General features: G+C 60.9%; 106 protein-coding genes, 2 tRNA genes and 2 pseudogenes (1 of these 110 running past the window's edge). 58 read left to right on the forward strand and 52 right to left on the reverse strand.

The features are described 5' to 3' along the window. Position 1: 1 nt before the first annotated feature. Positions 2-77 (reverse strand) — tRNA-Gly (locus BLP82_RS17860). Between the two features lie 3 nt (positions 78-80). Continuing rightward, positions 81-156 (reverse strand) — tRNA-Glu (locus tag BLP82_RS17865). A 371-nt stretch (positions 157-527) separates the two neighbouring features. Between BLP82_RS17865 and BLP82_RS17870 the strand changes: the two genes are divergently transcribed. Continuing rightward, positions 528-1,286, forward strand: coding sequence for a hypothetical protein (locus BLP82_RS17870; protein ID WP_072406400.1), 759 nt, complete (start codon positions 528-530; stop codon positions 1,284-1,286). A gap of 214 nt (positions 1,287-1,500) precedes the next feature. Here BLP82_RS17870 and BLP82_RS32065 read toward each other — a convergent pair whose 3' ends face one another. The 4 genes and pseudogenes from BLP82_RS32065 to BLP82_RS17885 all read right to left on the reverse strand — a co-directional run bounded on the left by BLP82_RS32065 (position 1,501) and on the right by BLP82_RS17885 (position 5,935). Continuing rightward, positions 1,501-2,382: a methyl-accepting chemotaxis protein gene (locus BLP82_RS32065; RefSeq protein ID WP_370873828.1), complete on the reverse strand. Its 882-nt coding sequence runs from the start codon at positions 2,380-2,382 to the stop codon at positions 1,501-1,503. A gap of 27 nt (positions 2,383-2,409) precedes the next feature. Continuing rightward, a pseudogene (locus BLP82_RS32070) lies at positions 2,410-3,468 on the reverse strand (HAMP domain-containing protein); the annotation flags it as partial. A gap of 110 nt (positions 3,469-3,578) precedes the next feature. Next, positions 3,579-4,967 carry an aminotransferase-like domain-containing protein gene (locus tag BLP82_RS17880; RefSeq protein ID WP_092170842.1) on the reverse strand — a complete coding sequence of 463 codons (1,389 nt, stop codon included), beginning with the start codon at positions 4,965-4,967 and terminating at the stop codon, positions 3,579-3,581. 206 nt (positions 4,968-5,173) lie between these two features. Next, the gene (locus tag BLP82_RS17885; RefSeq protein WP_092170845.1) at positions 5,174-5,935 is read right to left on the reverse strand and encodes an SDR family oxidoreductase; all 762 of its coding nucleotides are present in this window, start codon (positions 5,933-5,935) and stop codon (positions 5,174-5,176) included. A 224-nt stretch (positions 5,936-6,159) separates the two neighbouring features. Between BLP82_RS17885 and BLP82_RS17890 the strand changes: the two genes are divergently transcribed. Continuing rightward, positions 6,160-7,161, forward strand: coding sequence for an NADP-dependent oxidoreductase (locus BLP82_RS17890; protein WP_092170848.1), 1,002 nt, complete (start codon positions 6,160-6,162; stop codon positions 7,159-7,161). A 122-nt stretch (positions 7,162-7,283) separates the two neighbouring features. On the opposite strand, the gene pyrF is transcribed toward BLP82_RS17890, so the two are convergent. Continuing rightward, the gene (gene pyrF, locus BLP82_RS17895; RefSeq protein ID WP_060741184.1) at positions 7,284-7,982 is read right to left on the reverse strand and encodes an orotidine-5'-phosphate decarboxylase; all 699 of its coding nucleotides are present in this window, start codon (positions 7,980-7,982) and stop codon (positions 7,284-7,286) included. A 289-nt stretch (positions 7,983-8,271) separates the two neighbouring features. Between pyrF and BLP82_RS17900 the strand changes: the two genes are divergently transcribed. The 3 genes from BLP82_RS17900 (at position 8,272) to xopAW (ending at position 11,148) form a co-directional block, all read left to right on the forward strand. Next, positions 8,272-9,030 carry a response regulator gene (locus BLP82_RS17900; RefSeq protein WP_060741183.1) on the forward strand — a complete coding sequence of 253 codons (759 nt, stop codon included), beginning with the start codon at positions 8,272-8,274 and terminating at the stop codon, positions 9,028-9,030. After that, positions 9,030-10,073, forward strand: a complete 1,044-nt coding sequence (locus BLP82_RS17905; protein ID WP_092170851.1) for a sensor histidine kinase — start codon at positions 9,030-9,032, stop codon at positions 10,071-10,073. The genes BLP82_RS17900 and BLP82_RS17905 overlap by 1 nt, the downstream gene beginning before the upstream one ends. Positions 10,074-10,308: 235 nt before the next feature. Beyond that, positions 10,309-11,148, forward strand: coding sequence for a XopAW family type III secretion system calcium-binding effector (xopAW, locus tag BLP82_RS17910; protein ID WP_092170855.1), 840 nt, complete (start codon positions 10,309-10,311; stop codon positions 11,146-11,148). A 197-nt stretch (positions 11,149-11,345) separates the two neighbouring features. Here xopAW and BLP82_RS17915 read toward each other — a convergent pair whose 3' ends face one another. From BLP82_RS17915 to BLP82_RS17950, 8 genes are all read right to left on the reverse strand, one after another. Then, the gene (locus BLP82_RS17915) at positions 11,346-12,383 is read right to left on the reverse strand and encodes an AI-2E family transporter (protein WP_060741180.1); all 1,038 of its coding nucleotides are present in this window, start codon (positions 12,381-12,383) and stop codon (positions 11,346-11,348) included. 63 nt (positions 12,384-12,446) lie between these two features. Then, positions 12,447-13,265, reverse strand: a complete 819-nt coding sequence (locus tag BLP82_RS17920) for a DUF4892 domain-containing protein (protein ID WP_092170858.1) — start codon at positions 13,263-13,265, stop codon at positions 12,447-12,449. Between the two features lie 129 nt (positions 13,266-13,394). Then, positions 13,395-14,246, reverse strand: coding sequence for an alpha/beta hydrolase (locus BLP82_RS17925; RefSeq protein ID WP_092170861.1), 852 nt, complete (start codon positions 14,244-14,246; stop codon positions 13,395-13,397). After that, positions 14,243-15,037 carry an alpha/beta fold hydrolase gene (locus BLP82_RS17930; RefSeq protein ID WP_092170865.1) on the reverse strand — a complete coding sequence of 265 codons (795 nt, stop codon included), beginning with the start codon at positions 15,035-15,037 and terminating at the stop codon, positions 14,243-14,245. Before BLP82_RS17930 ends, BLP82_RS17925 begins: the two co-directional genes overlap by 4 nt. 287 nt (positions 15,038-15,324) lie before the next feature. Beyond that, a complete protein-coding gene (locus BLP82_RS17935; RefSeq protein WP_092170868.1) occupies positions 15,325-15,768 on the reverse strand; it encodes a hotdog fold thioesterase in 444 nt (147 codons plus the stop codon). A gap of 51 nt (positions 15,769-15,819) precedes the next feature. After that, positions 15,820-16,272, reverse strand: a complete 453-nt coding sequence (locus BLP82_RS17940; RefSeq protein ID WP_092170871.1) for a SixA phosphatase family protein — start codon at positions 16,270-16,272, stop codon at positions 15,820-15,822. Beyond that, a complete protein-coding gene (locus BLP82_RS17945) occupies positions 16,269-16,616 on the reverse strand; it encodes a DUF4389 domain-containing protein (protein WP_092170874.1) in 348 nt (115 codons plus the stop codon). The genes BLP82_RS17940 and BLP82_RS17945 overlap by 4 nt, the downstream gene beginning before the upstream one ends. A gap of 30 nt (positions 16,617-16,646) precedes the next feature. Next, positions 16,647-17,672 (reverse strand): NAD(P)H-dependent glycerol-3-phosphate dehydrogenase, encoded by a 1,026-nt coding sequence (locus BLP82_RS17950; protein WP_092170878.1) that lies wholly within the window; start codon positions 17,670-17,672, stop codon positions 16,647-16,649. Between the two features lie 199 nt (positions 17,673-17,871). Here BLP82_RS17950 and BLP82_RS17955 point away from each other — a divergent pair, with 199 nt between their 5' ends. The 5 genes from BLP82_RS17955 (at position 17,872) to fabB (ending at position 24,822) form a co-directional block, all read left to right on the forward strand. Then, complete coding sequence (locus BLP82_RS17955; RefSeq protein WP_092170881.1) at positions 17,872-19,995, forward strand: TonB-dependent receptor plug domain-containing protein; 2,124 nt, start codon at positions 17,872-17,874, stop codon at positions 19,993-19,995. Further along, positions 19,996-20,928 carry an ABC transporter substrate-binding protein gene (locus BLP82_RS17960; protein WP_092170885.1) on the forward strand — a complete coding sequence of 311 codons (933 nt, stop codon included), beginning with the start codon at positions 19,996-19,998 and terminating at the stop codon, positions 20,926-20,928. Further along, positions 20,925-22,826, forward strand: a complete 1,902-nt coding sequence (locus BLP82_RS17965; RefSeq protein WP_092170889.1) for an ATP-binding protein — start codon at positions 20,925-20,927, stop codon at positions 22,824-22,826. Before BLP82_RS17960 ends, BLP82_RS17965 begins: the two co-directional genes overlap by 4 nt. A 248-nt stretch (positions 22,827-23,074) precedes the next feature. After that, complete coding sequence (fabA, locus tag BLP82_RS17970) at positions 23,075-23,590, forward strand: 3-hydroxyacyl-[acyl-carrier-protein] dehydratase FabA (protein ID WP_003204400.1); 516 nt, start codon at positions 23,075-23,077, stop codon at positions 23,588-23,590. 11 nt (positions 23,591-23,601) lie between these two features. Then, positions 23,602-24,822 carry a beta-ketoacyl-ACP synthase I gene (gene fabB / locus BLP82_RS17975; protein ID WP_092170892.1) on the forward strand — a complete coding sequence of 407 codons (1,221 nt, stop codon included), beginning with the start codon at positions 23,602-23,604 and terminating at the stop codon, positions 24,820-24,822. Between the two features lie 240 nt (positions 24,823-25,062). Here fabB and BLP82_RS17980 read toward each other — a convergent pair whose 3' ends face one another. Beyond that, positions 25,063-25,527: a DUF3859 domain-containing protein gene (locus BLP82_RS17980; RefSeq protein WP_018610122.1), complete on the reverse strand. Its 465-nt coding sequence runs from the start codon at positions 25,525-25,527 to the stop codon at positions 25,063-25,065. Positions 25,528-25,761: 234 nt separating this feature from the next. Beyond that, the gene (locus tag BLP82_RS17985; RefSeq protein ID WP_170842338.1) at positions 25,762-26,778 is read right to left on the reverse strand and encodes an amidohydrolase family protein; all 1,017 of its coding nucleotides are present in this window, start codon (positions 26,776-26,778) and stop codon (positions 25,762-25,764) included. A 120-nt stretch (positions 26,779-26,898) separates the two neighbouring features. Between BLP82_RS17985 and BLP82_RS17990 the strand changes: the two genes are divergently transcribed. After that, entirely contained in the window at positions 26,899-27,759 is an 861-nt protein-coding gene (locus BLP82_RS17990) for a pirin family protein (protein ID WP_092171190.1), read from the forward strand. Positions 27,760-27,920: 161 nt separating this feature from the next. Here BLP82_RS17990 and BLP82_RS17995 read toward each other — a convergent pair whose 3' ends face one another. The 4 genes from BLP82_RS17995 to BLP82_RS18010 form a co-directional block, all read right to left on the reverse strand. Further along, positions 27,921-28,649, reverse strand: a complete 729-nt coding sequence (locus tag BLP82_RS17995) for a dienelactone hydrolase family protein (RefSeq protein WP_092170900.1) — start codon at positions 28,647-28,649, stop codon at positions 27,921-27,923. A gap of 146 nt (positions 28,650-28,795) precedes the next feature. After that, entirely contained in the window at positions 28,796-30,700 is a 1,905-nt protein-coding gene (gene htpG, locus BLP82_RS18000) for a molecular chaperone HtpG (protein ID WP_060743152.1), read from the reverse strand. Positions 30,701-30,787: 87 nt separating this feature from the next. After that, the gene (locus BLP82_RS18005) at positions 30,788-31,249 is read right to left on the reverse strand and encodes a PaaI family thioesterase (RefSeq protein ID WP_092170903.1); all 462 of its coding nucleotides are present in this window, start codon (positions 31,247-31,249) and stop codon (positions 30,788-30,790) included. After that, on the reverse strand, positions 31,246-31,722 hold the full coding sequence (locus tag BLP82_RS18010) for a PaaI family thioesterase (RefSeq protein ID WP_092171195.1): 477 nt from the start codon (positions 31,720-31,722) through the stop codon (positions 31,246-31,248). The genes BLP82_RS18005 and BLP82_RS18010 overlap by 4 nt, the downstream gene beginning before the upstream one ends. Before the next feature lie 158 nt (positions 31,723-31,880). On the opposite strand from BLP82_RS18010, the gene BLP82_RS18015 reads away from it, so the two are divergent. Then, complete coding sequence (locus BLP82_RS18015) at positions 31,881-32,132, forward strand: hypothetical protein (protein WP_060741163.1); 252 nt, start codon at positions 31,881-31,883, stop codon at positions 32,130-32,132. A gap of 70 nt (positions 32,133-32,202) precedes the next feature. On the opposite strand, the gene BLP82_RS18020 is transcribed toward BLP82_RS18015, so the two are convergent. From BLP82_RS18020 to sdhC, 11 genes are all read right to left on the reverse strand, one after another. Beyond that, positions 32,203-32,940 (reverse strand): DUF599 domain-containing protein, encoded by a 738-nt coding sequence (locus BLP82_RS18020; RefSeq protein ID WP_092170908.1) that lies wholly within the window; start codon positions 32,938-32,940, stop codon positions 32,203-32,205. Between the two features lie 276 nt (positions 32,941-33,216). Then, entirely contained in the window at positions 33,217-34,530 is a 1,314-nt protein-coding gene (brnQ, locus tag BLP82_RS18025) for a branched-chain amino acid transport system II carrier protein (RefSeq protein ID WP_092170911.1), read from the reverse strand. Between the two features lie 398 nt (positions 34,531-34,928). Then, on the reverse strand, positions 34,929-35,813 hold the full coding sequence (sucD, locus tag BLP82_RS18030) for a succinate--CoA ligase subunit alpha (protein ID WP_014339581.1): 885 nt from the start codon (positions 35,811-35,813) through the stop codon (positions 34,929-34,931). Further along, entirely contained in the window at positions 35,813-36,979 is a 1,167-nt protein-coding gene (sucC, locus tag BLP82_RS18035) for an ADP-forming succinate--CoA ligase subunit beta (protein WP_003179235.1), read from the reverse strand. The genes sucD and sucC overlap by 1 nt, the downstream gene beginning before the upstream one ends. A gap of 197 nt (positions 36,980-37,176) precedes the next feature. After that, positions 37,177-38,613: a dihydrolipoyl dehydrogenase gene (gene lpdA / locus BLP82_RS18040; protein WP_092170916.1), complete on the reverse strand. Its 1,437-nt coding sequence runs from the start codon at positions 38,611-38,613 to the stop codon at positions 37,177-37,179. A 111-nt stretch (positions 38,614-38,724) separates the two neighbouring features. After that, on the reverse strand, positions 38,725-39,945 hold the full coding sequence (gene odhB / locus BLP82_RS18045; RefSeq protein ID WP_060741159.1) for a 2-oxoglutarate dehydrogenase complex dihydrolipoyllysine-residue succinyltransferase: 1,221 nt from the start codon (positions 39,943-39,945) through the stop codon (positions 38,725-38,727). A 43-nt stretch (positions 39,946-39,988) separates the two neighbouring features. Further along, a complete protein-coding gene (locus tag BLP82_RS18050; RefSeq protein WP_092170919.1) occupies positions 39,989-42,820 on the reverse strand; it encodes a 2-oxoglutarate dehydrogenase E1 component in 2,832 nt (943 codons plus the stop codon). 262 nt (positions 42,821-43,082) lie between these two features. Then, a complete protein-coding gene (locus BLP82_RS18055; RefSeq protein ID WP_053123967.1) occupies positions 43,083-43,787 on the reverse strand; it encodes a succinate dehydrogenase iron-sulfur subunit in 705 nt (234 codons plus the stop codon). A gap of 11 nt (positions 43,788-43,798) precedes the next feature. Next, on the reverse strand, positions 43,799-45,571 hold the full coding sequence (gene sdhA / locus BLP82_RS18060; RefSeq protein ID WP_092170923.1) for a succinate dehydrogenase flavoprotein subunit: 1,773 nt from the start codon (positions 45,569-45,571) through the stop codon (positions 43,799-43,801). A 3-nt stretch (positions 45,572-45,574) separates the two neighbouring features. Beyond that, positions 45,575-45,943 carry a succinate dehydrogenase, hydrophobic membrane anchor protein gene (sdhD, locus tag BLP82_RS18065; RefSeq protein WP_003204438.1) on the reverse strand — a complete coding sequence of 123 codons (369 nt, stop codon included), beginning with the start codon at positions 45,941-45,943 and terminating at the stop codon, positions 45,575-45,577. Further along, on the reverse strand, positions 45,937-46,311 hold the full coding sequence (gene sdhC / locus BLP82_RS18070; RefSeq protein WP_003179220.1) for a succinate dehydrogenase, cytochrome b556 subunit: 375 nt from the start codon (positions 46,309-46,311) through the stop codon (positions 45,937-45,939). The genes sdhD and sdhC overlap by 7 nt, the downstream gene beginning before the upstream one ends. Before the next feature lie 365 nt (positions 46,312-46,676). Between sdhC and gltA the strand changes: the two genes are divergently transcribed. Further along, positions 46,677-47,966, forward strand: a complete 1,290-nt coding sequence (gltA, locus tag BLP82_RS18075) for a citrate synthase (RefSeq protein ID WP_003204440.1) — start codon at positions 46,677-46,679, stop codon at positions 47,964-47,966. Between the two features lie 306 nt (positions 47,967-48,272). Here the strand turns inward: gltA and BLP82_RS18080 are convergent, their stop codons facing one another. The 3 genes from BLP82_RS18080 to BLP82_RS18090 all read right to left on the reverse strand — a co-directional run bounded on the left by BLP82_RS18080 (position 48,273) and on the right by BLP82_RS18090 (position 51,405). Beyond that, a complete protein-coding gene (locus BLP82_RS18080) occupies positions 48,273-49,931 on the reverse strand; it encodes a cation acetate symporter (protein ID WP_092170926.1) in 1,659 nt (552 codons plus the stop codon). Then, a complete protein-coding gene (locus tag BLP82_RS18085; protein ID WP_072406462.1) occupies positions 49,928-50,239 on the reverse strand; it encodes a DUF485 domain-containing protein in 312 nt (103 codons plus the stop codon). Before BLP82_RS18085 ends, BLP82_RS18080 begins: the two co-directional genes overlap by 4 nt. A 311-nt stretch (positions 50,240-50,550) precedes the next feature. Further along, positions 50,551-51,405: a glycine betaine ABC transporter substrate-binding protein gene (locus BLP82_RS18090; protein ID WP_072406463.1), complete on the reverse strand. Its 855-nt coding sequence runs from the start codon at positions 51,403-51,405 to the stop codon at positions 50,551-50,553. Positions 51,406-51,829: 424 nt separating this feature from the next. On the opposite strand from BLP82_RS18090, the gene BLP82_RS18095 reads away from it, so the two are divergent. Together BLP82_RS18095 and BLP82_RS18100 are read left to right on the forward strand one after the other, a co-directional pair. Next, positions 51,830-53,128 (forward strand): alpha/beta fold hydrolase, encoded by a 1,299-nt coding sequence (locus BLP82_RS18095; protein WP_060741153.1) that lies wholly within the window; start codon positions 51,830-51,832, stop codon positions 53,126-53,128. Then, positions 53,121-53,909 (forward strand): MlaA family lipoprotein, encoded by a 789-nt coding sequence (locus BLP82_RS18100; RefSeq protein WP_092170930.1) that lies wholly within the window; start codon positions 53,121-53,123, stop codon positions 53,907-53,909. Before BLP82_RS18095 ends, BLP82_RS18100 begins: the two co-directional genes overlap by 8 nt. Positions 53,910-54,043: 134 nt before the next feature. Here the strand turns inward: BLP82_RS18100 and BLP82_RS18105 are convergent, their stop codons facing one another. After that, complete coding sequence (locus BLP82_RS18105; protein WP_092170934.1) at positions 54,044-54,958, reverse strand: DUF808 domain-containing protein; 915 nt, start codon at positions 54,956-54,958, stop codon at positions 54,044-54,046. A gap of 132 nt (positions 54,959-55,090) precedes the next feature. Between BLP82_RS18105 and BLP82_RS18110 the strand changes: the two genes are divergently transcribed. Beyond that, positions 55,091-55,696 carry a TetR/AcrR family transcriptional regulator gene (locus BLP82_RS18110; RefSeq protein ID WP_014339596.1) on the forward strand — a complete coding sequence of 202 codons (606 nt, stop codon included), beginning with the start codon at positions 55,091-55,093 and terminating at the stop codon, positions 55,694-55,696. A gap of 100 nt (positions 55,697-55,796) precedes the next feature. Here the strand turns inward: BLP82_RS18110 and BLP82_RS18115 are convergent, their stop codons facing one another. Beyond that, complete coding sequence (locus tag BLP82_RS18115; protein ID WP_092170938.1) at positions 55,797-56,255, reverse strand: REP-associated tyrosine transposase; 459 nt, start codon at positions 56,253-56,255, stop codon at positions 55,797-55,799. Positions 56,256-56,462: 207 nt separating this feature from the next. Further along, positions 56,463-56,903 carry a GlcG/HbpS family heme-binding protein gene (locus BLP82_RS18120; protein WP_072406471.1) on the reverse strand — a complete coding sequence of 147 codons (441 nt, stop codon included), beginning with the start codon at positions 56,901-56,903 and terminating at the stop codon, positions 56,463-56,465. 266 nt (positions 56,904-57,169) lie between these two features. Between BLP82_RS18120 and gcl the strand changes: the two genes are divergently transcribed. From gcl to BLP82_RS18165, 9 genes are all read left to right on the forward strand, one after another. Beyond that, a complete protein-coding gene (gene gcl / locus BLP82_RS18125; RefSeq protein ID WP_060741149.1) occupies positions 57,170-58,945 on the forward strand; it encodes a glyoxylate carboligase in 1,776 nt (591 codons plus the stop codon). A 131-nt stretch (positions 58,946-59,076) separates the two neighbouring features. Further along, positions 59,077-59,859, forward strand: coding sequence for a hydroxypyruvate isomerase (gene hyi, locus BLP82_RS18130; protein WP_060741148.1), 783 nt, complete (start codon positions 59,077-59,079; stop codon positions 59,857-59,859). A 156-nt stretch (positions 59,860-60,015) separates the two neighbouring features. Beyond that, positions 60,016-60,906 carry a 2-hydroxy-3-oxopropionate reductase gene (locus tag BLP82_RS18135; protein ID WP_092170942.1) on the forward strand — a complete coding sequence of 297 codons (891 nt, stop codon included), beginning with the start codon at positions 60,016-60,018 and terminating at the stop codon, positions 60,904-60,906. Between the two features lie 151 nt (positions 60,907-61,057). Next, entirely contained in the window at positions 61,058-62,338 is a 1,281-nt protein-coding gene (locus BLP82_RS18140) for a glycerate kinase type-2 family protein (protein ID WP_092170947.1), read from the forward strand. Then, complete coding sequence (gene pyk, locus BLP82_RS18145) at positions 62,328-63,743, forward strand: pyruvate kinase (RefSeq protein WP_092170951.1); 1,416 nt, start codon at positions 62,328-62,330, stop codon at positions 63,741-63,743. Before BLP82_RS18140 ends, pyk begins: the two co-directional genes overlap by 11 nt. A gap of 138 nt (positions 63,744-63,881) precedes the next feature. Further along, entirely contained in the window at positions 63,882-64,784 is a 903-nt protein-coding gene (locus BLP82_RS18150) for an urea transporter (RefSeq protein WP_092171199.1), read from the forward strand. A 20-nt stretch (positions 64,785-64,804) separates the two neighbouring features. After that, the gene (locus tag BLP82_RS18155; RefSeq protein ID WP_072406483.1) at positions 64,805-65,629 is read left to right on the forward strand and encodes an ion transporter; all 825 of its coding nucleotides are present in this window, start codon (positions 64,805-64,807) and stop codon (positions 65,627-65,629) included. 96 nt (positions 65,630-65,725) lie between these two features. Then, positions 65,726-66,724 (forward strand): sulfate ABC transporter substrate-binding protein, encoded by a 999-nt coding sequence (locus tag BLP82_RS18160; RefSeq protein ID WP_092170954.1) that lies wholly within the window; start codon positions 65,726-65,728, stop codon positions 66,722-66,724. Positions 66,725-67,017: 293 nt separating this feature from the next. Further along, on the forward strand, positions 67,018-68,220 hold the full coding sequence (locus tag BLP82_RS18165; protein ID WP_092170958.1) for an MFS transporter: 1,203 nt from the start codon (positions 67,018-67,020) through the stop codon (positions 68,218-68,220). A gap of 60 nt (positions 68,221-68,280) precedes the next feature. On the opposite strand, the gene BLP82_RS18170 is transcribed toward BLP82_RS18165, so the two are convergent. The 4 genes from BLP82_RS18170 to BLP82_RS18185 all read right to left on the reverse strand — a co-directional run bounded on the left by BLP82_RS18170 (position 68,281) and on the right by BLP82_RS18185 (position 71,764). Next, positions 68,281-68,472, reverse strand: coding sequence for a PLDc N-terminal domain-containing protein (locus BLP82_RS18170; RefSeq protein ID WP_003204476.1), 192 nt, complete (start codon positions 68,470-68,472; stop codon positions 68,281-68,283). A 71-nt stretch (positions 68,473-68,543) separates the two neighbouring features. Beyond that, positions 68,544-69,074 carry a hypothetical protein gene (locus BLP82_RS18175; RefSeq protein WP_092170961.1) on the reverse strand — a complete coding sequence of 177 codons (531 nt, stop codon included), beginning with the start codon at positions 69,072-69,074 and terminating at the stop codon, positions 68,544-68,546. A 250-nt stretch (positions 69,075-69,324) separates the two neighbouring features. Next, positions 69,325-69,843 (reverse strand): ankyrin repeat domain-containing protein, encoded by a 519-nt coding sequence (locus BLP82_RS18180; RefSeq protein ID WP_092170964.1) that lies wholly within the window; start codon positions 69,841-69,843, stop codon positions 69,325-69,327. A 94-nt stretch (positions 69,844-69,937) separates the two neighbouring features. Continuing rightward, positions 69,938-71,764, reverse strand: a complete 1,827-nt coding sequence (locus tag BLP82_RS18185) for a long-chain-acyl-CoA synthetase (protein ID WP_092170967.1) — start codon at positions 71,762-71,764, stop codon at positions 69,938-69,940. Between the two features lie 354 nt (positions 71,765-72,118). Here BLP82_RS18185 and BLP82_RS18190 point away from each other — a divergent pair, with 354 nt between their 5' ends. Further along, positions 72,119-72,397, forward strand: coding sequence for a DUF3509 domain-containing protein (locus tag BLP82_RS18190; RefSeq protein WP_003204481.1), 279 nt, complete (start codon positions 72,119-72,121; stop codon positions 72,395-72,397). 158 nt (positions 72,398-72,555) lie between these two features. Here the strand turns inward: BLP82_RS18190 and BLP82_RS18195 are convergent, their stop codons facing one another. Genes BLP82_RS18195 through aroC form a run of 3 tightly spaced genes read right to left on the reverse strand, consistent with a single transcriptional unit; the run spans position 72,556 to position 75,407 of the window. Continuing rightward, positions 72,556-73,101: a 1,2-dihydroxy-3-keto-5-methylthiopentene dioxygenase gene (locus tag BLP82_RS18195; RefSeq protein WP_092170971.1), complete on the reverse strand. Its 546-nt coding sequence runs from the start codon at positions 73,099-73,101 to the stop codon at positions 72,556-72,558. A 34-nt stretch (positions 73,102-73,135) separates the two neighbouring features. Continuing rightward, complete coding sequence (locus BLP82_RS18200; RefSeq protein WP_092170974.1) at positions 73,136-74,281, reverse strand: MFS transporter; 1,146 nt, start codon at positions 74,279-74,281, stop codon at positions 73,136-73,138. A gap of 34 nt (positions 74,282-74,315) precedes the next feature. Then, the gene (gene aroC / locus BLP82_RS18205; RefSeq protein WP_060741135.1) at positions 74,316-75,407 is read right to left on the reverse strand and encodes a chorismate synthase; all 1,092 of its coding nucleotides are present in this window, start codon (positions 75,405-75,407) and stop codon (positions 74,316-74,318) included. Positions 75,408-75,550: 143 nt separating this feature from the next. Between aroC and BLP82_RS18210 the strand changes: the two genes are divergently transcribed. Continuing rightward, entirely contained in the window at positions 75,551-76,516 is a 966-nt protein-coding gene (locus tag BLP82_RS18210) for an alpha/beta hydrolase (RefSeq protein WP_092170977.1), read from the forward strand. A 106-nt stretch (positions 76,517-76,622) separates the two neighbouring features. Further along, complete coding sequence (locus BLP82_RS18215; RefSeq protein WP_060741133.1) at positions 76,623-77,411, forward strand: hypothetical protein; 789 nt, start codon at positions 76,623-76,625, stop codon at positions 77,409-77,411. A 174-nt stretch (positions 77,412-77,585) separates the two neighbouring features. Here the strand turns inward: BLP82_RS18215 and prmB are convergent, their stop codons facing one another. Then, the gene (gene prmB / locus BLP82_RS18220; RefSeq protein ID WP_060741132.1) at positions 77,586-78,494 is read right to left on the reverse strand and encodes a 50S ribosomal protein L3 N(5)-glutamine methyltransferase; all 909 of its coding nucleotides are present in this window, start codon (positions 78,492-78,494) and stop codon (positions 77,586-77,588) included. A 254-nt stretch (positions 78,495-78,748) separates the two neighbouring features. Between prmB and BLP82_RS18225 the strand changes: the two genes are divergently transcribed. The 6 genes and pseudogenes from BLP82_RS18225 to BLP82_RS32075 all read left to right on the forward strand — a co-directional run. Continuing rightward, entirely contained in the window at positions 78,749-79,339 is a 591-nt protein-coding gene (locus tag BLP82_RS18225) for a cysteine hydrolase family protein (protein WP_092170980.1), read from the forward strand. 130 nt (positions 79,340-79,469) lie between these two features. Continuing rightward, entirely contained in the window at positions 79,470-79,790 is a 321-nt protein-coding gene (locus tag BLP82_RS18230; protein WP_060741130.1) for a hypothetical protein, read from the forward strand. Between the two features lie 73 nt (positions 79,791-79,863). Beyond that, a complete protein-coding gene (locus tag BLP82_RS18235; protein ID WP_053146321.1) occupies positions 79,864-80,421 on the forward strand; it encodes a Smr/MutS family protein in 558 nt (185 codons plus the stop codon). A gap of 295 nt (positions 80,422-80,716) precedes the next feature. Then, positions 80,717-81,130, forward strand: coding sequence for a DUF4430 domain-containing protein (locus tag BLP82_RS18240; RefSeq protein WP_092170984.1), 414 nt, complete (start codon positions 80,717-80,719; stop codon positions 81,128-81,130). Positions 81,131-81,251: 121 nt separating this feature from the next. Further along, on the forward strand, positions 81,252-81,998 hold the full coding sequence (locus BLP82_RS18245; RefSeq protein WP_092170988.1) for a hypothetical protein: 747 nt from the start codon (positions 81,252-81,254) through the stop codon (positions 81,996-81,998). 206 nt (positions 81,999-82,204) lie between these two features. Further along, positions 82,205-82,397: pseudogene (locus BLP82_RS32075) on the forward strand (hypothetical protein); the annotation flags it as partial. A gap of 54 nt (positions 82,398-82,451) precedes the next feature. Here BLP82_RS32075 and BLP82_RS18255 read toward each other — a convergent pair. Continuing rightward, positions 82,452-83,321 carry a hypothetical protein gene (locus BLP82_RS18255; protein ID WP_139197876.1) on the reverse strand — a complete coding sequence of 290 codons (870 nt, stop codon included), beginning with the start codon at positions 83,319-83,321 and terminating at the stop codon, positions 82,452-82,454. Positions 83,322-83,481: 160 nt separating this feature from the next. Between BLP82_RS18255 and folE the strand changes: the two genes are divergently transcribed. Together folE and BLP82_RS18265 are read left to right on the forward strand one after the other, a co-directional pair. Further along, on the forward strand, positions 83,482-84,027 hold the full coding sequence (gene folE, locus BLP82_RS18260; RefSeq protein WP_010456659.1) for a GTP cyclohydrolase I FolE: 546 nt from the start codon (positions 83,482-83,484) through the stop codon (positions 84,025-84,027). A 102-nt stretch (positions 84,028-84,129) separates the two neighbouring features. Further along, positions 84,130-84,501 carry a glutathione S-transferase N-terminal domain-containing protein gene (locus tag BLP82_RS18265; protein WP_072406608.1) on the forward strand — a complete coding sequence of 124 codons (372 nt, stop codon included), beginning with the start codon at positions 84,130-84,132 and terminating at the stop codon, positions 84,499-84,501. Between the two features lie 122 nt (positions 84,502-84,623). Here BLP82_RS18265 and BLP82_RS18270 read toward each other — a convergent pair whose 3' ends face one another. Next, the gene (locus tag BLP82_RS18270; protein ID WP_092170994.1) at positions 84,624-85,790 is read right to left on the reverse strand and encodes an aminotransferase-like domain-containing protein; all 1,167 of its coding nucleotides are present in this window, start codon (positions 85,788-85,790) and stop codon (positions 84,624-84,626) included. Positions 85,791-85,874: 84 nt separating this feature from the next. Between BLP82_RS18270 and BLP82_RS18275 the strand changes: the two genes are divergently transcribed. From BLP82_RS18275 to BLP82_RS18295, 5 genes are all read left to right on the forward strand, one after another. Further along, a complete protein-coding gene (locus tag BLP82_RS18275) occupies positions 85,875-86,312 on the forward strand; it encodes a MarR family winged helix-turn-helix transcriptional regulator (protein ID WP_092170998.1) in 438 nt (145 codons plus the stop codon). A gap of 333 nt (positions 86,313-86,645) precedes the next feature. Beyond that, positions 86,646-87,995: an NCS2 family permease gene (locus tag BLP82_RS18280; RefSeq protein WP_092171002.1), complete on the forward strand. Its 1,350-nt coding sequence runs from the start codon at positions 86,646-86,648 to the stop codon at positions 87,993-87,995. 62 nt (positions 87,996-88,057) lie between these two features. Beyond that, positions 88,058-88,687 carry a LysE family translocator gene (locus BLP82_RS18285; RefSeq protein WP_092171006.1) on the forward strand — a complete coding sequence of 210 codons (630 nt, stop codon included), beginning with the start codon at positions 88,058-88,060 and terminating at the stop codon, positions 88,685-88,687. Between the two features lie 131 nt (positions 88,688-88,818). Further along, positions 88,819-92,544 (forward strand): calcium-binding protein, encoded by a 3,726-nt coding sequence (locus tag BLP82_RS18290; RefSeq protein ID WP_092171011.1) that lies wholly within the window; start codon positions 88,819-88,821, stop codon positions 92,542-92,544. 165 nt (positions 92,545-92,709) lie between these two features. Next, complete coding sequence (locus BLP82_RS18295) at positions 92,710-94,284, forward strand: hypothetical protein (protein WP_139197877.1); 1,575 nt, start codon at positions 92,710-92,712, stop codon at positions 94,282-94,284. 92 nt (positions 94,285-94,376) lie between these two features. On the opposite strand, the gene uraH is transcribed toward BLP82_RS18295, so the two are convergent. Beyond that, positions 94,377-94,730, reverse strand: a complete 354-nt coding sequence (uraH, locus tag BLP82_RS18300; RefSeq protein WP_092171104.1) for a hydroxyisourate hydrolase — start codon at positions 94,728-94,730, stop codon at positions 94,377-94,379. A gap of 413 nt (positions 94,731-95,143) precedes the next feature. Here uraH and puuE point away from each other — a divergent pair, with 413 nt between their 5' ends. The 6 genes from puuE to BLP82_RS18335 all read left to right on the forward strand — a co-directional run bounded on the left by puuE (position 95,144) and on the right by BLP82_RS18335 (position 100,941). Then, entirely contained in the window at positions 95,144-96,085 is a 942-nt protein-coding gene (gene puuE / locus BLP82_RS18310; RefSeq protein ID WP_092171113.1) for an allantoinase PuuE, read from the forward strand. Continuing rightward, positions 96,082-96,597 (forward strand): 2-oxo-4-hydroxy-4-carboxy-5-ureidoimidazoline decarboxylase, encoded by a 516-nt coding sequence (uraD, locus tag BLP82_RS18315; RefSeq protein ID WP_072406513.1) that lies wholly within the window; start codon positions 96,082-96,084, stop codon positions 96,595-96,597. Before puuE ends, uraD begins: the two co-directional genes overlap by 4 nt. A gap of 67 nt (positions 96,598-96,664) precedes the next feature. Continuing rightward, positions 96,665-97,660 (forward strand): allantoicase, encoded by a 996-nt coding sequence (gene alc, locus BLP82_RS18320; protein WP_092171116.1) that lies wholly within the window; start codon positions 96,665-96,667, stop codon positions 97,658-97,660. 138 nt (positions 97,661-97,798) lie between these two features. Next, positions 97,799-98,302 (forward strand): ureidoglycolate lyase, encoded by a 504-nt coding sequence (locus tag BLP82_RS18325; protein ID WP_092147750.1) that lies wholly within the window; start codon positions 97,799-97,801, stop codon positions 98,300-98,302. A 51-nt stretch (positions 98,303-98,353) separates the two neighbouring features. Next, a complete protein-coding gene (locus BLP82_RS18330) occupies positions 98,354-99,655 on the forward strand; it encodes a urate hydroxylase PuuD (RefSeq protein ID WP_092171121.1) in 1,302 nt (433 codons plus the stop codon). Positions 99,656-100,155: 500 nt separating this feature from the next. Beyond that, positions 100,156-100,941, forward strand: coding sequence for an outer membrane protein OmpK (locus BLP82_RS18335; protein ID WP_092171125.1), 786 nt, complete (start codon positions 100,156-100,158; stop codon positions 100,939-100,941). A 138-nt stretch (positions 100,942-101,079) separates the two neighbouring features. On the opposite strand, the gene BLP82_RS18345 is transcribed toward BLP82_RS18335, so the two are convergent. Together BLP82_RS18345 and BLP82_RS18350 are read right to left on the reverse strand one after the other, a co-directional pair. Further along, positions 101,080-102,240: a patatin-like phospholipase family protein gene (locus tag BLP82_RS18345; protein WP_092171134.1), complete on the reverse strand. Its 1,161-nt coding sequence runs from the start codon at positions 102,238-102,240 to the stop codon at positions 101,080-101,082. Positions 102,241-102,275: 35 nt separating this feature from the next. Next, positions 102,276-103,208: a lipid A biosynthesis lauroyl acyltransferase gene (locus BLP82_RS18350; protein WP_092171137.1), complete on the reverse strand. Its 933-nt coding sequence runs from the start codon at positions 103,206-103,208 to the stop codon at positions 102,276-102,278. Between the two features lie 118 nt (positions 103,209-103,326). Here BLP82_RS18350 and minC point away from each other — a divergent pair, with 118 nt between their 5' ends. The 7 genes from minC (at position 103,327) to BLP82_RS18385 (ending at position 109,046) form a co-directional block, all read left to right on the forward strand. Beyond that, positions 103,327-104,064 carry a septum site-determining protein MinC gene (minC, locus tag BLP82_RS18355; RefSeq protein WP_092171142.1) on the forward strand — a complete coding sequence of 246 codons (738 nt, stop codon included), beginning with the start codon at positions 103,327-103,329 and terminating at the stop codon, positions 104,062-104,064. 201 nt (positions 104,065-104,265) lie between these two features. After that, on the forward strand, positions 104,266-105,078 hold the full coding sequence (gene minD, locus BLP82_RS18360) for a septum site-determining protein MinD (protein WP_003179114.1): 813 nt from the start codon (positions 104,266-104,268) through the stop codon (positions 105,076-105,078). Continuing rightward, positions 105,078-105,332 carry a cell division topological specificity factor MinE gene (gene minE, locus BLP82_RS18365; RefSeq protein ID WP_003179111.1) on the forward strand — a complete coding sequence of 85 codons (255 nt, stop codon included), beginning with the start codon at positions 105,078-105,080 and terminating at the stop codon, positions 105,330-105,332. Before minD ends, minE begins: the two co-directional genes overlap by 1 nt. Before the next feature lie 102 nt (positions 105,333-105,434). Continuing rightward, positions 105,435-106,070 (forward strand): RluA family pseudouridine synthase, encoded by a 636-nt coding sequence (locus tag BLP82_RS18370; protein ID WP_092171147.1) that lies wholly within the window; start codon positions 105,435-105,437, stop codon positions 106,068-106,070. Between the two features lie 37 nt (positions 106,071-106,107). After that, positions 106,108-107,211, forward strand: coding sequence for a hypothetical protein (locus BLP82_RS18375; RefSeq protein ID WP_092171151.1), 1,104 nt, complete (start codon positions 106,108-106,110; stop codon positions 107,209-107,211). A gap of 100 nt (positions 107,212-107,311) precedes the next feature. After that, entirely contained in the window at positions 107,312-108,601 is a 1,290-nt protein-coding gene (locus BLP82_RS18380) for a M18 family aminopeptidase (RefSeq protein ID WP_014339686.1), read from the forward strand. A 262-nt stretch (positions 108,602-108,863) separates the two neighbouring features. Continuing rightward, positions 108,864-109,046, forward strand: coding sequence for a hypothetical protein (locus tag BLP82_RS18385; RefSeq protein ID WP_092171156.1), 183 nt, complete (start codon positions 108,864-108,866; stop codon positions 109,044-109,046). A 7-nt stretch (positions 109,047-109,053) separates the two neighbouring features. On the opposite strand, the gene BLP82_RS18390 is transcribed toward BLP82_RS18385, so the two are convergent. Beyond that, positions 109,054-109,782, reverse strand: coding sequence for a UTRA domain-containing protein (locus tag BLP82_RS18390; RefSeq protein ID WP_092171160.1), 729 nt, complete (start codon positions 109,780-109,782; stop codon positions 109,054-109,056). A 348-nt stretch (positions 109,783-110,130) separates the two neighbouring features. Between BLP82_RS18390 and BLP82_RS18395 the strand changes: the two genes are divergently transcribed. From BLP82_RS18395 to BLP82_RS18410, 4 genes are all read left to right on the forward strand, one after another. Next, positions 110,131-111,198 carry an ABC transporter substrate-binding protein gene (locus BLP82_RS18395; RefSeq protein WP_092171164.1) on the forward strand — a complete coding sequence of 356 codons (1,068 nt, stop codon included), beginning with the start codon at positions 110,131-110,133 and terminating at the stop codon, positions 111,196-111,198. A gap of 214 nt (positions 111,199-111,412) precedes the next feature. Beyond that, positions 111,413-112,219, forward strand: a complete 807-nt coding sequence (locus BLP82_RS18400; RefSeq protein ID WP_092171168.1) for an alkaline phosphatase family protein — start codon at positions 111,413-111,415, stop codon at positions 112,217-112,219. Positions 112,220-112,224: 5 nt separating this feature from the next. Beyond that, the gene (locus BLP82_RS18405; protein ID WP_170842339.1) at positions 112,225-113,061 is read left to right on the forward strand and encodes an ABC transporter permease; all 837 of its coding nucleotides are present in this window, start codon (positions 112,225-112,227) and stop codon (positions 113,059-113,061) included. Continuing rightward, positions 113,048-113,645, forward strand: partial view of an ABC transporter permease gene (locus tag BLP82_RS18410; RefSeq protein ID WP_060741108.1) — the 5' portion only. It continues 203 nt past the right edge of the window; the window shows 598 of its 801 coding nt (coding positions 1-598); its start codon is at positions 113,048-113,050; the stop codon falls past the right edge of the window. The genes BLP82_RS18405 and BLP82_RS18410 overlap by 14 nt, the downstream gene beginning before the upstream one ends.

The following is a 113,645-nucleotide window of genomic DNA, read 5'->3' on the forward strand; positions in this document are numbered from 1 at the left end:
TTGGAGCGGGAAACGAGACTCGAACTCGCGACCCCGACCTTGGCAAGGTCGTGCTCTACCAACTGAGCTATTCCCGCAAATGGCGTCCCCTAGGGGACTCGAACCCCTGTTACCGCCGTGAAAGGGCGGTGTCCTAGGCCACTAGACGAAGGGGACACACGTACAACATTCACTACTTAGAGCGTTTGGCTGAGTGCTTTACGCTGTAAGTGGCGCGCATTCTATGGATGGATTGAAGGGTCGTCAACCCCCAGATATAAATTTATTTAAATCAATGACTTCGCCCGGTTTGGGGACGATCCGCACATTTTGCTCGTCCGGTCTCTGACGCCTATATTCTGTCGCCCGCCGAGACGCTATAGTCGCGCCCGACAAATGATGGCAATGTGCTCTTACCCGATCATACATCCTATAAACAGCACGACGCCCGTCTAATCACGTCGCTCGGGCCTATGCGCTTAAAAGCCAAGCCACTACACTCATGACATGCGTACCCTAATAAAGAGGTCTTACCGGTGACACCACTCATGATCACCCTGCTCGTCGTAGCCGGGATCGCCCTGTTGATCGCCATTGGCTACATGAACCACGTGGTGGAAAACAACAAGCTGGAAAAGGCCCGCACCAAGGTAGAACTCAACGACCGCATGCGTCGCTGTGGCGAGCTCACCGAAACCTTCCCCGGGCAGTTGATGACCCCTGCCCTGAAGTTGTTGATGACGCGCCTCGAGATGAATGTCTGCCAGCGCCTGCTGAACCTGGAAAAAACCAATTCCGCGGTCAAGGCACGCCTGGATGAACTGAGCGCACTGGCGGCCCAGGGGGAATCGATCCCGGTGAGCAATCCACCGGCACCGATCCAGACCGAAGCCAAGGCCAAGGACGTTCGCTTTCTGCTCGAGGCCTTGCATGGCCAGATCACCCGCGCCGCCCAGGACGGTTTCCTGCCGCCCAACGAAGCCAAGCGCTGGATCCGTGAGGTGCGGCACATCCTGGTGCTGCTGCACATCGAGTTCTTCAACAACCTCGGCCAGCAGGCTTTGCAGCAAGAACAGCCCGGGCAGGCTCGCCTGGCCTTCGAGCGCGGCGTGCAGTACCTGCGCAAGCAACAGGAACCACAGGTCTACGCCGAACAACTGGCCTACCTGGAGAAACTCCTGGCCCGCGCCAATGCCCAGGTCCTGGCCAGCACTCAGCCGGTCGAGGGCGAGGTCAACCAGTTGACCGAAGGCTTGAAGGACGACGAAATAAACGACGAGTGGAAGAAGAAGAAGGTCTACGACTGAGGCAACGCAGCCTCATCGTGGCGAGCGTACGAGCTTGTAGGAGCTGTCGAGTGCAACGAGGCTGCGATCTTTTGATCTTTTGATCTTTCGCTTGAGACTCAAGTGTTAGGGGAAAGATCGCAGCCTCGTTGCACTCGACAGCTCCTACAGTTCCTACAGCTCACAAGCTCATACAAGCCCCATAGGGCGCGGCACCCAACGGATACCCCCTGCGTCACAACTTGAAATGCCCCACCATCCCTTTCAACTCAATCCCCAGCTGCGCCAGCTCGATGCTGGAAGCGGCATTGCCGCGCATCGCCAGGGACGATTGATCAGCGCTGGCGCGAATGCTGGTGACACTGCGGTTGATCTCTTCGGCCACCGAGCTCTGCTGCTCGGCTGCCGCGGCGATCTGTTGGTTCATCTGCTGGATCAACGACACCGCCGCCGCAATGCTGCCTAACGCGCTCTCGGTCTGAAGTGCGTCGCTGACCGCCATCTTCACCAACTCGCCACTGCTCTGGATCTGCTGCACGGAAGCCTGGGCCGCTGAACGCAAGGCGCTCACCAGTCGCTCGATTTCCTCGGTGGACTGTTGCGTGCGCCTGGCCAGGGCCCGCACCTCATCGGCCACGACCGCAAAGCCCCTGCCCTGCTCCCCGGCACGGGCCGCCTCGATAGCGGCATTGAGGGCCAGCAGGTTGGTTTGCTCGGCCACACTCTTGATCACACTCAGCACCGTGCCGATGTTCTGGATCTCGGCGCTGAGACTTTCGATGCTGGAACTGGCCGAGGTGGCCGAATCGGCCAGTTGCTCGATGCGCACCATACTCTGGCGCACCACCTGCTGGCCGCTTTCGACCTTGTCGTCGGCAGTCTGGGCCGCTTGTGCCGCTTCTTCGGCATTGCGCGCCACATCGTGTACGGTGGCCGTCATCTGGTTCATGGCCGTGGCGACCTGCTCGGTTTCCTCTTTCTGGCTGCTGACTTCCAGGTTGGTCTGCTCGGTCACAGCCGACAGCGATTGAGCCGAATTGGCCAACTGCTCGATCCCGGCCTGCAAGCCGCTGACGATACTGCTCAGCCCTGCGCCCATCTGTTGCATCGCCTGCATCAACTGGCCAATCTCGTCCCGGCGCGTCACTTCCACCGTGGCGCTCAAGTCACCCGCCGCGATCCGCTGGGCAACGCGAATGACGCTGCGCAGCGGCGTCACGATCAGCCGGGTGATGACCCACGCCGCGATCAATCCCACCAGCAACGCCAAGGCCGACGAACCGATGATCAGCAGCGAGTTCTTCTTCAGTTCGGTCTGCATGGCATGGTCTTCGGCACTGAAGGCCTGGTCGACCCGCGCCACCACTTGATCGGCACGCTCGTGCAGTTGCTGGTAGACGATTTTTTCCTTCGCCAACAGGCCGGTGTACTCGGCCAGTTGCTCATTGAACCCAGCGATATGCCCGGCCACTTCGTTAAGCACGGTCTGGTACCCCGGGTCCTTGACCGTGGTCTTGAGCGCTTCGGCCTGTTTCATGGCCTGCTCGGCCTGTTCGATGCTGCCTTCCCCGGCGCCCTCGACGTTGCCTTTGCGGCTCTGATCCAAACGAACCCGCGCTTCATTCATGGCCTGCAACATCAACCGCGACACTTCGCTGATCTGGTTGGCCTGCTCGATGAATTCGGCCCCTTCCTTGCCTTCGGAATCTTTCAAGGTATAGGTACCGTCATCCGCCAGCCCGGTCTGCAATACATCGAGGTTGTTGGCCACGCTGGACACCGACCAACTGGCCATTTCCAGCGCCAGGTCCTTGCTCTGGCTCAGCCCGACGAACTCGTCGAATGCCTTGCGATAGGCCCCCAGCGCTTGCTCGACGTCGTTCATCACCGGCACGTTGGCCGGCGACTGCGCCTTGAGTTCGTTCGCCAGGGCCAGCAGCCCGTCGACACCCTGGCGCAGGGCATCGGCCGTCTTGGGATCGGAACGGGAGGCGTATTCCTGCTCCAGCAGCCGGACCTTGAGCAACCCGCTGTTGAGGGACGACATCTGCTTCAGGCCATCGAAGCGATAGCTGATGGTCTGCAGAGACCAGACGCCGATGGCCGCGACCACTGCGGTCAACAGCAGCACCAGGACAAATCCGATACCCAGTTTTTTTGCCATACCCAGGTTGGCAAAACGTCCTTGCACGGCCGAAATCATTGCGCTCAGTCCTCTGCCAGTGTGTGTTGATTGCAGATTCGCAACGAGACGCCCTGCAACACAAGATGCTGGCGTCGGAATAATGGCAAAAAGCTACAGCCGCGTCGTTTTCAGGACACTTGAGGTCGATCCAGAGCCACAGCCCGGAAAAAACCCAGTGCCCGGGGATCACGGGCATAGGCCACGTTGATCCGTAGCCAGTCGCTGTCGGTGCCCGAAGGGCTGAAGGCCGTGGGCGAAGACAACAACACGCCGAACCGCTTGGCCAGGCGCTGTAATCCAGCGTAGTCACTGATGGGCGGTCTTGCCCAAATGAAAAGCCCGCCGGCGGGTTTGCCAAAGACCTCCCAGTCGGCATCCTCCAACACCTGCAACAGCGCCGCCGTATCGACGCCCAAGCGCTGGCGCTGGCGCTGGACCAGTTTGCGATAGGCCCCATTGGCCAGGAGATTGGCAAGCACCGACTCACAGAACCGCGACCCACCCATGCTGGTAATGCCCTTGACCTCGCTCAGGCGCGCGATGATGGACGGCCCGGCTACCACGAAACCAACGCGCAACGAACTGCTCAGGGTCTTCGAGAAACTGCCCACGTAGACCACGTCGGCATCCAGCGCTGCCAACCGGGTCCGCGCCGAGTTCTGGAAGTCGCCATAGGCATCGTCTTCGATCACCAGCACGGCGTGTTGCTTCGTCAGTTGCAACAACCGTTGGGCCACGGCCGGTGCCAGGTTGCTGCCGGTCGGGTTGTGACAGGCACTGTTGACGAACAGCGCGCTGGGCCGGTGTGTCGCCAACAAGTCTTGCAACACATCGACGTCCGGGCCGCGTGGGGTCCTGGGCAGTTCGATCATGTCGATCTTGTGCAACCTGAGCAGGTCGAACAGGCTTGAATAGCCAGGGCTCTCCACCACCACGCAGGCGCCTGGCTGCAGCAGTGTCCGCACGATCAGGTCCAGCCCGTGGGTCGCTCCGGTGGTGGTCAGGATCAGGTCTTTATCGGCCTCGATATTGAATTGCTTCAGGCGCCTGGACAACTGCTCACGCAGGGCGGGCAGCCCCAGCGACGTGCTGTAGTTGAACAACCCCGCCATATCGGTGCGGGTGACCTGCCGGATCGCATAACCCAGGTCATCGCTTTCACGCCAGCTCTCGGGCAACCCGCCACACCCCAGCTTCAACGCCCAGGGCGGCGAATCAATGCCCTCGGCCGGCATATCCTGCCGCCGCTCCGGGTCGATGCCCGCCTGCCCGGATGCGGGGGATGGCGCGACAAAAAAGCTGGAGCCATGCCGGGACGCCAGCAGGCCTTGGGCAACCAGGCGTTCACACGCTTCATTGACGCTGGACTGGCTGAGCAGGTTCTGCCGCGCCAGTTGGCGCACGGACGGCAGGCGAGTCCCCGGTTGCACCGCATCCTGTCGGATCCAGCCGGTCAGCGCGTCGACGATTTGCTGCACGACAGGCACCAAGGCCTGCCGGTCGATTCTCAACTCCATGAGTAACCAAGCTCCTAAGCGTTTGTTTTATTTCCGGAAACAGTTAAGCACAGGCCACCCCCGAACGATGTACGACAACGTCGCCAAAAGCGCCGATTCTCACCCTTTGAAACACATTGATAGGCCGCTCCGGGGATGTTTCCCCGGCCCAAAGAAAAAGCCCGCAACCAGTGCGGGCTTCTTCCTACAAGCTCAGGGAAACGTCCTCAGAACGCCGTGACGCCGCCGTCCACCGCCAGGGAATGGCCGGTGGTGAACGCCGCGCCATCGCTGCACAAATAGAGCACGGCGCTGGCGATTTCCTCGACCTTGCCGATACGCCCCACCGGGTGCATGGCATTGGCGAACTCGCCCTTTTTCGGATCCGCCTCGTAGGCACGACGGAACATGTCGGTGTCGATCACCGCCGGACAGACCGCATTCACGCGGATCTTCTTCTTGGCGTATTCGATGGCAGCCGATTTGGTCAGGCCAATCACAGCGTGCTTGGAAGCGGCATAGATGCTCATCTTCGGCGCAGCGCCCAGGCCGGCCACCGAGGCCGTGTTGACGATGGCACCGCCGCCCTGGGCCAGCAGCAAGGGCAGCTGGTACTTCATGCACAACCAGACGCCCTTCACATTGACGCCCATGATCGCGTCGAACTCGTCGAGGGTACCGTCGGCCAACTTGCCCTTCTCGATCTCGATCCCGGCGTTGTTGAAGGCATAGTCAAGGCGCCCGTAGGCCTTGATCACCTCGTCCATCAGGTGCTGCACATCGCTTTCCAGCGTCACGTTGCAGCGCACGAACAGCGCTTCGCCGCCCGCATCACGAATCGACTGTACCGTACGCTCGCCGCCCGCCGCGTCCAGGTCGGCCACGACCACTTTCAGGCCCTCTGCCGCGAACGCCTGGGCCGTGGCACAGCCAATGCCTGCGGCACCGCCGGTTACCACAGCGACCTGTCCGGAAAACGTCATGCTCATTGTCTGTTCCTCGAAGAATGCGGGGTCGCGCCAGTGTAGCCACAGCCTGACGAGGCACGGCAGCACTATCCAGATGCCGGTTGGGCATTCATGGGCGCCAGTGATAAGGGGCCCCAAGGCACTATCACTGGGTTGGATCGACGAGCATTCGCTGAGGCGGCGAATCTTGCGGCAAAGGCTTCGAAGGGCTATCAACAAGTCTTCATTCATCTTGAGTGCCAACCATGACTGCCCAGACCAATCGCCAGTTCCTGCTCGCCAAACGCCCGGTAGGCGCCGCGACCCGCGAGACTTTCACCTATCAGCAAGTACCGGTGGGCGAGCCGGCAGCCGGCCAGATCCTGGTGAAGAACGAATACCTGTCCCTGGACCCGGCCATGCGCGGCTGGATGAACGAGGGCAAGTCCTACATCCCACCGGTGGGCATCGGTGAAGTGATGCGGGCGCTGGGTGTCGGCCAAGTGATTGCCTCGAACAATCCGGGGTTCGCGGTCGGGGACTACGTCAACGGTGCCCTGGGCGTGCAGGATTATTTCCTCGGCGAGCCAAGGGGTTTCTACAAAGTCGATCCGAAACTGGCACCGCTGCCACGTTATTTGTCCGCCCTGGGCATGACCGGCATGACCGCTTACTTCGCCCTGTTGGACGTTGGCGCGCCCAAGGCCGGCGAGACCGTGGTGCTGTCGGGCGCCGCCGGTGCGGTGGGGAGCATCGCCGGGCAGATTGCCAAGATCAAAGGCTGTCGTGTGGTGGGCATCGCTGGCGGTGCCGACAAATGCAAATTCCTGGTCGATGAATTGGGCTTCGACGGTGTCATCGACTACAAGAACGAAGACGTCCACGCCGGCCTCAAGCGCGAATGCCCCAAAGGCGTGGATGTGTATTTCGACAACGTCGGGGGCGACATCCTGGATGCCGTGCTCAGCCGCCTGAACCTCAAGGCCCGCGTAGTGATTTGCGGTGCCATTAGCCAGTACAACAAGGAAGCGGTGAAGGGACCCGCCAACTACCTGTCACTGCTGGTCAACCGGGCCCGCATGGAAGGTTTCGTGGTGATGGACTACGCCTCGCAGTTCGCCGCCGCCGGGCAGGAAATGGCCGGCTGGATGGCCAAAGGGCAGCTCAAGAGCAAGGAAGACATTGTGGAAGGGCTGGAGACCTTCCCCGAGACGCTGACCAAATTGTTCAGCGGGGAGAACTTCGGGAAACTCGTACTCAAGGTCTGACACAAAACAACTGTGGGAGCGGGCTTGCTCGCGAAGGCGGTGTGTCAGCTGGCATAAATGGCGCCTGACACTTCGCGTTCGCGAGCAAGCCCGCTCCCACAAGGGCAAACTTCGGCGTTGAATCAGGCCAGTTCGGCCACGACCGCCGCCAGCGCCTGGGCCGGATCGGCGGCCTGGCTGATCGGGCGACCGATCACCAGGTAGTCGGAACCGGCGTCCAGCGCCTGACGCGGAGTCAGGATGCGACGCTGGTCGTCCTGGGCGCTGCCCGCCGGACGAATCCCCGGGGTCACCAGTTGCAGCGACGGGTGGGCCGCTTTCAGGGCACCAGCTTCCAGGGCCGAACAGACCAGACCGTCCAGGCCGGCCTTCTGCGCCAGCGCCGCCAACCGCAGCACCTGCTCCTGAGGCTCGATGTCCAGGCCGATCCCGGCCAGGTCCTCGCGCTCCATGCTGGTCAGCACGGTCACGCCGATCAGCAACGGTTTCGGGCCGCTGCGCTGATCCAGCACTTCACGGCAGGCCGCCATCATGCGCAGGCCACCGGAGCAATGCACGTTGACCATCCATACGCCCATCTCCGCAGCCGCCTTGACTGCCATGGCGGTGGTGTTGGGAATGTCGTGGAACTTCAGGTCCAGGAACACTTCGAAACCCTTGTCACGCAGGGTCCCGACAATTTCCGAAGCGCAACTGGTGAACAGTTCCTTGCCGACTTTGACCCGGCAAAGCGTGGGGTCCAACTGGTCGGCCAGCTTCAGGGCGGCGTCACGGGTGGGGAAATCCAGGGCGACGATAATGGGCGTCTGGCAGGCGGACATGAGCGGGCTCTCAGGCAAGTCGAAATCGGCGCGCATTGTAGCGGAACGAACGCCCGTGCGGGACCCGATGATCGGTAAATCTCATCGCCCCCCAGGAGCATGGACGATAGCGGCCTTTGTGTCGAAGCCGATACATTCATGACATGCGTACAACACGTCGACACGCTACCGTCCGCCGCCGCACCCCGCTCTTTCAGCGCTTCACGCCTCGCGGCACGACGCCTATGCTGAAGCCTCAACCTCGCCGCCTTCTTTGCGGTTGGCAGCCTACCTGGCAGATGATGCATCCATGCAGAACACCCCTGTTGCAAATTCTGACGATCAAAAAGTGTCCGATGACGACAAACGCTGGAGTACCCGAGCGCTGATCGTCGACGACGACGTGCCGATCCGCGAGCTGCTGATCGATTACCTGGCCCGTTTCAGCATACGGGCCAGCGGCGTGACCGATGGCGCAGCCATGCGCCAGGCGATGCAGGCCGAGCACTTCGACGTGGTCGTGCTCGATCTGATGCTGCCGGGTGAAGACGGTTTGCAGTTGTGTCGCTGGTTGCGCGCCGAATCGGACATCCCGATCCTGATGCTCACTGCCCGCTGCGAGCCCACCGACCGCATCATCGGCCTGGAACTGGGCGCGGATGACTACATGGCCAAGCCGTTCGAACCCAGGGAACTGGTGGCGCGCATCCAGACAATCCTGCGCCGGGTACGTGACGACCGTACCGAGCAACGGGCCAATATCCGTTTTGACAACTGGCGGCTCAACAGCGTGCTGCGCCAACTGATCTCGGTTGACGGGCTGGTGGTGCCCCTGTCCAATGCCGAGTTTCGCCTGTTGTGGGTCTTCATCGAACGACCGCGCCGGGTGCTCAGCCGCGAACAACTGCTGGACGCGGCTCGCGGCCGCTCCATCGAAGCGTTCGACCGCAGCATCGACTTGCTGGTATCGCGCCTGCGCCAGAAGCTGGGCGACGATCCCAAGGCCCCCCAACTGATCAAGACCGTCCGCGGTGAGGGCTATTTGTTCGACGCCCGGGACATCGGTTGATGCGACTGCGCCTGGACTCTCTGTTTGGCCGCCTGTTCGGCGTGCTGCTACTGGCGATTGTCCTGGCGCATCTGTTGGCCTTTGCCTGGTTTTTCCATTACGACCAACCGCCCCCCGGGCCACCGCCAGGAATGAGCCAACAAGGCGAAGCCCCCCCGCGCTTCGGCCCGCCCCCCAACCGCCGTCCGCGTCCCTGGTTCGGCGGCCCGGTGGTACCACTGACCTTTCAATTCGTGTTCCTGATCATCGCGGCCTGGTACGGCGCCAAGCTGCTGACCCGACCGATCCAACGCCTGAGCGACGCCGCCGAGCGCCTGAGCGAAAACCTCGACAGCCCGCCGCTGGACGAAAACGGCCCCCGTGAGGCACGGCAGGCAGCCCATACGTTCAACCTGATGCAGCAGCGGATCCGCGAGCAGGTGCAGCAGCGCTCGCGCATGCTCGGCGCGGTGTCCCATGACCTGCGCACGCCGCTCTCGCGGCTCAAGCTGCGCCTGGAGCAGATCGATGACATCAAGCTGCAAGGCCAGATGCGCCAGGACCTGGACGACATGATCGGCATGCTCGATGCCACCCTGACCTACTTGCACGAACAGCGCACCAGTGAAGCGCTGCAATGGATGGACGTGCAGGCCCTGGTGGAATCATTGAGCGAAAACGCCCAGGACCAGGGCGCCGATGTGCAGGTCAGCGGCGCCTGCGCCCCCTTGCAGGTGCAACCCATGGCACTGCGCTCGTGCCTCAACAACCTCATCGACAACGCCCTGCGCTACGCCGGCCACGCCTTGATTGCCCTGCAAGACCAGCCTCACCAGGTATTGATCCGGGTCATCGACCACGGCCCCGGTATTGCGGCGGACAAACGCGAGGCGGTGTTCGAGCCCTTTTTCCGCCTGGAAGGCTCGCGCAATCGCAACTCCGGCGGTGTCGGCCTGGGCATGACCATCGCCCGGGAAGCCACCGAACGCCTGGGCGGGCAGTTGAGCCTGGAAGAAACGCCGGGGGGTGGGTTGACGGCGGTGATCAGCCTGCCTCGCACCTGAATCCCACCGATGTCCCCCTGTGGGAGCGGGCTTGCTCGCGAATGCGGTGGTTCAGTCGATACAAGCTTGGATGACATACCGCATTCGCGAGCAAGCCCGCTCCCACACTCGACACTGCGCCGGGACTGAGTTTGTACACCCACCGGTACAAACTCCACACACCCACGACAACTGCCCCGCCGAGGCTGCATAAGCCGGTGCACCCACCGGCTATTCCAGCCCAAGGAGAGCGCCCATGATCGGTAGCGTCAGCAGTTACTCGACCTATACCAGCACCAGCAGTACCGCAACCAGCAGTGCCCGCAGCCAGCAGTTTCAAAAGGAACTGCTCAGCAAGCTCGACAGTGACGGCGACGGCTCGGTCAATCAGGAAGAGTTGAGCAGCGCCCTGTCGCAAAAAAGCGACGACGGCATCCTGGTCAGCCTGAGCGACAATTTTGGCGACCTGGACAGTGATGGCAGCGGTGACCTGAGCAGCGAGGAAATGGCCGCGATGGCGCCGCCACCTCCACCGCCGCGGGACCAGGCGCCGAATACCGAACTGGCCGACGCGCTGCTCAGCGCCCTGGACAGCGACGGTGATGGCTCGGTCAGCAGCGATGAGTTGAGCAACGGTCTGGCCAGCACGGACAGCGATGCCGACAGCCAGCAAGTGTTCTCAGCGTTGGACAAGAATGAAGACGGCACTGTCAGCCTCGACGAACTCGCCGCCAGCCTTGCATCACCGCCACCACCGCAACAGGACTCCGGGGAAGAGCTGTTCAGCCAGCTCGATGCCGATGGCGACGCCACCGTCACCGCCAGCGAACTGAGCAGCGCCTTGCAGGCCAGCAACGGTACATCCGCGAGCACCGACACCAGCGCGATGCTGATGGAAGCCCTCGACAGCGACAGCAGCGGCGGAGTCGACAGCGACGAGTTCAACGACGCCTTGCAGGCCGGCCGCCGTAGCGACAGCACCAGCGGGCAGGCCAATGGCAGCGAAGCGTTGAACAGAATGATTGCCAACCTCAGCCGGCAATACTCGCTGGATAACGTCGCCACTGTAGGGAAACACCTGAACGTGGCGACCTGATTCACCGGCAAGCCTGGATTGAAACTCACTTGTGGCGAGGGGATTTATCCCCGCTGGGCTGCGCAACAACCTCAAATCAGCCGACTCGGTCAGCCTGACATACCGGATTGCCTGATCTTAGGGTCGCTTCGCAACCCAGCGGGGATAAATCCCCTCGCCACGGCAATCTCCCCCGCCACAGGTGCTTGGCATTCAAGCTATCGCGCCTGGCTCTTGCTCCAGTCCGTCAACAGGCTGTAGGCCACCGCCAACAGGGTCGGGCCGATGAACAGGCCGATGAAACCGAAGGCGATCAACCCGCCGAACACCCCCAGCAACACAATGACCAGGGGCAGGTTTCCGCCACGGCTGATCAGGTAGGGTTTGAGCACGTTGTCCACGCCACTGATGATGAATGTGCCCCAGATGCCGAGGAACACCGCCATCCCGTATTCACCCTTCCACACCAGCCATGCCGTGGCGGGGATCCAGACCAGGGGTGGCCCCATGGGGATCAGGCTCAGCAGGAATGTGACGATCCCCAGTACCAGCGCCCCCGGCACCCCGGCGATCAGGAAGCCGATCAGCGCCAGCACGGCCTGGGCCGCCGCGGTGCCGATCACGCCGTTGACCACCCGCTGCACTGTACCGGCCACCAGCTCGATGTAGTAACCGGCACGGTCGCCGATCAGGCGTTCCAGCAACCCATGGACGAACGCCGCCAGGCGCGGGCCGTCGCGATAGAAAAAGAACACGAACACAATACTCAGGGTCAGTTCGAGTATCCCGCCGCCAATCTGCGCACTGCGCGCCAACAGCCAGTTGCCGACCTGTCCCAGGTACGGCTTGATGGACACCATCATGGCCGCGCCCTGCTGATCGATGCTGTTCCAGATGCCCACCAGCCGCCCGCCCACCAAGGGGATAGCGGCAAGCCAGTCTGGGGCTTCGGGCAAGCCATCGACCTGGACATCCCTGATGAACGCGGTGGCATCGCGCACATGGTCGGCCAGGTTGAAACCCAACCACACCAGCGGCACCGCCACCAACAGCATCCAGCCCACCGTCAGTAACGCCGCCGCCAGGGATTCGCGACCATTGACCCAGCGGGTCAGCAGGCGCATCAACGGCCAGCTGGCGAACGCCAGCACCGCGCCCCAGAACAGCGCCGACCAGAACGGCGCCATGACCCAGAGGCTTGCGCCGAACAACACCAGGAGCAGGATCTGCACCAACAGCCGATCGTTATTGAGCATGTAGGGTCTCGAAAAAATGAACAGGACCGGGGCACGGGTTTGAAACCACTGCCCCGAGACAGCTTAGCGCAGCAACTCCAGGTGCAATCCCGCTGCTTCGCTGCTGGCGGCCTCCATGCGCGCCGCCCGGACGCCCTGGCCCGCCAGCGCCTCAAGCCAGTCCTCGGCCCGGGGACCGGCGATGCTGACCCGCAGGCCCGTGTCCAGGTTCAGCGCCCGGGACAGCAGGCGCAACCAGGTGTCGTCCGGCTCACCGGCAAGACGCGGCAAGTCCAGGATCCCAGTGTCCTTGAGCTGGCGCAACAGGGTGGCCGATGTCGGCAGCAAGTCCCCCAACGCAGCATTCGCCTCAAACTGCTCGACATGCAGGTAGGCCTTGCGATTGCCGCGGGTGATGGCATACAGCGCAATCAGCGTGTTGTCCGCGGGCGGCGCCAGGCGCAGCAGCAGGAAGGCCTGGCCGTTGTCGGCGCCATAGAGCTTGGCGTTGCCGAAGACGTCGTTGGCCCACAGGCTGCTTTCGCCGCAATCGCGGGCCTGGCACCAGAACAACAGCTCGGCGCCCTGTTTCTGCAACGCTTCGCGCGCCGCGGTAAAGGCCTGGGTCGCGGAATGTTCCGGCGGCAGCTCATAGGTGACCGACGTGACATTCCCACGGGCATCGACTTGGCCGTCAAAGCGCAACTGGCCGCTGATCTTGCGGATCGAGCCCATGGGGTAGACACGTTCCAGGTCGCTGGTCTGCCGATAATCGACGATCTGTGCATCGGGCATGCGTGGCACGCGATCCAGGTCGCGACTGCCCGCCACATCGACGGCGAACGACGCCGGGCTGAAGCAGGCCAGCACCAGCAGGACGAGTAAGTGAACGGATAATTTCATCGGATCGGCTTGGCCTGGGACGCTTGGATGCGACGGGCGTCGCCGATGCACCGCGAGGCTGGCAAACAGAGGTCTGTCATGGTTGTCTCCCTTTCAACCCGCCCAGCCTCGACAGTTGCCCGGCGCAAGTCAAGGAACAGTGAAGAACCGATTGAAACAGTCTGCTACAAGCCCGGCACCGACCTCATCGTTAAGGTGCAGATGATGGCCGCCAGGCAACTGCTCATGACTGAAGGGTAGACGCTCCAGCAGCTCCGGGTGCTGGGCCAGCATGCCATCGGCCGCCACCACCAGATGTGCCGGACAAGCGACCCGCGCAACGAACGCCATGGCCTGCTCCTCGGTCAGGCGCAGGGGCGATGGCAGGGTCAGGCGGTTGTCGGTGCGCCAGGTATAGCCCCCGGGCACCGGCATCAGGCCGCGCTGGGCCAGTAACTCGGCGGCCTCGCGGCTGACCGCTACCAACCCCTTCATACGCGCTTCGATGGCCCGGTCGAGGGTTTTGTAGACTGGCTTGCGTTTTTGCTGCAAATCCAACTGGGCCTGCAGGGCCATGCCCATGCGTTCGGCAGCATTATCGCCTTTGGCTGTAGGAGGAATCACCCCGTCGATCAAGCCCAAGTGCGTCACCCGTTCCGGCAGGGAACCGGCCAGCACCAGCGAGACAATGGCGCCCATGGAATGTCCCAGCAGGGCAAAGCGCTTCAAGCCCAGTTGCTCGGCCACTTGCAGCACATCATGGACATAGTCCCACAAGGCATAACTGGCACCCGGCGGTCGATGTCCGGAGTGACCGTGACCGGCCATGTCCAGGGCGATCACCCGCAGCCCCTCGAGCCTGGGCGCCAGGCGGGCGAAACTGTTGGCGTTGTCCAGCCAACCGTGCAGGGCAATTACCGGCAGCCCGTCTTCCGGGCCGAACAAATGAGCCGCCAGTTCGATGTGAGGCAGGCTCAGGCGGACCTCTTCGACCATACTCATGCGCTGCGCCCCTCCCAACGCTGGAACAGGTTCTTGAGCAGGTTGGCCGTGTCTTGTGGACGTTCGAGGGGAAACATATGGCCGCCGGGCATGCTCAGGGATTCGCCATGGCGCATACGCCCCACCGAACGGGTGTGATGCCGCATCACCACGCGACTCTGCCGGCCGCGCACCACCGCCAGCGGCACCTTGAGCTTGCGGGGCCGTCCTGGGCTGGTGTGCGGCACGCCGCGGTAGATACTGATTTCCGTGGCCGGGTCGAAGCGCAGCCGCAACCGGTCGCCGACTTGTTGCAGGCCGTGTTGCAGGTAGGCATCGAAGCAATCCGGGTCAAAGCCGCGAAACAGTGTCTTGCCGGCAAAATACTGCCGGGCGGACTCCAGGTCAGCGAACTCCTCGCGCCGCCCCAGCGTCCGGCCCGCCGGGGTCAGGCGATCGATGAACCCCAGGCGCTTGGCGGCCAGGATCACCCACTGGTCGGCACGGGTCAGCACGGGCGAATCGAGCATCACCACGCCGCGATACAACTGGGGGCAGCGCAACGCCGCGTGCAGGTGCAGCACGCCGCCCAGGGAGTGGCCAACGCCCCATACCGGCGCCGGTTGCTGCTCCAGGTGATGGATCAGTTCGTCCACCAGGTTGTGCCAGTTATCGTCCACCGGAAAACGCGGGTCATGGCCGTGCAGTTCCAGATGCGCGACCTGGTACTGCGGCGCCAATGCGGCGAACAGCTTGCCGTAGGTGGCCGAGGGAAAACCATTGGCATGGGCGAAAAAAATCTGTTGCGACATGACAGCCGATCCATTGGGGGAACTGCGGCAGATTGTCCGCAGAACCCGACGGCGCGGCAATGACCGTAACTGACAGGAATGATGACAGTCGGGCTTGGGCTATGGCGTTATGAAACTGTGAACATCGGCCTCTGTGGCGAGGGGATTTATCCCCGCTGGGGTGCGAAGCGCCCCCAAACCGGGCTACTCGATCAGTCTGATGCACCGAGTTGGCTGATTTCAGGGCTGCTTCGCAGCCTAGCGGGGATAAATCCCCTCGCCACAGAGGATCGCATCAACCTCGGGGTTCAACGCGCCGGCGGCTGCTCACCTAACGGCACCACCGCCATGGTCAGGCGCGACACGCAGTTGACTTTGCCTTCGTCATTGACCAGGCGGATGTCCCAGACCTGGGTGGTGCGCCCCAGGTGGACCACCCGGGCCGTGGCGGTCACTCGGCCGTTGCGCACGCCGCGCAGGTGGTTGGCGTTGATCTCCAGGCCCACGCAATAGAATTTGCTGGTGTCCACACAGAGGTAGGCGGCCATGGAGCCGACCGTTTCGGCCAACACCACGGAAGCACCGCCATGCAGCAGGCCGAATGGCTGATGGGTGCGCTGATCGACCACCATGCTGGCGGTCAGGGATTCGTCGTCGAAGGACTCGAACCGAATGTCCAGCACTTCGCTGATGGTGTTTTTACCGGCGGCGTTCAATTGCTCGATGTTGGGGGTGGTGCGCCACAGACTCATCGTTGTCGTTCCTTTATGGTTTTACTCTGCTCAACCCTGCTGCCAACCTGCCTATGGATGCTGGATACCCTTGAGCACCATCGCCCCGGCCAGCGGCAGATCGCCTTCCAGCTCGGCCAGGCCGGCGGTTTGCACTTGCTCGGGTTGTTGCAGATGGCCGTGCTGCAGTAAGCCCAGCAGGCTACCCACCAATGGGTTATGGCTGACCAGCAGCACATCGTCCTGGTCCTCCAGATGCCTTAGCACCTCCGTCGGTCGGGTCTCCGGCGTGAGCCAATCGACGGTGATCAGTTCAGGTTCGAACCCCAGTGCCTCGCGCACCAGTTGCGCGGTCTGCTGGGTCCGCACATAAGGGCTGGCGTAGATGGCCCGCAACGGCTCGCCCATCAACCGGCCGGCGCTGAGCAACACCTCCTCGCGCCCGTGCACCGTCAAGACCCGCTCCGGATCGGGACGGACACCATGGGGCTCAGCCTCACCGTGACGCAATACCCACAGTTTCATAGCTTCGGCTCCTCGTCCCGGACGGGATGCGGTGCCGGTGCCACGGCGTGTGGCGCTTCGCCTTCCGGCGAGCGTGGGGTCGGCCAGTCGGCGAACGGCCAAGGCTTCTGGTCGCTGTGGAAAGTGCCGAAGCGGCCAATCTGCGCCAGGAACTGGCTCAGGCTGTCGCCGAAATTCATCAGGCTGGCGCTGGGCGCGCCGTAGATCAGCCGATAAATCAACTGCACCAGAACCACGGCGCCGAGGATGAATTGCGCCACCTGCCAGACCAGCAGATAGACCACCATCCACAGCACACGCAGCAGGATGGATTCGTATTGGGGTTGCCCTTGCGGATCGTTCATGGCTCGCTCCTGCTTGCGGTCAATAGCGGTTCAGTTGAAACCGCTGGTGGAAATGAAATCGACGTCGGTCTTCGGTTCGCCACGCATCAACAGCTCGATCACCTGCTCAAGCGTGCGCCCTTCGAACAGAATCGCGTGCAGCCCGGCGACCAGCGGCATGTACACCCCCGTCTCCTGGGACTTGGCCTTGAGCACCTTGAGGGTGTTGACCCCTTCGGCCACCTCACCCAGGCGCGACACAGCCTCGTCAAGGCTCAGGCCTTGGCCGAGGGCAAAACCGACCTGGTAGTTGCGGCTCTTGGGCGAGGAACAGGTGACGATCAGGTCCCCCACCCCGGCCAATCCCAGGAAGGTCATCGGATTGGCACCCTGGCTGACGGCGAAGCGGGTCATTTCCGCCAGCGCGCGAGTGATCAGCATGCTCTTGGTGTTCTCCCCCATGCCCAGCGCCACCGCCATGCCGGCGATGATGGCATAGACGTTCTTCAGCGCCCCGCCCAGCTCCACCCCGAAACGGTCGGCGCTGGCGTAGACCCGAAAGGTGCGGCCATGGAGTGCGGCCTGGACCCGTTCGCACAACTCTTCGTCCTCGCTGGCGACCACGGTGGCGGTCAAGGCATGCTCGGCGATTTCCCGCGCCAGGTTCGGCCCGGAAATCACACCGATCCGCGCCTTGGGGGCGATTTCTTCGAGAATCTCGCTCATCAGCTTGAAGGTCTGGGCTTCGATGCCCTTGGTCAGGCTCACCAACAACTTGCCGCTCAAACGCTCGGAATGGGGCGCCAGCACCGAGCGCAAGGCACTGGACGGCAAGGCGACGAAGAACAGGTCGCTGCCCTCCAGGGTGGCCTGCAAGTCTGTCACCGGAACCACTTCCGGGCGGATCTTGATGCCCTTGAGATAACGCGGGTTCTCGCGGTTGACCCGAATGGCCTCGGCCTGTTCCGGGTCACGCATCCACTGGCGCACCGGGTGACCATTCTCGGCCAGCAGGTTAGCCACGGCGGTACCGAAACTCCCGCCTCCCAGGACCGCAATCGGGCGCTGTTCAGTCATATGCAATCCGTTCATCCATACCAAGTGGCAATGCGGGGCATTATACGGAGCGGCCGGATGGCGACCAGCCCCGGCAACAATTACCGCCAGCTGTAGGAAGCTGACCATTAATTCCTAGGAAAATGCTGTCAACGTGAATGGAAAAGTCGTTCAGCTCAGTTAACATGCCCGTCACCCACCCATTCCCATAGGCTGTACCGTGTCCGTTGGCCCTTCCCGCTCAGGTTCGTCCCTGCTATTGGCACTGATCATCAGCCCGCCAGTGCTGGCCGACGACTTGTTCGTGGACAGCCAGCCCCTGCCCCAGGTACTGACGGCCACGCGCCTGAAGCAATCGCCGGCGGCGGTGCCGGGCAGCATGACCGTGCTCGACAGCGAGCTGATCAAGGCCAGCGGCGCCCGGGACATCAGCGAACTGCTGCGCCTGGTGCCGGGCATGATGGTCGGCAACATCACAGGCAACCAGGCGGCCGTGAACTACCATGGCACCAACGCCAGCGAAGCCCGCCGCATGCAAGTGCTGATCGACGGCCGCTCGGTGTACCGCGCCGGCCTGGCCACGGTGGACTGGAGCGATATTCCAGTGGCCATGGAAGACATCGAGCGGATCGAAGTCTTCCGCGGCCCCAACACCGTCAGTTATGGCGCCAATGCGCTGATGGCGGTGGTCAACATCATCACCCGCGCCCCGGCCGACAGCCACGGCACCCGGCTGAAGATCACCCGGGGCCAGCGTGGCATCAGTGACTGGTACGCCAGCCAGGGCAGCGGCTGGGACGGCGGCGACCTGCGGCTGTCGCTGTCCGGCCAGGAAGACGATGGCTTTGACAGCGACCGCAACGGCGCCGACTACCGCGACAGCCGCCGCCTGAACCGAGTCAACCTGTCCGTCAGCCAGACCCTGGACGAACGGCAGAGCATCGACTGGCAATTGAACGCAAAGGATGGGACCAACCAGCGGCCTTATACCTACCATCCCGTGTTTGCCGGGATTACCGCCGCTGGGGATAACTCCGACGTCATCGCCAAGGACTACGCCGGCTCACTGCGCTGGAACCTGGACCTGGACCCCGATCACAGCCTTTATGTACAGGGCTCGATCCAGCACTGGGATCGCCAGCAGACCTGGCGCGCCTGTGACGCCGAGGTGTCCTTCAGCCCGCAACTGACCGATCTGTGGCAACTCAACCCCAACTATGCCGAGAAGCTGGCGCGCAATATCTCCAGCTACACCAGCACCGGCGCGCCACCCGGCACGCCACAGGAACAGGCGCTGGCCAATCAGGTGCTCGACCAGTGGCGCAACGGCGCCTCGCGAACCCTGTGCGGCGATATCGACCAGAGCGCCCGGGAATCGCGCTACGACCTGGAGATCCAGGACACCCTGAGCCTGTCCGACAGCCTGCGACTGGTCACCGGGGCCAACTATCGCTACGACCGGGCCGACTCGGAGACGTACTTCAACGGCACCCTGGACGACACCACCTGGCGCCTGTTCGGCCAGCTCGAATGGCGGGCCACCGAGCATTGGCTGTTGCAGGGCGGCGCGATGTTCGAAGACACCCGCCTGACCGGCAGCTCGCTGACTCCGCGGATCGCCGTCAATTACCTGATCACGCCACGCCACGGCCTGCGGGCGGTGTACTCCGAAGCCGTGCGCTCGCCGGACATGTTCGAGAACAACGTCAACTGGAGCTACCAGGTCACCAACCTGCAACCCGCCGCCTTCGGCCAGAACAGTGCCCGTTACTTCGTCCAGACCCGCGGCCCGGGCAACCTGGAACAGGAACACATGCGCTCCCGGGAACTGGGCTACAACGGTTACTTCGTGGACCTGGGCCTGGCGGTCGATGTGAAACTGTTCCATGACGAAATCACCGGCATGATCAGCGAGCCGCTGCGCAACAATCAGTACATTGCCAGCAACGCCAACGAATCACAGTTCTCCGGGGTCGAGACCCAGTTCGACTGGCGCATGACCAGCGCCGACCGCCTGCGCCTGACCTATGCCTATGTCGACGCCCAGGCCAGCAGCCCCCTCGACGAACAACTGACCGCCCGCAACAGCGGCTCGGCGGGGTGGCTAAGGGACTGGGGCCACGGCTGGAACAGCGCGCTGTTCTATTACGCCGCCGACGATCTCAACGGCTATCGCTTCGAACGGGTGGACACCCGCATCGCCCGGCGCATTCCCCTGGGCAAGGCCAGCCTGGAACTGGCGGGCGTCCTGCAACAGCGCCTGGACAACCAGCCCATGACCTTCGTCGACAACCGCTACGACGCTCGCCATGTCGTGTACTTCAGTGCGGAGTTGTCGTTCTAGATGTCCGGGAACGCCCCCCGCAAGATGCCATTTCATGGCCGCCTGACGCTGGCCCTGTGCCTGGTGTTTGCCGGGTGGCTGACGACCCTCCAGGCCCGGGCCGCCGAAATCCTCTTGACCGGTGCCGAGGACAGCCCCGGCGTGCAGTCTTTCACCCAGGCCCTGAAAGCCCTGCGCCCCGAAGACAGCGTGCGGTTCACGCCGCTGGCCAACCTGCCGGCGCCGGACAAGTTGCCGGATAGTATCCGCCTGGTTCTGCTCGACCTGCCCAGCCTGGAGTGGCGTCTGCAAGACGCCCGGGGCCCGGCCACCCTGGTCCTGCGCATCAGCCGCCAGCAAGCCCGCGATCGCCTGGGCGAGGCCACGCCCGCGCATCTGAGCCTGTTGTGGAGCGATCCACCGATGGCGCGGCAATTGCGGCTGATCCGCACCATCCTGCCGCAAGTGCGACAGGTCGGCGTGCTGTACGACGCCCACAGTGAATTCCTGCTCAAGGACCTCCGCCAGGCCGCGGCACCGCTGGGCCTGGTGATTGTCAGCGAACGCTGGGACGACACCAGCGACAGCCGTCCCCTGCAAAACCTGCTGGGCCAGAGCGACGTGCTGCTGGGCCTCGATGACCCCGACTTGTACAACCCCAAGACCGTGAAGAACCTGTTGCTCAGCAGCTATGCCCGGCAACGTGCGCTGATCGGGCCCAGCGCGGCATTCGTCAAGGCCGGCAGCCTGGCCAGCACCTACAGCGACCAGCAAGACTGGCTGGCGATTCTCGACGACCTGCTCGACCGCCCCGCCACGACCTGGCCGCGCACGCTGTATCCGGACCGTTTCAAAGTCCTGGGCAACCGGCAGGTCTCCCGCTCGCTGGGGATCGAACCGATTGACGCCGAATCCGTCGCGGCAACGTTGGCCGAAGGAGAACACCGCCCATGACCTTGCGTCGTCGTTGGGACATCAATACCCGCACCCAGCTCATCGCCCTCGGTCCGGCGTTGCTGCTGACCGTGCTGCTGATCAGCTTCTTTACCTTCGTGCGCATCCAGGACTTGCGCCAGGAGCTCAACCACACCGGGCAACTGATCGCCAACCAACTGGCCCCCGCCACGGAGTACGGGGTGATTTCCGGCAACAACGAAGTGCTGGAAAGCCTGCTCACCGCGACCCTGGCGACCCCGCACGTGCGCTTCCTGGAGGTCCAGGACAGCACCGACAAGGTCTTGGTGTACGTCGAACAACCCGAGCAAGTCCACAGCCGTGCCCAACAGATCGAAGTCTTCCAGGCCCCGGTGCGCCTGCAGCGCATTGCCCTGAACAATGATTTCCTGCAAGGCAACAGCACCGCCGTCGAGGCGCCCGGCGAAGATTACCTGGGCCGCGTGATCGTCGGCATGTCCAGTGACGCCTTCAGCCAGCGGCAGCAGGAGATCCTGCTCAAGGCGGCGATCCTGGCGCTGTTCGCCCTGCTGTTCACCTTCTTGGTGGCGCGCCGGCTGGCGACCAACCTGTCGCGACCGATCCGCGACATCGGCAACGCGGTCAAGGCCATCCAGCAAGGCGACTACAGCACCCCGCTGCCCGTGGTCGATGATGCCGAACTGGGGGCCCTATCACGGCATATCAACAACCTGGCCGACGGCCTGGAACAAGCCAGCCGCGAACAGCACCAAGCCATGGCGCAGTTGATCAAGACCCGTGAGGAAGCGGAAAAAGCCAACAGCGCCAAGTCCGAGTTCCTGGCGATGATGAGCCATGAACTGCGCACGCCCATGAACGGCGTACTGGGCATGTTGCAGCTGTTGGAAACCACCCGCATGACCGACGAACAGCACGAGTACACGGCGCTGGCATCGGAATCCACCGAGCACCTGCTGAAGGTGATCAACGACATCCTCGACTTCTCGCGCATAGAACGCTCGGCCTTGGAGCTGGAGCACATCCCGTTCAACCTGGCCGAACTGGTGGGCAGTTGCGCGCAGTCGTTCCAGCACAGCGCCGCGCAGCGCAAGCTGGGCCTGGACCTGCTGGTCCCGGACGACATGCAGGCCTTGCAGGTGCAGGGCGATCCGACGCGGATACGGCAGATCCTGGTGAACCTGATCGGCAACGCGCTGAAATTCACCGAGCAAGGCCGTGTCACCGTGCAATGCCAGTGGCAGGCCCTGGACCACGAACTGCTGTGGTTCACCTGCACGGTGCGCGACAGTGGCATTGGTATTCCCGCCGAAAGCCTGGAGCGCATGTTCGACGCCTTCCAGCAGGCCGACAATTCGATTTCCCGGCGCTACGGCGGCACTGGCCTGGGCCTGCCGATCGCCCGCACCCTGGCCGAACGCATGGGCGGGACGCTGCGGGCCCAGAGCGAAGAAGGCCAGGGCTCGGTGTTCACCCTGGAGATCCCGCTGGCCCTGTCGCGCCAGACGCAACCGCCCCTGGCACCGCGCCTGCCCGCCGGTAGCGGCGATGGCGAAGGCCGCAACGTGTTGCTGGTGGAAGACAATCCGGTCAACCAGACGGTGATCGAAGCCATGCTGCGCAGCCTGGGTTTCACCGTCAGCGTCGCCACCGATGGCGCCCAGGCCGTACGCAGCGCCGAAAGCCTGATTTTCGAAGCGATCCTCATGGATTGCCGCCTGCCCATCATCGATGGCTACGAAGCCACCCGGCAGATCCGTCAGTTGCCTGGCTGCGACGAGGTGCCGATTATCGCCCTGACGGCCAACGCCTTGCAGGGCGATCGCGAAGCCTGCCTCGCGGCGGGCATGAACGATTACTTGGCCAAGCCGTTCAAAAGGAACGACCTGCAGCAGATTCTGCAGCGCTGGGTGAACTAGAACCGCTCACCGGACCATCTGTGACTGGCGTGAAAGGCGAAAGTGCGGCAGTCTTAGGCACCCGAACAAGCCTCGATTGGGGCTTGAATAAAAATTTCAGTGCACAGGTGTACATTCATTTCCCGTGTGCTGTGACTTTCACTACAACGCAATAGTCTATGAGTAGGCTGTCGATTCGAGGCATGAACGCTTCGATCGGCCGGGAAGATTTGCCCCACCCTGCCGCATGGGACTATTGAGGAGCTCGCATGACCAAACAAAACGCCTTTACCCGGGAAGACCTGCTGCGCTGCAGTCGCGGTGAGCTGTTCGGCCCAGGTAACGCGCAACTGCCCGCCCCGAACATGCTGATGGTGGATCGCATCACCCATATCAGCGAAGAGGGTGGCAAGTACGGCAAAGGTGAATTGGTCGCCGAGCTGGATATCACTCCGGACCTGTGGTTCTTCGCCTGCCACTTCGAAGGCGATCCGGTGATGCCGGGCTGCCTGGGCCTGGACGCCATGTGGCAACTGGTCGGTTTCTTCCTCGGCTGGCAAGGCCTGCCGGGTCGCGGTCGCGCCCTGGGTTCGGGCGAAGTGAAGTTCTTTGGTCAGGTCCTGCCGACCGCCAAGAAAATCACCTATAACATTCATATCAAACGCGTCCTCAAGGGCAAGCTGAACATGGCCATTGCCGATGGTTCGGTTGCCGTGGACGGTCGCGAGATCTACACCGCCGAAGGCCTCCGGGTCGGCGTTTTCACCTCCACTGACAACTTCTAAGGGTTATCCGCATGCGCCGCGTCGTTATCACTGGTCTGGGCATCGTTTCGTGCCTGGGCAATGACAAAGAGACCGTCTCCGCTAACCTGCGTGCAAGTCGCCCTGGCATCCGGTTCAACCCGGAATATGCTGAAATGGGTCTGCGTAGCCAGGTTTCCGGCTCCATTGACCTCAATCTCGAAGAACTGATCGATCGCAAGATCTACCGTTTCGTCGGCCATGCAGCGGCCTACGCCTACCTGGCCATGAAGGACGCCATCGCTGACTCCGGCCTGACCGAAGAGCAGGTTTCCAACCCGCGCACCGGCCTGATTGCCGGCTCCGGTGGCGCCTCCACCTTGAACCAGATGGAAGCGCTGGACATCCTGCGCGAAAAAGGCGTCAAGCGCGTTGGCCCCTACCGCGTCACGCGGACCATGAGCAGCACCGTTTCCGCCTGCCTGGCCACGCCGTTCAAGATCAAGGGCCTGAACTACTCCATCGCTTCTGCCTGCGCCACCAGTGCCCATTGCATCGGTACCGCCATGGAACAGATCCAGATGGGCAAGCAGGACATCGTGTTCGCCGGTGGCGGTGAAGAAGAACATTGGAGCCAGTCGTTCCTGTTCGACGCCATGGGCGCCTTGTCCAGCAAGCGCAACGACACGCCGGAAAAAGCGTCCCGTGCCTACGACGCCGACCGTGACGGTTTCGTCATCGCCGGCGGTGGTGGCATGGTCGTGGTCGAGGAGCTGGAACACGCCCTGGCCCGTGGCGCGAAAATCTACGCGGAAATCGTCGGCTACGGCGCGACTTCCGACGGCTACGACATGGTCGCACCAAGCGGTGAAGGTGCCGTGCGTTGCATGCAGATGGCCATGTCCACTGTCGATGCACCGATCGACTACCTGAACACCCACGGCACCTCGACCCCGGTCGGCGACGTCGCGGAAATGAAAGGTGTACGCGAAGTGTTCGGCGACAAGGCCCCGGCCATCAGCTCCACCAAGAGCCTGTCGGGTCACTCCCTGGGCGCCGCCGGCGTTCACGAAGCGATCTACTGCATGCTGATGATGGAAGGCAACTTCATGGCCGGTTCGGCCAACATCGACGAACTGGACCCGGAAGTGGCCGACCTGCCTATCCTGACCAAGACTCGCGAAAACGCCACCATCAATACCGTGATGAGCAACAGCTTCGGCTTCGGTGGCACCAACGCCACCTTGGTGATGAAGCGCTGGCAGGGCGCGTAGGGGCTGCCGCAGGCTGCGAACTTTTAAGCGAAAAGATCGCAGGCTTTTCCGGCGCCTAGCAAATCAATAAAAAACGCCCCGACTGGTTCGGGGCGTTTTTTTTGCCTGCCAATCCACTACAGGGTTCCGTGGGAGCGGGCTTGCTCGCGAATGCGGTGTGTCAGCAGACGAATATACCGCCTGACACTGCGCATTCGCGGGCAAGCCCGCTCCCACATGAGATCTACAGTGGGATGAAACTCAGCGCACCACAAACCGCTGCTGCGTCAGCAACCGATCGCCCTGGAACACCATGAACCGCCACTCCCCCGGTACCACTTCGTGGCTTTCGGTGAATTCGTAGGCCATGACATCCTGAGGCGCGCCGGGCACCAGTTTCTGGATGACCTCGAACTTGTCGTGGCGCACACCATCGGGGGTGCGGATACCGGGAGTGAAGTACAACAGGGTCAACGGCTGGTCGTCTGCGACCTTGCCCGCCAACTGATAACGCATGCCGAACTTGGTGCCCAGCTTCGCCGGCACGCTTTCGGTCTGGCGGATCTGCTCGTTGCTGCGCCGCAGGACCCGCTCCCCCGATTGCAGCTCGGCTTGCGGCCCTTCGAAGACGCCGTATTCCACCGGGCCTTCGACACGGACTTCGGCCTGTGCCAGGCCGCAGGTCAACAACAGCGCGACCAGTGCGCTTGAACGGGTGAGGTGCATAGTGCGCTCCTTGATTGAGATGAGCGCGAGGGTATGACGCCGCAGTGACAGGCTGATGACAAACCAGCATTGGCCATACACCGAGAATCCTCTGTGGCGAGGGGATTTATCCCCGTTGGCCTCGCGAAGCGGGCCCAAACCTGATATCTCAGTGTGTCAGACCGATCACCATCGAAGTTTTGGGCCTGCTGCGCAGTCCAGCGGGGATAAATCCCCTCGCCACAAGGTGCTTTCCTATCGCGGGACGGAACGCGGCAACACCGCCAGGAAATTATCCCGCGCGACCTTCCTGGCCACCTCTTCCGGCAAGGCATCAAGGAATGGATCGAAACTGTGCAACTCCTTGCCCAACTTGTTGAAACGCCCGACCACATCCGAGCCGACCATGAAGCGCTCAGGAAAGCGCTCCACCAGCTTTACCCACTCATCCCGGGGCTTGCCCGCCTCATCCAGCAAGTACGGCGTGAGCAGGCTCCAGGACAGGTCGATGTACAGATTGGGATAGGCCTCGAGCATGCGGGTCAGGGTCGGCAACAGAAAATCCAGTTGGGTCTGGTGGCGATGGATTTCCATGCTGGTGCCGGCATGGGCCCAGATGAAGCGCGTATGGGGGTGGTTGCGCAACGGCTCCTCGATTTCCGCCAGGTACAGGGGATTTCTTTCACGCTTGGACGTGATGTTGGAATGCAGCATCACCGGTAGGTCATTCTCGGCCGCCAGGTGATAGATCCGGGTCATGGCTTCGTTATTGGCCCGCGGGGTATCGCCCGAGGTCAGCGCCGTCAGGTCGTCATGGCGGGTGAAGACTTCGCCGATGCCTTGCCACAACCCCGGGTAGAGATCGAGCATGCGCTGGATGTGGGCGGCGGAGTTCTTGTCGTTGGGATTGAAGCCCGACAGGAAAGGATGGAAGTGCCGACGTTGCTCCTCGGTCAGCTTACTCACTGCCGCCGCGACAATCACATCGGTGGCGCTGTACCAATAGGCGTCGGCATCATCACCGGCGTAATACCGCGGGCGCTTGGGCTCGTCTTCATGCCATTTCTTGGCCACCGGAACACCGGAAATCATCACATGCTCGATGCGATTGTCCGCCATCGCCTGGAGCAGCTTGGACATGCCGGCGGTTTCCTGAAAGAAATCGACGTAATGCAGGTGTGCATCGCTGTAGGCATATTCGCGGGCCGCGGCGCTGCTACTCGAAATAACCAGCAGCCAGGCAAAGATCAAACGGGTCAAAGGCACGGGCAGTCTCCAGAAGCCATGAGCAACATAGACCCTCACCGTCCCGCTGGGGTTCAAGGCGCCTCTGCCGTGTCTGCCGGCGGCGGGCTATGCTTCGCGCAACCGTTGTTCAACCTGGAAGACAACATGACCACTCCCCTGACCGTTCGCCCCCGTGCCGAAGACGTCGAAGGCCAGCCGATTCTTCGCCCGCTGCCGTCCGCCAAATGCCGCAGCGTCGGACCTTTCGTGTTTTTCGATCACATGCTGCAAACCACCTACCCGGCCGGCAAAGGCATGAACATCCGCCAGCACCCGCATATCGGCCTGTCCACCCTCACTTACCTGTTCGAAGGCAAACTCCAGCACAAGGACAGCCTGGGTTCCGACCAGGTGGTGGACGCGGGGGATGTCAGTTGGATGACCGCCGGCAGCGCCATCGCCCACGTCGAACGCACCCCCGAGTCACTGCTGGGCAGCCCTTTCGTCATGCACGGGTTGCAAGTCTGGCTGGCCTCGCCCAAAGCCTACGAACAAGGCCCGGGGCACTACAGCCATCATCCGGCACAGAGCCTGCCGGTCAGTGAGAACCTGGGGGTCAGCATCCGCATGATCGCCGGGTCAGGCTTTTGCCTGGAGTCGCCGGTGCCGGTGCTCTCGCCCACGCTGTATGCCGAACTGCACCTGCAGACCGCGACGACGTTGCTGATTCCCACCGAGCATGAAGAGCGGGCCCTGTATGTGTTGAGCGGCGAGGCGTTGCTGGACGGTGAGCCGGTGGACCCCCACTCGTTGGTGATACTGCCAAGCGGGGAAGAAATGACGCTGTTTGCAGAGAGCGACTGCCATGCCGTGCTGTTCGGCGGCGCACCGCTGGATGGACCGCGACGGATGAACTGGAATTTCGTCGCCAGCGACCCGGCCCGGATCGACGAAGCCCGCCGGCGCTGGGCAGCCGGAGACTGGCCGACCGTGCCTGGAGAAAGCGAGCGGATCGAGTTGCCCTGATTTCAGGATTGCTTGTCAGGCCGCCATCGCGAGCAAGCTCGCTCCCACAATTGGATTTGAGTGATCACAAAATATGCGTTCACAGCGGATCATTGTGGGAGCGAGCTTGCTCGCGATGGCTTTATGTCAGACAACAAGGGATTCAAATCCAGAACCCAACCTCAGCCCTTGAACACTTCATCCAGCAAGTTATGCATCGACCGGAACGCGCGTCCGGCGACCTTGGCGTTGTACATCATCTTGCCCGGCATATTGGCCTGCGGGTCGGTGAACGAGTGCACCGCACCGCCGTAGCTCAGCAATTGCCAATCCACCCCAGCCGCGTTCATTTCATCTTCGAAGGCAGGTAGCTGCTCTTTCGGCACCAGCGGGTCGGAGGCGCCATGCAGCACCAACACCGCGCCCTTGATGTTCTGCGCATCGGCCGGGTTCGGTGTATCCAGGGTGCCGTGGAAGGAGATCGCCGCCTTCAGTGGGGCGCCACTGCGAGCCAATTCCAGAGAGCAGCAACCCCCGAAGCAGAAGCCGAACGTGGCCAGTCTCGCCGTATCGACCTGTGCATCACCCTGACTCTGCAGTTGTTCGAACGCGGCCTGCATGCGCTTGCGCAACAAGGCCCGGTCGTTCTTGAGGGGCATCATCGCCGCCCCCGCTTCATCGGCATTGCTCGGGCGTACCGTCTGCCCGTACAAGTCGGCGATCAACACCACATAACCGTTGGCCGCCACCGACTTGGCGATCTCCTCGGCACCTGCCCCTACGCCCATCCAGTTCGGCGCCATCAGCAAACCCGGGCGCGGGCCCTGCTGGTTGACGTCGAAGGCCAGGCGACCTTCATAACTTTGACCATCGATCTGATAGACCAGCGAACGAACCGTAACCTGACTCATGACAGACTCCTCCTGATGAAACATTCAAGAAGCCCTTGTGGGAGCGAGCTTGCTCGCGATGACGGTAGACCAGTCAACGTATCTGTTGAATGTTGGACCGAAATCGCGAGCAAGCTCGCTCCCACAAGGGACTTTCCTGCGTCAGATTAAGCTGACAGTTCGACCAACAGCTTGTTCAGGCGACGCACATACGCCGCCGGATCCTTCAGGCTGTCGCCGGCCGCCAGGGCCGCCTGGTCGAACAGGATGTGCGACAGATCGCCGAAACGCTCTTCGCTCTGCTCGTTGTCGAGTTTTTCCACCAGCGGGTGGGCCGGGTTGAATTCGAAGATCGGCTTGGAGTCCGGGACTTTCTGGCCACTGGCTTCGAGGATCTGGCGCATCTGCAGGCCCAGGTCCTGCTCACCGATGGCCAGGATCGCCGGAGAATCGGTCAGGCGGTGCGAAACACGCACTTCGCTGACAGCATCGCCCAGGGCCGTCTTGATCCGCTCGACCAGGCCTTCCTTACTCTTGGCGACTTCTTCGGCGGCTTTCTTGTCTTCTTCCGAATCCAGGTTGCCGAGGTCCAGGTCGCCACGGGCCACATCGACGAAGCTCTTGCCGTCGAACTCGTTGAGGTAGCTCATCAGCCACTCGTCGATGCGGTCGGTCAGCAGCAGCACTTCGATGCCTTTCTTGCGGAAGACCTCCAGGTGCGGGCTGTTCTTGACCTGTGCATACGTTTCACCGGTCAGGTAGTAGATCTTGTCCTGGCCTTCCTTGGCGCGAGCCAGGTAATCGGCCAGGCCAACGATCTGCTCGCCATCGTCACCCTGGGTCGACGCAAAGCGCAGCAGGCCGGCGATTTTCTCTTTGTTGGCGAAGTCCTCGGCCGGGCCTTCTTTCATGACCTGGCCGAAGTTTTTCCAGAAGCTCTTGTACTGCTCGGGCTCGTTCTTCGCCAGTTTTTCCAGCATGTCCAGCACGCGCTTGGTCAGTGCCGACTTCATGGAGTCGATGATCGGATCTTTCTGCAGGATTTCCCGCGAAACGTTCAACGACAAATCGTTGGAATCCACCACGCCCTTGATGAAGCGCAGGTACAGCGGCAGGAACGACTCGGCCTGGTCCATCACGAACACACGCTGCACGTAGAGCTTCAGGCCACGTGGCGCTTCGCGCTGGTACAGGTCGAACGGCGCACGGGCCGGCACGTACAGCAGCGAGTTGTATTCCAGCTTGCCTTCGACCTTGTTATGGCTCCAGCTCAGCGGGTTCTCGTAGTCGTGGGCGATGTGCTTGTAGAACTCCTGGTATTCCTCGTCTTTCACTTCGGTGCGCGGACGGGTCCACAGGGCACTGGCGCGGTTGACGGTTTCCCATTCCACTTCAGGCTTTTCTTCGCCTTCGGCAGCGGTGACTTCCTTCGGCAGCTCGATGGGCAGCGCGATATGGTCGGAGTACTTCTTGATGATGTTGCGCAGGCGCCAGCCATCGGCGAACTCGTCTTCGCCGGACTTGAGGTGCAGCACGATGCGGGTGCCGCGATCAGCCTTGTCGACGGTGGCGACTTCGAATTCGCCCTCGCCCTTGGACGACCAGTGCACGCCTTCGCTCGCAGCGAGGCCGGCACGGCGGCTGAACACTTCGACCTGGTCGGCCACGATGAACGCGGAATAGAAGCCGACGCCGAACTGACCGATCAGGTGGGAATCTTTCTTCTGGTCGCCGGACAGGTTCTTCATGAAGTCGGCAGTGCCAGACTTGGCGATGGTGCCCAAGTGCGTGATCACCTCTTCGCGGCTCATGCCGATGCCGTTGTCTTCGAGGGTGACGGTTTTCGCGTCCTTGTCGAAGCTCACACGGATTTTCAGCTCGGCGCCGCCTTCCAGCAGTTCAGGCTTGGAAAGGGCTTCGAAACGTAATTTGTCGACAGCGTCAGAGGCGTTCGAAATCAGCTCGCGAAGGAAAATTTCCTTATTCGAATACAGCGAGTGAATCATCAGGTGCAGCAGTTGCTTCACCTCGGTCTGGAAGCCCAGGGTTTCCTTTTGAGTTTCCACGCTCATGGTCATCAAACTCCAAGTGGATGGTGGTGTCCGCCTCGCTGAGATTGGCGGCGGGATGTCCTCAAGGTGGGGGCAACGCTGATGATTTCAAGGGCGTTTCGGTTTTGTAGGCTCCTGGATCTTGAAATGCGCCCGGGCGGTGGCGATGGGTTCGGCCTCGACATCTTGCCAGGCGGTGATCGCGACATTGGCGACCCGCCGGCCCTGGCGCCAGACCTGGCATTTGGCATAGGTGTCGCGAAACTGCCCGGTGCGCAGGTAATCCAGGGAAAAGTCGATGATTTTTGGCACCCCCGGCGTGCCGGTGGCCATCAACAGATGCACGGCGGCCGCCAATTCCATGAAGCCGGCGATGACCCCGCCGTGGATGGCCGGCAGTAAAGGGTTACCAATGTTGTCTTTGTTGGCCGGCAGACGAAACACCCAGTCGTCGCCCTGGCGCGTGCATTCGACGCCAATGAGTCGGGCATAGGGGATCGAGGCGAGCAGCAGCGCGTAGTCGCCCTGCTCACAGGCGCGGCGCAGTTGTTCCTCGGTGGTATCGGTCATGGCTGGCCCACGGCAGTCATCGGGCTGGCCTTCCCCATGCCCCTGGCATGCTGGCCCAGGCGCATGAACGTGCCCACCACATGGGCGATGGGTTGCTCGGGGTCGTCCTGATAGGCGAAACCCCGGGTAAAGATCACGTCCGGGGTCACCCGATAGCATTGAGCGAAGCCGTAGACGTCCTTGTGGGGCTCGGCGGCGTGCATGTAGTCGATGCGCAGGTCGAGGGTGGGACAGACTTCGAATTGCGGCAGCACACACAAGGTCGACATGCCGCACGCGCTGTCCATCAATGAGGTCAACGCGCCACCATGGATGATGCCCGTCAGGGGATTGCCGACGATTTGCGGGCTGAACGGCAGGATGAGCGTCAGCCCATCACGACTGGCGCTGTGCAACTTCAAACCCAACACCTGGCAATGCCGCAGGGCGGATAAAAAGCGCGTGGCACGCTCAAAAATGGGATCTTCAGCCATGTCCATCAATGCCCTTGTTTGTTTGGAAGCCTGGCAACAGGCGTGTTCGCTAAAGTTCCGCGACCGTGCAAAGTTATATATCTGTAGCAAAAGAGGAACTTAACCTGAGGGGGGTCGCTCAAAAGGCCAGTAGTTATTTCCATAAGGAGAAACACCCCATGCGTAAGACTTTTGCTATTGCCTTGATGTTGGCCGCCTCCCTCGGTCTCGCTGCCTGCGATAAAAAATCCGAGGACAAAGCTCAAGATGCCGCACAACACGCTGAGCAAGCTCAGCAAGACATGAACAAAGCACAGGATAAAGTGAACGACGCGGCGAAAGAAAACGCCGAAGCCGCCAAAGCTCAGTCTGAATCGAACAGCGCCGCCCAGCAGGAACAAGCCCCTGCCACCGCGCCTAAAACCAACTGATACGGTTTTAGCTATAAAAGAAAACCCGCCTGGTGCGGGTTTTCTTTTGCCTGCGATTTGGCGGCGCCTGTCAGGCCGCTTCCTTGCCAACCTCGGGCACTGGTGCTTGCGTGGGGGTATAGACCATCACGTCCAGCACATCGGAGTGAAACTCGCGCTGATACAGCACGAACACCACACCGGCACTCATCAACATGAATAACCAAGGGCTGACGAACCACGCCAACATGGTCATGCCGAAATAATAGGAACGCAGGCCGAAGTTGAATTGGTTGGCCGCCATGGAAATGACTCGCGCCGCCCTTAGCGCAAAGGCCTTGCGCTCCTGCTCCGAGACATGCCGCTCACCGATCATCGGCGCCGAGCCAATCAGCACCGCCGCGAAGTTGTACTGGCGCATGCACCAACTGAAGGTGAAGAACGCATACACGAACACCAGTGCCAGGCACAGCAACTTGACCTCCGCCATGCCCTGGGAAGCCTGTTGCACCATGGGGATGTCCGCCAGCAACGACACCGCCCGATCCGACGCCCCGAGCACCGTCAGGATGCCAGCCAGGATGATCAGCGTGCTGGAGGCGAAGAATGAGGCGTTGCGCTCCAGGTTGCCGATCACGCTGGCATCGGCGATGCGGTTCTCGCGCAGCAGCATGCGGCGCATCCAGTCTTCGCGGTACAGGTGCATGACGCTGGCCAGGCAGGCTGTATCGCGGGCCTTCCAGGTGGCGTAACGGGTGTAGCCCGCCCAGCAGATGATGAACCAGGCGGCGGCAAGCAGATGGATCAGGTTGGCTTGGATGAATGACATTCGATTTCCTGTGTGACTGAAACAAAAGCTGGAGCAATAGTCGCGGTTAACCCTGTGGGAGCGAGCTTGCTCGCGATTGCGGTCCATCAGACACATCGATGTTGGCTGATCTGGCGCTATCGCGAGCAAGCTCCCTCCCACAAGGTTGTTTGCAAGCCTTTCAAGACACTGCTTCGACGTTAGCCCACGGAAAAAGACACCGCACTCAAAAAAAATGCCCCATATCGATTGATACGGGGCATTTCGGTTGTGGCCGGTGAATCTGCCTGAAGCTGTTTAAGCCAGTGCTTCGCTACGCTTGCCCAGCAGGCGATCACACGCCACCGCGACCACCAAGGTCATCACCGAAGGCACCAGCCAGGCCAGGCCTTGTTCGCTCAGCGGCAAGTGAGCCAGTTGCGTCGGCATCCAGTCCGCCAGGCCGGCGCCCTTGAGTGCATCGATCAGGCCAAACAGGAACGACACCAGCATCACCGGGCCGACAATGCGCCCCTGCTCATGCCAGAAGTCCTTGCAGAAACTCAGGGCCACCAGGGCGATGCACGGCGGGTAGATCGCGGTCAGGACCGGAATCGAGAACGCGATCAGCTTGGTCAGTCCCAGGTTGGACACCAGCAGCGAAAAGGCCGCCAGAATCACGACCAGGGTCTTGTAGGACAGCGGCAGGACGCGGCTGAAGTACTCGGCACAGGCACAGGTCAGGCCGACCGCGGTCACCAGGCACGCCAGGGAAATCAGCACCGCGAGGAAACCACTGCCCAGGCTGCCGAAGGTGTGTTGCACATAGGCGTGCAGCACGGCGGCACCGTTGGTCGCACCCATCGCCACTTCATGGCTGCCCGACCCCAGGCGGAACAGGCTGACGTAGACCAGCGCCAGGCCCACCCCGGCAATCAGTCCGGCGATGATCGCGTAGCGGGTGATCAAGGCCGGCGACTCGACGCCCCGGGAACGGATCGCGTTGACGATGACGATGCCGAACACCAATGCGCCCAAGGTATCCATGGTCAGGTAACCATTGATAAAACCCTGGGAGAACGGCGCCGCCACGTATTCGGGGGTCGCCACGCCGATATCGCCGGCCGGCAAGGCAAACGCGGCGATGCCGAGCACGGCCAGGGCGATGATCTTCAGCGGAGCGAGGAAACGTCCGACGGTGTCCAGCAGCCGACCCGGGTAGAGCGAGATGAAGAACACCAGCAGGAAATACGCGGCGCTATACAGGAACAGTGCCAGCGGGCTTTCGCCTGTCAATGGCGCCAGGCCGACTTCGAACGAAACGGTGGCGGTACGCGGCGTGGCGAACAACGGGCCAACGGCAAGGTAGCACACCGCCGCCAGCAACCCACCGGCGACTTTGCCGATGGGGCTGCTCAAGGCGTCCATTGCCCCGCCCACCTTGGCCAGTGCAACGACCGTGATGACCGGCAGCCCGACCGCCGTGATCAAAAAGCCCAGCGCCGCCATCCAGACATGAGGCCCGGACTGCAAACCGACGATAGGCGGGAAGATGATGTTGCCGGCCCCGACAAACAGGGCAAATGTCATGAAACCAAGCGCCAGGATGTCCTGGCCTTTCAACACTTTCATTAAGGAAACCACACTACTGAATCGGAATTTAGAGAGGGATTTCCCCGAGGGTAGAGGGAAATGCTGCCGGTCCGTATGGGACCGACCCGTTTAGCGCGGCGCTTCCTTGTGGGCAGCGGTCGCAAAAATGGCTGCTAGCCTAACGAATTTGGCGATAAAACGCACTGTAAAGGGGCGAACTATCCGATGCACGACGTCCCCGTGTCGCGTTTTTGCATGTAAATGGTTGGCGATTGTCATTCCGTCTTCGCGAGCAAGCTCGCTCCCACAATGAAATGCGCTCGACTGTGGGAGCGAGCTTGCTCGCGATGAGGCACTCCCTGGCGCCATAGCCCCAGAAACGACAAAGGCCACCCGAAGGTGGCCTTTGTTGCTGGAACGAAAAGGTCAGCCGAAGCTTACTTCTTCATTTCCCAGCCAGTCAGCTCGGCCAGGGCCTTGCCGATGTCTGCCAGCGAACGCACGGTTTTCACGCCTGCGTCTTGCAGCGCAGCGAATTTCTCGTCTGCAGTGCCTTTGCCGCCAGAGATGATTGCGCCAGCATGGCCCATGCGCTTGCCCGGAGGAGCAGTCACACCTGCGATGTAGGACACAACCGGCTTGGTCACGTTGGCCTTGATGTAGGCAGCCGCTTCTTCTTCAGCCGAACCGCCGATCTCACCGATCATGACGATCGCTTCGGTCTTCGGGTCTTCCTGGAACAGCTTCAGGATGTCGATGAAGTTCGAGCCCGGGATCGGGTCACCGCCGATGCCGACGCAAGTCGACTGACCGAAACCGGCGTCAGTGGTCTGCTTCACGGCTTCGTAGGTCAGGGTGCCGGAACGGGAAACGATACCGACCTTGCCTGGCAAGTGAATGTGACCTGGCATGATGCCGATCTTGCATTCGCCTGGGGTGATCACGCCTGGGCAGTTAGGGCCGATCAGGGTGATACCCAGCTCGTCGCACTTGACCTTGGCTTCCAGCATGTCGATGGTCGGGATGCCTTCGGTGATGCAGACGATCAGCTTGATGCCGCCGAACGCTGCTTCAAGGATGGAGTCCTTGCAGAAAGGAGCTGGAACGTAGATCACGCTGGCGGTGGCGCCAGTGGCAGCTACAGCGTCTTTCACGGTGTTGAACACGGGCAGGCCCAGGTGCTCGGTGCCGCCTTTGCCTGGTGTTACGCCGCCAACCATCTTGGTGCCGTATTCCAGGGCTTGCTGGGTGTGGAAACTACCTTGCGAACCGGTAATACCCTGGCAGATAACCTTGGTGTCTTTATTGATCAGGACGCTCATTATTTGCCCTCCGCAGCTTTAACGACTTGTTGAGCAGCGTCGGTCAGGCTGGTAGCAGCGATGATGTTCAAACCGCTTTCTGCCAGTACTTTAGCGCCCAGCTCAGCGTTGTTGCCTTCGAGGCGAACAACAACCGGGATTTTCACGCCGACTTCTTTCACGGCGCCGATGATGCCTTCGGCAATCATGTCGCAGCGAACGATGCCGCCGAAGATGTTGACCAGTACTGCGGCGACATTGGTGTCGGACAGGATGATCTTGAACGCTTCGGTAACGCGTTCCTTGGTAGCACCGCCGCCCACGTCGAGGAAGTTGGCTGGCTTGCCGCCATGCAGGTTGACGATGTCCATGGTACCCATGGCCAGGCCAGCACCGTTGACCATGCAGCCGATGTTGCCTTCCAGGGCTACGTAGTTCAGTTCGAACTTGGCAGCGTGCGCTTCGCGCGGATCGTCTTGGGACGGATCGTGGAAAGTCTTCAGCTTAGGCTGACGGTACATGGCGTTGGCGTCGATGTTGATCTTGGCATCGAGGCAGTGCAGGTCGCCGTCGGCCTTGATCACCAGCGGGTTCACTTCCAGCAGTGCCAGGTCGTGGTCCTGGAACAGCTTGGCCAGACCTACGAAGATCTTGGCGAATTGAGTGACCTGCTTGCCTTCCAGACCCAGCTGGAATGCCAGCTCGCGGCCCTGGAATGGCTGTGCGCCAACCAGTGGATCGATGGTGGCCTTGAGGATTTTCTCAGGGGTATCGTGAGCGATTTTCTCGATGTCCACGCCACCTTCGGTGGAAGCCATGAACACGATACGGCGGCTCGAACGGTCAACGACCGCGCCCAGGTACAGCTCTTTAGCGATATCAGTGCACGATTCAACCAGGATCTTGGTGACTGGCTGACCGTTGGCGTCAGTCTGGTAAGTCACCAGACGCTTGCCCAGCCACTGCTGTGCGAAGGCTTTGGCGTCTTCTTTGCTGCGAACCAGCTTGACGCCGCCCGCTTTACCGCGACCACCGGCGTGAACCTGGGCTTTGACAACCCATTCGCTGCCGCCGATTTTGTCGCAAGCTTCTGCTGCCGCTTCCGGGGTGTCTACTGCGTAGCCGGTGGATACTGGCAGGCCGTATTCAGCGAACAGCTGCTTACCCTGATACTCGTGAAGATTCATGCTTATTACCGTCTTCGTTAGGTACTGCGCATTCGGTGCTGCACCATTTTTGGTGCCGCACCACCTGTGACTGCTGCTTGCGTAGCGTTCCGGTCAACCGGTGCCGCTACGCAAGGCTGCGTCCAGCGGATATTCCGCGGTGAGTCTTGCTCGCAAGGCTCACGACGGGCCATACCGCCGTGGTTTCTTATTGTCTATTAACGCTTCTTGCGGTTGGCCACGTGGATGGCGCCGCCATTTACGGCCAGGGCCGCTTCGTGCAAGGCTTCGGACAGGGTCGGATGGGAGAAGACCATCATGCCCAGGTCTTCAGCGCTGGTGCCGAATTCCATACCGATCGCGCCTTGCTGTACCAGCTCGGCAGCGCTTGGGCCAATCACGTGAACGCCCAATACGCGATCCGTCTTGGCATCGGCGATGACTTTCACGAAACCACCGGTATCGTTGGCTGCCATGGCACGGCCACTGGCGGCGAACGGGAAGGTGCCGACGTTAACTTCAACGCCTTCGGCTTTCAAGGCCTGCTCGGTCTTGCCAACCCATGCGATTTCCGGGTGGGTGTAGATAACCGATGGGATCAGGTCATAGTTCATCTGGGCCTTGTGACCCTTGATGCGCTCGACGACCATGATGCCTTCCTCGGACGCCTTGTGCGCCAGCATCATGCCGCGGACCACGTCACCGATGGCGAAGACGCCCGGTACGTCGGTTGCGCAATGATCATCGACCGCGATGAAACCGCGTTCATCAATGTTCACGCCGCTATCGGCCGCCAGCAGATCGGTGGTCACCGGACGACGGCCGACCGCAACGATCAGCTTGTCGAAAGTGATGGTCTGTTCGCCGTTGGCGTCGGTGTAGGTCACCACGACTTCTTCGCCGTTGACCTTCGAACCGGTCACGCGAGCGCCCAGCTTGATGTCCAGGCCCTGTTTGGTCAGGGTTTTCAGCGCTTCCTTGGACACTGCGGTGTCGGCAGCCATCAGGAAGGTGTCAAGGGCTTCGAGCACGGTCACTTGCGCGCCCAGGCGCGACCATACCGAACCCAGCTCGAGACCGATCACGCCGGCGCCGATCACGCCCAGGCGTTTTGGTACGCTCTGGAATTCCAGGGCGCCAGTGGAATCGACGATCACCTTCTGGTCGACCGGAGCCGGCGGAATGTCGATCGGACGCGAGCCTGGCGCCAGGATGACGTTTTCGGCTTCGATCACTTCAACCGAGCCGTCTGGCTTGGTCACTTCGACTTTCTTGCCCAGCAGCAGCTTGCCGTGGCCCTGGATCGAGGTCACACCGTTGGCCTTGAACAGGGTGGCAACACCGCTGGTCAGGTTCTTGACGATGCCAGCCTTGCGGCCAACCATCGCGGCGACGTCCATCTTCACTTCACCGGTAGAGATACCGTGAACGTTGAAGCTTTCTTTCGCTTCCTTGTATTTCCAGGAGCTGTCCAGCAGCGCCTTGGAAGGAATGCAACCGACATTCAGGCAGGTACCGCCGAGGGCCAGCTTGCCCTCGCCATCGGTGTATTTCTCGATGCAGGCAGTGGTAAGGCCCAGTTGCGCAGCCTTGATGGCCGCTACGTAGCCGCCAGGGCCCGCACCAATCACTACCACGTCGAATTTCTGAGTCATGAGTCATTCCTTTTCGAATCAAACCGGACGATCACTTGTGATGACCGTCGAGGGACGAAACCGGTTGTTTCAGCAAGAGGCCGGTCGACAGACCGGCCCTCGCGGCGAAAATCAGATATCCAGCAGCAGACGAGCCGGATCTTCAAGCAGGTTCTTGATGGTGACCAGGAACGTCACGGCTTCTTTGCCGTCGATCAGGCGGTGATCGTAGGACAGTGCCAGGTACATCATCGGACGAATCACGACTTGACCGTTGATCGCCATCGGACGCTGCAGGATGTTGTGCATGCCCAGGATAGCCGCCTGTGGCGGGTTGACGATCGGGGTCGACATCATCGAACCGAATGTACCACCGTTGGTGATGGTGAACGTACCGCCGGTCATCTCTTCGATGGACAGCTTGCCGTCACGGGCCTTCTTGCCGAAGGTGGCGATGCCGCCTTCGATTTCGGCCAGGCTCATCAGTTCGGCGTTGCGCAGGACCGGAACCACCAGGCCACGGTCGCTGGAAACCGCGACGCCGATATCGGCATAACCGTGGTAGACGATGTCGGAACCGTCGATCGACGCGTTGACCGCCGGGAAGCGTTTCAGCGCTTCGGTGGCAGCCTTGACGAAGAACGACATGAAGCCCAGGCGTACGCCGTTGTGGGACTTCTCGAACAGATCCTTGTACTTCGAACGCAGGGCCATGACTTCGGTCATGTCGACTTCGTTGAAGGTGGTCAGCATCGCCATGTTCGACTGTGCTTCGACCAGACGCTCGGCAACCTTGGCACGCAGGCGGGTCATCGGAACGCGTTTTTCAACGCGATCACCGGCAGCGAACACCGGAGCGGCGGCGGCAGGTGCGGCTGGCTTGGCCGGTGCGGCGGCTGGCGCGGCTTTCTTGGCGGCAACGGCTGCCACCACGTCTTCCTTGGTCACACGACCGCCCTTGCCGGTGCCGGCAACGGAAGCGATGTTGATGCCGTTCTCTTCGGCGATCTTGCGCGCGGCAGGCGCGGCGACTGGATCGTCTTCGCCATCGGCAGCAGGCGCTGCGGCCTGGGCAGCGGCAGGAGCAGCAGCGGCCGGAGCGGCGGCGGCAGCACCGCCCTCTTCGATCGAGCCCAGTACCTGGTTGGACAGGACGGTAGCGCCCTCTTCGGCAACGATTGCGCCGAGCACGCCGTCAGCTTCGGCCAACACTTCCAGAACGACTTTGTCGGTCTCGATGTCGACGATCAGGTCGTCACGCTTGACTGCTTCGCCCGGTTTCTTGTGCCAGGTGGCAACGGTGCCATCGGCAACCGATTCCGGGAATGACGGGGCTTTGATTTCGATAGCCATTATCTGTGGGTCCTTAAAATTCGGTTTCAGTCAGCACGAAGGCTTAAACAGTGAAAGCATCTTGCAGCAGTTTTTCCTGCTGCTCGGCGTGCATCGACGCATAACCACACGCAGGTGCAGCGGAAGCATCACGGCCGGCGTATTCCAGGCCCAGGGCCTTGTTATGGTTACCGATGCTGCGACGCAGGTGATGCTGGCTGCTGTACCAGGCGCCCTGGTTCATCGGTTCTTCCTGACACCACACCACGTGGGTGAGGTTGGTATAAGGCGCGATGGCCTCCATCAGGTCTTCTTCCGGGAACGGGTAGAGCTGCTCGATACGCACGATGGCGATGTCTTCGCGGCCTTCGGCACGACGTTTTTCCAGCAGGTCGTAGTAGACCTTGCCGCTGCACAGGATCAGGCGAGTCACCTTCGCCGCGTCCAGGGTATCGATTTCCGAAATAACGGTCTGGAACGAGCCTTCGGCCAGGTCCTCGAGCGTGGAGATCGCCAGCTTGTGACGCAGCAGCGACTTCGGTGTCAGCACGATCAGCGGCTTGCGCAGCGGACGGATGACCTGACGACGCAGCAGGTGGTAGATCTGTGCCGGCGTCGTTGGTACGCAAACCTGGACGTTGTGCTCGGCGCACAGCTGCAGATAGCGCTCCAGACGTGCCGACGAGTGCTCCGGCCCCTGCCCTTCATAACCGTGTGGCAACAGCATGGTCAGACCGCAGAGACGGCCCCACTTGTGCTCGCCGCTGGTGATGAACTGGTCGACAACCACCTGGGCGCCGTTGGCGAAGTCGCCGAACTGGGCTTCCCAGATCACCAGCGCATTCGGCTCGGTGGTGGAGTAGCCATATTCGAACGCCAGGACGGCTTCTTCGGACAGCAGCGAATCGTACAGGTCGAAACGTGGCTGGCCCTTGTACAGGTGTTGCAGCGGGATGTAGGTGCTGGCGTCTTTCTGGTTGTGCAGCGCCGCGTGGCGGTGCGAGAAAGTGCCGCGGCCTACGTCCTGGCCGGTGATGCGGACCGGGTGACCTTCGAACGCCAGGGTCGCGTACGCCATGGTTTCGGCGTAACCCCAGTTGATCGGCAGGCCGCCGGCTTGCATCTTCTGCCGGTCTTCGTAGATCTTCGCGACCTGGCGCTGGACCACGAAGCCTTCCGGGATCTCCAGCAGCTTGGCGGACAGTTCCTGCAGGGTCTTGAGGTCGAAGCGGGTGTCGTGACGCGCGGTCCAGGCGTGGCCCAGGTATGGACGCCAGTCCACGAACAACTCTTTGTTCGGTTCCTTGACCAGGCTTTTTACCACGTGCAGGCCGTTGTCCAGGGCATTGCGATATTCATCGACTTTTTCCTGGACGCGGGCGGCATCCAGAACACCGCCCTGGGTCAGGCGCTCGGCATACAGCTCACGGGTGGTGCGCTGCTTGGCGATCTGCTGGTACATCAGGGGCTGGGTGCCGCTTGGCTCGTCGGCCTCGTTGTGGCCGCGACGACGGTAGCAGACCAGGTCGATCACCACGTCGCGCTTGTACTGCATGCGGTAGTCGATGGCCAACTGGGTCACGAACAGCACGGCTTCCGGGTCATCGCCATTCACATGGAGAATCGGCGCCTGGATCATTTTCGCGACGTCGGTCGCGTACTCGGTGGAGCGCGAGTCCAGCGGGTTGCTGATGGTGAAGCCAACCTGGTTGTTGATCACGATGTGCACGGTGCCGCCGGTCTTGAAACCGCGGGTCTGCGACATCTGGAAGGTTTCCATGACCACGCCCTGACCGGCGAATGCCGCGTCACCGTGGATGGAAATCGGCAGTACCTTCTCGCCGGTCGGATCGTTGCGACGATCCTGGCGGGCACGGACCGAACCCTCGACCACCGGGGAAACGATTTCCAGGTGAGACGGGTTGAACGCCATGGCCAGGTGGACTTCACCACCGCTGGTCATCACGTTGGACGAGAAGCCCTGGTGGTATTTCACGTCACCGGAGCCCAGCTCGACCTTCTTCTTGCCTTCGAACTCGTCGAACAGCTCGCGCGGGTTCTTGCCGAAGGTGTTGACCAGTACGTTCAGGCGGCCACGGTGGGCCATGCCGATGACGACTTCCTTGGTGCCGTAGGAACCGGAACGCTGGATCAGTTCGTCGAGCATCGGAATCAGGCTTTCGCCGCCTTCCAGGCCGAAACGCTTGGTACCCGGGTACTTGGTGCCCAGGTATTTCTCCAGGCCTTCACCGGCGGTGACGCGCTCGAGCAAGTGGCTCTTGATGTCGGCGGAGTACGTCGGACGGCCACGAACGCTTTCCAGACGCTGCTGGAACCACTGGCGCTGCTCGGAATCGGTGATGTGCGTAAATTCAGCGCCGATGGTGCGGCAATATGTCTGCTGCAACGCCTCGTGAATTTCGCGTAGGCTCGCTTCCTCTTTGCCGATAAACAGGTCGCCGGCACGGAAGGTCGTATCAAGGTCGGCATTGGTCAAGCCGTAGTGAGTGATCGACAGGTCTGCAGGTGCAGGACGCTGCCACAGCCCCAGCGGGTCAAGCTGGGCTGCCTGGTGGCCACGCATCCGGTAGGCCTGGATCAGTCGCAATACTTCAACTTGCTTCTTCTCGTGCTCGGAGCTCACGCTGCCGGCAGACACCGGTTGAGCGCGGCGCTGGTTCTTTGCCAGCAACACGAAATGATCGCGAATCGTCGAGTGCGAAACATCAGTGGCAGAGTTACCGTCGGCCGGTAGCTTCTGAAAGTAGGTGCGCCATTCTTCTGGCACAGCGTTAGGGTCGTGCAGGTAGAGCTCGTAGAGCTCTTCCACATAGGCAGCGTTACCACCGGAGAGGTGGGCACTGTTCCACATGCGCTGCATCACGCTTTCTTGCATGCTTGGTCACCCTCGATTAGGGGAACACCACCGGCGAAAACACCGAGCAAACTTGCAGAAGTCCGAGTGCAGCGACTAAAACAAGCCACTTAGGATCACGCTGATAGTCCGGGTACCAGCCCGGATGCCCCTGCTTGTCTCATTTCTTCAAAATAAGAACCACCGCTTTGTGAGCGGCTGTTCTGGTTATAGCCAAGACGCGGGTTGAAGCCCGCGCCCTGGCCTTTACGGGTACAACGGTCCTACGGGTACAGCAGCTGAATCACACGCCGCTTTGCAGAAGCATGTTACGAATGTGACCGATGGCCTTAGTCGGGTTCAGGCCTTTCGGGCAGACGTTGACGCAGTTCATGATCCCGCGGCAGCGGAATACGCTGAACGGGTCATCCAGCGAAGCCAGGCGCTCGGACGTCTTGGTGTCACGGCTGTCTGCCAGGAAGCGGTACGCTTGCAGCAGGGCGGCCGGGCCCAGGAACTTGTCCGGGTTCCACCAGAAGGATGGGCACGAGGTCGAGCAGCAAGCGCACAGGATGCACTCGTACAGACCGTCGAGCTTCTCACGCTCTTCCGGAGACTGCAGACGCTCGATGGCCGGAGCCGGCGTGTCGTTCTGCAGGAATGGCTTCACCTTCTCGTATTGCTTGTAGAAGATGCTCATATCGACGACCAGGTCACGGATAACCGGCAAACCTGGCAACGGACGAACCACCAGCTTGTTGCCCTTGACCACCGCCGACAGCGGCGTGATGCAGGCCAGGCCGTTCTTGCCGTTGATGTTCATGCCGTCGGAGCCGCAAACGCCCTCGCGGCAAGAACGACGATAGGAAAAACCTTCGTCCTGCTCTTTGATCAGGGCCAGCACGTCCAGCACCATCAGGTCTTTACCACCGGTATCGACCTGGAAGTCCTGCATGAACGGCGCAGCGTCCTGATCAGGGTTGTAGCGATAAACACTGACTTGCAACATAGCGGTCACCCTTAATAAGTCCGGACTTTTGGTTCGAAAGTCGGAACAGTCTTCGGCGAGAAGTTCACGGCACGCTTGGCGACGCGTTTTTCACCCGGGAAGTACAAGGTGTGGCACAGCCAGTTTTCGTCGTCACGGTCTTCGAAGTCTTCGCGGGCGTGGGCACCACGGGACTCTTTACGCACTTCTGCGGCGATGGCGGTGGCTTCGGCCACTTCCAGCAGGTTCTGCAATTCCAGCGCTTCGATACGGGCAGTGTTGAACGCCTGCGACTTATCGTTGATCTTCACGTTGGCGATTCGTTCACGCAATTGCGCCAGCTGGGCGATACCCTTCTGCATGTATTCGCCGGTACGGAACACACCGAAGTAGTTCTGCATGCAGTTCTGCAGCTCGCGACGCAGGGTTGCCACGTCTTCGCCTTCGGTACGCTCGTTCAGAGCGGACAGACGCGCCAGGGCAGCTTCGATGTTGGCGTCGGTGGCATCGTCATATTCGATACCATCGGTCAGCGCTTTCTCCAGGTGCAGGCCGGCAGCGCGACCGAAGACCACCAGGTCGAGCAACGAGTTGCCGCCCAGGCGGTTGGCACCGTGGACCGATACGCACGCCACTTCACCCACTGCGAACAGGCCAGGGATGATTTCGTCCACGCCTTCGGCGTTCTGGGTGATCGCCTGGCCGTGAATGTTGGTGGCAACGCCGCCCATCATATAGTGGCAGGTTGGAACCACTGGAACCGGCGCGACGACCGGGTCGACGTGGGCGAAGGTCTTGGACAGCTCGCAGATACCTGGCAGGCGGCTGTGCAGCACTTCCTCACCCAGGTGATCGAGCTTGAGCATCACGTGGTCGCCATTCGGGCCACAGCCGTTGCCGGCGATGATCTCTTTAACCATCGAACGAGCCACAACGTCACGACCGGCAAGGTCCTTGGCGTTCGGCGCATAACGTTCCATGAAACGCTCGCCGTGCTTGTTGATCAGGTAACCACCTTCACCACGGCAACCTTCGGTCACCAGTACACCGGCGCCGGCGATGCCGGTCGGGTGGAACTGCCACATTTCGATGTCTTGTACCGGCACGCCAGCACGCAGGGCCATGCCGACGCCGTCACCGGTGTTGATCAGGGCATTGGTGGTGGATGCGTAGATACGGCCTGCACCACCGGTCGCCAGTACGGTGGCCTTGGCGCGGATGTAGGTGGTTTCGCCGGTTTCGATGCAGATCGCGATCACACCGACGAAGGCGCCGTCCTGGTTCTTCACCAGGTCGACGGCGTAGTACTCGTTCAGGAACGTGGTACCGGCTTTCAGGTTACCCTGGTACAGGGTGTGCAGCAGTGCGTGACCGGTACGGTCGGACGCCGCGCAAGTACGCGCGGCCTGGCCGCCCTTGCCGTAGTCCTTGGACTGGCCACCGAACGGACGCTGATAGATACGGCCTTGCTCGGTACGCGAGAAGGGCATGCCCATGTGATCCAGCTCGAACACCGCGGCCGGGCCTTCCTGACACATGTATTCGATAGCGTCCTGGTCGCCGATGTAGTCGGAACCCTTGACGGTATCGTACATGTGCCAGCGCCAGTCATCGTTCGGGTCGGCCGAAGCGATGGCGCAGGTGATGCCACCCTGGGCGGAAACAGTGTGCGAACGGGTCGGGAAAACCTTGGTGATCACGGCAGTCTTGTGACCGCCCTGTGCCAGTTGCAGCGCTGCGCGCATGCCGGCACCGCCACCACCAATGATGATGGCGTCGAAAGAAATCGTTGGAATGTTAGCCATGGATCAGATACCCCAGAGAATCTGCACACCCCAGACGAAGTAAGCGAACATCGCAACGCCGCATACTGCCTGGAAAAGGAAACGTACGGCAGTCGCCGACTTGCCGAACGCCATTGGCGTCAGGTAGTCGGTCGCGATGGTCCACATGCCGACCCAGGCGTGAGCGCCCAGTGCGACAAGTGCCAGCAGACTGAAGATACGCATCCAGTTGTTTGCGAACAGTTCATGCCATTGGGCATAGCCCAGGCCAGGGTTTGCCACGACATATCCGATCAGGAAAATGAAGTAAGCCGCGAGAACGACCGCAGACACACGCTGGGCCATCCAGTCGTAGAGGCCCGAACGCGAAAGGTTCGTGACGTTGGTTACCATATCCAGACTCCTGCCAGAACGATCAGCACCGCAGACACGGCGATAATGATTTTCGAGCCCAGCTTGCCGCCTTCCAGCGTCTCACCGATGCCCATGTCCATGATCAAGTGGCGCACACCGGCGACCAAGTGATACAGCAAGGCGGACAGGATGCCCCAAATCACTAGCTTGGCTAGCGGACTGGTCAGACACGCTTTCACCTGACCGAAGCCTTCTTCCGAATCGAGCGACTTGTCCAATGCATAAAGCATGATGGCCAGGCTGACGAAGAGGATGACACCGGAAATACGGTGAAGAATGGACGTGTAAGCAGTGACTGGGAGTTTGATGGTCCTTAGGTCTAGGTTTACAGGTCGTTGGCTTTTCACGGCTTTTTTTTCACACTGAAGAGCCCCTAACAATCAGGGCAAAGTTGTTGGGGCGCGCACTGGTCAGGTACTCACCACCCAGGGAGTGACGACCCCCAAGAAAGCAGGCCCAAAAGCCCCTGGCGGTCGGTGGCCGAGTATAGACAGTTAGGCTACTAATGACAACGCGTTCACCTTCCCCTAATAGCGCATTGCACATATGGCGCAAAAGGCGTAAACGGCAGGCAATTTCGCGGAAAAAGTGCGGTTAAAGCCTTCTGGAGCAAGACTTTAGGCAAATTGACTTTCGGATTTATCTCACTATAGTGGTGCGGGCCCTGCGTGGGGGGTCTGTCTGATGATTTCAAGCATTAATAGGAGGCCACATGGCTGACAAAAAAGCGCAGTTGATCATCGAGGGCGCAGCCCCCGTCGAGCTGCCCATTTTAACCGGCACCGTTGGTCCCGATGTAATCGACGTACGGGGCCTGACGGCCACGGGCCGTTTCACCTTTGACCCAGGTTTCATGTCGACCGCCTCGTGCGAGTCGAAAATCACCTACATCGACGGCGACAACGGCATCCTGCTGCACCGCGGCTACCCGATCGAGCAACTGGCTGAAAAATCGGACTACCTGGAAACCTGCTACCTGCTGCTCAACGGCGAGCTGCCGACCGCAGAGCAAAAGGCCCAGTTCGTCAGCACCGTGAAGAACCACACCATGGTTCACGAGCAGTTGAAGACCTTCTTCAACGGCTTCCGTCGCGATGCCCACCCGATGGCCGTCATGTGCGGCGTTGTCGGCGCCCTCTCGGCCTTCTACCACGACTCCCTGGACATCAATAACCCCCAGCATCGCGAAATCTCCGCGATCCGCCTGGTGGCGAAGATGCCGACCCTGGCAGCCATGGTCTACAAGTACTCCATGGGCCAGCCCATGATGTACCCGCGCAACGACCTGACCTATGCAGAAAACTTCCTGCATATGATGTTCAACACCCCGTGCGAGATCAAACCGATCAGCCCGGTGCTCGCCAAGGCCATGGACCGGATCTTCATCCTCCATGCCGACCACGAGCAGAACGCCTCCACGTCCACCGTGCGCCTGGCCGGTTCCTCGGGTGCCAACCCGTTCGCCTGTATCGCCGCCGGCATCGCCGCACTCTGGGGCCCGGCCCACGGCGGTGCGAACGAAGCGGTACTGACCATGCTCGATGAAATCGGCGATGTCTCGAACATCGACAAGTTCATCGCCAAGGCCAAGGACAAGAACGATCCGTTCAAGCTGATGGGCTTCGGTCACCGGGTCTACAAGAACCGCGACCCCCGCGCCACCGTGATGAAGCAGACCTGTGACGAAGTGCTCAAGGAACTGGGGATCAAGAACGATCCGCAACTCGAACTGGCCATGCGCCTGGAAGAGATCGCCCTGACCGACCCGTACTTCATCGAGCGCTCGCTGTACCCGAACGTCGACTTCTACTCGGGGATCATCCTCAAGGCGATCGGCATTCCAACCAGCATGTTCACCGTGATCTTCGCCCTGGCGCGGACCGTCGGCTGGATCTCCCACTGGAAGGAAATGCTCTCCAGCCCGTACAAGATCGGCCGCCCGCGCCAGCTGTACACCGGCTACGAGTCGCGTGACATCACCCAGCTGGAAGACCGCAAGTAAGACCTGCCTTGCGATAGGTCCCAAGCTGCATTGAAACAGCCCCTGCTTCTTATATAAGAAGCAGGGGCTGTTTTGTTTGTGCCTCTTTTCATCTGATCCAGAAGCGGCATTGACAGATCCGACGCCATCGCGAGCAAGCTCGCTCCCACAATTGACCTGTTGTGAACACAGACCCCGCGCTCACTGGAGATCCCCTGTGGGAGCGAGCTTGCTCGCGATGACGGCAGCCCTGCCCCCCCTTAAACCCGGCACAAAAAAAATACCCCAGTCTCGACCGGGGTATCTCTTCATGCACTTATCGCTACATCAATGGTTAACCGCCCCGCTCGCCCCCAGGCCAGTCTGCGAACGCACGAACTGCGGGAAGAACAGCGCTCGTTCGTTTGCGCCTTCAGCCGACTTGTCGGTGATGGAGAAGAACCAGATGCCGACAAACGCAATGATCATCGAGAACAGCGCCGGGTACTCGTACGGGAAGATCGCCTTCTCGTGACCCATGATCTGTACCCAGATGGTCGGGCCGAGGATCATCAGGCCCACGGCACTGACCAGGCCCAGCCAGCCGCCAATCATGGCGCCACGAGTGGTCAGCTTCTTCCAGCACATCGAAAGCAGCAGTACCGGGAAGTTGCAGCTCGCCGCGATGGAGAACGCCAGGCCCACCATGAACGCGATGTTCTGCTTCTCGAACAGGATGCCCAGGCCGATCGCCAGCACCGCCAGGGCGATGGTGGTGATTTTCGAGACGCGAATCTCGTCCTTCTCGTTGGCCTTGCCTTTCTTGATCACGCTGGCATACAGATCATGGGACACCGCCGAGGCACCGGCCAGGGTCAGGCCCGCCACTACCGCCAGGATGGTGGCAAAGGCTACCGCCGAGATGAAGCCCAGGAAGATGCTGCCGCCCACGGCGTTGGCCAGGTGCACCGCCGCCATGTTGTTACCGCCCAGCAAGGCACCTGCCGCGTCCTTGAAGGCCGGATTGGTGCTGACCAGCAGGATCGCGCCGAAGCCGATGATAAAGGTCAGGATGTAGAAGTAACCGATGAAGCCGGTGGCATACAGCACGCTCTTGCGCGCTTCCTTGGCGTCGCTCACGGTGAAGAAGCGCATCAGGATGTGTGGCAGGCCAGCGGTACCGAACATCAGCGCCAGGCCCAGGGAGAAGGCCGAGATCGGATCCTTCACCAAGCCGCCGGGGCTCATGATCGCCTCGCCTTTAGGGTGAACCTTCACCGCTTCGGCAAACAACATGTTGAAGTCGAAGTTGACGTGCTTCATGACCATCAACGCCATGAACGAAGCACCCGACAGCAGCAAGACCGCCTTGATGATCTGCACCCAAGTAGTGGCCAGCATGCCGCCGAACAGCACGTAGAGGCACATCAGGATACCCACCAGGATCACCGCAACGTGGTAGTCCAGGCCGAACAGCAGCTGGATCAGCTTGCCGGCACCGACCATCTGCGCGATCAGGTAGAACGCCACCACCACCAGCGAGCCGCAGGCGGACAGACTGCGAATCTGGGTTTGCCCGAGGCGATAGGACGCCACGTCGGCAAAGGTGTATTTACCCAGGTTACGCAGACGTTCGGCGATCAGGAACAGGATGATCGGCCAGCCCACCAGGAAGCCGATGGAGTAGATCAGGCCGTCATAACCGGACGTGAACACCAACGCGGAAATACCCAGGAAGGACGCCGCCGACATGTAGTCGCCCGCGATTGCCAGGCCGTTCTGGAAGCCGGTGATCTTGCCGCCGGCCGCATAGTAGTCGGCCGCCGAGTTGTTTTTCTTGGACGCCCAGTAGGTGATATACAAAGTCGCGCCGACGAAGGCCACGAACATCAGGATAGCCGCGACGTTGAGGGGTTGCTTCTGCACGGCACCGGTCAGGGCGTCAGCCGCCCAGGCGCCCGGTGCGAACGCCGCGATGCTCAATAGAGCCAGTAGACGCCGGATCATTGCTGAGCCTCCTTGAGAATCGCATTGTTCAGGTCGTCGAACTCGCCGTTGGCGCGTCGCACGTAGATACCGGTCAGGACGAAGGCCGAGAGAATCAGGCCGACACCGATGGGAATACCCCAGGTGATGGTGGACTCAGGCGTGATCTTGGCCCCGAGAATGTGTGGCCCGTAGGCGATCAGAAGAATGAAGCCGGAATACAGACCAAGCATGATCGCCGAGAGAATCCAGGCGAACTTTTCCCTTTTTCTCACCAGCTCCTTGAAGCGCGGGCTGTTTTGAATCGAGAGGTAAATGCTGTCGTTCATTGTTTTTATCCTCGCAGCACAGATTTAATTGGAACGACTCTACTCTATGCGGCTCAAGGCCAGGTTCCAGACGACCTTAGTATTAGAACGACATGACGGTTTTGCCAGTTTTCCGCCAATTTTCGCAATTGCCTTGTGGGAGCGGGCTTGCTCGCGAATGCGGTGAGTCAGTCAACACATAGCCAATAGACAGATCGCATTCGCGAGCAAGCCCGCTCCCACAGGGGGATGTGCAACATTGGAAGCTTGCAGGCACAAAAAAACCGCATGACACAACGTCATGCGGTTTCGGAACAGTCAAACCAGGCTAATTACTTGCCGGTCCACTCCTTCACGCGGTCCGGGTGCTTGGCGACCCAGTCCTTGGCAGCGGCGTCCGGCTTGGCGCCTTCCTGGATCGCCAGCATGACTTCGCCGATCTCGTCTTTCGACGCCCACTGGAATTTCTTCAGGAACTCGGCCACTTCCGGGGCCTTGGTGCCCAGTTCCTTGCTGCCGATGCTGTTTACAGTCTCAGCCGCGCCGTAGACGCCTTTCGGGTCTTCCAGGAAGCGCAGTTTCCACTTGGCGAACATCCAGTGCGGCACCCAACCGGTGACCGCGATGGATTCGTTTTTCTTCTCGGCACGGGTCAGCTCGGCGATCATGCCGGCGCCGGAACTGGCCTTGAGTTGATAACCGGTCAGGTCGTAATCCTTGATCGCCTGTTCGGTCTTGAGCATCACGCCTGAACCGGCGTCGATGCCGACGATGCGCTTCTTGAAGGAGTCGTCGGTCTTGAGATCCTCGAGCGACTTGGCCTTGACGTACTCCGGCACGATCAGGCCGATTTTTGCGTCCTTGAAGTTGGGGCCGTAATCGACCACTTGATCCTTGTTCTTGGTCCAGTAGTCGCCGTGGGTCACCGGCAGCCAGGCCGACAGCATCGCATCGAGTTTGCCGGTGGCCACGCCTTGCCACATGATCCCGGTCGCGACCGCTTGCAGCTTCACGTCATAACCGAGTTTTTGCTTGATCACTTCGGCGGCCACGTGGGTGGTCGCGACGCTGTCGGACCAGCCGTCAACGTAACCGATGCTCAGGGTTTTGGTTTCGGCGCTGGCCAAGGTGGAACTGATGGCCAGTACCAGTGCGGCACCTGCGCCCAAGAGTCGTCGCATCTTCATCGTTACTTCCCCGAAAGTGCTGCGCCCGACGGATGCCGGACGGCGTCAACGTATAGTTATGATGCTCAGCGCCCCCATCACGCTCGCCCTCAAACCGGTCTGAACGCCAGTGGAGTACTGACAGGATCGATCATCAACCTGTGCCGCTCCTGAACCTGCTCTGTCTGCGACGTCGAAGCAACGAGAAACGACATCAGAACGCCAGCTACTGTTTCCAGGCAATTGCCGCCTCCTCACACGTGAGATTTGCTGTCCAAATCCGGCAAATGCCAGATAACTAGCCGCCACTGCGCATGACCGTGTATCGTCCCGCTACTATCGCGCCCCGTCCGTGCCTGTTTTGTGCCCATCATGGCACTTGGCTCCGCTTCGGTGGTCATAGGCTGCGAACTTCATTCGGCACCTTCCTCTAAGGGATCCAGTCATGCTCCGTTCCTTGCGCTTCGCTGCCCTCCTCGGCGGCCTTATCCTGAGTGCGTCCGCGCTGGCGGCAGATATTGACGCCGCCAGCTATGGCTACCCCTTGACCAACCCGTTCGAGGCGACCATCGCCACCACGCCGCCGGACCTGCGTCCGGAGCTGCCACTGATCGAAGACATCAATCAGGCGGACCACAGCCTGACCCTGCGCCCGGAACGCGAGTTCATCCTGCCGGACAACTTCTGGCCGGTTAAAAGCCTCACCTACCGCATGGCCACCCAGGACAAGCCCGCGCCACTGATCTTCCTGATCGCCGGCACTGGTGCGCGCTACGACAGCACCCTCAACGAATACCTCAAGCGCCTCTACTACAAGGCCGGCTACCACGTGGTGCAGCTGTCCTCGCCCACCAGTTTCGACTTCATGAGTGCCGCTTCGCGCTTTGCCACGCCGGGCATTTCCAAGGAAGACGCCGAGGACATGTACCGCGTGATGCAGGCCGTACGCGCGCAGAACCCCAAGCTGCCGGTGACCGAGTACTACCTGACCGGCTACAGCCTCGGCGCCCTGGATGCGGCCTTTGTCGCCCACCTGGACGAAACCCGGCGCAGCTTCAATTTCAAGAAAGTGCTGCTGCTGAACCCGCCGGTGAACCTCTATACCTCGATCACCAACCTGGACAAACTGGTCCAGACCGAGGTCAAGGGCATCAACAGCACCACGACCTTCTATGAACTGGTACTGAACAAGCTGACCCGTTACTTCCAGCAAAAAGGCTACATCGACCTCAACGACGCCCTGCTCTACGACTTCCAACAGTCCAAGCAGCACTTGAGCAATGAACAGATGGCGATGTTGATCGGCACCTCGTTCCGTTTTTCGGCGGCGGACATCGCGTTCACCTCGGACCTGATCAACCGTCGCGGCCTGATCATCCCACCCAAGTTCCCGATCACCGAAAGCACCAGCCTGACGCCGTTCCTCAAGCGTGCTCTGCAATGCGATTTCGACTGTTACCTCACCGAGCAGGTGATCCCGATGTGGCGCGCGCGCACCGACGGCGGCAGCCTGCTGCAACTGGTCGACCAGGTCAGCCTGTACGCGCTGAAGGATTACCTGCACGACAGCCCGAAGATTGCCGTCATGCACAATGCCGACGACGTCATTCTCGGCCCGGGCGACCTGGGCTTCCTGCGCAAGACCTTTGGCGATCGCCTGACGGTTTATCCACTGGGCGGCCACTGCGGCAACCTTAACTACCGCGTCAACAGCGACGCCATGCTGGAGTTTTTCCGTGGCTAAATATCTGCTGCTTATCGCTGCGTTAATGAGTGCGGGCATGGTCCACGCCGACAACAGCAAAGCCAATGCGCCTGTGGTGGTGGATTCGGACGGCTTCAAGGAACCGCTGACCAAACTCAAGTTCAACCCGGGGCTGGACCAGCGCGAGTTCGAGCGCTCGACCCTCAACGCGTTGAACGTCTATGACCCGCTGGAATCCTGGAACCGCCGGGTCTATCACTTCAACTACCGCTTCGACCAATGGGTCTTCCTGCCCGTCGTCGATGGCTATCGCTACATTACTCCCGGCTTCGTGCGCACCGGGGTCAGCAATTTCTTCAACAACCTGGGGGACGTGCCGAACCTGATGAACAGCCTGCTGCAATTCAAGGGCAAGCGTTCAATGGAAACCACGGCGCGGCTGCTGCTCAACACCACTGTGGGCATCGCCGGCCTGTGGGACCCGGCCACCGCCATGGGCCTGCCACGCCAGAGCGAAGACTTCGGCCAGACCCTCGGCTTCTATGGCGTGCCAGGCGGCGCGTATTTCGTACTGCCGATCTTCGGCCCGTCGAACCTGCGCGACACCTCGGGCCTGCTGGTGGACTACACGGCCGAATCGGCGATCAACTTCCTCAACGTCGCCGAAGTCAGCTCCAACCACCCGGAACTGCTGCTCCTGCGCGGCGTGGACAGGCGCTACCAGACCAGCTTCCGCTATGGCCAACTGAACACGCCGTTCGAGTATGAAAAGGTGCGGTACGTGTACACCGAGTCGCGCAAGTTGCAGATCGCCGAGTAACCCAACGCCTGATGCAAATCCACCTGTGGGAGCGGGCTTGCTCGCGAATGCGGTGTACCAGTTGACGAATATGCCACCTGATACATCGCATTCGCGAGCAAGCTCGCTCCCACAGTTGTCTTGTATTTCCAGTCTTAGCCTTTCAGCGCTTTCCAAACCTTGCCGACCACCATCACCCCCGCCAACACCGCCGCCCCTGCAACAATCCCCGCCACGGCATTGAGCAACGTCGGCACGATAAACCCGGCACCACCGGCACTGGCCGTCACGCCTTCGATCCAGTGATGCACCACTGGCACGCCATGGGTCAGGATGCCACCGCCCACCAGGAACATCGCCGCGGTGCCGATCACCGACAGGCCTTTCATCATGTAGGGTGCCGCACTCAGGATCGCACCACCGATGCTTTTGGCGGCCTGGCCTGGCTTGTGCGTCAACCAGAGTCCCAGGTCATCGAGCTTGACGATCCCGGCCACCAGGCCATAGACGCCAATGGTCATGACGATGGCGATGCCCGACAGGACGATCACCTGCTGGGTCAGTGCTGCGTCAGCGACAGTGCCGAGGGTGATGGCGATGATTTCGGCCGAGAGGATGAAGTCGGTGCGTACCGCGCCCTTGATCTTGTCCTTTTCAAAGGCCACCAGATCGACCGCCGGATCAGCCACCGCCTCGACCAGTTGCGCATGTTCGGCCTGGTCCTCGGCCTTGCTGTGAAGGAACTTGTGGGCGAGTTTTTCGAACCCTTCGAAACACAAATAGGCGCCGCCCACCATCAACAAGGGCGTCACCAACCACGGGACGAAGGCGCTGATCGCCAGCGCCGACGGCACCAGGATCAATTTGTTGATGAACGACCCCTTGGCCACCGCCCACACCACTGGCAGCTCCCGCTCGGCACGCACACCCGACACTTGCTGGGCATTGAGCGCCAGGTCATCGCCAAGCACGCCGGCGGTTTTCTTGGCGGCCATCTTGGTCATCAGCGCGACATCGTCGAGTACGGTGGCGATGTCGTCGATCAGTACCAGCAAACTGCTTCCAGCCATGGAGAGGGCTCCTTGAATAATAATGCCGCGCAGCATACCGCGAGCCGTAGCGCCTTGGGGCATTCTTGAGCGCCGCGCGAAGCCGGTGCTACCATGCGCCACCGCCAGAACAGGCAAGGAACCCCTGGGTTTATGAGCACAATCCGCGAGCGCAACAAAGAATTGATCCTGCGTGCCGCCAGCGAAGAATTTGCCGACAAGGGCTTCGCCGCGACCAAGACCAGCGACATCGCGGCCAAGGCAGGCCTGCCCAAACCCAACGTCTACTACTACTTCAAATCCAAGGAAAACCTCTACCGCGAGGTGCTGGAAAGCATCATCGAGCCGATTCTCCAGGCCTCGACACCGTTCAATGCCGACGGCGTGCCCGGCGAGGTGCTGAGCCACTACATCCGCTCCAAGATCCGCATCTCCCGCGACCTGCCCTTCGCCTCGAAAGTCTTCGCCAGCGAAATCATGCACGGCGCCCCCCACCTGAGCCCCGACCTGGTGGAACAACTCAACGCCCAGGCCCGGCACAACATCGACTGCATCCAGACCTGGATCGACCGCGGCCAGATCGCCCCTATCGACCCCAACCACCTCATGTTCAGCATCTGGGCCGCCACCCAGACCTATGCCGACTTCGACTGGCAGATCAGCGCCGTGACCGGCAAGGCGAAGCTGGATGAAGCGGATTACGAAGCGGCGGCGCAGACGATCATTCGGTTGGTGTTGAAGGGGTGTGAGCCAGACTGATAGCCCGACACTGGTTCCGATGACGAGCACAAACTGTGTGAACACCGCAAATCCCCTGTGGGAGCGGGCTTGCTCGCGAAGGGCGCAACTCGATTTCAAGTCAAACCCAGATAGCATCCCACAGTGGATACTCGCCAAGTCGTTTCACTAAGCGTGCCCGCAGTGGGTTGGCGACAACGTAGCGAGCGAGCTTGATCAAATTGTCTTCCCTTCGCAAAGCTCGGTCATGGTAGCCCTGCTGCCATAGGCTACCAACCCTGTTGTCCGCCTCATTGACTGCCTTGGCACTTACAGATTTCATCTGACACATCAACTCCCCCAAAGACCCCTGATGCAGTTGAATCAACCAATGAAAATGATCAGGCATGACGACAAAGGCCAGGGAGTCTGCAAAGACTTGCTCTTGTATCTGCCTGAACTGACGGATAACTATCCTACCCAAGCCATAGTCTTTGAAGACAGGCTCGCGCTTCAGCGTGTTGGCTGTCAGTAGGTAGATGCGGTTTTGCTCCGCATAGCGACCGATACGCAGACAGTACGAAGCTGAGTATGCTGGCATTCCATAGCCTCCTTTCTTAGTAAGTCCTGAAAGGCTAGCGGCGGGAAGCAAAAATCAGGGTCAGACTTTTAGCTGGATGTGTCTGGACGATTGCTTTCGCGAGCAAGCCCGCTCCCACAGGGCTTTGCAGTGTTCGAACATTTTGTGTCCTTCATCCCCCCTCGGAGCGAGCTTGCTCGCGATGGCGCCAGTCCATTCACCCCAAAATCAAGCAACCACCCCCACATCCGCCCTCAACTGCAACGCCTCCACCGCCCTGACCGCCACCTGCTCATCCACATCCGAAACATCACCACTGACACCAATCGCCCCCAGCACCCTGCCGTCCTGATCCCTGATCAATACCCCACCCGGGGCCGGTACGACGTTGCCCTGCCCCAACCCATTCAAAGCGGCAAAGAACGCCGGGCGTTGTTGGGCATCCTGAGCGAGCAGGCGCGAGCCTTTGCCCAGGGCGATGGCGCCCCAGGCCTTGCCGATGGCTATCTGCGGGCGAAGCAGGCTGGCGCCGTCTTCGCGCTGCAAGGCGATCAGGTGTCCGCCACTGTCCAGGACCGCGACGGTCAAGGGTGCAGCGCTGATTTCACGACCGGCGGCAAGGGCTTGCCCGGCCAGGTTGACGGCGATTTTCAAGGTTAGAACGCTCATGGGTGCTGTCCTTCTTTTGTTATGGAAAAGCCTTGCGGCTTCACTTTCAGAAAAACCGAACCCACAAATAGAACACAACACTAAATAGTTTTGTATACAATAATTTTCACAAATCGCCTAAATCGCTGGAAAACAGCAGCAAAACCTGACCTTCCGACGAATGAAACAGGTGCTTGAGGAAATGGATTGACCTGCGTCGTTCGCCATGAATACACTCCGCACAAAGCCACTTGTATACAATTACAAAACGTAAGAGGCACAAAACCATGAGCAAAATGAGAGCAATCGAAGCCGCCGTTCTGGTGATGCGCCGTGAAGGCGTGGACACGGCCTTCGGCATCCCGGGTGCCGCGATCAACCCGCTGTACTCCGCCCTGCAGAAGGTGGGTGGCATCGATCACGTCCTCGCTCGCCACGTTGAAGGCGCCTCGCACATGGCCGAGGGTTACACCCGGACCAAGGCCGGCAATATCGGTGTGTGCATCGGCACTTCGGGCCCGGCCGGCACCGATATGGTGACCGGGCTCTACAGCGCTTCGGCCGATTCGATCCCGATTCTGTGCATCACCGGGCAAGCCCCCCGCGCCCGAATGCACAAGGAAGACTTTCAGGCTGTGGATATCACCAGCATCGTCAAACCCGTGACCAAGTGGGCAACCACCGTGCTCGAGCCGGGCCAGGTGCCGTATGCCTTCCAGAAGGCGTTCTTCGAAATGCGCTCCGGCCGCCCGGGCCCGGTGCTGATCGACCTGCCGTTCGATGTGCAGATGGCCGAGATCGAGTTCGACATCGACGCCTATCAACCGCTGCCGCTGGCCAAACCCGCGGCCAACCGCGTGCAGATCGAGAAAGCCCTGGCGATGCTCAATCAGGCTGAGCGTCCATTGCTGGTGGCCGGCGGCGGCATCATCAACGCCGATGCCAGCGACCTGCTGGTGGAGTTCGCCGAACTGACCGGTATCCCGGTCATCCCCACCTTGATGGGCTGGGGCACCATTCCCGACGATCATCCGCAGATGGTCGGCATGGTCGGCCTGCAAACGTCCCATCGCTACGGCAATGCGACCTTGCTCAAGTCGGATGTGGTGCTGGGCGTTGGTAACCGCTGGGCCAACCGTCACACCGGTTCGGTGGACGTCTACACCGAAGGCCGCACGTTCATTCACGTGGACATCGAGCCGACCCAGATCGGCCGCGTCTTCACCCCTGACCTGGGCATCGTTTCCGACGCCGCCTCGGCCTTGACGGTGTTCATCGAAGTGGCCCGCGAATGGCAAGCCGCCGGCAAGCTGAAAAACCGCAGCGCCTGGCTGCAGGACTGCCAGCAACGCAAGGCCAGCCTGCAGCGCAAGACCCACTTCGACAACGTGCCGGTCAAGCCACAGCGGGTGTACGAAGAAATGAACCAGGTGTTCGGCAAGGACACCTGCTACGTCAGCACCATCGGCCTGTCACAGATCGCCGGGGCGCAGTTCCTCCACGTCTACAAGCCACGCCACTGGATCAACTGCGGCCAGGCCGGCCCCTTGGGCTGGACCATTCCGGCGGCGCTGGGGGTGGTCAAGGCGGATCCGAGCCGCAAGGTCGTGGCGCTGTCGGGCGACTATGATTTCCAGTTCATGATCGAAGAGCTGGCGGTGGGTGCGCAGTTCAAGCTGCCCTACATCCATGTGGTGGTGAACAATTCCTACCTGGGTCTGATTCGCCAGGCCCAGCGCGGGTTCGACATGGATTATTGCGTGCAACTGTCCTTCGACAACCTCAACGCGCCGGAACTCAACGGCTATGGCGTGGACCACGTTGCCGTGGCCGAAGGCCTTGGGTGCAAGGCGCTGCGGGTGTTCGAACCGGCCGGTATCCAACCGGCGCTGCGCCAGGCCCAAGCGATGATCGAGGAGTTCAAGGTGCCGGTGATCGTCGAGATCATCCTGGAGCGGGTGACCAACATCTCCATGGGCACCGAGATCAACGCCGTCAATGAGTTTGAAGACTTGGCGCTTGTGGGCAACGATGCACCGACCGCCATTTCGTTGCTCGATTGACCCCCGGTGTGGGAGCGGGCTTGCTCGCGAAGACGGTTTCAGTTCCAACAAAGATGTCGGCTGACACACCGTTTTCGCGAGCAAGCCCGCTCCCACAAAGGATGCGTTCACAATATTCACAGGAGACCACCATGCCGCGTTTCGCCGCCAACCTGTCCATGCTGTTCACCGAGCAGGATTTCCTCGCCCGTTTCGAAGCCGCCGCCAAGGCCGGCTTCAGTGGGGTCGAATACCTGTTCCCCTATGACTACAGCTCCGCCGAACTCAAGGCCTTGCTCGACGCCAACGGCCTGACCCAAGTGCTGTTCAACCTGCCGGCCGGCGACTGGGCCAAGGGCGAGCGCGGCATTGCCTGCCTGCCGGACCGGGTCGAGGAGTTCCGCGCCGGTGTCGACCTGGCCATCGCCTACGCCCAGGTGCTGGGCAACACGCAGGTCAACTGCCTGTCGGGGATTCGTCCGCAGAACTGCAGTGAAACCCTGGTGGAGAAAACCTTCGTCGCCAACCTGAAATACGCCGCCGAAAAGTTGCAGGCCAAAGGCATCAAGCTGGTGATGGAAGCCATCAATACCCGCGACATTCCAGGCTTCTACCTGAACAACACCGCCCAGGCCTTGTCGATCCGTGAGCAGGTGGGCAGCGCCAACCTGTTCCTGCAATACGACATCTACCACATGCAGATCATGGAAGGTGACCTGGCCCGGACCCTGTCGGCACACCTGGGCGAGATCAACCATGTGCAACTGGCCGACAACCCGGGCCGCAACGAGCCAGGTACGGGGGAAATCAACTACCGCTTCCTGTTCGAACACTTGGACCGTATCGGCTACCAGGGTTGGGTCGGCTGTGAATACAAGCCGCTGACCACCACCGAAGCCGGCCTGGGCTGGCTGAAAACCCATAACGCGATCTGACCCGGATCTTTCCTTGTGGGAGCGGGCTTGCTCGCGAAAGCGGTGGGCCAGACAACACATCTGTGACTGATACACCGCTTTCGCGAGCAAGCCCGCTCCCACAGAAAAGCAGTTTTCCATTTGCCTGAAGTAGCAAAAAAACAAGAGGATTTTCCCATGGCTAAAATCGGATTCATCGGCACCGGCATCATGGGCCACCCCATGGCACTGAACCTGCAAAAGGCCGGCCACAGCCTGTTCCTGTCCCAGCACCACGACGCGGCTCCGGCCGACCTGCTGGCCGGTGGCGCGGTGGCGTTGGCCAACCCGAAGGAAGTGGCCCAGGAAGCCGAGTTCATCATCGTCATGGTCCCGGACACGCCGCAGGTCGACGACGTACTGTTCCGCGCCGACGGCGTGGCGGCGGGCGTGGGCGCGGGCAAGGTGGTGATCGACATGAGTTCGATCTCCCCCACCGCCACCAAGGCGTTCGCGGCGAAGATCAATGAAAAAGGCGCGCAGTACCTCGATGCCCCGGTCTCCGGTGGTGAAGTCGGTGCCAAGGCTGCGACCCTGAGCATCATGGTCGGTGGCGACAACGCCGCCTTCGAGCGCGCCCTGCCACTGTTCCAGGCCATGGGCAAGAACATCACCCTGGTGGGCGGCAACGGCGATGGCCAGACCGCCAAAGTGGCGAACCAGATCATCGTCGCCCTGAACATCCAGGCGGTGGCCGAAGCGTTGTTGTTCGCCGCGAAAAACGGTGCCGACCCGGCCAAGGTCCGTGAAGCACTGATGGGCGGTTTCGCCTCGTCGAAGATCCTCGAAGTGCACGGTGAACGCATGATCAAGGGCACCTTCGACCCGGGCTTCCGCATCAGCCTGCACCAGAAGGACCTGAACCTGGCCCTGCAAGGCGCCAAGGAACTGAACATCAACCTGCCCAACACCGCCAACGCCCAACAAGTGTTCAGCACCTGCGCGGCCATTGGCGGCAGCAACTGGGATCACTCGGCGCTGATCAAGGGGTTGGAGCATATGGCCAATTTCTCGATTCGCGACAACTGAACCACCATAAAACCCTGTGGGAGCGGGCTTGCTCGCGAAAGCAATCGACCTGTCACTGAAGTATTGACTGACACACCGCTTTCGCGAGCAAGCCCGCTCCCACAAGTGATCGAGTCGCCTCGTCTAACAACAAAAATTCCGGGAGCCCGCCATGTCGGTCGATCCGCAACAACTGCTGCGCGAGCTGTTTGCCACAGCCATCGACGCGGCCCATCCGCACCACGTCCTTGAACACTACCTGCCCAGCGACCGCAGCGGCCGGGTGATCGTCATTGGCGCCGGCAAGGCCGCGGCGGCCATGGCGCAAGTGGTCGAGCGCTGCTGGCAGGGTGAAGTGTCCGGCCTGGTGGTGACCCGCTACGGCCATGGCGCGCCCTGCCAGAAAATCGAAGTGGTGGAAGCCGCCCACCCGGTGCCCGACGCCGCAGGCCTGGCCGTGGCCCAGCGAGTACTGGGGCTGGTGAGCAATCTCAGCGAAGACGACCGGGTGATCTTTCTCTTGTCCGGCGGCGGCTCCGCCCTGCTCGCCTTGCCCGCCGAAGGCATCACCCTGGCCGACAAGCAATCGATCAACAAAGCCTTGCTCAAGTCCGGCGCGACCATCGGCGAGATGAATTGCGTACGCAAGCACCTCTCGGCGATCAAGGGCGGGCGCCTGGGCAAGGCCTGCTGGCCGGCGACGGTATACACCTACGCGATTTCCGATGTGCCGGGTGACCTGGCCACGGTCATCGCATCCGGCCCCACGGTGGCCGACCCCAGCACATCGGCCGAAGCCCTGGCGATTCTCCAGCGCTACCACATCGATGTGCCGGCGTCGGTACGCGACTGGCTGCACAGTCCAGCGTCGGAAACCGTCAAGCCCGGCGACCCGAGCCTGGCGCGCAGCCACTTTCAATTGATCGCCCGTCCCCAGCAATCCCTGGAAGCCGCAGCGGTGAAGGCTCGCCAAGCCGGTTTCAGCCCGTTGATCCTCGGCGACCTGGAAGGCGAATCCCGAGAGGTGGCGAAAGTCCATGCCGGCATCGCCCGGCAAATCGCCCTGCACGGCCAGCCGCTGGCGGCACCGTGCGTGATTCTCTCCGGCGGCGAAACCACCGTCACCGTGCGCGGCGATGGCCGTGGCGGGCGCAATGCCGAATTCCTGCTGAGCCTGACCGACAGCCTCAAGGGCTATCCCGGCATTTATGCACTGGCTGGCGACACCGACGGCATCGACGGTTCCGAAGACAACGCCGGCGCCCTCATGACCCCGGACAGCTATCGCCGCGCCACCGAACTGGGCCTGTGCGCCAGCGACGAGTTGGATAACAACAATGGCTACGGCTACTTCGCCGCCCTGGATGCGCTGATCGTCACCGAACCGACCCGCACCAACGTCAACGACTTTCGCGCCATCCTGATCCTCGAGAACCCCAAACATGACGCCTGATAAAAAGGTCAAGATCCTCGCGACCCTCGGTCCCGCCACCCGTGGCATCGATGACATCCGCGAGCTGGTACAGGCCGGCGTGAACATCTTCCGCCTGAACTTCAGCCACGGCGACCACGCCGACCACGCCCAGCGCTACCAGTGGATTCGTGACGTCGAGCAGCAGCTCAATTACCCCCTGGGCATCCTGATGGACCTGCAAGGCCCGAAGCTGCGGGTTGGTCAATTCGCCGACGGCAAGGTCCTGCTGCAACGGGGCCAGGCCCTGCGCCTGGACCTGGACCCGACGCCGGGTGATCAACGCCGGGTCAACCTGCCCCACCCGGAAATCATCGCGGCCCTGGAGCCCGGCATGCACCTGCTGCTGGACGACGGCAAGTTGCGCCTGCGCGTGACCGCCAGGCACTGCGACGCCATCGACACCGAAGTGCTCAACGGCGGCGAGCTGTCGGACCGCAAAGGCGTGAACGTGCCCCAGGCCATGCTCGATTTGAGCCCGTTGACCGCCAAGGACCGGCGCGACCTGAGTTTCGGCCTGGAACTGGGCGTGGACTGGGTAGCGTTGTCGTTCGTGCAGCGGCCCGAGGACATCCGCGAGGCTCGCGCGCTGATCGGCAACAAGGCGTTCCTGATGGCGAAGATCGAGAAGCCGTCGGCGGTGACCCAACTGCGGGAAATCGCCGAATTGAGCGACGCGATCATGGTCGCCCGCGGCGACCTGGGGGTCGAAGTCCCGGCCGAAAGCGTGCCGCAAATTCAGAAAAACATCATTGGCACCTGCCGCGCCCTGGGCAAACCGGTGGTGGTGGCCACCCAGATGCTCGAGTCGATGCGCTTTTCCCCGGCGCCCACCCGCGCCGAAGTCACTGACGTTGCCAACGCCGTGGCCGAAGGGGCTGATGCAGTGATGCTGTCGGCGGAAACCGCTTCAGGGGATTACCCCCTTGAAGCCGTGCAGATGATGAGCAAGATCATCCGCCAGGTGGAAAACGGTCCCGACTACCAGGCGCAGTTGGACGTCAGCCGACCGAAAGCCGAAGCCACAGTGTCGGACGCCATCAGCTGCGCGATCCGGCGCATCAGCGGCATCCTGCCGGTGGCGGTGCTGGTGAACTACAGCGAATCCGGCAGCTCCAGCCTGCGCGCGGCGCGGGAACGGCCGACGGTGCCGATCCTCAACCTCACGCCGAACCTGCAGGCCGCCCGCCGCCTGACGGTGGCCTGGGGCGTGCACTCGGTGGTCAATGATCGGTTGAAGCAGGTGGACGAAGTCTGTTCCACCGCCCTGGAAATCGCCCAGGCCCAAGGCATGGCCCAGCGTGGCGATACCTTGCTGATCACCGCGGGCGTACCGTTCGGGCAGCCGGGGTCGACCAATTCGCTGCGCATCGAGACGTTGATCTAGCTGCCCGGTAGGAGCTGCCGAGCGAAGCGAGGCTGCGATCTCTTGATCTTGATCTTTCGCCCTCAAATTCAACTGCCAGGGGAAAGATCGCAGCCTCGCTCCGCTCGACAGCTCCTACGAATGTGGATGTACCGCCTGATGTCTTTTGACACCCACTGCCCCGACTGGGCCACCGCCCTGCTCAACGGCTTCAGCCAAGTCTTTCTCCAGCGCCATCCGCTGTGCGGCCTGCTGTGCCTGTTGGCGATTCTGCTCACGGCGCCCGCCCTGTTCGGCGGCGCGTTGCTCGGCGGGGTGGCCGGGTTGCTGACGGCCCAGCGACGCGGTTACCCCAAGGCCGACCGGCAAGCCGGACTGTTCAGCTACAACGGCATTCTGCTGGGCTTGTTGCTGAGCCTTGCGTTGCCCTGGTCCGTCCTGTTGCCACCGTTGATCATCGCCGCAGGTGGCCTCAGCGCGATGCTCACCCAGCAATGGCTCAAGCGCACCCGAGGCCCTCGCTGCCTGCCCGCCTACACCGCGCCCTTTGTCGGGCTGGCTTGGCTGCTGATGGGATTCACCCTGCCGCCGCCTCTCGCCACCTCGATTGAAATGACCCTGCCCAACCTGCTGGGCGCTCATTTGAGCGGGCTGGGCCAGGTCATGTTTCTCGGCCATCCAGTGGCCGGTGCGCTGATCGCCGCCGGGCTGCTGCTGGCCAACCGGCGCGCCGGCGCTTGGGCATTGTTCGCTTCTGCCGTCGGCCTGGCCTTCACCTTGTCGCAGCATGAAAACGCAACCGCCCTGTCCGGGCTGGGCGGCTACAACCCGGTATTGGTGGCGCTGGCCCTCAGCCAACAGCGCCGCCCATGGCTGCCGCTGATGGGCATCGTCCTGGCAATCATGCTCACGCCAGGCTTTACCGCTCTCGGCCTGCCTGCCCTGACAGCGCCGTTCATCCTCGCCTGCTGGCTGATCCAGGCCACCGGCCGGGCGTGGCGTCAGGCCAGCCTCGAGATCGCGCCTTGCGCTGTACGGGGCAATCACCCTAGGCTTCGCTGATTCCGGTTCAGGCGAAAGTTATGCAAAGCAGCGACAACTGGCGTGAACGCCTCTACGTGATCATTTTCCAGACCGACACCGTGGCCGGCCGGCGCTTCGACAGCACCCTGCTGTTGATCATCCTCGCCAGCCTGGTGATCGTGATGCTCGACAGCATCGACAGCGTGCACAAGAACTATGCGGCCCTGCTGGCGGCTATCGAGTGGGGTTTCACGTTCATCTTCATCGTCGAGTACGGCCTGCGCCTGTACTGCTCGCCCAAGCCGTTGCGCTATGCCTTCAGTTTCTACGGCCTGGTGGATCTGCTGGCGATCGTGCCGGGGATCCTGGCGCTGTACTACAGCGATGCCCAATACCTGCTGATCGTTCGGATCATCCGCATGCTGCGGATTTTCCGAGTACTCAAACTCAGCCCTTACCTCAAGCAAGCCAACTACCTGATGGCGGCGCTGCGCGGGAGCAAGCAGAAAATCATCGTGTTCCTGGTCAGCGTCTCGACCCTGGTCACCGTCTTCGGCACGCTGATGTACGTCATCGAAGGCCCCGAGCACGGCTTCACCAGCATCCCCAAGGGCATCTATTGGGCTATCGTGACACTGACCACCGTAGGCTTCGGCGACATCGTGCCCAAGACGCCCCTGGGCCAAGTGGTGTCGTCCCTGGTGATGATCACCGGTTACTCGATCATCGCCGTGCCAACGGGTATTTTCACGGCTGAACTGGCCACGGCCATGCGCGGTGACCAGCTCAAGCACGATTGCCCGGTGTGCAGCAAAAACAACCACGACCACGGCGCCGCTTTCTGCTCCCGTTGTGGCAATGCACTGTTTAAGAAATTGGAATAAGCAAAGCACTTTTTGATGCTTGAAGGTCTATAGGCTTGCAGCTAGTGTGCCGGCTAATTGCCCGGAACCCCCGTTCAAATAAAAAGGAATTCGTAAGTGAAGAACTTCTTTGGCGCCTCCCTTCTCGCCGCTGGCCTGACCTTCGGCAGTCTGGCCCACGCCGCCCCGACCCTGCTTAACGTTTCCTACGACGTCATGCGCGATTTCTACAAGGACTACAACGCAGCCTTCCAGAAGCACTGGCAGGCCGAGCACAACGAAAACATCACCGTGCAAATGTCGTTCGGCGGCTCCAGCAAGCAAGCGCGCTCGGTGATCGACGGGCTGCCGGCGGATGTCATTACCATGAACATGGCCACCGACATCAACGCCCTGGCGGACAATGGCAAACTGGTGCCCGATAACTGGGTCACCCGCCTGCCAAACAACAGCGCGCCGTTCACCTCGGCGACGGTATTCATCGTGCGCAAAGGCAACCCGAAAGCGCTGAAAGACTGGCCCGACCTGCTCAAGGACGGCGTGCAGGTGATCGTGCCCAACCCGAAAACCTCCGGCAACGGTCGCTACACCTACCTCTCGGCCTGGGGTTACGTGCTGAAAAATGGCGGTGACGAGAACAAGGCCAAGGCCTTCGTCGGCAAACTGTTCAAGCAGGCGCCGGTCCTGGACACTGGCGGTCGCGCCGCGACAACCACCTTCATGACCAACCAGATCGGCGACGTGCTGGTGACCTTTGAAAACGAGGCGGAAATGATCGCCCGCGAGTTCGGCCGCGACCAGTTCGAAGTGATCTACCCAAGCGTTTCCGCCGAAGCCGAGCCACCGGTCAGCGTGGTCGACAAAGTCGTCGAGAAGAAAGGCTCCCGCGAAGCCGCCGAGGCCTACCTCAAGTACCTGTGGTCGCCCGAAGGCCAGGAAATCGCCGCCGCCAACTACCTGCGCCCACGGGACCCGGCAGTACTGGCCAAATACACCGACCGCTTCCCGAAAGTGGACTTCCTGTCCGTGGAAAAAACCTTCGGCGACTGGCGCACGGTGCAGAAGACCCACTTCAATGACGGTGGGATTTTCGACCAGATCTATAGCGGCCAGTAAGAAAACAAATGAGTCATGCGCGGCCCTGTGGCGAGGGGATTTATCCCCGCTGGGCTGCGCAGCAGTCCTAAAATCGGACACTGCTGTGTTTCAGACAAATCGCGTCGGCTGCATTTGGGGCTGCTTCGCAGCCCAACGGGGATAAATCCCCTCGCCACAAAGACAGCGCCAGCGCGCTCCCGATGCGTTCATCATCAACCGCAAGCATGTCTGATATCAGCCGCAAAGCCTGTTCCTGAGCCCTACAAGTCTTTAGCCTCGCGCCATCCTTTCAATTGATCGATGAGATTGCCATGAGTGCTCATTCACCCACCTCGCCCGGCAGCACCCTGACCCGCGGCATGGTCCTGCTCTTCGCCTTCTGCTGCGGCGCCATTGTCGCCAACATCTACTACGCCCAACCCATCATCGAACTGATCGCACCCGATGTCGGCCTGAGCAGCACCATGGCCAGCCTGATCGTCTCGCTGACCCAGATCGGTTATGCCCTGGGCCTGTTTTTCCTCGTACCGTTGGGTGACTTGCTGGAGAACCGGCGGCTGATGATTCTCACCACGCTGGTGGCGATTGCCAGCCTGTTGGGAGCGGCGTTCACCGACCAGCCGAATGTGTTCCTGCTGGTCTCGCTGCTGGTGGGATTCAGTTCGGTGTCGGTGCAAGTCCTGATTCCGCTGGCCGCGCACCTGGCACCGGAGGAATCCCGGGGGCGGGTCGTCGGTGGGATCATGGGCGGCCTGCTGCTCGGGATCCTGCTGGCGCGGCCAGTCTCCAGCGTCGTGGCCGATCACTTCGGCTGGCGGGCCATGTTCATCATCGCCGCCGCGTTGATGGCCGCGATCAGCATCGTCCTGGCGCTGACCGTGCCCAAGCGCCAGCCCGACCATAGCGCCTCTTATGGCCAACTGCTGGGTTCACTCGGCACCCTGCTGCGCCAACAACCGCTGTTGCGCCAACGGGCATTCTACCAAGCCTGTATGTTCGCCACGTTCAGTCTGTTCTGGACTGCCGTGCCGCTGGAGCTGTCACGCAACCATGGCCTGTCCCAGACTGAAATCGCCTTATTCGCCCTGGTCGGCGCCATCGGTGCCATCGCCGCGCCCATCGCCGGGCGCCTGGCGGATGCCGGCCATACCCGCAACGCCTCGCTGCTGGCGATGCTGTTCGCCAGCCTGAGTTTCCTGCCGGCGTTCATCCATCCGCTCTACAGCGTGATCGGCCTGGCGGTGACCGGCGTGGTCCTGGACTTCTGCGTGCAGATGAACATGGTCCTGGGCCAGCGCACCATCTACGCCCTCGATGCCAAGAGTCGCAGCCGGCTGAACGCGCTGTACATGACCAGCATCTTCGTCGGCGGCGCCTTCGGTTCATCGATTGCCAGTGCGGTGTACGAGCACGGCGGCTGGTTGTGGGTGGTGATCGTCGGCAGCGCCTTCCCGCTGTTGGCCTTGCTGCGCTTCTTGAGTGCCTCGCGCAAGCCGTCCCTGGCCACGGCCTGAAACCCCACCCATAAAAAATGCCCGGTCGCTCGAGGCGACCGGGCATTTTTTATGGAGCGGTCAAATCCGCACGTTGCCACGCGGCCCGGCAATCGCCCAGATGATCAGGCCCAGGACCGGTAGCAGCAGGATCAGCAGCACCCAGAGAATTTTCATCCCGGTTTCCGCGCCACTCTTGAGCACATTGATGATCGCCCAGATATCGAGCGCCAGGATAATCAGGCCGACCAGGCCGTTGAAGGTGGAACCCATGGTGTCGCTCCCAAATGGTGATAGGCACCCTTAGGATAGCGGGCCCCAGGCAAGGGTTCCGTTTTATTGCTTCAGACGTGGACCGCGACCTTGAGAGCTTCCAAGGCCGGCGCGGCGGCGACGCCGACTTCGGCACACAGTTCCAGCACCCGCGGCACATCGTTGCCGTACACCAGCACCATTTGCATTTCATCGTCGAGCAACTGGCTGAAGTTCATCAGCACGTAACCGCCGTTTTCCTTGTTCAGGCTGCTCATCTGTATCTGGATGCGGTTGAGCGCGGCCAGGGCTTCGGTTTTCGCCAGCTGCTTGGGCTTGAGATTGAACGCTACGCCAGGGCCGAACGAGGCGACGATCTGTTCGAACAGGTCCACGTAGGTGTCGGCCTGGAACAGCACGGTGTCCGGCAGGCTGCCCACCACCACCCACTCACCCAACGGGATCGGGAACGTGTCGTCGTAGTTGATATCGGGGTTGGCGGCCAGGAACGCCGTCGGATCGGCGTAGGCCTGGGCCGCTTCGTCAGCGATTTTCACGATGTCCGCCTCGCCGAGGCAGCCGGAGCTGATTTTGCCGATGAGTTCGATGAGGGCGGCTTTCATGGGGGTGAATCCTGTGGCGAAGGGTGTTTTGAGGGCGGGCAGGATAGCGCATCACAACGGTCGAGTCAGGAACCTGTGGTCCCGGAGCTTTTGTGGCGAGGGGATTTATCCCCGCTGGGCTGCGAAGCAGCCCCAAAGACAGCTTGCCACACCGAGTTGTCAGGTTTTAGGGCCGCTTCGCGCCCCAGCGGGGATAAATCCCCTCGCCACAAGAGCAACGTCACTCCAGGATCACGGCCCCGGATGAAGATCAGGCCAACATCTTTTCCAACTGCGCCGTGGTGTCCACCGCGCCCATGGTCCTGGCGGCATCGAGGGCCGAGACACCGTTGGCGTCCTTGGCTTTCGGGTCGGCACCTTTGCCGATCAGGTAGTCGACGATTTCCACCCGGTTGAACATCGCCGCCATCATCAAGGCAGTACGGCCATCGAAGGACGCGCCTTCCACTTGCGCGCCGCCGTCCACCAACGCCGAGACCACTGCCAGGTCGCCCTTGAATGCCGCACCGGCAATCGGGCTCTGGCCATTGTCGTTGCGGATTTCCGGATCGGCCTTGTGCTCCAGCAGCACTTTCACCGTTTCCACATGCCCGTGGTAAGCGGCCAGCATCAACAGGGTGTCGCCCTTGTGATTGCGCAGGTTGGGCGGCAAGCCCTTGCTCAGGAGCGCGGCCATCATGGCGGCGTCGCCCTGGCGTGCGACGTTGAACACCTGCTCGGCAAACTCGGCAGCCTCTTCCGGGGTCATCTGGCGGCTTGTATCGGACATGGGAAACTCCACTCGGTTCTTCGCAAAGCGGCTAGTTTCGCGAGGGCCCCGGGCGCTGTCATCCCTTTTTTCACTGTGCCCGCCATAGCCAGAATCAATAACGCAATTGTCCGTCATGAATCCGCACCGCGAGTTGCCGGTCCACCCGCACGTACGTATCGGTACCCGGCAACCAGGCGTAGACCGGCTCATCCCCAGCGACGCACGGGTCGAACCCTTCTGCCTTGAGGCGCGTCTTCTGGTACTTGAAGGTGCCAGTGGTGTCCATCTTCACCTTGATGCGCAGGAACAGCGGCACGGCATAGGCGGGCAACTTGCATTGCAAGAATTGCAGCAGCTCGCTGAAGTCCAGGGTCGCCAGGGATTCGGCCGGGGTGATCGCCGCCATGCCGGCACGGCCATTGGTGCCATTGATCTCCACGCCATAAGCCACCGCCTCGGCCACCTGCGGATGTTGCAGCAAGACGTTTTCGACTTCCGTGGTGGAGACGTTTTCGCCTTTCCAGCGATAGGTGTCGCCGAGGCGATCGACGAACTGCCCATGCCCGAAGCCGATGTTGCGCAGCAGGTCCCCGGTGTTGAAATAACGGTCGCCGGGCACGAAGACATCCCGGCAGATGGTTTTTTCGGTCAAGGCTTGCTCGGTGTAGCCGTCCAGTGGCGCCTTCTCGTCGATCCGCGCCAACAGCAGGCCCGGTTGGCCCTTGGGCACTTTTTGCATGCGGCCTTGCAGGTTGCGCAACGGCAGGCCGCTGGCATGGTCGTACTGCACCAGTTCCCAACCCATCAGGGAGAACCCGACGGTGTTGTCGAAATTCAGGACGTTAGTGAAACCGATATTGCCGTCGCTGGCCGCATACAGCTCGCAGATATGATCGATGCCGAAACGCGTCTTGAAGGCCGACCAGGCCCCGGGCCGCAGGCCGTTGCCGATCATTTTCTTCGCTCCGTGGTGGCGGTCATCGGCAACAATGGGTTGGTCGACCAGATAGCGGCACAACTCACCGACATACCCCAGTGTGGTCGCCCGGTAACGGCGTACGTCGCTCCAGAACTGGCTGGCGCTGAACTTGCGTCGAATCGCAAACCCCGATGTGCCACAGATCGCCGCGCCCCAACACACGCACAGGCCGGTGGCGTGGTACAGCGGCAAGGTGCAATAGACGACATCGTCGGGCTGCATGTCCAAGGCGATCAGGCCGAAGCTGGTGGAGGTGCGCATCCAGCGACCATGGCGAAACACCCCGGCCTTGGGCAGCCCGGTGGTGCCTGAGGTGTAGAGGTAAAAACACGGATCGTTGCAGAAGACCTCCCGGCTGCACGCTGGGTTATCGCCCGGGTAATCCTCGCAACCGGCCATCAGGTCGACGAAACCGGACGGCACATCGACGCCATCCTGATCCGCCAGCCACCAGGTCCTTTCGCTCGACAATGCGGTGCGCGCTCGCACATCGTTGAACGCCGCGACCCGCTCATCCCCGACCACTACCGCGACCGGGTTGACCAGGGCCAGGCTGTGCACCAGCGCATCGCCGGTTTGCGAGGTGTTGAGCATGGCACTGACCGCACCAACCTTGGCCATCGCCAGCACACTGATCAACAACTGCGGCCGATTCTCGACGAATATCGCCACACAGTCGCCCTTGCCGATGCCTTGGGCCAACAGGTAATGGGCGATGCGATTGGCCTGCGCGTTGACCTGTGCATAACTCAACACCGTATCGCCACACAGCAGTGCCGGGCCCTGGGGATTGCGTCGGGTGGCCTGTTCGAAACACCAGCCCAGGCCACAAGGTTGGGTCGGGTCCAGGACATTGGCCAGCTTCCTGCCCTTGACGATCCGGGGAACAGCTCTAGCGATGGCTGGCAGCTTGCGCAGCATCATGCCCCAGGTAATGGCGTCGCTGGGTGTACGACTCATGGTGATCTTCCCCGTTCGACCTCGTGGGTCTCGGTTCTTGTTATCGCTGGCGGTGATTTTGGCTCGAAAGTACGCCGGCGGTCGCGGCGCTGTACATGCGGTTTTTGCAATGTTTTGTATCTGCTGCCCGAGGCAGGCGAAGCGTGAGCACCGGAAAACGATTTGGTTCCAAATATCGTTGCCCGACCACGCAAAATGCAGGATGCACGATGGCCGTTCATGCAAGATGCACGAAAGCGAAAAGAGAGCAAAAATATAACACTTTGTTTTTAAAGTGTTTTTTTAAATTCTAAATGCTGGCACAGACAGTGCAACCACCCCTCCACGGTTTGCCACACCATGGAGCAGTCAACTATGAACATGATTCAAGAAAAGTTTGCATCCCTGTTTTCCAACTACGAAGTGACCACCCAGCCCCGCCCGGATGGCGGCATTCTGCTGACCTTGCGCAATAGCGACGGCAAGCTGTTCAAACGCACGATTTCCTACGCTCAATTGCACGCGGGGGATCAGTTGTCCTGGGCGATCAGCGCGATCCGTCGCGACTTGGCTGAACAAGCCAGCGAGTTGCCCCAGATCACCCTGCTGCAGAGTCAGCATCGGTTTGCGCTGCCGACTTACCATAGCGCTTGAGTCTGCCGGACACTCGCGTTGCTGTTGACTGGGAAAACGGCGCTTCTTTCAGAAATGGGAAGCGCCGTTTTTTTGCGTCTTGAAAAAGCCCGCCGTGTTCCGGGCGATGGGTGGGCATATCCGTTCGACGGTAACGGCCGCTCACTTTTGAACGCAGGTCAGTCTTCCAGGCGAGGAAACCGGCGAGCAATATCATCGCCGGTGAACTCAGCGACCACCCCCTGGGAATCACCCGACAAACGGATCGAAACAAAATGCGGCCGTTCCCCCTTGTCAAACCAATGCGGCGTACCGGCAGGCACCGTTATCAAATCATTCCTTTCACACAGCACCGCATAGACGTAATCGCCAATGTGCAGGTTAAACAACCCTCGACCGCTGACGAAAAATCGTACCTCGTCCTGGCCATGGCGATATTCATCAAGCCACTCAGCCTGCGGCTCGACCTGCTCGGTGTGATCGCTGCTAACACTGACCACATCCACCGCAACGTAACCGCGCTCAGTCATCAACGCATCGATCTGAGCCTGGTAAGCCGCAATGATGTCCTCCTCACTGGCCCCCGGCTGAATTTTCGCCGACGCTTCCCAACGATCAAAGCGAACGCCTTGTTCCGCCAGGGTCGCGGCAATGTCCTCGAAATGGGTCAACACCTTGTTCGGAATGTCAGGGCTCGAAACGTGATAGACGGACAGGCTGCTCATGACAATGGCTCCAGCAAATTAATGGTTCGAAGGTTCATGGCCGGTCCTCTTGCATGCGTGTCGCAATGATAACGGCTGCCGCGAACGCGGCGAGGCTGGCGAGGCTGAACGTCCAGCTGGCGCCCAGGGCGTTCCAGCTGTAGCCGGAGTACAACGCGCCCAGGGCCCCGCCCGTACCGGCCAGCGCGGCATACAGCGCCTGCCCCTGGCCTTGCTGGCGAGGACCGAAGCTGCGTTGCACGAAATGGATGGCCGCGGCGTGAAAGCTGCCGAAGGTCGCCGCATGCAGCACCTGGGCGAACAACAACACCCAGAGGAACTCGGCCAGCGAGCCCAGCAACAGCCAGCGCAACGCCGCCAACAGGAAACTCGCCAGCAGTACCCGACGCACGGAAAACCGCGTCAGGATCCGGCTCATCAGCAGGAAGACCAACACTTCCGCCACCACACCGACCGCCCAGAGCAGCCCGATCAAGCCACGACTGTAGCCCAGGCGTTCGAGGTGCAGCGTCAGGAAGGTGTAATACGGCCCGTGGCTCACCTGCATCAGGCCCACGCAGGTGTAGAACGCCAGCACGCCAGGGTTGCGCAGTTGCCGCAGGAAGCCCTCCCCCGCGACGCGTGGCCCCTGCAAGGGCTGGGCGTTGGGCACCCAGAAGCTGGCAAGGACGATGCCGGCCATGATCAACACCAGCGCCACCGGGTAGATGTCCAGGCTCAGCCATTCGAACAAGCGGCCGAGCACGACCACGGTGATGATGAAACCGATGGAGCCCCATAGGCGGACCTGACTGTAGCGCGAGGCCTGCCCGCTCAAGTGGGCCAGGGTGATGACTTCGAACTGCGGCAACACCGCATGCCAGAAAAACGCATGCAAGGCCATGACCATCGCCAGCCAGGCGTAGCTTTTATCGATGAAGATCAGCGAGAAGGTCAGCAGCGTGCAGATCGCGCCGAACCGCACGATCGCCAGGCGTCGGCCGGTGTAATCCCCCAGCCAGCCCCAGATGTTCGGCGCCACGCAGCGCATGAGCATCGGAATCGCCACCAGCTCACCGATGCGCGCCGCGTTGAAGCCCAGGTGATCGAAATACAGCGCCAGGAACGGCGCCGTCGAACCGAGCAGGGCGAAATAGAACAGGTAGAAGCTGGAGAGCCGCCAGTACGGCAGTGCCGCCATGGTCGTCAGGCCACGGCGGCTGGCAAGCCGGCCATCAAAGTTGCCCCAGCACCGGGGTGCTGACGCGGACGTCGGCGTTCTGGCCGCGATGACGCAGCAGGTGATCCATCAGCACGATGGCCATCATTGCTTCGGCAATAGGCGTGGCACGAATGCCGACGCACGGGTCGTGACGGCCCTTGGTGATCACATCGACAGGGTTGCCATGGATGTCGATGGAGCGTCCCGGCGTGGTGATGCTGGACGTCGGTTTCAAGGCCAGGTGCGCCACGATCGGCTGGCCCGAGGAAATGCCGCCGAGGATACCGCCGGCATTGTTGCTGAGGAAACCGTCCGGAGTCAGTTCGTCACGGTGCTCGGTGCCACGCTGGGCGACACAGGCGAAACCGGCGCCGATCTCCACGCCTTTCACCGCGTTGATGCTCATCAGCGCGTGGGCCAGCTCGGCGTCGAGGCGGTCGAAGATCGGCTCGCCCAGGCCCGGCATCACCCCTTCGGCCACCACGGTGATCTTCGCACCGACCGAATCCTGATCCCGGCGCAGCTGGTCCATGTAGGCCTCGAGTTCCGGCACCTTGTCCGGATCGGGGCAGAAGAAAGCATTCTGCTCTACCGAATCCCAGGTCTTGAACGGGATTTCGATGGGCCCCAACTGGCTCATGTAGCCACGGATGACGATGCCCTGGCTGGCCAGGTATTTCTTGGCGATCGCACCGGCCGCCACGCGCATGGCGGTTTCCCGGGCCGAGCTGCGGCCGCCGCCGCGGTAGTCGCGCTCGCCGTATTTGTGGTGGTAGGTGTAGTCGGCGTGGGCTGGGCGGAACAGGTCCTTGATGGCCGAGTAGTCCTTGGACTTCTGGTCGGTGTTGCGGATCAGCAAGCCAATGGCGCAGCCGGTGGTGCGCCCTTCGAACACCCCGGAGAGGATTTCGACTTCATCGGCTTCCTGCCGCTGGGTGGTGTGGCGGCTGGTGCCGGGCTTGCGGCGGTCCAGGTCTCGCTGCAGGTCGTCCAGGGAAATCTCCAGGCCCGGCGGGCAGCCGTCGACAATGGCGACCAACGCCGGGCCATGGCTTTCGCCCGCGGTGGTGACAGTGAACAGCTTGCCGTAGGTATTGCCGGACATGCAGGGTGCTCCGTGAAAAACGCTGAGAGACTCAACCTTGGATTCGTAGTGGGCGCCAGTATACGCAGGCTCCCCGCGTAGTTCATCCTCGAACCTTATCGGCGGCTACCAGTCCAACCGGCACCTTCGCAACTAATGGCGTGATGATGTTAAAGCTGCTTGCCCTAAGCCTTACCTTGTTTACCGGCCTGTTTTCCTGCCTGGCCCAGGCCACGGTGCTGCAACGCCCCATCAGCCTCGACACCGGCAGCGGTGAGCTTTTCGGCTCGTTGTTGCTGCCCAAGTCCGACACGCCGGTGCCGGTTGTCCTGATCATTTCCGGGTCCGGTCCTACGGATCGCGACGGCAACAACCCCGAGGGCGGGCGCAACGACAGCCTCAAGCGCCTGGCCTGGGTGCTGGCCAGGCACAACATCGCCAGCGTGCGCTATGACAAACGTGGCGTGGCCGCCAGCCTCGCGGCGACCCCGGACGAGCGCAACCTGAGCGTCGAGGCCTATGTGGCCGATGCCGTGGCCTGGAGCCACAAGCTCGCCGCCGATCCCCGCCTGGGCCCGTTGATTTTGCTGGGCCACAGTGAAGGCGCGTTGATCGCCAGCCTCGCCGCGCCCCAGGCCAACGCGGCAGCGGTGATTTCGCTGTCCGGCAGTGCCCGGCCGATCGACCAGGTATTGCGCCAACAACTGAGCAACCGCCTGCCGCCGCCGTTGATGCTGCGCAGCAATGAGCTGCTCGACAGCCTCAAGGCCGGTCGGCTCGACAGCAACGTGCCGGCGCAACTGCAGGTCATCTTCCGCCCCAGCGTACAGCCCTACCTGATCTCGCTGTTCCGCCAGGACCCGGCCCGGGCCTTCGCCGCGTTGCAGATGCCAGCCTTGATCATTCAGGGCAGCAACGATATCCAGGTCGGCACCGATGATGCCCGGCAGTTGAAAGCCGCCAAGCCCGACGCTGAACTGGCGCTGATCGAAGGCATGAACCACGTGATGCGCATCGTGCCCAACGACGTGAAACGACAACTGGCCTCCTACAAGGACCCCAACCTGCCCTTGGCGGCCGAACTGGGTACGCGGATTTTGCGTTTTATTGACTCGTTAGCCGCGCGTTAGGCGGTTTTAGTCGATTTAGCTTCAGTACTGGCAAAAACAGCCGATAACCCGGTGTCGGATAGCGCAATGGCTACCGACCCGCCGGCCTGGACAGGATTTTGCCGTTATGACTGAAACTCAAGCTTCCCCCGACACCGCCGCCGAAGCCCCCGCCTCGTCTGCGGTGGAACTGCCGTGGGCCGACGTGCATACCGAGCATCACAAAATGCTCCGCCTGGCGCCGCTCAAGACCGACCGCGCCACCGGTGTGCGGCCGCTGCGGTTTGTCGAGTTCAGCTATGTCGAGCGCCACAGCAAGGAACGCAGCCTGCTGCGCATGAGCATCCAGTTGCCGAACCAGCGGGTGCGCAAGGAACAGAATCACCTGGATGTCTGGGCCGACCACGTCGAAAAACGCCTGTTCTTTTCGCCGGAAAATCTGCAAATCGAGCCGTTGAACCGTGGCATCGGCCGTTTCCTCGCGGCCCAAGGCATTACCTGGGCCAAGAAACGCTGGTCGGCCTATCGGGTCGAGGGTTCCGACCTGGATAACAAGGACGCCCTCAACGAAGACACTCGCCTGCGCCGCGACCGCTTTCTCAAGGCCCAGGGTTTCGAGGTGGCCTACGCCGACGCCCAGCACCTCAAGGGCAGCATCAAGCCGGCCCAGGTTGGCGATTTGGTCGGGGACTGGAACACCGAGAAGCTGCAGTTCGTGACCATCCTTGAAGCCGCGCAGATGCTGCAGCAAGCCGAGCAGAACCTGGCGGAACAGGAAGTCAAACTCAAGCAGCAGGAAGAAAAGGTCACCAAGTTCAAGCGCGAAGACGCCGGCCTGCGCTTCACCATCACCTGCCTGGTGGCGTTTGCCATGTTCCAGGCGGGATTGCTGATCTGGATTGCGACGCGGCACTGATTGTCAACGGCTCGGCTTACTCCACAACCCTGTGGCGAGGGGATTTATCCCCACTGGGGTGCGAAGCGCCCCCCAAACCTGCCCACGCGGTGTATCAGGAAAGTTGCGGGGGCTGCTACGCCGCCCAACGGGGATAAATCCCCTCGCCACAAAAGCCACTCACCGTCGATCTGATCAAACCCGCGAAGCGAACAACCCCTGGTGCTGGCGGCACTGCTCGGCGCTGAGCATGAACACGCCATGGCCGCCGCGCTCGAAGTCGAGCCAGGCGAAATCGACTTCCGGGTACAGCGCCTCGACGTGCACCTGACTGTTGCCGACCTCGACAATCAACAACCCCTTCTCGGTCAGATGATCGGCCGCCTCGGCCAGCATCCGGCGAACCAGGTTCAAGCCATCATCGCCACAGGCCAGGCCCAGCTCCGGTTCGTGCTGGTATTCCTGCGGCATGTCGGCGAAGTCTTCTGCATCGACATAGGGTGGGTTCGACACGATCAGGTCGAAACGCTGCCCCGGCAAACCGTCGAAACCATCGCCCTGGACGGTGAACACGCGCTCATCGACGCCATGGCGCTCGATGTTCTGGTTGGCCACTTCCAGTGCTTCGAACGACAGGTCGGCCAGCACCACCTCGGCCTCCGGGAATTCATAGGCACAGGCAATGCCGATGCAGCCGGAACCGGTGCACAAATCGAGAATCCGTGCCGGCGCCTGGCCCAGCCAAGGCTCAAAACGCTTTTCGATCAGCTCACCGATGGGCGAGCGCGGAATGAGCACGCGTTCATCGACGATGAACGACATTCCACAGAACCAGGCCTCACCCAACAGGTAAGCCGCCGGAATGCGCTCGGCAATACGCCGACGCAGCAGACGCTGCACATGGACCAACTCTTCGTCTTCAAGACGGCAGTCCAGGTAGCTATCGGCAATTTCCCACGGCAGGTGCAACGCGCCCAACACCAGTTGCCGGGCTTCGTCCCACGCATTGTCGGTGCCATGGCCGAAAAACAGATCCTCCCCATGGAAACGGCTGACGGCCCAACGGATGTGGTCGCGCAGGGTACGGAGACGGGAAGTGATCACGGCGGCAAACTCCAGAAAAATCGACGGGCGAGTCTACCAGCCAAACGCGGCCCCACCCAAACGCGCCTTGTTGACGAACGAAAAGCGCCGGACCAATCGTAGGATTTATCCGTTTTTTGCACCATCTATTGAACAGGACGAGCATCTTGACAAGGCTGTAGGCCAGCAACGGCGGCCCTTGTGATGGAAGCGATTCACAGAACCGCTCAGCCAGAGGACAATGTCGCAAAAGCCCCACTCGAAGGAGCCCCAGAATGTCCGTTCCAAAAACGATGTTTCAACTCAGCGGCCGTGGTTACGCAGCGGCCAATCTGAGTCAAGCGACCTTGATCATCATCGATGCCCAGAAGGAATACCTAGCAGGGCCCCTGGCCCTGAGCGGCATGGATGCAGCCGTCGCGAACATCAAGCAACTGCTCGGCGCGGCCCGTACAGCCGGTCGCCCGATCGTGCATGTGCGCCACCTGGGCACCCATGGCGGGCTGTTCGATCCACAAGGCGAACGCGGGGAATTCATTTCCGGCCTCGAACCCCAGGGCGACGAAACCGTGGTCGAGAAGTTGCTACCCAGCGCCTTCCACGGCACCGAACTGAAAAAGCGCCTGGAAGATTTCGGCCCCCTGGACCTGATCGTGTGTGGGTTCATGAGCCACTCCAGTGTCAGCACCACCGTACGTGCCGCCAAGAACCTGGGCTTTCGCTGCACCCTGGTGGAGGACGCCTGCGCCACCCGCGACCTGCCTTACAAGGGCGGCGTCCTCAGCGCCGAACACGTGCAGCAGACCGAAATGGCGATCATGGCCGACAACTTCGCCACCCTGGCCTTGACCCGCGACTTCATCTGATGCGCCTTGATGAGCGGCCCGTCCTGCCGCTCATCCGCAAAAGCCTCTCGTTTGCCGCAATTGCCCTACCTTCAGGAACAACCCGAATATCTTCCGGTCGAAGGGCCGATACCCATTGAGGAAGGTCGGAATGAAGTTATCCGATGGTTTTGACGCACGTCGCTTGCGGCCCAAGGGCCCGAGCAACTGGCGTTTTCGTTTTGGCGCGGCGATCGCTGCGCTCCTGGCAACACTCGGTGTCCTGCTGGCCATGGCCGGTGCGGCCAGCCTGCTGGGCCGTCCACCCGCACTGGGCGAGTTGAATGCCACCCCGCTGGGTTCGGCGATCATCCTGGCAGCCGGTCTTGTCGTATTGCTATTGGGCGTCTGGCTCTGGCGCCGCTGCCGCCGTCGCGCCCGCCAATCCCTGGAGCTGGCCATGGCTCCGCACTTGATGAAAAAGCACGACTGATCCGCCACCCGACGTTTTGTCGCGCCTGATCCCGCCAGAGTTGGGTAAACTGGCCGGCTTCGCGGAGGCTGACATGCAAGACGACGACTTTTCCCTGTTCAAAAGTGCCATCCAGGGCGTAAAACCGATCAAGCACGACCGTGCCGAGACCGGCAAGCCCAAGGCCGATCGCGCACAAATCGCCAAGCTGCGCCAAGCCGCCACCGTGCGCACCGACGCCACGACCGTGGACGGCTTGTCCGATCAGTTCGTGATCGACGTCGGGCCGGAAGACGAGTTGATGTGGGCGCGCGACGGTGTCCAGGAAAGCCAGATGCGCAAGCTGAAGGTCGGCCAGATCCCCTTCGAAGGCAGCCTCGACCTGCACGGCATGAGCGTCGAAAAGGCCCGGGAAACCCTTTGGGCGTTCCTGGCCGAAGCCACCCGATTCGAAATCCGCTGCGTGCGCGTCACCCATGGCAAAGCCGTACGCCTGGATGGCAAGCGACCGATGATCAAGAGCCACGTCAACACCTGGTTGCGCCAGCACCCGCAAGTGCTGGGCTTCACCTCCTGCCAGGCGAAACACGGTGGCGCCGGGGCGGTCTACGTGATGCTCAAGCGCACCATGATGGAAGGCCGCGACGAATAGCCTTCGTCTGCCGGGCTTGCAGCGCCGTGTCCGCTGCCGCCCCCAGCCCTTTGCGAAAAATCCCACAGGTTGCTTCATGTCTCTGGAACAGAATTACACCGCTATGTAGGGTGGGTTCTGCCTGGTCGTTAGAGGTAAGAAAATTTACCCAGCATGTATTTGTGCCCATCCGCGTCGACAGCGTCAAAACCATGAACTATGTTCAGATTCAATATCGCTTTCGCTTCGGTGCAGCCGATCAGCATCGTGCGCTTTTCGCAACGTTGGATCTACATGGCACAAGGATCAGCAATCTATGAGCACAACACAATCGGTAACCGTATCCGTGGTGGGGGGGCCTAGCGCAACGGTACCTTGGTCCTCAGGCATGAACGCACAACAGGCGTTGGAAGGGGCCTATAACATAATCAACAACACCAGCGTATTTACCTATGCACTGCAATACTACGGGGGCAATCTTGGGTATTTGGTCATGATGATTAATGAGACATACGATTCATTCATTTCATCCTCGGCGCCATTTCTTTATTGGGAGTTTTTAGTCAACGGGTCACCTGCCGCGACAGGAATAGACTCTGTCATGCTCCAGCCCGGTGATACCGTAAGCTTCGAACTTGAAATCTATGATGCTGTCAAACACACTCACTCGACAATCGCGGGCAAGAAACAGTTCCAAGCAAGCATTACCACACTGAAAAAACAAGATTAAAGCACCGAGAAATTGCAGCGTCGTCGGTTTCTGTATCCTTGAAGAATGCTTGCAGCCCGAGAATACAATGCCCTCACTGTCGCTTGTCAGTAGCCTGGCAAGAAGTAAAAATGGAGTATCTATGATTATTCCGATTACCGATGACACTGTCCCTAATGGTGGTGGTAGCTATGAAAAAGACGAAACCCTTAAAATCGGGGTTAAGTCCATGCAGAAAAAAGAATTTTTGTTTTCGGAAAGAGTAAAATTCAACATCAAACTCGGTACGGCCTCCCGAGGAATAATGGTTGCTGACGAAGGGACTCCGCTGGCAAAGCTCGGACCGGAAGAGAAGCTCTATATACTTGGACATAGCTCCTCAGGTGACAATCTGTTATCAGGAAAAACACCATCCGAGCTACTTGACCACCTTATCAAGCGTGGTTTGGACCTGATGCGCCCACTAAAAATTGTCCTTGTATCCTGTAATGCCGGAAGTCGCCTCACGGGAAAAAGCTTCGCCGAACTTTTTTTTGCCGAGGCATTTACGCGAATAGAAAAAAAACTCAGCTGGGACAACATGCAGATCAACATAAACCACAAAGCAAAAACCAATGGCGGTCATACATTATGGGTAAAAGCTCCGAAGGGAATGATCTCCTTTTCAAATCTCCACGATCTCAAGCCTCACATCCTCCCTCCTGAGTTTTACCCGGAATACCAACAACTAAAATCAAATCTCGATCTTAAAAAGATAGAAAAAGCATACCTCGAAGAGTGGCTTCAAAAAAAGATGCGAACAACTTTATGCACCGATTGGCAGTTCCTTCCCGAGTCCTCCGCACAAATGCGTTGGGGGCTGGGTGGTGAGAATCCGGCAGCACCTTGATATTGCCTTGTACCAATTACGCACCACTGGATTGGGGAGCTAACCAGATAATAAGTCGATAGGCGAAACAGAGCCGTAGGAAGCAGGCGAAGTCACCCTGTATTTTCCCTCCTACGAAGAATTTTGAGTTCATCCAGCTGTCCAGTGTCACCGACAAGCATTTCCAGGCGCCACTGAGCGAATTCGACATCCGCATCCACCGGTTATATAAGTGTCGACACACCTATGCAACCCTGTGCGTCATGGCGGGCATGAACCCTGCTTTTATTGCTACACAGCTAGGGCACAGCGTCCAGATGTTAATTTCGACTTATGCCCGTCGGATATTCGAGCACTGATTGGAGTGAGCTAGGTAATTTAGCGAACAGGTTAAGCGAAGGCGATCCCTCCTGGCAATGAAGCCCTCAATGAAAAGCCCCGCAATTGCGGGGCTTAAGTTTTCTCATACACGCTTCAAAATGATTCGACTGGCTTATTGACCTGCTTTTCAAGCTTTTTTTGGTCAAGCTTGGGAAGGGAGAACTTTAGAATCATATACGCATCGTTACCCACGCCACTGACGATGAAATCCGCAGTCCTCACATTATCTGGCGCCATTTCCACCAGACGACGAAAATCCCTTGCACCGTCAATCGGGAAATCGTTTTCAATGAAAGTGTAAATGATATTACCCGCATTCAAAGCTGCGCTTTCATAATCAGTCATCTGATGGGCTGCCTCTTGGACGTTCGCCGACTTGCCCAGTACTTGAAGCACATCCAGAAGAGACTTACCGTCGCTGATCACTACCATTTCAAAGTTCTTCTTCACGGCAGTCATGGCACGTAAAAACAACTCACGATCCAGCGGTGAAAGCAGCGAAACCATCGAAAGCTTATCGTTTTTAAAAACTAACGACGCAGTGAACTTATGTTCAATAAAAGCTAATTCGATACATTTCGATTTAGTATCTGGGCTCGTCGTGCAATCGTAATAACCGTCCGCCTCGGTGTATTTAGTGATCGGCGAATCGTAGGCGTAATCCTTAAACAGGTTGTCCGCTGCGGCTGCATTCTGCGTTCCCGAGAGAATGGCGACCATGGACAGGGCCAGCGCACAGGTTCTTTTAAGCATGGATTCCGTTCCTGAGATGAGGGCAAGAGGTAGCGTAATGCTATCAGCCTTGAAATAGATTTGTCTCCTCAACCCAAGCAGGCCGGTACGGTCAACCGAGACCTCAGGACAGCATCGACCGGATTGCAGCTTCGCGCCCGCCGGCCATACAACTGCCGTCACACTTAAGCTACCATGTGCAACACGGCGGGTATTAATCCCTGCAATCACTGCCTCTCAGCTTGGTCAAAGCGTCAGTTGCTGTCGACCTATGCCCTGTGGGTCTCCGGTACCGACTGGATGGCCTGGGCAGAATCGAAACGCTCGATTGGTACAAAATTGGTACAGACAGAACAAGTACCCTCCTGAAACCCTTATGGAATCAGCCTCTGTGACACTGGAACAGAACTACACCGCGATTCTCGGCCAACTCGGCGAGGACGTTTCCCGCGAGGGCCTGCTCGATACGCCCAAGCGCGCTGCCAAGGCCATGCAGTACCTCTGCCGCGGTTATGAACAGACGCTGGAAGAAGTCACCAACGGTGCCTTGTTCAGCTCCGATAACAGCGAGATGGTGCTGGTCAAGGACATCGAGTTGTACTCGTTGTGCGAACACCACCTGCTGCCTTTCATCGGCAAGGCCCACGTGGCCTACATTCCCAGCGGCAAGGTGCTGGGGTTGTCGAAAGTCGCCCGCATCGTCGACATGTATGCGCGGCGCCTGCAGATCCAGGAAAACCTCAGCCGCCAGATCGCCGACGCGGTCCAGCAAGTGACCGGCGCCCTGGGCGTGGCGGTGGTGATCGAGGCCAAGCACATGTGCATGATGATGCGCGGTGTGGAAAAGCAGAATTCCTCGATGATCACTTCGGTGATGCTCGGCGAGTTCCGGGAAAACGCCGCCACGCGCAGCGAATTCCTCAGCCTCATCAAGTAACCCGCCCCAAGAAAAAACCGGCGTGCATCGCCGGTTTTTTTCGCCGGTGAAAAATCAGGTAAGCTGCGCGCCCTCTTCTTCCCCGCCGCGAGGCTGAATACCGTGATCGTCAAAGCGCTTCGAGTTGGCCTGGGCCAGCTCATCATCCTCATCGACTTCATCACTCGCCCAAGCAAGAAACAGCGCCCGGCCGAGGCCCAGGCACAGGTCGACCAGGCCGCCCGCAGCCTGACGCTGTATCAATTCCACGCCTGCCCGTTCTGCGTGAAGACCCGCCGCACGTTGCGCCGCCTCAATGTGCCGGTGGCCCTGCGCGATGCGAAAAACAACGCGCAGGATCGCCAGACGCTGCTGGAACAAGGCGGCAAGATCAAAGTGCCGTGCCTGCGTATCGAAGAGAATGGCGAGACCACCTGGATGTATGACTCCAAGGTGATCATTGAGTATCTGGATAAGCGGTTCTCTGCAGCCTGACAATTTCTACTGTGACTACTGGCCCCATCGCGAGCAAGCTCGGCTCCCACAGGGGAAGGTCCACTGTGGGAGCCGAGCTTGCTCGCGATGAGGCCCGGACAGCCACCACAAAGCCCTTGATATCAAGCCGCTTTTGCAGCCAACGCCTCCCGCACCACTCCCGCCAACCGCTTGAGCCCTTCATCCAGCCGCGCCGGGTCGATGTGGCTGAAGTTCAAGCGCAAGTGCCCCGGATGCTGGTCCGGCTCCGGGAAGAACGGCTCCCCCGGCATGAACGCAACGTCGGCCGCCAGCGCGGCAGCGAGCAAGGTGCGGGTGTCCAGCGGTTGCCTGAGGGTCAGCCAGAAAAACAACCCGCCCTGGGGCACGTTCCAGTCCGCGATATCAGAGAAATGCTTTTGCAACGCCGCCTGGAACCGATCGCGACGGTCCCGGTAGAAATCCCTCAGTTCACTCAAATGGCTGCGGTACTGTTCGGTACCGATCCATTGCAGCGCCTGCCACTGACCGATGCGGTTGGTGTGCAGGTCCGCCGACTGCTTGAGCCGCAGCAGGTGCGGGAACAAATCCGGGCTGGCGATCAGGTAGCCTACTCGTAGTCCCGGCAACAGGGTTTTCGACACGGTACCGGTATAGATCCAACTGGCCTTCTTCAAGCGACTGACGATCGGCGTGGCACTGCCGCCATCGAACGTCAGCTCGCGGTAGGGTTCGTCCTCAATCAGGGTGACGCCAAACTCGTCCAGCAGCGCCGCCACGGCATCGCGCTTGGCTTCGCTGTAGCGCACCGCCGAGGGGTTCTGGAACGTCGGAATCAGGTAGATGAACGCTGGCCGATGCTGCTCCAGGCGGGCCCGCAACTGGTGCAGGTCGGGGCCGTCGGCCTCCAGGGGCACGGTGATGCAGTCGGCGCCGAACAGTTGGAAGATTTGCAACGCCGCCAGGTAGGTCGGCGCTTCGAGCATCACTTCAGTGCCCACGTCGATGTGCAGCTTGGCCGCCAGGTCGAGAGTTTGCTGGGAGCCGCTGACCACCAACACCTGACTCGCCTCACAGGCCACACCCAGCCCCCGCGCCTGGGCCGCCAGGGCTTCGCGCAGGGCCGGTTCGCCTTCGCTCATGCCGTACTGGCCCATGGACAACGGCATGGCCGTCCATTCCACCTTCGGCAGCATGGCTTCGGCCGGCAGGCCGCCGGCGAACGACATCACTTCAGGGCGCTGCGCCGCCGCGAGGATTTCTCGAATCAAAGAACTTTTGAGGCGCGAGACACGTTCGGAAAAAGCCATGGGGGGGTCACCTGTAGCGGGTCGCTGGAAGAATGAGTCAAACTGATTGACCGAAATTACTCCGACCTCTCTGGATACGTCAATATGATTGACCTTAAAAACCCGACCTCCCAACAAATGGCCATGGAAGCGTTTTTCTTCGGTTACCAGGCGTTCACCGCCAAGGCCGATGAAATGCTCGAACGCCGTGGGTTGAGTCGGGTCCACCAGCGCATCGTTTTTTTCATCGCCCGCTACCCGTCCCTGAGCGTGAAGGAATTGCTGGCGCTGCTCGGGGTGAGCAAGCAGGCGCTGAACATGCCGTTGCGGCAGTTGATGGAAATGCACTTGGTGAACAGCGTCGCGTCCGAGACCGACAAGCGTAAGCGGCTGCTGGAACTGACGACCGAGGGCGAGCGGTTCGAGCAGGCGTTGCGGCGTGAGCAGGTAAAATTGCTGGAGCGGGTGTTTGCCGAGGCTGGGGAGGCGGCGGTGAATGGGTGGTTGGCGGTGAACCTGGCACTGGGCAAGTCTGGCGACTGAAGGCGTCTGATCCGACGCTATCGCGAGCAAGCTCGCTCCCACAGGGTGGACGTCGCCAGACACAAATCTTGCATTCACCACAGCCCATTGTGGGAGCGAGCTCGCTCGCGATAGCGCCCGCAAGGGCGATATATCCCTATCGCCAGACATTTCGTCGACAACACAGAAAACATTATTTGCATTATTTGTATACAAAAGCATAATTCGCTTCGTGCGAGTTCCTGACCAAAAGGTCAACATACTTCGCCAGCCTTACCTGCCTCAGCGCATCGCAGCCCCCCAGGGCGTTTGCGGTGCTGGAAATAACAATAAGACTCTTGAGGAGTACTCGCTGTGGAAAGCCGCAAACCCGAAGCCCGGACGCTGGACCTCTCGCCGCCACTACGCAGTGGCTGGCTGGAACGCATCTTCAAACTCAGCTTGCATGGCACCACGGTGAAGACCGAGCTGATTGCCGGCCTGACGACCTTCATCACCATGGCCTACATCATCTTCGTCAACCCCAACATCATGGCCGACGCCGGCATCGATCACGGTGCCGCCTTCGTCGCCACCTGCATCGCCGCCGCCCTGGGCTGCCTGCTGATGGGCCTGTACGCCAACTGGCCGGTGGGCCTGGCACCGGGCATGGGCCTGAACGCGTTCTTCACCTACACCGTGGTCGGCACCATGGGCTACAACTGGGAAACCGCGTTGGGCGCGGTGTTCATTTCCGGTGTGCTGTTCATGATCCTGACCCTGTCACGGGTGCGCGAATGGCTGCTCAACAGTATTCCAGTAAGCCTGCGGTTCGCCATGGGCGCGGGGGTCGGGTTGTTCCTCGGGCTGATCGGCCTGAAAACCGCCGGGATCATCGTCGACAGCCCCGCCACCCTGATCAAGCTCGGTTCGTTGCGTGAGCCCGGTCCGCTGTTGGCTGCCGTGTGCTTCCTGATGATCGCCGTGCTCAGTTATCACCGCGTGTTCGGGGCGATCCTGATCAGCATCATCGCTGTGACCCTGGCCGGTTGGGGCCTGGGGTTGGTGCAGTACAACGGCGTCATGTCGACCCCGCCCAGCCTGGCCCCGACCTGGATGGCGATGGACGTGGCCGGTGTGTTCAATGTCAGCATGATCAGCGTGGTGCTGGCCTTCCTGTTCGTGCACATGTTCGACACCGCTGGCACCTTGATGGGCGTTGCCCAGCGGGCCGGGCTGGTGAAAGCCGATGGCAAGATCGAGAACCTGTCCCGCGCCTTGAAAGCCGACAGCGCCTCCAGCGTATTCGGCGCCATGGTCGGTGTGCCGCCGGTGACCAGCTACGTGGAAAGTGCCGCCGGTGTGGCCGCCGGTGGCCGCACGGGGCTTACCGCCGTGACCGTCGGTGTGCTATTTATTGCCGCCATGTTCTTCGCACCGCTGGCCGGGATGATCCCGGCCTATGCCACGGCCGGCGCGTTGATCTACGTGGCCATGCTGATGATGGGCGGCATGGCCCACATCGAATGGGACGAACCGACCGACAGCATTCCAGCCATCGTCACGGCCATCATGATGCCCCTGACGTTCTCGGTCGCCGACGGTATCGCCCTGGGGTTCATCACCTACGTGGTGCTCAAGGCCGGCACCGGTAAACACAAGGAAATCTCCGTCAGCCTGTGGGTGCTCTGCGCGATCTTCATCGCCAAGTTCATCTTCTTGTAAGCGATACCGTAACCACCCCGCCTCACCCTTGGGTGAGGCTTTTGTCCATCAGGAGCAAAGCAATGAATCTGGAAACCTGGCTGTTGTTCAGTGGCGCCGCCTTGGTGGTGATCCTCATCCCCGGCCCGCTGTCGCTGTTGATGATCGGCAACAGCCTGAACTATGGCCTGCGCCGCTCGTACCCGGCATTCCTCGGCGGGGTGGTCGCGTCGATCTGTCTGCTGAGCGCTTCGGCGCTGGGACTCGGTGCGTTGTTGCTGGCATCGGAGCAATTGTTCAGCGCCCTGAAGATCGTCGGTGCCCTGTACCTGTTCTACCTGGCCTGGCAGAGCTGGCAACAATCCCGGCAACCTGCCCAAGGCGCCGAAGTGCCCCAGGCCGCCGCGGTGCCACGTTTCCGCGCGTTGTTCGGCCGGGCGTTCGTGCTGGGCGCCAGCAATCCGAAGGACATCCTGTTCTTTGCCGCTTTCCTGCCGCAGTTCCTGAGCGCCGAACAACCTTTCCTGCCGCAACTGCTGATCATGATCGCCACCTGGACCGTACTCGACCTGATCTGCAAGCTGGCCTACGGCCTCGGCGCCCACGGCGCGGCCCGGTATCTGCGTACGGGCAAAGGTCAGAGCTGGTTCAACCGGATCAGCGCGGGTCTGTTTGGCGGCGCGGGTGCAGCTTCCTTAATGTCCGCCCACTGAGCCCTCGGCTTTGCGAATGCCTTTGTGTGCGGCATTCGCAAAACATCGCAACAACCCATCGATATACAGCACTCGGGAAAACACCTTACATAGAGGGCCAATTCAAACGTCGTTGAACAAGGAAGTTCACAATGGCCCAACTTATAACGCCCTCTCCCGCTGCTGACGACCGGGGTGTCGTCATTAGCGATATTGTCTTTCAGGCCAATGAGCATACGATCGAGACGCTCGACTTCAAAGTCGCCGATCAAGCGCGACTCAATCCGGAACACAAGCACCGGCAAGCCCAACTCGAAGTCGTCGACAAACTTTACGGCCCGCTCCAGATCGGCTCCGTAGCCGTGACCCGCTCCGCCCTGAATGCGCTGGGTGCAACCACTGACGGTCAGGTATTGAACGGTGAAAACAGTTTCTTTCGCATCGCCAGTCGTTTTTTCCTGGACTCACTGCAGTTCAATGCAGCGGATGTCGAAACCCATATAAAACTGACCGCCGATGCAAACGACTATCGCCTGCCGACATTGCTTTTTGAAATAGCCAGCCAACGCTCACGCTCTGCACGCCCGTTATTAAGAGCAAACCTTGCAGTACAGACTGAAGCGGGCAGTTACCACAAGATCCTGGAAAAACTCCTGAAGTCTGCGCAGGGCCTCGACCCTCATCAGTTTGCCCAGACGTCACTGAACTGGGTAAACAAGACCAAAAGCCAGATCCTCATCCCCACCGGCCTGGGGCTCCAGGCCTTCGGAATCTACAGCGGCCTGCGCGGCCTGCAAGACGCCATCCGCAACAAGGACGATTACCAGACCCTGTTCAACGGCGCCAGCGTGGCCGCCGAAGTGGCTTCCTTGGGCGTCGAAGCGCTGGTGACCCGACAAGCCACGCAAATGATCCGGGCCGGTCAGCGCTCCCTGGGGGATTTCGCGAAAACCACCTTCGCGACTCGACTGGCCCGGGGAAGTGGGCTGATTGCCAGCGTGTTGACCCTGCCTTTCGATATCGTCTCTGCAGTTGACGCTTTCAAGGCCGCCGCCAACGCGAGTGGCAAAGCGGCCACCGATCATTACGTCAGTGCCGCCTTGAGCGTCACCAGCGCCGCGATGACCCTGACCATCGGCATGGCCGCTCTGGCGGGCTTCAGTTCAGCCGGTCCGGTGGGCCTTGCCGCCGGGCTTATCCTGGTGGTCGGGTCACAGGTCTGGGGGGCGATTCGCCAGGTCGATGAGATCGACGACTACATAACCCTCAGCGCCCACGAGCGCCTGCGAACGGGTTGGCTCGCCTTCTGGACAATCAGCCCTGACGACGATATCCAAGAGCGCTACACCCTCGCCAAGGCGACCGCCGAACACACCAGGCAACTGCGGGCCAACGCCTTGAACTTGCTCAAGGGCCCGTTGAAAGACAGCACCGAGGCGATCGTGAACGGTCGATTCACCGTGGAACTCGAGCAAGTGACCTACAACACCTGGAACTGGTGGACCGGCGAAAAGTATCAGGCAACGAACGCGCGCCCGAAAATCAAGGACAGCGATGACTGGATCGATGCCCGCCAAGGCGTCACGCTCGAAACCCCTGGCGCAGTCATCGAAGCGGCGGCTGAGCACAAAGGCATCCGTTGGTATATCGGTGGCGGCAACGACACGATTTTCGGGGTTGAAAACAAGCCGAACGTTTTCCACTACGGCTCAGGCGTCAAGCGACTGAGGGGCGGCGCGAAAGACGATGTATTCGTTTTCGAAGGCTCGACATCCATTGCCCCGGGAGACGAAGTACCTGCGCCGAACCGGCTGGTAGGCGGCTCGGGTAACGACACGTTGATACTGGCCGGCAATTCCGGCCATGGCCAGGTGCCGCGACTGGGTTATCACATCGACCTGGAGGCGGGGCAGGCGTCCATCATCACTCAGGAAGATCCCAAGACCGAAAGCGGACAGTATCGCCACGCGCTTCTTGAAGGCATCGAACATGTGGAAATCCTTGAGGGCGGAACCCATGTCATCAAGGGCAGCGCCGGCGCGAACATCATCAAGTCCCGGGGCAACGATCTCATCGAGGCCGGCGCGGGAGACGACCGGATCTTCATTCTCGGCGGCAACAACCGCAACGCCGACGGCGGGCCCGGGGACGATGCCTACGTCATCGCCCACAAACCCGGCCACGTATCGATCACCGAGGACGGCATGGGCAGCAGCGTCATTTCCCTGGACTGGCGCGCCGACCTGATTGAAAGCTGGGTGATCGAGCAGGGCAACCTGGTGATCACGTCGTGCTTCGATGGCAATGACTGGGAGTCACGCAAAGTCACCCTCAACAATGTCTATGCCGATACGGACTATCCAAGAGCATTACAGAACAACCGCCTGACCTTCACGACAAAGGACGGCTTCCACTGGATGCCAGACCTGCCGGAGACGCTGGAGCACGACAGCCCCCTCGTCATTGAAGCGGTCATGGTGCAACACGGCATTCCCCGGAACCCGGCCATCCTCAATGACCGAAGCGAGCGCTGGGTGGCCCACGATAAGGACACGAGCTACTACGTTTCCCGGTTGATTGAATTCACCACGCTCAAGGTGAGGCAGAAAAGTGAGTATTGCACCACGCTTCACCTGGACTATGCCCATAGCGAACTGACCCGGGTCGAAGCTCACTACAACGCCTATGTCATCCAGGAAGACGGAGGGGACACGGTGAAATATGGTGAGTGCGGTCTCACCCTGGATTTTGGCAGTCGCCGTGTCGTCCTGAACAACCTGGCCCGTTCCGATGAGCGCTACAGCGCACGGACAAAGACCACCGGGCGACGTGCGTTTTCCGCATTGGATTCGCAGCACACGTTTATCCTGATCCTGCGCGACGGCGCCTCCTACCGCCTGGCCATCCCCACCCCCGACCCCGCGCGGTTGCTGGATAAGGGATTCATCGACAAGGATCCGGTGCAATGGAAGACACAAGCCCCCCTTTCACTCACGCCCACCAGAAAGCACTACGCGTTTCTCCAGCCCCTGGATAAGAAGCCCCATCCCATGGGCAGCCAGGCCACCTGCGCGATGCTCACGCCCGCCGTTGAGCAGACCGGTATCGAAGTGCTGACAGGCCAAGGCTCCACGTACCTTGTCCACCTGAGCCCGGGCATGACACTGCGGCTGACCACGCCAGGCGCACTGGCTGGCGCCAATCCCCGACTGCCCCAGGCATCCACTTGGGAACTCGACGCCACCCGCCTCGGGGAGGTCGAGATCAAACTGGCCAATAACCTGCTGCAGGTAGGCACGACGATCCTTCATCTACCCGCCTACGCAGAGGACGACCTCGTCGACCAGATACGCGTCATCACGGCCCAGGGTGTCGTCCATGCAGTGGACAGCCTGTTCGAACGCGTCTATGTAACGGCACTGGACGGCCGGTACTTCTCGCCCCCGGTCGATCCCGAAGCCGCCCTGCCCCACGAATTGTCACGGTTAGCATCGGCACAACTGAGAGTCTCCAACATGGCGCTCAAAGATGGCTCGCCCGGCTCACTGAGTTATCACCTCAAGGCGCGCCGGTGGACCCTCGATACCGATGAATCCCGGGGCATCGCCGCAACGAGCCTAAGAAAAACCAACTTGTGCGATCACCATCTCAGTCTTTATCAGGACCTGGCTCGCGAAGGGCTCAGCCAGAACCCACCCCTGGACGACGAGGCGCTGCGCTTGTTGCGCGAACATTGCGTGAAATGGGTCGAAGGCACGACGTTGAACAAGTCACTGATGCTTGCGCAGGCCATCGCGCTGAGCCCGACTTTTGGCCTGGAACTTCCTCATTGGCGTTGGCTGCTCTCCCCAGGCGAGATCGTCTCCGGACAGACCTAGTCCTGAGGAATGACTGCGAAAATCTCTTGCAGATGCAATACATATGTAGTGCACCCGCCCGTTGATTTTCCAAGAACATCTTTCAGCGCGTTGCCCGTCAATCCACACGACGGGCGGCGACGTAGTCATTGCCCATACTTTTCAAATTCAAGAGCGCAAACGTCAATGAGCCCAAGAAAAAACACCCGCCCCAACGTTCCAACTTCGCCTCCCGATACGCCCCACGGCAGTCGCGATACCACACCCGAAAGCTTGCCCAGGAGCCCCATCAGGGTCGATGACAGCGATTCGTCGCCCAGCCCGTCGCCTGGGCGACAAACCGAAGCCGCTGACGCCCAGCCCACGGTGGTCCAGGTAGCGGAACTCACCTCCCAGGCCGCCATCGCCCATGTGCCCGCCTCGCTATCGCTGGACAATTATTACCTTTCCCCCGAGCTGATCCCCATGCTGTCGGACCCGGACCCGACCTCCGGGATCCAGACATTCAGGACCCGGACTTACGTCAAACTTGCCGAAGGTGGGACGGTGCTATTGGGGCGCGATGCCGACCAAAACTACCGGGCGCGCTCAAGCGCTGAGCTCGTTGCGTCCGGGCCCCGCCTGGAACAAGTCGAAGGCAGCCTGCTGTGGCGGCAGGTTTCCCACGGCAGCGACTCCACGCTCACCATTACCCGCTACAACGTGCCGGACGATGATCCTCTGGAAGGGCCCGCGCCCAAGCGCCAGCGCACGGCGCCACCCTCCAGCGAAGTCGCAGTGGAGACCACCCCGGTTTTTCGCAAGGAATGGGGGGTCGAGCCAAAGCTCACCCTGCCGGCCTTCATCACCATCGGCGACGTTCACTATAAGCGGGTGACACGTGTCGACGCACGGGACTACCCCATTGCCTACATCCAGCAACCTGGCCATCCCGCCTATGATTTTGACCTGCTGGAAGCCATCCTCAGGCATACCCCGGACGAGCAGCCCCGAAGCGTAATCCGCGTGCCGCCGGACAACCATTGGGAGATCGATGCCAGGCTTCCCTTCGAGAAACCGCTGACGGCCTATGTCAGGGAAGTGTTTCCCGAGGTCACCACCGTCACCCTGGAAAATATCGCCAGAAGGCAGTTCGAACTCGCCAACAGCTCTTTAATCGCCGACGCTGCGGGCCTGACCGCACTGAGGCAGATCTTCCATAGCTGGAAAAACGCCGTTCCCTCGCCCCATCCGCAATGGACCGACCCCTTGCTGATGCTGCCCGTGCTCCCGACCTCTTCAGGGATCACGAGCGCTTCGCGTTCGATAGACCTGCCCATTTCCACCTCGACGGGGAGACTGGATCGGCTGGATTTCGACCCCCTACGGTTCCCGCGAGAGTGGAATTTCTTCATGTCGACCTACTCGCCGATGGACCTCAAGCGCTTCATGGCCGGCATCCTGACGCGCAATGGCTACACGGTCATGGAGCCCAACAGTTTCAACAGTTTTCCGGCGCTGGTGTTTCGGCGCACCGGGCATGAGTATGTATTTTTCATGAGCCTGCATCGCACTCGCATGCCGAAACTCTCCCTGCCCACCCACATGAATCCCAACACCACCGGCATCAATCTGGAGACCCAGGTCGGCGACGCTGCCGCACAAGCGGTCAAGGACGCCCATCAGGCCGGCAAAATCATCTGGCTAAAGGGCGGTTCACAGATCCGGCCTGGTTACGCGGACACTGTCTTTATCATTCGGGATGACAACGCCAGGCTGTAGGCTGGCGGCAAAAAAAGCCCGCAGTGTGAGCGGGCGAAAACCAAAGAAGCGCCATGCGCAGTCGCTTCCAGGAGAGGCAGCTGCTTGGGGGATCAACTGCCTCGATAGGTGGAATAGGCGTAGGGCGAAATCAGCAGGGGCACGTGATAATGCTCCTGCTCGGCCGAAATACCGAAGCGCAGCACCACCACATCCAGAAACGCCGGATCGGGCAGTTGCACGCCGCGGGCGCGATAGTAATCGCCAGCGTGAAATTGCAATTGATAGACGCCCGAACGGTAGTCCTCCCCTTGCAGCAACGGTGCATCACAACGGCCATCGCTGTTGGTCTGCGCGCTGGCGACCAGCTGCAATTGCGAGCCCTCCACCCGGTACAACTCGATCTTGATCGCGTTGCCCGGGCAGCCATGTGCAGCATCCAAAACGTGAGTAGTCAAACGTCCCATTGCTTGTGCGCGCCTCGCTGCGGGGCAGTCCGGCACGACGCCTCCTGAATCAGTTGAAAGACAGGCCGCACCGTTTCGGAGCACGAAACGCCACGGCGATGAGATAATTAAGACATTTTAAAAGAAAATTGTACACAATAAAAAATAAACATTCAGCCCATGGGCTGCGCATCGGCACGCCGGCCTCGGCCTCAAGCAAACCAAATGAATACAAGATCCTCCTGACGATTCACTGACCAAGTGGGCAGGTTTCTTGCAGTGTAGACAAGCCAGGGGCAGCAGTGAAAAATGCAGAAAATCAGGCTTACAAATCGCGCATAAAGTTGTATACAATCAATCCATCGTCGTGACGCCAGCCTGTATTTCATCATCAGGGCGCCACCCACATGGTTCGAACAAGAAGGAAAACTGCAGTGAGCGCTGACTACCCACGCGACCTGATCGGTTACGGCAATAACCCTCCCCATCCCCAATGGCCGGGCAATGCCCGCATCGCTTTGTCCTTCGTGCTCAACTACGAAGAAGGTGGCGAGCGTAACGTCCTGCATGGCGACAAGGAATCCGAGGCGTTCCTTTCGGAGATGGTCGCTGCGCAACCGCTGCAGGGCGAACGCAACATGAGCATGGAATCGCTGTACGAGTATGGCAGCCGTGCCGGTGTCTGGCGGGTCCTCAAGCTGTTCAAGGAGTTCGACATCCCGCTGACCATCTTCGCCGTGGCCATGGCCGCCCAACGGCATCCGGACGTGATTCGCGCCATGGTCGCCGCCGGTCACGAAATCTGCAGCCACGGCTATCGCTGGATCGACTACCAATACATGGATGAGGCCCAGGAGCGCGAGCACATGCTCGAAGCGATCCGCATCCTCACCGAAATCACAGGCGAGCGCCCGCTGGGCTGGTACACCGGCCGCACCGGCCCGAGCACCCGCCGGCTGGTGATGGAGGAAGGCGGTTTCCTCTATGACAGCGACACCTACGACGACGACCTGCCCTACTGGGAACCGAACACCCCGAACGGCAAGCCGCACCTGGTGATTCCCTACACCCTCGACACCAACGACATGCGCTTCACCCAGGTGCAGGGTTTCAACAAGGGTGACGATTTCTTCCAGTACCTCAAGGACGCTTTCGACGTGCTGTATGCCGAAGGTGCCGAGGCGCCGAAGATGCTGTCCATCGGGCTGCATTGCCGGCTGATTGGCCGCCCTGCGCGCCTGGCATCCCTCAAGCGCTTCCTCGAATACGTCAAAGGCCATGAACACGTCTGGTTCAGCCGTCGTGTCGATATCGCCCGCCACTGGCAGCAGGCCCACCCGTACCAAGGGGCTTCGAATCCAGGAGCCTCGAAATGACCGCCTTCCAGACCCTCAAGCCTTCCACCTTGAGCCGTGAAGCCTTCGTCCGGGCTTTTGCCGATATCTACGAACACTCGCCCTGGGTCGCCGAAAAGGCGTTTGACCTGGGCCAGGATCCCTCGATCGACGAGATCGAGACCCTGCACCAGCGCATGAGCGACATCCTGTTGAGCGCCGATCACGCCAGCCAACTGGCGCTGATCAACGCCCACCCGGACCTGGCCGGCAAAGCCGCCGTCCAGGGCCAACTGACCGAAGCCAGCACGAACGAACAGGCCGGCGCCGGTATTCACCAATGCACGGCCGAAGAGTTTCAACGCTTCACCGAGCTGAACGACGCCTACAAGGCCAAGTTCAAGTTTCCCTTCATCATGGCGGTAAAAGGCAGCAACCGGCACCAGATCCTCGCGGCGTTCGAAACGCGCATCCATCACTCGGCAGACGCCGAATTCAAATGCGCCCTGGCAGAGATCAACAAGATCGCGTTGTTCCGATTACTGACCCTTTAGCGAGCAGTCCTGAACCCTGGAACCTGCAAGCATCCCCAGCCAACTTATTTAAAGGCAGACAAGAAGAATGAAAGCTTACGCCGTACCCTTCGAGAAGTTCGTCAACCTGGCCGACGCCCGCCTGGGCACCAAGATCATCTCGGTCACCGATGACTGGTTCGCCGACGCCAACCGCCTGTTCCAGCCGACCCCGGCCGTGTGGAAGGAGGGCGTGTTCGATGATAACGGCAAGTGGATGGACGGCTGGGAATCGCGGCGCAAGCGCTTCGAAGGCTACGACAGCGCGGTGATCCGCCTGGGTGTGGCGGGCTCGATCAAGGGCGTGGACATCGACACCTCATTCTTCACCGGCAACTACCCACCATCAGCCTCCCTGGAAGCCTGCTTCCTGACCGAAGGCGAGCCGGACGAAAACACCCAGTGGACTGAAGTGCTGTCGGCCGTCGAGCTGCAAGGCAACAGCCACCACTACCACGAAATCAGCAACGACCAGGCCTTCAGCCACCTGCGTTTCAACATCTACCCCGATGGCGGCGTGGCACGCTTGCGGGTCTACGGTATTCCGTACCGCGACTGGTCGGCCGTGGGCGACAACGAACAGATCGACCTGGCCGCCGCCCTCAACGGTGGTCGCGCCCTGGCCTGCTCCGACGAGCACTTCGGCCGCATGAGCAATATCCTCAACCCGGGTCGTGGCGTGAACATGGGCGATGGCTGGGAAACCGCCCGTCGTCGTACCCCGGGCAATGACTGGGTGATCGTCGCCCTGGGCCATGCCGGCGAGGTCGAGAAAGTCATCGTCGACACCCTGCACTTCAAAGGCAACTACCCCGACAGTTGCTCGATCCAGGGCGCGTTCGTCAAGGGCGGCACCGACAGCCAGATCGAAACCCAGTCGCTGTTCTGGCGCGAATTGCTGCCGAGCCAGAAGCTGGAGATGCACGCCGAGCACACCTTCGCCGAGCAGATCAAGGCACTGGGGCCGATCACCCACATCCGCCTCAATGTGTTCCCGGATGGTGGCGTGAGTCGCCTGCGGGTGCTGGGCAAGGTAGCGAAGTAGCACCATGATCGTTCCCACGCTCTGCGTGGGAATACATCCCGTGACGCTCTGCGTCACAAAGCGGACGCGGAGCGTCCGGTGAGGCGTTCCCACGCAAAGCGTGGGAACGATCAAATCTAAAAGATTAAGAAGACCAGCATGCGCACACTCAAGATCGAACCGTTGACCAAAGAAGCCTTCGCCCCGTTCGGTGACGTGATCGAAACCGACGGCAGCGATCACTTCATGATCAACAACGGTTCGACCATGCGCTTCCATCGCCTGGCGACGGTGCAAACCGCTACGCCGGACGATCAGGCGATCATCAGCATCTTCCGCGCCGACGCGCTGGAGATGCCGTTGACCGTGCGCATGCTGGAGCGCCATCCGCTGGGCAGCCAGGCCTTCATTCCGCTGCTCGGCAACCCCTTTCTGATCGTGGTCGCGCCACTTGGCGATGCACCTGTATCAGGCTTGGTCCGCGCCTTCGTCACCAACGGCAGGCAGGGCATTAATTACCATCGCGGCGTCTGGCACCACCCGGTGCTGACGATCGAAAAGCGGGATGACTTCCTGGTGGTTGATCGCAGTGGCACAGGCAACAACTGCGATGAGCATTTTTTCCAAGAGGATGAATTTCTAATCCTCGCCCCCCACCAATAAGAGAAGGTCCGATCACGCGCAGACAAGCGTGACGGGCGAGAGGTAAAGACTGTGGAAGCACATATGCTGGAATGGCTGAACCTGAGCGTACGCTGGGTTCACATGATCACTGGCGTGGCCTGGATCGGCGCGTCGTTCTACTTCGTCTGGCTGGAAAACAACCTCAATCGCGTCAACCCCAGGAGTGGCCTGGCCGGCGACCTGTGGGCGATCCACGGTGGCGGCATCTACCACCTGGAAAAATACAAACTTGCACCACCGTCCATGCCGGACAACCTGCACTGGTTCAAATGGGAAGCCTACTTCACCTGGATGTCAGGCATCGCCTTGCTGTGCGTGGTGTTCTATTGGAACCCGAGCGTCTACCTGCTGGCGCCCGGCAGCGGCCTGAGCGGCCCCGAAGGCGTCGCCTTGGGCATCGGCTCGTTGTTCGTCGGCTGGTTCGTCTATTCCTTTCTCTGCGACTCGGCCCTGGGCAAGCGCCCTGCCTTGCTCGGCCTGATCCTGTTCGTGCTGCTGATCGCCGCAGCCTACGGGTTCAGCAAGGTGTTCAGCGGTCGCGGTGCCTACCTGCATGTCGGGGCGGTCATCGGCACGATCATGGTGGGCAACGTGTTCCGCATCATCATGCCGGCCCAGCGCGCGCTGGTGGCGGCCATCGCCGAGAACCGCACCCCCGATCCAGCGTTGCCGGCCAAGGGCCTGCTGCGCTCGCGCCACAACAACTACTTCACCCTGCCGGTGCTGTTCATCATGATCAGCAACCACTTCCCGAGCACCTACGGCAGCCAGTACAACTGGTTGATCCTGGCCGGTATCGCCGTGGCGGCAGTGTTGGTGCGGCATTACTTCAACACGCGCCATGACAGCAACCGGTTTGCCTGGACGCTGCCGGTCGGCGCCCTGGCGATGATCTGCCTGGCTTATGTCACCGGCCCCAAACCCATGCCCAGCGCACCGGATGTGGCCAAGGCACCCGGCGTGATCGAGTACCAACCGTTGCCGGAAACGGCAGTGGGCGGCGGCGCGAAACCGGCGACCGCCCCCGCCGCACCGGCCTCGGCGCCCACTCAGGCCGCCAACGCCCAGGGTCCCTCGTTCGAGAAGGTCCACAGCGTGATCCAGGAACGCTGCTCGGTCTGCCATTCGGCCAAGCCCACCAGCCCGCTGTTCAGTGCCGCGCCGGGCGGGGTGATGTTCGACACGCCGCAGCAGATCCAGCAACAAGCCGCGCGCATCCAGGCCCAAGCCGTGACCAGCCAGATCATGCCGCTGGGCAACATCACGCAGATGACCCAGCAGGAACGCGACCTGATCGGCGCGTGGATCAACCAGGGCGCGCGCACCAACTGAGCCACGCGCTCCAACACCGTTAATCGTCATACCGCTGACAGGTCGACCGGCACACCACCGGTCCCCCGTCAGCGACTGCCTGCGCCTCGACAATAAGAACAAGAGGAAAGCACCCGATGACCAAGCCCCGCCATCAAGCCCCAAATTCGCCGCCCATGCGCTGTTACAGGGCACTTGAGCCCTTCGAGGCAAGCCCGTATCCTGCGCGGCCGTTTGAGGCAGGCCTACAACAAAATCCCTTCCGATCCTGACCAGACCGCCAACTTGTTGCGGCGTTGGCGGACATGACGCGCCCCTGAAAACAGCTTTTCCGACTGATCAAAAAACCGCAGGGCAAGCCATTTCCGATTTTTTCCGGACTTGGCTCAGCGCTTGCTATCAGCATTCGCCACGCTCAAAAAGCTGACCGAACGGATGTTTTCTAATCCATGGAAAAAGGCGCCACACCAGAGCGCTGACCTGAAAAAAAGCGGTACCACTTACCTTTGGGAGCAAACCGAATGAAACGTACGTGCACCAGCCTGATACTCGCAGGCTCCTTGCTGGTCGCAGGCCAGGCGATGGCCGACGACCTGTTCCAATGGCAGAACAACAGCCTGACCTACCTGTATGGCAAGGATTTCCAGGTCAACCCGCGTATCCAGCAGACCGTGACCTTCGAACACGCCGATGCCTGGAAATACGGGGACAACTTCTTCTTCCTCGACCGGATCTTCTACAACGGCCAGGACGACAGCCAGTCCGGCCCGAATACCTACTACGGCGAGTTCAGCCCACGCCTGTCGTTCGGCAAGATCTTCGACCAGAAGCTGGAACTGGGTCCGATCAAGGATGTGCTGCTGGCCATGACCTATGAATTCGGTGAAGGCGACAACGAGTCCTACCTGATCGGCCCGGGCTTCGACCTGGCGATTCCCGGCTTCGACTACTTCCAGCTGAACTTCTACAACCGCCAGACCGAAGGCCCGCGCGCCGGCGACAACGTCTGGCAGATCACCCCGGCCTGGGCCTACACCGTACCGGTGGGTTCTTCCGACATCCTGATCGACGGTTTCATCGACTGGGTGGTGGACAACGACACCAACGACAAGGGCACCTACCACGCCAACCTGCACATCAACCCGCAGATCAAATATGACCTGGGCAAGGCCTTGAAGCTTGGCGCCAAGCAGCTGTATGTGGGCGTGGAGTATGACTACTGGAAGAACAAATACGGGATCGAAGACAGCGAAGGGTTCAAGACCAACCAGAGCAACACCAGCTTCTTGCTCAAGTACCATTTCTGATCTGACTCAGTCTCAGGCCCGCCACACATCCCTGTGGGAGCGGGCTTGCTCGCGAAGGCGACTGAACATTCAATATCAGTGCAAGCTGATCCACCGCTTTCGCGAGCAAGCCCGCTCCCACAGGGGCTCAAGATGGACTCATCCCTGAGTCAACCCCAAAAACCGACTCAACGCCTCGCGCTGCGCCAGTGCATCCTGGCGTCCCAACTCGATCAGCTCGCTGCAATACCCCGCCTCGAACAACAGGTAGCTCAGCACCCCCGCGCCACTCGTCTTGGTCGCACCCGGCCCACGCAAGAAAACCCGCAACGCACGGGGCAGTTCCTGACGATGGCGAGCGGCGATTTCATCGATCGGCTGGCTTGGCGAAATCACCAATACCTCCACCGGCGCCGCGCCCAAGGCATGGGCCGGTACATCATCGGGCAGCAGGTGGCTGAAACCATTCAAGCGTTGAAGCAACTCGATGTCACTTTCCAGGCTGTCGATGAAGGTGCTGTTGAGCATATGGCCGCCGATCTGCGCCAGGGTCGGTTGCAGGCCGGTGTAGCTGCGCTCGGAAGGATCCTGGCCACCGGCGCCACGGGGGTTGCCGCTGACGCCGATCACCAGCACGCGATTGGCACCCAGGTGCAAGGCCGGGCTGATGGGCGCCGATTGCCGCACCGCGCCGTCGCCAAAGTATTGCGGACCGATCTTGACCGGCGCGAACAACAGCGGAATCGCCGAGCTGGCCAGCAGATGCTCCACCGACAGCAGTGTCGGCACACCGATGCGCCGGTGGCGCAGCCAGGCATCGATGGTCCCGCGTCCCTGGTAGAAAGTGACGGCCTGGCCGGATTCATAACCGAATGCCGTCACCGCCACCGCCCGCAATTGCTGTTCGACGATGGACTGCTCGATACCCGAGGCGTGGAATTGGGCCTGGAGCAGTTCGCGCAGCGGCGAACTGTCGATCAGCGCCACCGGCAACTTGGCCCCCAGGCCCAACAGGCTGTGGGTAATGAAACGCGTCGCCTGGGCGATCACGCCGCGCCAGTCGCTGCGCATGACCTGATGGCTGCGTACCGCTTGCCAGAACGCCGTCAGCCGTTCGATGGCGGTCTTGAAGTCCATCGCCCCGCTCGCCAGGCTGACCGCGTTGATCGCCCCGGCCGAGGTGCCAACGATCACCGGAAACGGGTTATCCGCCCCGTCGGGCAGCAATTCGGCAATCGCCGCCAATACCCCCACCTGATACGCCGCCCGAGCCCCGCCGCCGGAAAGAATCAAACCTGTAACCGGTTCAGCTGGGGTCATCGCAATGCTCCGTGCTCAAGGTGATATCAAAAAACTCAGCCGCGTTTGTCGTACAGCTTGGGCTCGCCCGGTGGACGGCTCTTGAAGCGCCGGTGGGCCCAGAGGTACTGCTCGGGACAATCGCGCACCGACTGCTCGACCCATTGATTGATGCGGATGCAATCGGCTTCCTCGGTCTCCCCTGGGAAATCCTTCAACGGAGACTGGATCACCAGGCGATAACCGCTGCCATCGGCCAGGCGCTCCTGGGTGAAAGGCACCACCAGCGCCTTGCCCAGGCGGGCGAACTTGGTGGTGGCGGTGACCGTCGCGGCCTGGATGCCGAACAGCGGCACGAACACGCTTTGCTTGGCGCCGTAGTCCTGGTCCGGCGCATACCAGATCGCCCGGCCGGCCCGCAGCAGCTTGAGCATGCCCCGCACATCGTCACGCTCCACCGCCAGGGAGTCCAGATTGTGGCGCTCACGGCCCCGGCGCTGGATGTAGTCGAACAACGGGTTCTTGTGCTCGCGGTACATGCCATCGATGGTGTGCTGCTGGCCGAGCAAGGCCGCGCCGATTTCCAGCGTGGTGAAATGCAGCGCCATCAGGATCACGCCCTTGCCCTCGCGCTGGGCCTGCTTGAGATGTTCCAGCCCTTCGACATGGGCCAGTTTCGCCAGCCGCGAGCGCGACCACCACCAACTCATGGCCATTTCGAAAAAGGCGATGCCGGTGGAGGCAAAGTTTTCCTTGAGCAGACGCTTGCGCTCGGCAGCGCTCTTTTCCGGGAAACACAGTTCCAGGTTGCGACGGGCAATGCGCCGTCGGTCGCCAGCCACCCGGTACATCAGCGCCCCCAATGCACGACCGACCCGCAGCAATAACGGATAAGGCAATTGCACGATCAGCCACAACAGCCCCAGGCCGCACCACAGCAGCCAGAAACGCGGATGAAAAAAAGCAGCTCGAAAACGCGGGCGATCCATTACAGCTTCCATTAAGACATGGGCCGCGCATTCTACATTGTTCGACCCGGGTTGCGGCTGGCGGACGATCTCGTTATAAGTCTCGGCACTTTTAGTGACAAGCCGTTGTACGCCGACCATGAGCCAAACCGAACCGCTAGACCAAGATCCCGTGTTCCAGCTGAAGGGCAGCATGCTCGCCATTACGGTGCTGGAACTGGCCCGCAACGACCTGGAGAGCCTTGACCGGCAACTGGCGGCGAAAGTCGCCCAGGCCCCGAACTTCTTCAGCAATGCCCCCCTGGTGCTGGCCCTGGACAAGCTGCCGGCCGGCGAAGGCTCAGTGGATCTGCCAGGCCTGATGCGCATTTGCCGCCAGCATGGTCTGCGCACCCTGGCGATCCGCGCCAGCCGCATCGAAGACATCGCCGCCGCCATCGCCGTGGACATTCCCGTGCTACCGCCGTCCGGCGCCCGGGAACGCGTGCTGGAACTGAGCCCGGCCGAAACGAAGAAAGCCCCGGAAAAACCACCGGAGCCCACCATCAAGCCAACGCGGGTCATCACCACGCCAGTGCGCGGCGGGCAGCAGATTTATGCCCAGGGCGGCGATCTGGTCATCGTGTCGTCGGTCAGCCCGGGGGCGGAACTTCTGGCCGATGGCAACATCCATGTATACGGCCCGATGCGCGGTCGAGCGCTGGCCGGCGTCAAGGGTGATACCAAAGCCAGGATCTTCTGTCAGCAATTGAGCGCTGAGCTGGTTTCCATCGCCGGGCAGTACAAGGTCTCCGAGGATTTGCGTCGCGACCCGTTGTGGGGGGCCGGCGTTCAGATCAGCCTGTCGGGCGACGTGTTGAACATCATTCGGCTTTAACGGATACTGCCGCATTTTCCAAGCATCTCTAAAACGAGCGAAAACGGCTTAAACGACGTAGGAAAAAGGATCTGGCAGTGTTTACCGGAGGTAGACCCCGCCCGACAGCCGATTCCAGCCAAGCCTGTCCAATTGCAACGGTTTTCCAGAGATGTTTTTCAGGGGCTGACAAAGTCCCTTTTTCCTTAGGGGTGAAACACCTTGGCCAAGATTCTCGTGGTTACATCCGGCAAGGGTGGTGTGGGTAAGACCACCACCAGCGCCGCTATCGGTACCGGCCTCGCTCTGCGCGGCCACAAGACAGTCATCGTCGACTTCGACGTCGGTTTGCGTAACCTGGACCTGATCATGGGTTGCGAGCGTCGCGTGGTCTACGACTTCGTCAATGTCGTCAACGGCGAAGCGAACCTGCAACAGGCCCTGATCAAGGACAAGCGCCTTGAGAACCTCTACGTGCTGGCCGCCAGTCAGACCCGCGACAAAGACGCGCTGACCCAGGAAGGCGTGGAAAAGGTCCTGATGCAACTCAAGGAAGACTTCGAATTCGTGGTCTGCGATTCCCCGGCCGGTATCGAGAAAGGTGCCCACCTGGCCATGTACTTCGCCGACGAAGCGATTGTCGTGACCAACCCGGAAGTGTCGTCGGTCCGTGACTCCGACCGCATGCTGGGCCTGCTGGCGAGCAAATCCCGCCGCGCCGAAAAGGGCGAAGAGCCGATCAAGGAACACCTGCTGCTGACCCGCTACAACCCGCAACGGGTCAGCGATGGCGAGATGCTGGGCGTCGAAGACGTCAAGGAAATTCTCGCGGTCACCCTGCTGGGGGTCATTCCGGAATCCCAGGCGGTACTCAAGGCTTCCAACTCCGGCGTGCCGGTGATTCTCGACGACCAGAGCGATGCCGGCCAGGCATACAGCGATGCCGTCGATCGCCTGCTGGGCAAGACCGTGGAGCATCGTTTCCTCGATGTAACGAAGAAAGGTTTCTTCGAGCGCCTGTTTGGAGGTAGGTAATGAACCTTTTTGACTTCTTTCGTGCCAACAAAAAGCCCAGTACCGCCTCGGTCGCGAAAGAGCGTCTACAGATCATCGTGGCGCACGAACGCGGCCAACGCAGCACCCCTGACTACCTGCCAGCCTTGCAGAAGGAACTGGTGGAAGTGATCCGCAAATACGTCAACATCGGTAGCGATGACGTGCATGTGGCGCTGGAAAGCCAGGGCAGCTGCTCGATCCTGGAACTCAATATCACCCTGCCGGATCGCTGATCGCCCCGGCGGGAGCCACGGCGGCTCGGGTCCTTCTCCTCCCACCCTTGGGTTCGAGAAGGGCCCGAGCCGCCGTTGGCGTTTGTAACGAGACTGTTTTCAATGCCCCTGTCCAACATCCGCATCATTCATCAGGACGCCGCTGTCCTGGTGGTCGACAAGCCGACCCTGTTGCTTTCCGTGCCCGGCCGGGCCGACGACAACAAAGATTGCCTGATCACCCGCCTGCAGGAAAACGGCTATCCGGAAGCGCGAATCGTGCACCGACTGGACTGGGAAACCTCCGGCATCATCCTCTTGGCCCGTGACCCGGACACCCATCGCGAACTGTCCAGGCAATTTCATGATCGCGAAACCGAAAAAGCCTACACCGCGTTGTGCTGGGGCCAACCGGAGCTGGACAGTGGCAGCATCGACCTGCCCTTGCGCTACGACCCGCCGACCAAACCCCGGCATGTGGTGGACTATGAACACGGCAAACACGCCCTGACCTTCTGGCGCGTACTGGAACGTTGCGGCGACTGGTGCCGGGTCGAGCTGACGCCGATCACCGGGCGCTCGCACCAATTGCGCGTACACATGCTGTCCATCGGTCACCCGCTGCTGGGCGACGGGCTCTACGCCCATCCGCAGGCCCTCGCCGCCTGGCCACGCCTGTGCCTGCACGCCAGCATGCTGAGCTTCACCCATCCGCAAAGCGGCGAGCGCTTGCGCTTCGAGTGCCCGGCACCGTTCTAGATCCGTTAAAAATGGCTTCATCCGATAAAGGCTTGGCATGCAGGTTATTGATTTTCAGGAAACACCCGTCAAAAAAGTCCGCCACCAATTGCTCTACCTGATCTACGGCGACAAGGACGCTTATCGCCACGAAGCCAAGTTCAGCATCCTCACCGCCCTGGCCCACGGCAATCCGGCGACCCTGCCCAGCATCAGGATCCTGACCGACCGGCCTGAGGATTATCGCGGCTGGCCAGTCGAAACCCTCGCGCTGAGCCCGCAGTTGCTGGCCGAGTGGCAAGGCAACAACGGTTACATTCACCGACGCAAGGCCTGTGCCATCGCGGCCGGCCTGACGCTGGCGGAGAAGACCCTGTTCGTCGACACCGACACGCTGTTCCTGTCCGATCCCGACCTGCTGTTCAAGCAAATCCAGCCAGGGCAGTACCTGATGGACAGCTTCGAATACCACTGGGACTATGTCTGCAAGCGCGAGGACTACCTCAAGCTGGGCACGCGCCTGCGCGCCCACGGCATCACCCCGGACAACCGTTTCAAGCTCTACAACAGCGGGTTATGCGGTGTGACGGACAAAGACGGCGCGCTGCTGGCCCAGGCCGTCGGACTGATCGATGAGTGGACCGAAGGTGGCTTCGACATCCACACCATCGAACAGATCGCGATTTCATTCACCCTGCGCAACCAGGCCATCAGCGAAACCAACAAGCACGTTTATCACTACTTCGCCGAGAAGCGCTTCTTCCACACCATGCAAGCGCACTTCTTTGCCCAGCACGGCGAGGCGTTCAATACACAATTGGTGGAGCGTTGCCACGACGTTCCGCGCACCCGGCCTTTTCCGTCGGCCTGGCGGCGGCTGAAGATCAAATGGCAGTTGCGCAATCACAGCGGCCCCTTGCACAGGATCGGTCGCGACCTGCTGTATGGCAGCGCGGCACCAGAGCACCCTTACTACAACCTCTGTCGGCACCATTGGTGGGATTCGGCATCGCGGGAGATCCTTCGCCTGGACCCGAAACACCAGCAACAGCTATTCGGCCAACTGGAGTACTGGCCGCGGCACCTGCCGGAACCTTCCAAGACACAAGACAAGCCCCTGATCATGGCGCACTTGCGCAAGCGGATCACGGCCTCGGGCTGATCGATGGCGGGGCCGTGGAACAATCCACGACGGGGGATTGGGCCTGCAACGCAGGCGGTCGATGGGGTAAACTCCCGCCCATCGCTGTCTGGAGTGACTTATGCGCGCAGAGTTGAACCAAGGCCTGATCGACTTCCTCAAGGCCTCCCCTACCCCGTTCCATGCCACCGCCAGCCTGGCCAAGCGCCTGGAGGCGGCCGGTTATCAGCGTCTTGACGAGCGCGAGACCTGGGCCACCGAGGCCAACGGTCGCTACTACGTCACGCGCAACGATTCCTCGATCATCGCCTTCAAGCTCGGCCGCAACTCACCGCTGCACGACGGCATTCGCCTGGTCGGCGCCCACACCGACAGCCCTTGCCTGCGAGTCAAGCCACAGCCGGAGCTGCAACGCCACGGGTTCTGGCAGTTGGGCGTGGAAGTCTACGGCGGCGCACTGCTGGCGCCGTGGTTCGACCGCGACCTGTCCCTGGCCGGGCGCGTGACCTTCCGCCGCGATGGCAAGGTCGAAAGCCAGTTGATCGATTTCAAGGCGCCGATCGCCACGATTCCGAACCTGGCCATCCACCTCAATCGCGAAGCCAACCAGGGCTGGGCCATCAACCCGCAGAACGAACTGCCGCCGATCCTTGCCCAGTTCGCCGGTGACGAGCGCGTCGACTTCCGTGCCGTGCTCACCGATCAACTGGCCCGGGAACACGGCCTGAATGCGGACGTGGTGCTCGATTACGAGTTGAGTTTCTACGACACCCAAAGCGCCGCGGTCATTGGCCTGCACGGCGACTTCATTGCCGGCGCGCGCCTGGACAACCTGCTGTCGTGCTACGCCGGCCTGCAAGCCTTGCTGAACGCCGACACCGAAGAAACGTGCGTACTGGTGTGCAACGATCACGAAGAAGTTGGCTCGTGCTCGGCCTGTGGCGCCGACGGCCCGATGCTGGAACAAACCCTGCGTCGCCTGCTGCCTGAAGGTGAAGAGTTCGTCCGCACCATTCAGAAATCCCTGCTGGTGTCGGCGGACAACGCCCACGGCGTGCACCCCAACTATGCCGACAAGCACGACGCCAACCACGGCCCCAAGCTCAACGCCGGTCCGGTGATCAAGGTCAACAGCAACCAGCGCTACGCCACCAACAGCGAAACCGCCGGGTTCTTCCGTCACCTGTGCATGGCCGAAGAAGTGCCGGTGCAGAGCTTCGTGGTACGCAGCGACATGGGCTGCGGCTCGACCATCGGCCCGATCACCGCCAGCCAGCTGGGCGTGCGCACCGTGGACATCGGTTTGCCGACCTTCGCTATGCATTCGATCCGCGAACTGTGCGGCAGCCATGACCTGGCGCATCTGGTGAAGGTGCTGAGCGCGTTCTACGCCTCTCGCGAGTTGCCATAACCGCTAAACCTATTTGGACCAGAGACATGCAGGCTCTTGTGGCGAGGGGATTTATCCCCGCTGGACTGCGAAGCAGTCCCAGAACTCACCAACCACCGCGATTATCCGGTAGGCGTAGGGGGTTGCTGCGCAACCCAGCGGGGATAAATCCCCTCGCCACAACAGTGTTCTCCTCAGGATCGCGGGTGATGTGACACACATCACCACAACCCGGCAAAACCCCAACTAGACTGGCCTTATCCTCCCCGACAAGGCCGTCTCCATGGTTTCCATATCGTCGTTCAACGCCATGCTGGTCCCCATCATCGCCGGCATGATCCTGCTGGCCATCGGCTTCAACTTCCGCGACAAGAACGTCGGGGTCTTCGCTATGTGGATCGGCATGCTGCTGATCCTCGCCACGGTGTTATTCAGGATCCTGGCCAAGCTCAACGAGTCAGCCTGAGTTCACCTCAAGCAGACGGTTGCGCGGGCACATCCACTCCGACATGGATCGCGTCGTGTCGCCAGAACTCCAGGTCGCAGTCAATCAGCCGCTGGTGCTGGTCATAGTTGACCCGTGCGATGCGAAGCCCGGGGCTGCCCGCCGAAACCCTCAACGCCGCTGCCGCTTCCGGCTGTAAAGAAGTGGGCACGATTTCGAACTTCACTCGGCCGTAGTGCAGGTCGTAATGGCGGGCGTACAACTCGGTGATGGACTGGTTGAGATCGAACTCCAGGATGTCCGGAAAATACTGCGGGTTCAGGTAGTGCTCGACATACAGCACCAGGCGCTCATCGATACGGCGCACGCGGCAGATCTGGATCACGCTGGACAGCGCCGGCAGTTGCAACCAGGCACACACAGCCGCCGAAGCCGGTTGCAGGCGCGCCGAGATCACTTGGGTAGAAGGCACACGCCCCTGGGCCTCAACCATGGCGTGGAAATGGCTACGCTGCATCAGGTTGTAGGCCAGGCGCGGCGGCGAGACGAACCAGCCGCGGCGCTCCTCCCGATAGATCTGCCCCTGGGCTTCGAGCTGCAACAACGCCTCACGCACGGTAATCCGCGTGGTCCCGAACAATTCACTGAGCTTGCGCTCGGCCGGCAACTTGCTGCCGGGCGCCAGCAACCCATGGTCGAGTTGCTCTTGCAGGACCTGTCCGATGGCTGTCACCGCTTTGGTTGCATCGATGCGCATCAACGTTACCTATCTGGACTAGACCAGCACTGTTTCGGGGCAGGATCGACGGTTCATTGATCCGTTTCTGGGTCCAGCAAGCCTAGGCACTGCTCATGACTGGCAGATGACAGAGCCGCCGAACGGTCGTTTTGCCAGCGTGCAAATTAACGGCCAAGTCCTTTCAGATCAGCTGTTTAACCATGGTCTACGCTTAATTCGCAGCCAACCTCCGCGAGCCGGGTATTTCCGGGAGCCCCCGACACCGACATCAAAATGTCACAGGGCTCGCCTACATTGGCTCAGGTATTGCTGACCTAGACCAACACAACCGCAATCGCAGCGTTGAAAACGCCATAGGAGCTTCGGATGAAACAGCTTTTCCTGGCATCACTGTTAGGCTCGACCATTGCCATGTGCACCGCCGCCATGGCCGCTGACACCGATCTGAAAACGTTGGAAGCCGCTGCGAAAGCGGAAGGCGCCGTCAACAGTGTCGGCATGCCCGATGACTGGGCAAACTGGAAAGGCACCTGGGACGACCTGGCCAAGGTGTACGGCTTGAAACACATCGACACCGACATGAGCTCGGCCCAGGAAATCGCCAAGTTCGCCGCCGAAAAAGACAACGCCAGTGCCGACATCGGCGACGTCGGGGCGGCGTTCGGTCCGATCGCGGTCAAGCAGGGCGTGGTCCAGCCCTACAAGCCAAGCACCTGGGAACAAGTGCCCGCCTGGGCCAAGGACAAGGACGGCAACTGGGCATTGGCCTACACCGGCACCATCGCCTTCATCGTCAACAAGAAGCTGCTGCACGGTTCCGAAGTGCCGACCAAATGGGCTGACCTGAAGACCGGCAAATACAAAGTTTCCATCGGCGACGTAAGCACCGCGGCACAGGCCGCCAACGGCGTGCTGGCGGCGGCCCTGGCGAACGGGGGCAATGAGAAGAACCTCCAGCCGGCCCTGTTGATGTTTGCCGAGATCGCCAAGCAAGGGCGCCTGTCCATGGCCAACCCGACCATCGCCACGATGGAAAAAGGTGAAGTCGAAGTCGGTGTGGTCTGGGACTTCAACGGCCTGAGCTACAAGGCCAAGATGGCCAACCCGGATGACTACGTCGTGCTGATTCCGTCCGACGGCTCGGTCATCTCCGGCTACACCACCATCATCAACAAATACGCCAAGCACCCGAACGCCGCCAAGCTGGCCCGCGAGTACATCTTCAGCGACGCCGGCCAGATCAACCTGGCCAAGGGCAACGCCCGTCCGATCCGCGCCGAGCACCTGAAACTGCCGGAGGAGGTCCAGGCCAAGCTGCTGCCGAACGAGCAGTACAAAGGCGTGACCCCGATCAAGGATGCGGATGCGTGGGAGAAGACTTCCAAGGCACTGCCGCAGGCGTGGAATGAACAAGTCATCGTCGAGATGAAGTGAGGCGGTAGTCAGACCCGCTCGGATATCCACTGGCAATCCAATTGTGGGGGCAGGCCCTGTGGGAGCGAGCTTGCTCGCGATAAACGATGACACGGTATTGCTGTTGAACCGTGTCGCCTTCATCGCGAGCAAGCTCGCTCCCACAGAAGCTCGCTCCACATTGGATCTGCGGTGAGTCCGAGTTTTCTGGTGTCCATCCGGAGTCCTGGTATCCATGAAGCACAACGTCATCCTGGTGGTGCTCGACGGTCTCAACCATGAGGTCGCCCGGCATGCCATGGGGCATTTGCAGGCTTACGTTAGCGCAGGACGCGCGGCCCTCTACAAACTGGAATGTGAGTTGCCCGCCCTGTCCCGCCCACTCTACGAATGCATCCTCACCGGCGTCGTGCCCATCGACAGCGGGATCGTGCACAACAACGTCACGCGCCTGTCGAACCAGCGCAGCATTTTCCACTACGCCACCCAGGCCGGCCTGAGCACAGCGGCTGCGGCGTACCACTGGGTCAGCGAACTCTACAACGCTTCACCCTTCGTGGCCGGTCGCGACCGTCACACCGACAATCCCGACCTGCCGATTCAATACGGGCATTTCTACTGGAACGACCACTACCCCGATTCCCATCTGTTCGCCGACGCCGAACACCTGCGTCAGCGCTACTTGCCGAACTTCCTGCTGGTGCACCCGATGAATATCGACGACGCCGGCCACAAGCACGGCCTCGACACCCCGCAATACCGCAACAGTGCCCGCTCGGCCGACATCAACCTGGCGGTCTACCTGCAAGCCTGGCTCGACGCCGGTTACCAGGTGCTGGTGACCTCCGACCACGGCATGAACAACGACCGCTCCCACAACGGCCTGCTGGCCGAAGAACGGGAAGTTCCGCTGTTCGTCCTGGGTGACAGCTTCAGTTTCGATCCCGCTGCCGCACCGAAGCAGACCGAGCTGTGCGGCACCATTTGCCAATTGCTCGGCATCGACCACGACAAACCCTATTGCCAGGAGTTACTCAAGTGAACGCCATGACGCGCGGCAAATGGCTGGCAGCGTTGTGCCTGGTGCCCTTCGCGATTTTCTTCATCGTGTTCCAGATCGCCCCGTTGCTCTGGGTGCTGGTCAACAGCCTGGAATCGGAAGAGTTCGGCTGGGGCCTGGCCAACTTCAGCAAGATTTTCAATTCCAAGTTCTACCTGCAAGCCATCCAGCACAGCCTGGAGATCAGCTTCTGGTCCAGTGTGTTCGGCATCGTCATCGCCGTGCTCGGCAGCTACTCACTGCGCCGTGTGGATTCGCGGCTGCGCAACTTCGTCAATGCCTTCGCCAACATGACCAGTAACTTCGCCGGCGTGCCCCTGGCCTTCGCCTTCATCATTTTGCTGGGGTTCAACGGCAGCATCACGATCATGCTCAAGCAGGCGGGGATCATCGAGGATTTCAACCTGTATTCGAAAACCGGGCTGATCATTCTCTACACCTACTTCCAGATTCCCCTCGGCGTGCTGCTGCTCTACCCGGCCTTCGACGCCCTGCGCGAAGACTGGCGCGAATCCGCCGAGTTGCTCGGCGCCAGCGGCTGGCAGTTCTGGCGGCACATCGGCTTGCCGGTGCTGACCCCGGCACTGCTGGGCACCTTCGTGATCCTGCTGGCCAACGCCCTCGGTGCCTATGCCACGGTCTACGCGTTGACCACCGGTAACTTCAACGTGCTGCCGATCCGAATCGCCGCCATGGTCTCCGGCGACATTTCCCTCGACCCGAACCTGGCCAGTGCCCTGGCCGTGGTGCTGGTGGCGTTGATGACCGTGGTGACCATCGTCCATCAGTTGCTGCTCAAGAGGAGCTACCATGTCTCGCGCTGAACCGGGCTCCGTCGGGCTCTATCATCGGGCGGTGGTGTACCTGCTGTTCGCCATCCTGCTGCTGCCCCTGGCCGGCACGCTGGTCTACTCCATCGCCAGCAGTTGGTCGGCCACCGTGCTGCCCAGCGGCTTCACCTTCAAATGGTATGTGCAGTTGTGGAGCGATCCGCGCTTTCTCCACGCCTTCGGTCAATCGTTGCTGGTCTGTGTCGGTGCGCTGGTGCTCTCGGTGGTGTTGATCCTGCCGCTGCTGTTCGTGGTGCACTACCACTTCCCCAAACTCGACGCACTGATGAACATCCTCATCCTGTTGCCGTTCGCGGTGCCGCCCGTGGTGTCGTCGGTGGGGCTGTTGCAACTCTATGGCTCCGGGCCGCTGGCGATGGTCGGTACGCCGTGGATCCTGATCGGTTGCTACTTCACCGTCGCCCTGCCGTTCATGTACCGGGCGATCACCAACAACCTGCAAGCCATCAACCTGCGCGACCTGATGGACGCCGCCCAACTGCTTGGCGCCAGCACTTTCCAGGCCGCGTTCCTGGTGGTGCTGCCAAACCTGCGCAAGGGCCTGATGGTGGCGCTGC

The organism is Pseudomonas sp. NFACC37-1 (genome assembly GCF_900101575.1).
In the GTDB taxonomy this organism is placed as follows: Bacteria; Pseudomonadota; Gammaproteobacteria; order Pseudomonadales; family Pseudomonadaceae; genus Aquipseudomonas; species Aquipseudomonas fluorescens_AA.

What these genes read in the sequence shown, in the direction of transcription:
- BLP82_RS18105 (WP_092170934.1), bottom strand. Translation starts at nt 54,958, where the DNA reads ATGGCTGGAAGCAGTTTGCTGGTACTGATCGACGACATCGCCACCGTA.
- sucC (WP_003179235.1), bottom strand. Translation starts at nt 36,979, where the DNA reads ATGAATCTTCACGAGTATCAGGGTAAGCAGCTGTTCGCTGAATACGGC.
- BLP82_RS18175 (WP_092170961.1), bottom strand. Translation starts at nt 69,074, where the DNA reads ATGAAAGCCGCCCTCATCGAACTCATCGGCAAAATCAGCTCCGGCTGC.
- BLP82_RS18290 (WP_092171011.1), top strand. Translation starts at nt 88,819, where the DNA reads ATGGCCCAACTTATAACGCCCTCTCCCGCTGCTGACGACCGGGGTGTC.
- BLP82_RS17905 (WP_092170851.1), top strand. Translation starts at nt 9,030, where the DNA reads ATGCGACTGCGCCTGGACTCTCTGTTTGGCCGCCTGTTCGGCGTGCTG.
- BLP82_RS18225 (WP_092170980.1), top strand. Translation starts at nt 78,749, where the DNA reads ATGTCCGTTCCAAAAACGATGTTTCAACTCAGCGGCCGTGGTTACGCA.
- BLP82_RS18270 (WP_092170994.1), bottom strand. Translation starts at nt 85,790, where the DNA reads ATGGCTTTTTCCGAACGTGTCTCGCGCCTCAAAAGTTCTTTGATTCGA.
- BLP82_RS18180 (WP_092170964.1), bottom strand. Translation starts at nt 69,843, where the DNA reads ATGTCCGATACAAGCCGCCAGATGACCCCGGAAGAGGCTGCCGAGTTT.
- BLP82_RS18370 (WP_092171147.1), top strand. Translation starts at nt 105,435, where the DNA reads ATGCCCCTGTCCAACATCCGCATCATTCATCAGGACGCCGCTGTCCTG.
- BLP82_RS17920 (WP_092170858.1), bottom strand. Translation starts at nt 13,265, where the DNA reads ATGAAATTATCCGTTCACTTACTCGTCCTGCTGGTGCTGGCCTGCTTC.
- hyi (WP_060741148.1), top strand. Translation starts at nt 59,077, where the DNA reads ATGCCGCGTTTCGCCGCCAACCTGTCCATGCTGTTCACCGAGCAGGAT.
- BLP82_RS18190 (WP_003204481.1), top strand. Translation starts at nt 72,119, where the DNA reads ATGAACATGATTCAAGAAAAGTTTGCATCCCTGTTTTCCAACTACGAA.
- BLP82_RS18090 (WP_072406463.1), bottom strand. Translation starts at nt 51,405, where the DNA reads ATGAAGATGCGACGACTCTTGGGCGCAGGTGCCGCACTGGTACTGGCC.
- BLP82_RS17880 (WP_092170842.1), bottom strand. Translation starts at nt 4,967, where the DNA reads ATGGAGTTGAGAATCGACCGGCAGGCCTTGGTGCCTGTCGTGCAGCAA.
- gltA (WP_003204440.1), top strand. Translation starts at nt 46,677, where the DNA reads ATGGCTGACAAAAAAGCGCAGTTGATCATCGAGGGCGCAGCCCCCGTC.
- BLP82_RS18120 (WP_072406471.1), bottom strand. Translation starts at nt 56,903, where the DNA reads ATGAGCGTTCTAACCTTGAAAATCGCCGTCAACCTGGCCGGGCAAGCC.
- BLP82_RS18285 (WP_092171006.1), top strand. Translation starts at nt 88,058, where the DNA reads ATGAATCTGGAAACCTGGCTGTTGTTCAGTGGCGCCGCCTTGGTGGTG.
- BLP82_RS18015 (WP_060741163.1), top strand. Translation starts at nt 31,881, where the DNA reads ATGCGTAAGACTTTTGCTATTGCCTTGATGTTGGCCGCCTCCCTCGGT.
- BLP82_RS17950 (WP_092170878.1), bottom strand. Translation starts at nt 17,672, where the DNA reads ATGACTGAACAGCGCCCGATTGCGGTCCTGGGAGGCGGGAGTTTCGGT.
- BLP82_RS18390 (WP_092171160.1), bottom strand. Translation starts at nt 109,782, where the DNA reads ATGCGCATCGATGCAACCAAAGCGGTGACAGCCATCGGACAGGTCCTG.
- BLP82_RS18200 (WP_092170974.1), bottom strand. Translation starts at nt 74,281, where the DNA reads ATGGCGGCACTGCCGTACTGGCGGCTCTCCAGCTTCTACCTGTTCTAT.
- BLP82_RS18185 (WP_092170967.1), bottom strand. Translation starts at nt 71,764, where the DNA reads ATGAGTCGTACACCCAGCGACGCCATTACCTGGGGCATGATGCTGCGC.
- BLP82_RS17965 (WP_092170889.1), top strand. Translation starts at nt 20,925, where the DNA reads ATGACCTTGCGTCGTCGTTGGGACATCAATACCCGCACCCAGCTCATC.
- sdhD (WP_003204438.1), bottom strand. Translation starts at nt 45,943, where the DNA reads ATGGTAACCAACGTCACGAACCTTTCGCGTTCGGGCCTCTACGACTGG.
- BLP82_RS17940 (WP_092170871.1), bottom strand. Translation starts at nt 16,272, where the DNA reads ATGAAACTGTGGGTATTGCGTCACGGTGAGGCTGAGCCCCATGGTGTC.
- BLP82_RS18165 (WP_092170958.1), top strand. Translation starts at nt 67,018, where the DNA reads ATGAGTGCTCATTCACCCACCTCGCCCGGCAGCACCCTGACCCGCGGC.
- BLP82_RS18195 (WP_092170971.1), bottom strand. Translation starts at nt 73,101, where the DNA reads ATGAGCAGCCTGTCCGTCTATCACGTTTCGAGCCCTGACATTCCGAAC.
- sucD (WP_014339581.1), bottom strand. Translation starts at nt 35,813, where the DNA reads ATGAGCGTCCTGATCAATAAAGACACCAAGGTTATCTGCCAGGGTATT.
- BLP82_RS18380 (WP_014339686.1), top strand. Translation starts at nt 107,312, where the DNA reads ATGCGCGCAGAGTTGAACCAAGGCCTGATCGACTTCCTCAAGGCCTCC.
- BLP82_RS18110 (WP_014339596.1), top strand. Translation starts at nt 55,091, where the DNA reads ATGAGCACAATCCGCGAGCGCAACAAAGAATTGATCCTGCGTGCCGCC.
- BLP82_RS17925 (WP_092170861.1), bottom strand. Translation starts at nt 14,246, where the DNA reads ATGAGTATGGTCGAAGAGGTCCGCCTGAGCCTGCCTCACATCGAACTG.
- BLP82_RS18325 (WP_092147750.1), top strand. Translation starts at nt 97,799, where the DNA reads ATGCGCACACTCAAGATCGAACCGTTGACCAAAGAAGCCTTCGCCCCG.
- BLP82_RS18350 (WP_092171137.1), bottom strand. Translation starts at nt 103,208, where the DNA reads ATGGATCGCCCGCGTTTTCGAGCTGCTTTTTTTCATCCGCGTTTCTGG.
- BLP82_RS18085 (WP_072406462.1), bottom strand. Translation starts at nt 50,239, where the DNA reads ATGAACGACAGCATTTACCTCTCGATTCAAAACAGCCCGCGCTTCAAG.
- BLP82_RS18050 (WP_092170919.1), bottom strand. Translation starts at nt 42,820, where the DNA reads ATGCAAGAAAGCGTGATGCAGCGCATGTGGAACAGTGCCCACCTCTCC.
- aroC (WP_060741135.1), bottom strand. Translation starts at nt 75,407, where the DNA reads ATGTCCGGCAATACCTACGGCAAGCTGTTCACTGTCACCACCGCGGGC.
- BLP82_RS18080 (WP_092170926.1), bottom strand. Translation starts at nt 49,931, where the DNA reads ATGATCCGGCGTCTACTGGCTCTATTGAGCATCGCGGCGTTCGCACCG.
- BLP82_RS17915 (WP_060741180.1), bottom strand. Translation starts at nt 12,383, where the DNA reads ATGCTCAATAACGATCGGCTGTTGGTGCAGATCCTGCTCCTGGTGTTG.
- BLP82_RS18020 (WP_092170908.1), bottom strand. Translation starts at nt 32,940, where the DNA reads ATGTCATTCATCCAAGCCAACCTGATCCATCTGCTTGCCGCCGCCTGG.
- htpG (WP_060743152.1), bottom strand. Translation starts at nt 30,700, where the DNA reads ATGAGCGTGGAAACTCAAAAGGAAACCCTGGGCTTCCAGACCGAGGTG.
- uraH (WP_092171104.1), bottom strand. Translation starts at nt 94,730, where the DNA reads ATGGGACGTTTGACTACTCACGTTTTGGATGCTGCACATGGCTGCCCG.
- BLP82_RS18295 (WP_139197877.1), top strand. Translation starts at nt 92,710, where the DNA reads ATGAGCCCAAGAAAAAACACCCGCCCCAACGTTCCAACTTCGCCTCCC.
- BLP82_RS18115 (WP_092170938.1), bottom strand. Translation starts at nt 56,255, where the DNA reads ATGCCAGCATACTCAGCTTCGTACTGTCTGCGTATCGGTCGCTATGCG.
- BLP82_RS18385 (WP_092171156.1), top strand. Translation starts at nt 108,864, where the DNA reads ATGGTTTCCATATCGTCGTTCAACGCCATGCTGGTCCCCATCATCGCC.
- brnQ (WP_092170911.1), bottom strand. Translation starts at nt 34,530, where the DNA reads ATGAAAGTGTTGAAAGGCCAGGACATCCTGGCGCTTGGTTTCATGACA.
- fabA (WP_003204400.1), top strand. Translation starts at nt 23,075, where the DNA reads ATGACCAAACAAAACGCCTTTACCCGGGAAGACCTGCTGCGCTGCAGT.
- BLP82_RS18010 (WP_092171195.1), bottom strand. Translation starts at nt 31,722, where the DNA reads ATGGCTGAAGATCCCATTTTTGAGCGTGCCACGCGCTTTTTATCCGCC.
- BLP82_RS17870 (WP_072406400.1), top strand. Translation starts at nt 528, where the DNA reads ATGATCACCCTGCTCGTCGTAGCCGGGATCGCCCTGTTGATCGCCATT.
- BLP82_RS18095 (WP_060741153.1), top strand. Translation starts at nt 51,830, where the DNA reads ATGCTCCGTTCCTTGCGCTTCGCTGCCCTCCTCGGCGGCCTTATCCTG.
- BLP82_RS18210 (WP_092170977.1), top strand. Translation starts at nt 75,551, where the DNA reads ATGATGTTAAAGCTGCTTGCCCTAAGCCTTACCTTGTTTACCGGCCTG.
- pyk (WP_092170951.1), top strand. Translation starts at nt 62,328, where the DNA reads ATGACGCCTGATAAAAAGGTCAAGATCCTCGCGACCCTCGGTCCCGCC.
- lpdA (WP_092170916.1), bottom strand. Translation starts at nt 38,613, where the DNA reads ATGACTCAGAAATTCGACGTGGTAGTGATTGGTGCGGGCCCTGGCGGC.
- BLP82_RS18230 (WP_060741130.1), top strand. Translation starts at nt 79,470, where the DNA reads ATGAAGTTATCCGATGGTTTTGACGCACGTCGCTTGCGGCCCAAGGGC.
- BLP82_RS17945 (WP_092170874.1), bottom strand. Translation starts at nt 16,616, where the DNA reads ATGAACGATCCGCAAGGGCAACCCCAATACGAATCCATCCTGCTGCGT.
- BLP82_RS18235 (WP_053146321.1), top strand. Translation starts at nt 79,864, where the DNA reads ATGCAAGACGACGACTTTTCCCTGTTCAAAAGTGCCATCCAGGGCGTA.
- BLP82_RS18240 (WP_092170984.1), top strand. Translation starts at nt 80,717, where the DNA reads ATGAGCACAACACAATCGGTAACCGTATCCGTGGTGGGGGGGCCTAGC.
- BLP82_RS17980 (WP_018610122.1), bottom strand. Translation starts at nt 25,527, where the DNA reads ATGCACCTCACCCGTTCAAGCGCACTGGTCGCGCTGTTGTTGACCTGC.
- minC (WP_092171142.1), top strand. Translation starts at nt 103,327, where the DNA reads ATGAGCCAAACCGAACCGCTAGACCAAGATCCCGTGTTCCAGCTGAAG.
- BLP82_RS17935 (WP_092170868.1), bottom strand. Translation starts at nt 15,768, where the DNA reads ATGAGTCTGTGGCGCACCACCCCCAACATCGAGCAATTGAACGCCGCC.
- BLP82_RS32065 (WP_370873828.1), bottom strand. Translation starts at nt 2,382, where the DNA reads ATGCAGGCGATGCAACAGATGGGCGCAGGGCTGAGCAGTATCGTCAGC.
- BLP82_RS18140 (WP_092170947.1), top strand. Translation starts at nt 61,058, where the DNA reads ATGTCGGTCGATCCGCAACAACTGCTGCGCGAGCTGTTTGCCACAGCC.
- BLP82_RS18395 (WP_092171164.1), top strand. Translation starts at nt 110,131, where the DNA reads ATGAAACAGCTTTTCCTGGCATCACTGTTAGGCTCGACCATTGCCATG.
- BLP82_RS18215 (WP_060741133.1), top strand. Translation starts at nt 76,623, where the DNA reads ATGACTGAAACTCAAGCTTCCCCCGACACCGCCGCCGAAGCCCCCGCC.
- BLP82_RS17995 (WP_092170900.1), bottom strand. Translation starts at nt 28,649, where the DNA reads ATGAGTCAGGTTACGGTTCGTTCGCTGGTCTATCAGATCGATGGTCAA.
- BLP82_RS17930 (WP_092170865.1), bottom strand. Translation starts at nt 15,037, where the DNA reads ATGTCGCAACAGATTTTTTTCGCCCATGCCAATGGTTTTCCCTCGGCC.
- BLP82_RS18405 (WP_170842339.1), top strand. Translation starts at nt 112,225, where the DNA reads ATGACGCGCGGCAAATGGCTGGCAGCGTTGTGCCTGGTGCCCTTCGCG.
- BLP82_RS18155 (WP_072406483.1), top strand. Translation starts at nt 64,805, where the DNA reads ATGCAAAGCAGCGACAACTGGCGTGAACGCCTCTACGTGATCATTTTC.
- BLP82_RS18170 (WP_003204476.1), bottom strand. Translation starts at nt 68,472, where the DNA reads ATGGGTTCCACCTTCAACGGCCTGGTCGGCCTGATTATCCTGGCGCTC.
- gcl (WP_060741149.1), top strand. Translation starts at nt 57,170, where the DNA reads ATGAGCAAAATGAGAGCAATCGAAGCCGCCGTTCTGGTGATGCGCCGT.
- BLP82_RS18345 (WP_092171134.1), bottom strand. Translation starts at nt 102,240, where the DNA reads ATGACCCCAGCTGAACCGGTTACAGGTTTGATTCTTTCCGGCGGCGGG.
- BLP82_RS18335 (WP_092171125.1), top strand. Translation starts at nt 100,156, where the DNA reads ATGAAACGTACGTGCACCAGCCTGATACTCGCAGGCTCCTTGCTGGTC.
- alc (WP_092171116.1), top strand. Translation starts at nt 96,665, where the DNA reads ATGAAAGCTTACGCCGTACCCTTCGAGAAGTTCGTCAACCTGGCCGAC.
- sdhA (WP_092170923.1), bottom strand. Translation starts at nt 45,571, where the DNA reads ATGGCTAACATTCCAACGATTTCTTTCGACGCCATCATCATTGGTGGT.
- BLP82_RS17990 (WP_092171190.1), top strand. Translation starts at nt 26,899, where the DNA reads ATGACCACTCCCCTGACCGTTCGCCCCCGTGCCGAAGACGTCGAAGGC.
- BLP82_RS18245 (WP_092170988.1), top strand. Translation starts at nt 81,252, where the DNA reads ATGATTATTCCGATTACCGATGACACTGTCCCTAATGGTGGTGGTAGC.
- BLP82_RS18135 (WP_092170942.1), top strand. Translation starts at nt 60,016, where the DNA reads ATGGCTAAAATCGGATTCATCGGCACCGGCATCATGGGCCACCCCATG.
- minE (WP_003179111.1), top strand. Translation starts at nt 105,078, where the DNA reads ATGAACCTTTTTGACTTCTTTCGTGCCAACAAAAAGCCCAGTACCGCC.
- BLP82_RS18400 (WP_092171168.1), top strand. Translation starts at nt 111,413, where the DNA reads ATGAAGCACAACGTCATCCTGGTGGTGCTCGACGGTCTCAACCATGAG.
- xopAW (WP_092170855.1), top strand. Translation starts at nt 10,309, where the DNA reads ATGATCGGTAGCGTCAGCAGTTACTCGACCTATACCAGCACCAGCAGT.
- fabB (WP_092170892.1), top strand. Translation starts at nt 23,602, where the DNA reads ATGCGCCGCGTCGTTATCACTGGTCTGGGCATCGTTTCGTGCCTGGGC.
- BLP82_RS18055 (WP_053123967.1), bottom strand. Translation starts at nt 43,787, where the DNA reads ATGTTGCAAGTCAGTGTTTATCGCTACAACCCTGATCAGGACGCTGCG.
- BLP82_RS18150 (WP_092171199.1), top strand. Translation starts at nt 63,882, where the DNA reads ATGTCTTTTGACACCCACTGCCCCGACTGGGCCACCGCCCTGCTCAAC.
- BLP82_RS18005 (WP_092170903.1), bottom strand. Translation starts at nt 31,249, where the DNA reads ATGACCGATACCACCGAGGAACAACTGCGCCGCGCCTGTGAGCAGGGC.
- BLP82_RS18375 (WP_092171151.1), top strand. Translation starts at nt 106,108, where the DNA reads ATGCAGGTTATTGATTTTCAGGAAACACCCGTCAAAAAAGTCCGCCAC.
- BLP82_RS17890 (WP_092170848.1), top strand. Translation starts at nt 6,160, where the DNA reads ATGACTGCCCAGACCAATCGCCAGTTCCTGCTCGCCAAACGCCCGGTA.
- odhB (WP_060741159.1), bottom strand. Translation starts at nt 39,945, where the DNA reads ATGGCTATCGAAATCAAAGCCCCGTCATTCCCGGAATCGGTTGCCGAT.
- pyrF (WP_060741184.1), bottom strand. Translation starts at nt 7,982, where the DNA reads ATGTCCGCCTGCCAGACGCCCATTATCGTCGCCCTGGATTTCCCCACC.
- BLP82_RS17900 (WP_060741183.1), top strand. Translation starts at nt 8,272, where the DNA reads ATGCAGAACACCCCTGTTGCAAATTCTGACGATCAAAAAGTGTCCGAT.
- BLP82_RS17885 (WP_092170845.1), bottom strand. Translation starts at nt 5,935, where the DNA reads ATGAGCATGACGTTTTCCGGACAGGTCGCTGTGGTAACCGGCGGTGCC.
- BLP82_RS18275 (WP_092170998.1), top strand. Translation starts at nt 85,875, where the DNA reads ATGATTGACCTTAAAAACCCGACCTCCCAACAAATGGCCATGGAAGCG.
- uraD (WP_072406513.1), top strand. Translation starts at nt 96,082, where the DNA reads ATGACCGCCTTCCAGACCCTCAAGCCTTCCACCTTGAGCCGTGAAGCC.
- BLP82_RS17960 (WP_092170885.1), top strand. Translation starts at nt 19,996, where the DNA reads ATGTCCGGGAACGCCCCCCGCAAGATGCCATTTCATGGCCGCCTGACG.